Annotated in this window: 103 protein-coding genes and 4 tRNA genes (2 of these 107 running past the window's edge); 88 read left to right on the forward strand and 19 right to left on the reverse strand. The window is 55.5% G+C overall.

Going from position 1 to position 115,343, the window contains the following annotated elements; translation table 11 throughout:
- The 10 genes from D2E25_RS06055 to D2E25_RS06100 form a co-directional block, all read left to right on the forward strand.
- Window positions 1-263 carry the final stretch of a Fic/DOC family protein gene (locus tag D2E25_RS06055; RefSeq protein WP_125980849.1) on the forward strand. It extends 403 nt beyond the left edge of the window, so 263 of the gene's 666 nt are visible here — the last part of the coding sequence; the start codon falls outside the window, past its left edge; the stop codon is at window positions 261-263.
- 23 nt (window positions 264-286) lie between these two features.
- Window positions 287-3,532, forward strand: a complete 3,246-nt coding sequence (locus D2E25_RS06060; RefSeq protein ID WP_125980851.1) for a type I restriction endonuclease subunit R — start codon at window positions 287-289, stop codon at window positions 3,530-3,532.
- Window positions 3,533-3,627: 95 nt separating this feature from the next.
- Window positions 3,628-5,103: an argininosuccinate lyase gene (argH, locus tag D2E25_RS06065; RefSeq protein ID WP_125980853.1), complete on the forward strand. Its 1,476-nt coding sequence runs from the start codon at window positions 3,628-3,630 to the stop codon at window positions 5,101-5,103.
- Between the two features lie 235 nt (window positions 5,104-5,338).
- Window positions 5,339-5,869, forward strand: coding sequence for an HD domain-containing protein (locus D2E25_RS06070; RefSeq protein ID WP_125980855.1), 531 nt, complete (start codon window positions 5,339-5,341; stop codon window positions 5,867-5,869).
- A complete protein-coding gene (locus D2E25_RS06075; RefSeq protein ID WP_125980858.1) occupies window positions 5,866-6,669 on the forward strand; it encodes a putative ABC transporter permease in 804 nt (267 codons plus the stop codon). Before D2E25_RS06070 ends, D2E25_RS06075 begins: the two co-directional genes overlap by 4 nt.
- Window positions 6,670-6,794: 125 nt before the next feature.
- Window positions 6,795-8,117, forward strand: coding sequence for a tyrosine--tRNA ligase (gene tyrS / locus D2E25_RS06080; RefSeq protein ID WP_125980860.1), 1,323 nt, complete (start codon window positions 6,795-6,797; stop codon window positions 8,115-8,117).
- 30 nt (window positions 8,118-8,147) lie between these two features.
- On the forward strand, window positions 8,148-10,022 hold the full coding sequence (locus D2E25_RS06085) for a helicase (RefSeq protein WP_125980862.1): 1,875 nt from the start codon (window positions 8,148-8,150) through the stop codon (window positions 10,020-10,022).
- A gap of 3 nt (window positions 10,023-10,025) precedes the next feature.
- Window positions 10,026-11,066, forward strand: coding sequence for an HAD-IIA family hydrolase (locus D2E25_RS06090; RefSeq protein ID WP_125980864.1), 1,041 nt, complete (start codon window positions 10,026-10,028; stop codon window positions 11,064-11,066).
- Window positions 11,067-11,141: 75 nt separating this feature from the next.
- Entirely contained in the window at window positions 11,142-11,336 is a 195-nt protein-coding gene (locus D2E25_RS06095; RefSeq protein WP_125980866.1) for a hypothetical protein, read from the forward strand.
- Between the two features lie 52 nt (window positions 11,337-11,388).
- Window positions 11,389-12,135 (forward strand): TlyA family RNA methyltransferase, encoded by a 747-nt coding sequence (locus tag D2E25_RS06100; protein WP_125980868.1) that lies wholly within the window; start codon window positions 11,389-11,391, stop codon window positions 12,133-12,135.
- A gap of 10 nt (window positions 12,136-12,145) precedes the next feature.
- Here the strand turns inward: D2E25_RS06100 and D2E25_RS06105 are convergent, their stop codons facing one another.
- Together D2E25_RS06105 and D2E25_RS06110 are read right to left on the reverse strand one after the other, a co-directional pair.
- Window positions 12,146-12,799, reverse strand: a complete 654-nt coding sequence (locus tag D2E25_RS06105) for a potassium channel family protein (protein ID WP_125980870.1) — start codon at window positions 12,797-12,799, stop codon at window positions 12,146-12,148.
- 82 nt (window positions 12,800-12,881) lie between these two features.
- The gene (locus tag D2E25_RS06110) at window positions 12,882-14,345 is read right to left on the reverse strand and encodes a TrkH family potassium uptake protein (protein ID WP_125980872.1); all 1,464 of its coding nucleotides are present in this window, start codon (window positions 14,343-14,345) and stop codon (window positions 12,882-12,884) included.
- Between the two features lie 253 nt (window positions 14,346-14,598).
- On the opposite strand from D2E25_RS06110, the gene D2E25_RS06115 reads away from it, so the two are divergent.
- From D2E25_RS06115 to D2E25_RS06130, 4 genes are all read left to right on the forward strand, one after another.
- On the forward strand, window positions 14,599-15,582 hold the full coding sequence (locus D2E25_RS06115) for an NAD kinase (RefSeq protein WP_241217054.1): 984 nt from the start codon (window positions 14,599-14,601) through the stop codon (window positions 15,580-15,582).
- Window positions 15,575-17,341 carry a DNA repair protein RecN gene (gene recN, locus D2E25_RS06120; RefSeq protein ID WP_125980874.1) on the forward strand — a complete coding sequence of 589 codons (1,767 nt, stop codon included), beginning with the start codon at window positions 15,575-15,577 and terminating at the stop codon, window positions 17,339-17,341. The genes D2E25_RS06115 and recN overlap by 8 nt, the downstream gene beginning before the upstream one ends.
- Window positions 17,342-17,345: 4 nt before the next feature.
- Entirely contained in the window at window positions 17,346-18,026 is a 681-nt protein-coding gene (locus D2E25_RS06125) for an HAD family hydrolase (protein WP_125980876.1), read from the forward strand.
- Window positions 18,027-18,135: 109 nt separating this feature from the next.
- The gene (locus D2E25_RS06130) at window positions 18,136-19,623 is read left to right on the forward strand and encodes an aldehyde dehydrogenase family protein (RefSeq protein WP_125980878.1); all 1,488 of its coding nucleotides are present in this window, start codon (window positions 18,136-18,138) and stop codon (window positions 19,621-19,623) included.
- A gap of 90 nt (window positions 19,624-19,713) precedes the next feature.
- Here D2E25_RS06130 and D2E25_RS06135 read toward each other — a convergent pair whose 3' ends face one another.
- Window positions 19,714-20,406, reverse strand: a complete 693-nt coding sequence (locus D2E25_RS06135) for an Abi family protein (protein ID WP_125980880.1) — start codon at window positions 20,404-20,406, stop codon at window positions 19,714-19,716.
- A gap of 557 nt (window positions 20,407-20,963) precedes the next feature.
- On the opposite strand from D2E25_RS06135, the gene D2E25_RS10480 reads away from it, so the two are divergent.
- Together D2E25_RS10480 and D2E25_RS06145 are read left to right on the forward strand one after the other, a co-directional pair.
- On the forward strand, window positions 20,964-21,200 hold the full coding sequence (locus D2E25_RS10480) for a hypothetical protein (protein WP_164514744.1): 237 nt from the start codon (window positions 20,964-20,966) through the stop codon (window positions 21,198-21,200).
- Entirely contained in the window at window positions 21,193-21,462 is a 270-nt protein-coding gene (locus tag D2E25_RS06145; RefSeq protein ID WP_164514745.1) for a DUF4160 domain-containing protein, read from the forward strand. The genes D2E25_RS10480 and D2E25_RS06145 overlap by 8 nt, the downstream gene beginning before the upstream one ends.
- A gap of 175 nt (window positions 21,463-21,637) precedes the next feature.
- Here D2E25_RS06145 and D2E25_RS06150 read toward each other — a convergent pair whose 3' ends face one another.
- Both D2E25_RS06150 and D2E25_RS06155 read right to left on the reverse strand, forming a co-directional pair.
- Window positions 21,638-22,075, reverse strand: coding sequence for a hypothetical protein (locus D2E25_RS06150; RefSeq protein WP_125980885.1), 438 nt, complete (start codon window positions 22,073-22,075; stop codon window positions 21,638-21,640).
- Window positions 22,076-22,142: 67 nt separating this feature from the next.
- The gene (locus D2E25_RS06155) at window positions 22,143-22,688 is read right to left on the reverse strand and encodes a TetR/AcrR family transcriptional regulator (RefSeq protein WP_125980887.1); all 546 of its coding nucleotides are present in this window, start codon (window positions 22,686-22,688) and stop codon (window positions 22,143-22,145) included.
- A 191-nt stretch (window positions 22,689-22,879) separates the two neighbouring features.
- Here D2E25_RS06155 and D2E25_RS06160 point away from each other — a divergent pair, with 191 nt between their 5' ends.
- Window positions 22,880-24,292 carry a DHA2 family efflux MFS transporter permease subunit gene (locus D2E25_RS06160; protein ID WP_125980890.1) on the forward strand — a complete coding sequence of 471 codons (1,413 nt, stop codon included), beginning with the start codon at window positions 22,880-22,882 and terminating at the stop codon, window positions 24,290-24,292.
- Window positions 24,293-24,340: 48 nt separating this feature from the next.
- The gene (locus tag D2E25_RS06165) at window positions 24,341-25,360 is read left to right on the forward strand and encodes a lipocalin family protein (protein ID WP_125980892.1); all 1,020 of its coding nucleotides are present in this window, start codon (window positions 24,341-24,343) and stop codon (window positions 25,358-25,360) included.
- Between the two features lie 186 nt (window positions 25,361-25,546).
- Here D2E25_RS06165 and D2E25_RS10485 read toward each other — a convergent pair whose 3' ends face one another.
- A complete protein-coding gene (locus tag D2E25_RS10485; protein ID WP_164514731.1) occupies window positions 25,547-25,900 on the reverse strand; it encodes a hypothetical protein in 354 nt (117 codons plus the stop codon).
- A gap of 88 nt (window positions 25,901-25,988) precedes the next feature.
- Here D2E25_RS10485 and D2E25_RS06175 point away from each other — a divergent pair, with 88 nt between their 5' ends.
- The gene (locus D2E25_RS06175; RefSeq protein WP_125980894.1) at window positions 25,989-26,378 is read left to right on the forward strand and encodes a DUF1304 domain-containing protein; all 390 of its coding nucleotides are present in this window, start codon (window positions 25,989-25,991) and stop codon (window positions 26,376-26,378) included.
- Here the strand turns inward: D2E25_RS06175 and D2E25_RS06180 are convergent.
- Together D2E25_RS06180 and thrC are read right to left on the reverse strand one after the other, a co-directional pair.
- A complete protein-coding gene (locus D2E25_RS06180; RefSeq protein WP_125980896.1) occupies window positions 26,343-26,660 on the reverse strand; it encodes a hypothetical protein in 318 nt (105 codons plus the stop codon). The genes D2E25_RS06175 and D2E25_RS06180 overlap by 36 nt on opposite strands.
- A 160-nt stretch (window positions 26,661-26,820) precedes the next feature.
- Window positions 26,821-28,308: a threonine synthase gene (gene thrC / locus D2E25_RS06185; RefSeq protein ID WP_125980898.1), complete on the reverse strand. Its 1,488-nt coding sequence runs from the start codon at window positions 28,306-28,308 to the stop codon at window positions 26,821-26,823.
- Between the two features lie 190 nt (window positions 28,309-28,498).
- Here thrC and glyA point away from each other — a divergent pair, with 190 nt between their 5' ends.
- The 10 genes from glyA (at window position 28,499) to D2E25_RS06235 (ending at window position 38,165) form a co-directional block, all read left to right on the forward strand.
- Window positions 28,499-29,806, forward strand: coding sequence for a serine hydroxymethyltransferase (glyA, locus tag D2E25_RS06190; protein WP_125980900.1), 1,308 nt, complete (start codon window positions 28,499-28,501; stop codon window positions 29,804-29,806).
- A gap of 240 nt (window positions 29,807-30,046) precedes the next feature.
- Window positions 30,047-31,366, forward strand: a complete 1,320-nt coding sequence (locus D2E25_RS06195) for a glutamate-5-semialdehyde dehydrogenase (protein ID WP_125980902.1) — start codon at window positions 30,047-30,049, stop codon at window positions 31,364-31,366.
- Window positions 31,367-31,522: 156 nt separating this feature from the next.
- The gene (locus tag D2E25_RS06200; protein ID WP_420897333.1) at window positions 31,523-32,035 is read left to right on the forward strand and encodes a phosphoribosylglycinamide synthetase; all 513 of its coding nucleotides are present in this window, start codon (window positions 31,523-31,525) and stop codon (window positions 32,033-32,035) included.
- Window positions 32,032-32,709 (forward strand): nicotinate-nucleotide adenylyltransferase, encoded by a 678-nt coding sequence (nadD, locus tag D2E25_RS06205; RefSeq protein ID WP_125980904.1) that lies wholly within the window; start codon window positions 32,032-32,034, stop codon window positions 32,707-32,709. Before D2E25_RS06200 ends, nadD begins: the two co-directional genes overlap by 4 nt.
- Before the next feature lie 122 nt (window positions 32,710-32,831).
- Window positions 32,832-33,854 (forward strand): ribose-phosphate diphosphokinase, encoded by a 1,023-nt coding sequence (locus tag D2E25_RS06210; RefSeq protein WP_125980906.1) that lies wholly within the window; start codon window positions 32,832-32,834, stop codon window positions 33,852-33,854.
- A 166-nt stretch (window positions 33,855-34,020) separates the two neighbouring features.
- Window positions 34,021-34,091: transfer RNA gene (locus tag D2E25_RS06215), tRNA-Gln, on the forward strand.
- A gap of 74 nt (window positions 34,092-34,165) precedes the next feature.
- A complete protein-coding gene (gene glmU / locus D2E25_RS06220) occupies window positions 34,166-35,548 on the forward strand; it encodes a bifunctional UDP-N-acetylglucosamine diphosphorylase/glucosamine-1-phosphate N-acetyltransferase GlmU (RefSeq protein WP_125980908.1) in 1,383 nt (460 codons plus the stop codon).
- A gap of 2 nt (window positions 35,549-35,550) precedes the next feature.
- Window positions 35,551-35,985, forward strand: coding sequence for a ribosome silencing factor (rsfS, locus tag D2E25_RS06225; protein WP_125980910.1), 435 nt, complete (start codon window positions 35,551-35,553; stop codon window positions 35,983-35,985).
- Window positions 35,986-35,988: 3 nt separating this feature from the next.
- Window positions 35,989-36,684 carry a histidine phosphatase family protein gene (locus D2E25_RS06230; RefSeq protein WP_125980912.1) on the forward strand — a complete coding sequence of 232 codons (696 nt, stop codon included), beginning with the start codon at window positions 35,989-35,991 and terminating at the stop codon, window positions 36,682-36,684.
- A gap of 221 nt (window positions 36,685-36,905) precedes the next feature.
- The gene (locus tag D2E25_RS06235; RefSeq protein WP_125980914.1) at window positions 36,906-38,165 is read left to right on the forward strand and encodes an alpha-amylase family protein; all 1,260 of its coding nucleotides are present in this window, start codon (window positions 36,906-36,908) and stop codon (window positions 38,163-38,165) included.
- An 83-nt stretch (window positions 38,166-38,248) separates the two neighbouring features.
- On the opposite strand, the gene D2E25_RS06240 is transcribed toward D2E25_RS06235, so the two are convergent.
- The 3 genes from D2E25_RS06240 to D2E25_RS06250 form a co-directional block, all read right to left on the reverse strand.
- A tRNA-Ala gene (locus tag D2E25_RS06240) sits at window positions 38,249-38,321 on the reverse strand.
- A 190-nt stretch (window positions 38,322-38,511) separates the two neighbouring features.
- A complete protein-coding gene (locus D2E25_RS06245; RefSeq protein WP_125980916.1) occupies window positions 38,512-39,678 on the reverse strand; it encodes a hypothetical protein in 1,167 nt (388 codons plus the stop codon).
- Window positions 39,679-39,808: 130 nt separating this feature from the next.
- Window positions 39,809-40,549 (reverse strand): nitroreductase family protein, encoded by a 741-nt coding sequence (locus D2E25_RS06250; protein ID WP_241217056.1) that lies wholly within the window; start codon window positions 40,547-40,549, stop codon window positions 39,809-39,811.
- Window positions 40,550-40,983: 434 nt separating this feature from the next.
- Between D2E25_RS06250 and D2E25_RS06255 the strand changes: the two genes are divergently transcribed.
- Together D2E25_RS06255 and D2E25_RS06260 are read left to right on the forward strand one after the other, a co-directional pair.
- Window positions 40,984-41,592: a DUF1287 domain-containing protein gene (locus tag D2E25_RS06255; protein WP_241217057.1), complete on the forward strand. Its 609-nt coding sequence runs from the start codon at window positions 40,984-40,986 to the stop codon at window positions 41,590-41,592.
- Window positions 41,593-41,728: 136 nt separating this feature from the next.
- A complete protein-coding gene (locus tag D2E25_RS06260) occupies window positions 41,729-42,133 on the forward strand; it encodes a pyridoxamine 5'-phosphate oxidase family protein (protein WP_125980918.1) in 405 nt (134 codons plus the stop codon).
- 117 nt (window positions 42,134-42,250) lie between these two features.
- On the opposite strand, the gene D2E25_RS06265 is transcribed toward D2E25_RS06260, so the two are convergent.
- A complete protein-coding gene (locus tag D2E25_RS06265) occupies window positions 42,251-43,087 on the reverse strand; it encodes a winged helix-turn-helix transcriptional regulator (RefSeq protein WP_125980920.1) in 837 nt (278 codons plus the stop codon).
- A 224-nt stretch (window positions 43,088-43,311) separates the two neighbouring features.
- Between D2E25_RS06265 and D2E25_RS06270 the strand changes: the two genes are divergently transcribed.
- The 9 genes from D2E25_RS06270 to D2E25_RS06310 all read left to right on the forward strand — a co-directional run bounded on the left by D2E25_RS06270 (window position 43,312) and on the right by D2E25_RS06310 (window position 55,571).
- Complete coding sequence (locus tag D2E25_RS06270) at window positions 43,312-44,907, forward strand: S10 family peptidase (RefSeq protein WP_125980922.1); 1,596 nt, start codon at window positions 43,312-43,314, stop codon at window positions 44,905-44,907.
- Window positions 44,908-44,946: 39 nt separating this feature from the next.
- The gene (locus tag D2E25_RS06275; RefSeq protein WP_125980924.1) at window positions 44,947-45,249 is read left to right on the forward strand and encodes a mycoredoxin; all 303 of its coding nucleotides are present in this window, start codon (window positions 44,947-44,949) and stop codon (window positions 45,247-45,249) included.
- 206 nt (window positions 45,250-45,455) lie between these two features.
- Complete coding sequence (locus tag D2E25_RS06280; RefSeq protein ID WP_125980926.1) at window positions 45,456-46,562, forward strand: hypothetical protein; 1,107 nt, start codon at window positions 45,456-45,458, stop codon at window positions 46,560-46,562.
- Window positions 46,563-46,687: 125 nt separating this feature from the next.
- Entirely contained in the window at window positions 46,688-47,515 is an 828-nt protein-coding gene (locus D2E25_RS06285; RefSeq protein ID WP_125980928.1) for a histidine phosphatase family protein, read from the forward strand.
- Window positions 47,516-47,694: 179 nt separating this feature from the next.
- Window positions 47,695-48,645 (forward strand): magnesium transporter CorA family protein, encoded by a 951-nt coding sequence (locus D2E25_RS06290; protein WP_125980930.1) that lies wholly within the window; start codon window positions 47,695-47,697, stop codon window positions 48,643-48,645.
- An 89-nt stretch (window positions 48,646-48,734) separates the two neighbouring features.
- The gene (locus D2E25_RS06295; protein WP_125980932.1) at window positions 48,735-49,595 is read left to right on the forward strand and encodes a transporter substrate-binding domain-containing protein; all 861 of its coding nucleotides are present in this window, start codon (window positions 48,735-48,737) and stop codon (window positions 49,593-49,595) included.
- A 58-nt stretch (window positions 49,596-49,653) separates the two neighbouring features.
- A complete protein-coding gene (gene leuS, locus D2E25_RS06300) occupies window positions 49,654-52,632 on the forward strand; it encodes a leucine--tRNA ligase (RefSeq protein ID WP_125980934.1) in 2,979 nt (992 codons plus the stop codon).
- A gap of 375 nt (window positions 52,633-53,007) precedes the next feature.
- Complete coding sequence (locus D2E25_RS06305) at window positions 53,008-53,730, forward strand: ComEA family DNA-binding protein (RefSeq protein ID WP_164514747.1); 723 nt, start codon at window positions 53,008-53,010, stop codon at window positions 53,728-53,730.
- Complete coding sequence (locus tag D2E25_RS06310) at window positions 53,730-55,571, forward strand: ComEC/Rec2 family competence protein (protein ID WP_164514748.1); 1,842 nt, start codon at window positions 53,730-53,732, stop codon at window positions 55,569-55,571. The genes D2E25_RS06305 and D2E25_RS06310 overlap by 1 nt, the downstream gene beginning before the upstream one ends.
- Before the next feature lie 156 nt (window positions 55,572-55,727).
- On the opposite strand, the gene D2E25_RS06315 is transcribed toward D2E25_RS06310, so the two are convergent.
- The gene (locus D2E25_RS06315) at window positions 55,728-58,481 is read right to left on the reverse strand and encodes a transglutaminase domain-containing protein (RefSeq protein ID WP_125980940.1); all 2,754 of its coding nucleotides are present in this window, start codon (window positions 58,479-58,481) and stop codon (window positions 55,728-55,730) included.
- A gap of 43 nt (window positions 58,482-58,524) precedes the next feature.
- Window positions 58,525-60,840, reverse strand: a complete 2,316-nt coding sequence (locus D2E25_RS06320; protein ID WP_125980942.1) for a transglutaminase domain-containing protein — start codon at window positions 60,838-60,840, stop codon at window positions 58,525-58,527.
- Between the two features lie 77 nt (window positions 60,841-60,917).
- On the opposite strand from D2E25_RS06320, the gene D2E25_RS06325 reads away from it, so the two are divergent.
- The 6 genes from D2E25_RS06325 to tsaD all read left to right on the forward strand — a co-directional run bounded on the left by D2E25_RS06325 (window position 60,918) and on the right by tsaD (window position 65,594).
- A complete protein-coding gene (locus D2E25_RS06325; RefSeq protein WP_125980944.1) occupies window positions 60,918-61,124 on the forward strand; it encodes a hypothetical protein in 207 nt (68 codons plus the stop codon).
- Window positions 61,125-61,445: 321 nt separating this feature from the next.
- Window positions 61,446-62,426, forward strand: a complete 981-nt coding sequence (holA, locus tag D2E25_RS06330; RefSeq protein ID WP_164514749.1) for a DNA polymerase III subunit delta — start codon at window positions 61,446-61,448, stop codon at window positions 62,424-62,426.
- A gap of 35 nt (window positions 62,427-62,461) precedes the next feature.
- On the forward strand, window positions 62,462-63,028 hold the full coding sequence (gene tsaE / locus D2E25_RS06335; protein WP_125980946.1) for a tRNA (adenosine(37)-N6)-threonylcarbamoyltransferase complex ATPase subunit type 1 TsaE: 567 nt from the start codon (window positions 62,462-62,464) through the stop codon (window positions 63,026-63,028).
- A 129-nt stretch (window positions 63,029-63,157) separates the two neighbouring features.
- Window positions 63,158-63,991: a tRNA (adenosine(37)-N6)-threonylcarbamoyltransferase complex dimerization subunit type 1 TsaB gene (tsaB, locus tag D2E25_RS06340; RefSeq protein ID WP_125980948.1), complete on the forward strand. Its 834-nt coding sequence runs from the start codon at window positions 63,158-63,160 to the stop codon at window positions 63,989-63,991.
- Entirely contained in the window at window positions 63,991-64,554 is a 564-nt protein-coding gene (rimI, locus tag D2E25_RS06345; protein WP_125980950.1) for a ribosomal protein S18-alanine N-acetyltransferase, read from the forward strand. The genes tsaB and rimI overlap by 1 nt, the downstream gene beginning before the upstream one ends.
- Window positions 64,551-65,594 carry a tRNA (adenosine(37)-N6)-threonylcarbamoyltransferase complex transferase subunit TsaD gene (gene tsaD / locus D2E25_RS06350; protein ID WP_125980952.1) on the forward strand — a complete coding sequence of 348 codons (1,044 nt, stop codon included), beginning with the start codon at window positions 64,551-64,553 and terminating at the stop codon, window positions 65,592-65,594. The genes rimI and tsaD overlap by 4 nt, the downstream gene beginning before the upstream one ends.
- 93 nt (window positions 65,595-65,687) lie before the next feature.
- Here tsaD and D2E25_RS06355 read toward each other — a convergent pair whose 3' ends face one another.
- Complete coding sequence (locus tag D2E25_RS06355) at window positions 65,688-66,227, reverse strand: hypothetical protein (RefSeq protein WP_241217058.1); 540 nt, start codon at window positions 66,225-66,227, stop codon at window positions 65,688-65,690.
- A 160-nt stretch (window positions 66,228-66,387) separates the two neighbouring features.
- Window positions 66,388-67,509 carry a GuaB3 family IMP dehydrogenase-related protein gene (locus D2E25_RS06360; RefSeq protein WP_125980954.1) on the reverse strand — a complete coding sequence of 374 codons (1,122 nt, stop codon included), beginning with the start codon at window positions 67,507-67,509 and terminating at the stop codon, window positions 66,388-66,390.
- 161 nt (window positions 67,510-67,670) lie between these two features.
- On the opposite strand from D2E25_RS06360, the gene D2E25_RS06365 reads away from it, so the two are divergent.
- Complete coding sequence (locus tag D2E25_RS06365; protein ID WP_125980956.1) at window positions 67,671-68,891, forward strand: NADP-dependent isocitrate dehydrogenase; 1,221 nt, start codon at window positions 67,671-67,673, stop codon at window positions 68,889-68,891.
- A 185-nt stretch (window positions 68,892-69,076) separates the two neighbouring features.
- Window positions 69,077-70,783, forward strand: a complete 1,707-nt coding sequence (locus D2E25_RS06370; protein ID WP_125980958.1) for a substrate-binding domain-containing protein — start codon at window positions 69,077-69,079, stop codon at window positions 70,781-70,783.
- A gap of 59 nt (window positions 70,784-70,842) precedes the next feature.
- Here the strand turns inward: D2E25_RS06370 and D2E25_RS06375 are convergent, their stop codons facing one another.
- Window positions 70,843-71,325, reverse strand: a complete 483-nt coding sequence (locus D2E25_RS06375; protein ID WP_241217060.1) for a M23 family metallopeptidase — start codon at window positions 71,323-71,325, stop codon at window positions 70,843-70,845.
- A gap of 457 nt (window positions 71,326-71,782) precedes the next feature.
- Between D2E25_RS06375 and D2E25_RS06380 the strand changes: the two genes are divergently transcribed.
- The 14 genes from D2E25_RS06380 to trpE all read left to right on the forward strand — a co-directional run bounded on the left by D2E25_RS06380 (window position 71,783) and on the right by trpE (window position 84,598).
- Window positions 71,783-71,855, forward strand: a tRNA-Asn gene (locus D2E25_RS06380).
- A gap of 49 nt (window positions 71,856-71,904) precedes the next feature.
- Window positions 71,905-71,977, forward strand: a tRNA-Asn gene (locus D2E25_RS06385).
- Window positions 71,978-72,086: 109 nt separating this feature from the next.
- The gene (locus D2E25_RS06390) at window positions 72,087-74,162 is read left to right on the forward strand and encodes an AMP-dependent synthetase/ligase (protein ID WP_125980960.1); all 2,076 of its coding nucleotides are present in this window, start codon (window positions 72,087-72,089) and stop codon (window positions 74,160-74,162) included.
- Window positions 74,163-74,203: 41 nt separating this feature from the next.
- On the forward strand, window positions 74,204-74,689 hold the full coding sequence (gene def / locus D2E25_RS06395) for a peptide deformylase (RefSeq protein ID WP_125980962.1): 486 nt from the start codon (window positions 74,204-74,206) through the stop codon (window positions 74,687-74,689).
- Between the two features lie 266 nt (window positions 74,690-74,955).
- Window positions 74,956-75,780, forward strand: a complete 825-nt coding sequence (rpsB, locus tag D2E25_RS06400) for a 30S ribosomal protein S2 (protein ID WP_125980964.1) — start codon at window positions 74,956-74,958, stop codon at window positions 75,778-75,780.
- 73 nt (window positions 75,781-75,853) lie between these two features.
- Window positions 75,854-76,705 carry a translation elongation factor Ts gene (gene tsf / locus D2E25_RS06405; protein WP_125980966.1) on the forward strand — a complete coding sequence of 284 codons (852 nt, stop codon included), beginning with the start codon at window positions 75,854-75,856 and terminating at the stop codon, window positions 76,703-76,705.
- A gap of 232 nt (window positions 76,706-76,937) precedes the next feature.
- Complete coding sequence (locus D2E25_RS06410; RefSeq protein ID WP_420897334.1) at window positions 76,938-77,618, forward strand: hypothetical protein; 681 nt, start codon at window positions 76,938-76,940, stop codon at window positions 77,616-77,618.
- A gap of 111 nt (window positions 77,619-77,729) precedes the next feature.
- Complete coding sequence (gene pyrH, locus D2E25_RS06415; RefSeq protein ID WP_125980969.1) at window positions 77,730-78,479, forward strand: UMP kinase; 750 nt, start codon at window positions 77,730-77,732, stop codon at window positions 78,477-78,479.
- A gap of 88 nt (window positions 78,480-78,567) precedes the next feature.
- A complete protein-coding gene (gene frr / locus D2E25_RS06420; RefSeq protein ID WP_125980970.1) occupies window positions 78,568-79,122 on the forward strand; it encodes a ribosome recycling factor in 555 nt (184 codons plus the stop codon).
- A 166-nt stretch (window positions 79,123-79,288) separates the two neighbouring features.
- A complete protein-coding gene (locus tag D2E25_RS06425) occupies window positions 79,289-80,275 on the forward strand; it encodes a phosphatidate cytidylyltransferase (protein ID WP_125980972.1) in 987 nt (328 codons plus the stop codon).
- Window positions 80,276-80,325: 50 nt separating this feature from the next.
- A complete protein-coding gene (gene rlmN / locus D2E25_RS06430) occupies window positions 80,326-81,537 on the forward strand; it encodes a dual-specificity RNA methyltransferase RlmN (RefSeq protein WP_125980974.1) in 1,212 nt (403 codons plus the stop codon).
- A gap of 146 nt (window positions 81,538-81,683) precedes the next feature.
- Entirely contained in the window at window positions 81,684-82,457 is a 774-nt protein-coding gene (hisF, locus tag D2E25_RS06435; protein ID WP_125980976.1) for an imidazole glycerol phosphate synthase subunit HisF, read from the forward strand.
- A 66-nt stretch (window positions 82,458-82,523) separates the two neighbouring features.
- Entirely contained in the window at window positions 82,524-82,937 is a 414-nt protein-coding gene (gene hisI, locus D2E25_RS06440; RefSeq protein ID WP_125980978.1) for a phosphoribosyl-AMP cyclohydrolase, read from the forward strand.
- An 86-nt stretch (window positions 82,938-83,023) separates the two neighbouring features.
- Window positions 83,024-84,598, forward strand: a complete 1,575-nt coding sequence (gene trpE / locus D2E25_RS06445; RefSeq protein WP_125981097.1) for an anthranilate synthase component I — start codon at window positions 83,024-83,026, stop codon at window positions 84,596-84,598.
- A 127-nt stretch (window positions 84,599-84,725) separates the two neighbouring features.
- Here trpE and D2E25_RS06450 read toward each other — a convergent pair whose 3' ends face one another.
- Window positions 84,726-85,763, reverse strand: coding sequence for a LacI family DNA-binding transcriptional regulator (locus tag D2E25_RS06450; protein WP_125981099.1), 1,038 nt, complete (start codon window positions 85,761-85,763; stop codon window positions 84,726-84,728).
- Between the two features lie 179 nt (window positions 85,764-85,942).
- On the opposite strand from D2E25_RS06450, the gene D2E25_RS06455 reads away from it, so the two are divergent.
- The 26 genes from D2E25_RS06455 to D2E25_RS06580 all read left to right on the forward strand — a co-directional run bounded on the left by D2E25_RS06455 (window position 85,943) and on the right by D2E25_RS06580 (window position 115,179).
- The gene (locus D2E25_RS06455; protein ID WP_125980980.1) at window positions 85,943-87,226 is read left to right on the forward strand and encodes an enolase C-terminal domain-like protein; all 1,284 of its coding nucleotides are present in this window, start codon (window positions 85,943-85,945) and stop codon (window positions 87,224-87,226) included.
- A 46-nt stretch (window positions 87,227-87,272) separates the two neighbouring features.
- Entirely contained in the window at window positions 87,273-88,064 is a 792-nt protein-coding gene (locus tag D2E25_RS06460) for an L-fucose dehydrogenase (RefSeq protein ID WP_125980982.1), read from the forward strand.
- A 43-nt stretch (window positions 88,065-88,107) separates the two neighbouring features.
- Window positions 88,108-89,058 (forward strand): amidohydrolase family protein, encoded by a 951-nt coding sequence (locus tag D2E25_RS06465; protein WP_125980984.1) that lies wholly within the window; start codon window positions 88,108-88,110, stop codon window positions 89,056-89,058.
- Entirely contained in the window at window positions 89,013-89,903 is an 891-nt protein-coding gene (locus D2E25_RS06470; protein WP_125980986.1) for a dihydrodipicolinate synthase family protein, read from the forward strand. The genes D2E25_RS06465 and D2E25_RS06470 overlap by 46 nt, the downstream gene beginning before the upstream one ends.
- 108 nt (window positions 89,904-90,011) lie before the next feature.
- Window positions 90,012-90,452: an RbsD/FucU family protein gene (locus tag D2E25_RS06475; protein ID WP_125980988.1), complete on the forward strand. Its 441-nt coding sequence runs from the start codon at window positions 90,012-90,014 to the stop codon at window positions 90,450-90,452.
- A 69-nt stretch (window positions 90,453-90,521) separates the two neighbouring features.
- The gene (locus D2E25_RS06480; protein WP_125980990.1) at window positions 90,522-93,068 is read left to right on the forward strand and encodes a glycosyl hydrolase family 95 catalytic domain-containing protein; all 2,547 of its coding nucleotides are present in this window, start codon (window positions 90,522-90,524) and stop codon (window positions 93,066-93,068) included.
- Window positions 93,069-93,418: 350 nt separating this feature from the next.
- Window positions 93,419-94,762, forward strand: a complete 1,344-nt coding sequence (locus D2E25_RS06485; protein WP_125980992.1) for a carbohydrate ABC transporter substrate-binding protein — start codon at window positions 93,419-93,421, stop codon at window positions 94,760-94,762.
- A gap of 131 nt (window positions 94,763-94,893) precedes the next feature.
- The gene (locus D2E25_RS06490) at window positions 94,894-95,829 is read left to right on the forward strand and encodes a carbohydrate ABC transporter permease (RefSeq protein ID WP_125980994.1); all 936 of its coding nucleotides are present in this window, start codon (window positions 94,894-94,896) and stop codon (window positions 95,827-95,829) included.
- A gap of 13 nt (window positions 95,830-95,842) precedes the next feature.
- Window positions 95,843-96,775 (forward strand): carbohydrate ABC transporter permease, encoded by a 933-nt coding sequence (locus D2E25_RS06495; protein WP_125980996.1) that lies wholly within the window; start codon window positions 95,843-95,845, stop codon window positions 96,773-96,775.
- The gene (locus D2E25_RS06500) at window positions 96,772-96,951 is read left to right on the forward strand and encodes a DUF6903 family protein (protein WP_125980998.1); all 180 of its coding nucleotides are present in this window, start codon (window positions 96,772-96,774) and stop codon (window positions 96,949-96,951) included. Before D2E25_RS06495 ends, D2E25_RS06500 begins: the two co-directional genes overlap by 4 nt.
- A 107-nt stretch (window positions 96,952-97,058) precedes the next feature.
- A complete protein-coding gene (locus D2E25_RS06505) occupies window positions 97,059-98,480 on the forward strand; it encodes an alpha-L-fucosidase (protein ID WP_125981101.1) in 1,422 nt (473 codons plus the stop codon).
- A 73-nt stretch (window positions 98,481-98,553) separates the two neighbouring features.
- Complete coding sequence (locus D2E25_RS06510) at window positions 98,554-99,714, forward strand: ROK family transcriptional regulator (protein WP_125981000.1); 1,161 nt, start codon at window positions 98,554-98,556, stop codon at window positions 99,712-99,714.
- A 57-nt stretch (window positions 99,715-99,771) separates the two neighbouring features.
- Entirely contained in the window at window positions 99,772-102,024 is a 2,253-nt protein-coding gene (gene gnpA, locus D2E25_RS06515) for a 1,3-beta-galactosyl-N-acetylhexosamine phosphorylase (RefSeq protein WP_125981002.1), read from the forward strand.
- Between the two features lie 81 nt (window positions 102,025-102,105).
- Window positions 102,106-103,059, forward strand: coding sequence for an ROK family protein (locus D2E25_RS06520; protein WP_125981004.1), 954 nt, complete (start codon window positions 102,106-102,108; stop codon window positions 103,057-103,059).
- A 95-nt stretch (window positions 103,060-103,154) separates the two neighbouring features.
- Window positions 103,155-104,237, forward strand: a complete 1,083-nt coding sequence (locus D2E25_RS06525; RefSeq protein WP_125981006.1) for a phosphotransferase enzyme family protein — start codon at window positions 103,155-103,157, stop codon at window positions 104,235-104,237.
- Complete coding sequence (locus tag D2E25_RS06530; protein WP_420897331.1) at window positions 104,237-105,748, forward strand: UDP-glucose--hexose-1-phosphate uridylyltransferase; 1,512 nt, start codon at window positions 104,237-104,239, stop codon at window positions 105,746-105,748. Before D2E25_RS06525 ends, D2E25_RS06530 begins: the two co-directional genes overlap by 1 nt.
- Window positions 105,749-106,185: 437 nt before the next feature.
- Window positions 106,186-107,208: a UDP-glucose 4-epimerase GalE gene (galE, locus tag D2E25_RS06535; protein ID WP_125981008.1), complete on the forward strand. Its 1,023-nt coding sequence runs from the start codon at window positions 106,186-106,188 to the stop codon at window positions 107,206-107,208.
- A 284-nt stretch (window positions 107,209-107,492) separates the two neighbouring features.
- The gene (pyrB, locus tag D2E25_RS06540) at window positions 107,493-108,455 is read left to right on the forward strand and encodes an aspartate carbamoyltransferase (protein ID WP_125981105.1); all 963 of its coding nucleotides are present in this window, start codon (window positions 107,493-107,495) and stop codon (window positions 108,453-108,455) included.
- Window positions 108,455-108,889: an aspartate carbamoyltransferase regulatory subunit gene (locus D2E25_RS06545; RefSeq protein WP_125981010.1), complete on the forward strand. Its 435-nt coding sequence runs from the start codon at window positions 108,455-108,457 to the stop codon at window positions 108,887-108,889. Before pyrB ends, D2E25_RS06545 begins: the two co-directional genes overlap by 1 nt.
- Window positions 108,890-110,326, forward strand: a complete 1,437-nt coding sequence (locus tag D2E25_RS06550) for a dihydroorotase (protein WP_125981012.1) — start codon at window positions 108,890-108,892, stop codon at window positions 110,324-110,326.
- Window positions 110,327-110,341: 15 nt separating this feature from the next.
- Window positions 110,342-111,307, forward strand: a complete 966-nt coding sequence (pyrF, locus tag D2E25_RS06555; RefSeq protein WP_125981014.1) for an orotidine-5'-phosphate decarboxylase — start codon at window positions 110,342-110,344, stop codon at window positions 111,305-111,307.
- A 127-nt stretch (window positions 111,308-111,434) separates the two neighbouring features.
- Entirely contained in the window at window positions 111,435-112,265 is an 831-nt protein-coding gene (locus D2E25_RS06560; protein ID WP_125981016.1) for a dihydroorotate dehydrogenase electron transfer subunit, read from the forward strand.
- Window positions 112,266-113,228: a dihydroorotate dehydrogenase gene (locus tag D2E25_RS06565; RefSeq protein WP_125981018.1), complete on the forward strand. Its 963-nt coding sequence runs from the start codon at window positions 112,266-112,268 to the stop codon at window positions 113,226-113,228. It abuts the gene before it with no gap.
- Window positions 113,229-113,253: 25 nt separating this feature from the next.
- A complete protein-coding gene (gene pyrE, locus D2E25_RS06570; RefSeq protein ID WP_125981020.1) occupies window positions 113,254-113,952 on the forward strand; it encodes an orotate phosphoribosyltransferase in 699 nt (232 codons plus the stop codon).
- 304 nt (window positions 113,953-114,256) lie between these two features.
- Window positions 114,257-114,463 carry a hypothetical protein gene (locus D2E25_RS06575; protein WP_241217062.1) on the forward strand — a complete coding sequence of 69 codons (207 nt, stop codon included), beginning with the start codon at window positions 114,257-114,259 and terminating at the stop codon, window positions 114,461-114,463.
- A gap of 161 nt (window positions 114,464-114,624) precedes the next feature.
- Window positions 114,625-115,179 carry a TetR/AcrR family transcriptional regulator gene (locus tag D2E25_RS06580; RefSeq protein WP_241217063.1) on the forward strand — a complete coding sequence of 185 codons (555 nt, stop codon included), beginning with the start codon at window positions 114,625-114,627 and terminating at the stop codon, window positions 115,177-115,179.
- Window positions 115,180-115,220: 41 nt separating this feature from the next.
- Here the strand turns inward: D2E25_RS06580 and D2E25_RS06585 are convergent, their stop codons facing one another.
- Window positions 115,221-115,343 carry the end of a LysR family transcriptional regulator gene (locus D2E25_RS06585; RefSeq protein WP_125981024.1) on the reverse strand. Its footprint extends 801 nt past the window's final position, so the window shows 123 of its 924 coding nt (coding positions 802-924); its start codon lies off the right edge, out of view — the gene reads right to left on this strand; it ends in the stop codon at window positions 115,221-115,223.

The raw sequence follows: 115,343 nt of genomic DNA on the forward strand, positions 1-115,343 counted from the left end.
ATTTCATCCATCCGTTCCGAGAAGGCAACGGCCGCGTGCAACGACTGTTCTGGACGCTGTTGTGCCACGATGCCGGCTACGATCTCGACTGGCGTCTCGTCAGCGGTGAAGAAAACGACGAAGCCAGCAGACTCGCGGCGGAAGACCAGAACTACACGATGCTGGAAGCAATGTTCCGGCGCATCGCGTCGCCATGCGATCCCGCCGTTCCGATCAGCAGCGAATCGCTAACCTCAGGTCATCTGCGCACCGACGCGCAATAAGAGATGCCAAGAAGGAGTGAACCATGATCTTCGATAAGGAATCAGATTTCGAGGAGAACGTCATCACCGTGTTGCAACAGCATGGCTGGAAGGATGGCGTACTTAAGTATCCGACCGAACATGATCTGCTCGAGAACTGGAAATCCATCCTCTACCGCAACAACTGCGGCATCGATCATCTGGGCAAATATCCGCTGACTGACGGCGAAATGGCACAGATCATCGAACAGATCGAGGAACTGCGCACGCCGCTCGCGCTCAACTCGTTCGTCAACGGCCGCACCGTCTCCATCAAACGCGACAACAAAGAAGACAAAGCGCATTTCGGCAAGGAAGTCAGCCTCTACATCTACGACCGGCAGGAGATCGCTGGCGGCAAAAGCACATACCAGATCGCACAGCAACCGGTCTATCCGGCTAAAAACAAGATACTCAACTCGCGTCGCGGCGACCTCGAGCTGCTCATCAATGGCATGCCGCTCATCCACATCGAATTGAAGCGCAGCGGCGTACCCGTCAGCCAGGCGACCAACCAGATCGAAAAATACGCGCACGAAGGCGTATTCACCGGACTGTTCAGGCTCGTGCAGGTATTCGTTGCCATGAACCCCGACGATGCTGTGTACTTCGCCAATCCGGGCACGGGCCGATTCAATCCGAGTTACTACTTCCATTGGGCTGATGTCACCAACGAGCCCATTTGCGCCAACCATCATCCGGGCGCTGACGAATGGAAGAAAATCATCGGCGGTGTCTCTGGTACTGCAGGACTACTGTCCATTCCGATGGCGCACCAGCTTATCGGTTTCTACACCGTCGCCGATTCGACGGACGGTTGTCTCAAAGTGTTACGTAGTTACCAGTACTATGCTGCATCCGCCATTTCCGACGTGGCACGGCGATGCGATTGGGACACGCGCCCTGCTGTTCCAGGACGACCTGGCGGCTACATATGGCACACCACCGGATCCGGTAAGACCATGACCAGCTTCAAGTCGGCGCAACTCATCGCCGACTCGAAAGATGCCGACAAAGTCGTCTTCCTCATGGACCGTATCGAACTCGGAACACAGTCACTTGAGGAATACCGCGGATTCGCCGACAGTGAGGACGATGTGCAAGGCACCGAAAACACGAGCGAGCTGCGGCACAAACTGCGTCCGGATGCGAAAGGTGTCAACAATCCGTCGAACAGACTCATCGTCACTTCCATTCAAAAAATGAGCAATATCAAGCTCGGAGAAAATGGCATCACTCAAGCCGAACTCGACGAACTCGGCAAACAGCGCATCGTATTTATCGTCGACGAATGTCATCGCTCCACGTTTGGTGACATGTTGCAAACCATTCGTCGTTCCTTCCCGAACGCGTTGTTCTTCGGTTTCACGGGTACTCCCATCCTCGACGAAAACCAGAAGAAACATGCCACCACGTCGATGATCTTCGGCAACGAACTCCATCGTTACAGTATTGCCGACGGCATTCGTGACCACAACGTACTCGGATTCGACCCCTATATGGTGACCACCTACAAGGATTCGGATGTACGACGTATGGTCGCGCTCGACAAGTCAAAAGCCGGCAGCGTGGACGAGGCGCTCGCCGATCCCGCGAAAGCGGCCGTATACGAGCACTATATGGATAAACGTCAAGTGCCTATGGGGCCAATGGTCGATGATGCCGGCAACGATATCAAAGGCATCGAGGACTATCTGCCGATCGCACAGTACGGCATCGGACGGCCTCATCCGCAGATGGTGGTCGATGACATCCTCGAACAGTTCCCAGTGCTCAGCCACGGCAACAAATTCCATGCGATGCTCGCCACCAGTTCCATTCCCGAAGCCATTAACTACTATCGTCTCTTCAAGGCGCAAGCTCCTGATCTGCATGTCACCGCATTGTTCGACCCGAATATCGACAACAATGCCGGCGCCACCGTGAAGGAAGACGCATTAGTTGAAATCATCACTGATTACAACACGATGTTCGGCAAGGACTTCACTATCCCAACATGGCCGGCCATGAAGAAGGACGTTTCCTCGCGTTTGTCGCATAAAGCCCCGTATGGCATGATCGACACGAACCGCGATGCGCGACTTGACTTGCTCATTGTCGTAGATCAGATGCTTACCGGTTTCGATTCGAAATGGGTAAACACGCTCTACCTCGACAAGATCATCGACTACGAGAGCATCATCCAGGCATTCAGCCGCACCAACCGACTGTTCGGCCCCGACAAGCCGTTCGGCACAATTCGCTACTATCGCAAGCCTCATACCATGCGCGGCTATATCGCCGCCGCCGTCAAACTGTATTCCGGTGATCGGCCGGTTGATCTATTCGTCCAAAAACTGCCGAAAAACATCGACTGTATGGATGCACGATTCGCTGAAATCAAAGATGTATTCACGGCAGCTGGAATACAGGACTTCACGCAACTACCAGAATCGGTGGAAGCGAGGCGCAAATTCGCCAAGGAGTTCGTGGTGTTAAACGAATACCTCGAAGCAGCGAAAGTACAAGGCTTCACTTGGGAGCAACCGGAACTTGAGATCACGGATGAGGACGGCGGGCATACGATCGTGCGACCAACGATCGATGAACGCACATACCTCATCCTCGTGCAGCGATACAAGGAACTGTTCGACGGAGGCAACCCACGCGACGACGATGGTGACGATACGGAAGCACCATACGATCTTGATGGGCATATCACCGAAATCGATACCGGACTCATCGACACCGACTACATGAATGCCAACTTCGACAAATGGCTTAAGGCGCTCGCTGAAAACAGCCCCGAACTGGAGATCGCATCGCAGGAACTGCACCGGTCATTCGCCGCACTGTCCGCCGACGAACAGCGGCTCGCCGAACTGTTCCTGCATGATGTCGAACGTGGTGACGTACACATTGACCCCGGCATGACCTTACGTGACTACATTACCCGGTATGCGCGGCGTGAAAAGGACGAACAAATCGACAAACTCGTGGAACGCTTCGGCGTGAAACGCTCATTATTGGAAGAGTTCACCGGTATTCTCGTCAACGAAACGAATATCAATGAATTCGGTCGTCTCGATAACCTCTTTGCATCCATTGATAAGAAACGGTCAAAAGCAGTGTTGGAGCAGCTTCGACATGCAACTATTCCGCAACCCAAAGTGAACCGTGAAGTACGTGGATTGCTGCGACGGTTTGTGCTTGAGGGCGGGTTTGATGTAGACGCTGCACTTGGACGAGACGATGCGCAACCAGCACAGTAAGCCATTGATGCTGCTATGTAGCCCAACGCTGATAGTCTGTCAGACAGTCGAAATCGTTGAACAATCGTATTCCCTGCAAACTCAAGGAGTAATGAATGGCTGAGAACACCGAACATCTCGCCCTGTGGGGCGGTCGCTTTACCTCTGGCCCCTCGCCGGAGCTCGCCCGCCTGTCGAAGTCCACCCAGTTTGACTGGCGACTGGCCGACGATGACATCGCCGGTTCCCGCGCCCACGCGCGCGCCCTCGGCCGTGCGGGACTGCTCACTCCCGATGAACTGCAGCGCATGGAAGCAGCTCTCGATGAACTGCAGCGCCGCGTCGACTCCGGCGCGTTCGCTCCCATCGAAGACGACGAGGATGAGGCCACCGCGCTGGAACGTGGCCTGATCGCCATCGCCGGCAACGAACTCGGCGGCAAGCTGCGCGCCGGCCGCTCCCGCAATGATCAGATCGCATGCCTCATCCGCATGTGGCTGCGCCGCCACAGCCGCATCATCGCCGGCCAGCTGCTCGCCCTCGCCTCCGCGCTCATCGAACAGTCTGAAAAAGCCGGCCGCACCGTCATGCCGGGCCGCACCCACATGCAGCACGCTCAGCCTGTCCTGCTCGCGCATCAACTTATGGCCCACGTGTGGCCGCTGCTGCGCGACGTGCAGCGTCTGGTCGACTGGGACAAGCGCATCGACGCTTCCCCGTACGGTTCCGGCGCGCTCGCCGGCAACACGCTCGGCCTTGAGCCGGTCGCTGTCGCGCACGAGCTCGGCTTCACCAACGTCACCAATAATTCGATTGACGGTACTGCTTCGCGCGATCTCGTTGCCGAATTCGCGTTCGTTGCCGCGATGACCGGCGTCGACATCAGCCGTCTTTCCGAAGAGATCATCATTTGGAACACGCAGGAGTTCGCGTTCGTTAAGCTCGACGACGCGTATTCGACCGGCTCGTCGATCATGCCGCAGAAGAAGAACCCGGATATCGCCGAGCTCGCACGTGGCAAGTCCGGCCGCCTCATCGGTGACCTGACCGGTTTGCTCGCCACGCTCAAGGGTCTGCCGACCGCATACGCGCGTGACCTGCAGGAAGACAAAGAGGCCGTGTTCGACCAGGTTGACACGCTCGAAGTCCTATTGCCCGCGTTCACCGGCATGGTTGCCACCATGCAGTTCGACCATGATCGTCTTGAAGCGGAAGCTCCGACCGGTTTTGCTCTGGCCACCGATATCGCCGAATGGCTCGTCAAGAACGGCGTGCCGTTCCGCCACGCGCACGAACTGTCTGGCGCATGCGTCAAGCTCGCCGAAGGTCGCGGTCAGGAACTGTGGGATTTGACGGACGAGGACTTCATCGACGTGTTCAAGGACTTCCTGCCGGCCGACCTCGCACCACAGGTGCGCGAAGTGCTCTCCACTGAAGGCTCCGTCACCGCGCGCAACGGCCGCGGCGGCACGTCACCGGCCCGCGTGCGTGAACAGATCGCCAGTGCCAAGTCCCTGATCGAAACGCTGCGCGCATTCGCCAAGTCCACCAGCGACGGCAGCGCTTATAAGTCGCCTGAATCCCTGCGATAACAACAAAACCTAATGGCCCTCTATAGCAAGCTAAGCCTGCTATAGAGGGCCATTTTGTTGATTGGCTGCCTGTGTGCGGGGAAAAAGGAGAAGTCATCCTGCGCTAGGCTGACGTTGCGCTCACCGCAGTTCATCCGATCGAATGAGCACACCCGTTACGTCATCGTCCTACAATCAGAGCGGAACTCAACGAATACACGCACATCGTCGGGATACGGGATACACAGGGGGTATCGTGCTAACACGCGATCAGATACGCGCACTAGTGAATAAACACGGTCACGACATTCTTAACCATCCGCACATGCGTATCGAACAATGCTGCTATCAGCATGGTGCGGTTACTACATTCGCGCATTCTATTCGCGTTGCTTGCCTCGCGGTCTGGTTCGCTGACCGACTGCACTTATGGCATCGCGTAGACTTGCGTTCCCTGATTCGCGCCGCACTGTTACACGATTACTTTCTATACGATTGGCATGATTGGGATGATGGGGTGCACCGCCTGCACGGCTTTACGCATGGGCGTGCCGCACTCATCAATGCGTTGCAAGACTTTAGGCTCAACCGCATCGAACGCGACAGTATCGCCAACCACATGTTCCCCATGACGCCAACGCCGCCACGCTTCATTGAAGGTTATCTGGTGACGATGGCTGACAAAATTAGCGCCACGCGTGAAACCTTCAGCATGGAACGTTTTGCTAAGCCAGCACGAGCTGAACTTGTGCGTTCGAGTATCCAGTCGAAGGATACTCGGGCATGATTATCCTCGAACAACTCTTTCTATGGTTTTTGTTTTATAGCTTCTGCGGTTGGGTGTACGAGTCAATCCTCGTTTCCGTACAAGAGCACAGGCCAGTCAACCGTGGTTTTCTCAACGGCCCATTATGCCCGATCTATGGTACGGGTGCAGTTCTCGCTATTGTTTTGCTGGGTAGCGTGCGCAATCCTGCGCTCGTATTCGTGATTTCTGCTGTTGGCGCGTGCCTTCTTGAATATGCCACTTCATGGGCGATGGAAAAAATGTTTCATGCGCGCTGGTGGGATTATTCCAACTTCCGGTTCAACCTCAACGGTCGCATTTGCCTGATAGGTGCGCTCGTATTCGGTATTGGGGGAGTGACAATCGTCAACGTGATCCAGCCGCAGGTTGCTGATGTGACGGCGATGATACCGATGCAAATGCTGCATTGGTTGAGCGTAGCGTGCGCAATCCTCGCTGCAATCGACACAGTGGTTACTGTGGCCGGCGTGGTGAATCTTGAAGATAGTCTCGGTCAGCTCAAAGCAACCGTTAGTCGGTACGGTGACGCGATGCGCGAACGTATTGGCGCAGTTGGCGATGCGGTAAGTGATGCTTCCGGTAAGGTTGGAGAAACCTGGCAGTCTGGTAAAGACATGTCAATGGAACTGATGTTGAAAGTGCGTGACGCCGCCGGCTCCATGCTGAACCGTCAGCAACGTCGTATGATCGCCTCATTCCCGAAGCTGCGCACCGAACACAACAATGAAATGCTGCAGCAGTTGCGCGATACGTTCGAAAAACTGTACCGCGGTCGCTGAAGATCGTTTATGGCTGCTTACGGTCACTTAAGGCCACCAAAACGGCGTGCGCTCTTGCTGTCGGCCTGTTCTGCGAGACTGATAGGCGCATAAAACCCACAATTTGATAGGGAGAAACGACAGTTATGGCTCACGTCATCGATTTCAAGGAGGCCGGATTCGATTCCGTCCTCGATGAACTGGAATGGCGCGGGTTGATTTCGCAGTCCACTGACCGCGATCAGCTCGCCGAGGCGCTGAACGGAGAGCCGATCACCTATTATTGTGGGTTCGATCCAACCGCCGCGTCGCTGCACATCGGCAATCTTGTTCAGCTCATTAACATGCGCCACTTGCAGGCTGCAGGTCATCACCCGATCGCCCTCGTTGGCGGTGCGACCGGTCTGATTGGCGATCCGCGCCAGTCGGGTGAGCGCACGCTGAACCCGAAGGACGTGGTGGCCGGCTGGGCTGAGCGCCTCAAAAACCAGATCGGCGGTATTCTCGACACTACCGGCGATAATCCGGTGCGTTTTGTCTCCAACTACGACTGGACTGCGCAGATGTCCGTTATCGACTTCCTGCGCGATGTTGGTAAGAACTTCCGTTTGGGCACCATGCTTGCCAAAGATACGGTTGCGCGTCGTCTGAACTCCGAAGAGGGCATCTCGTTCACTGAGTTCAGCTACCAGGTGCTGCAGGGCAATGATTTCTTACACCTGTTTGACGAGTACGGCTGCACGCTGGAGATCGGCGGCTCTGACCAGTGGGGCAATCTCACTTCCGGCATGGATCTGATTCGTAAGGTGCGTGGCGCCACGGTGAACGTGTTCACCAGCCCGATTATCACCGATGCGAGCGGCAAGAAGTTCGGCAAGTCTGAAGGCAATGCCGTGTGGATTGACGGCACTATGCTCAGCCCATACAAGTTCTACCAGTTCTGGTTCAACCGCCCGGACGTGGAAATGGAAAGCCTGTTGAAGGCATTCACGTTCCTGCCGAAGACTGAGATTGAGCGTCTGGTGGAAGAGTCTAAGACTAATCCTGGCGCGCGTGAAGCACAGAAAACGCTTGCTTGGGAAGTGACGAGCTTCGTGCACGGCGAGGCCGCAACTCAAGCTGCAATTGATGCTTCTGCTGCTTTGTTCGGCCGTGGCGGCGACCTCGATTCCATTGATGAGAACACGCTTGAGGCTGCGATTGACGGCTTGAAGGTTGAAGACGAGAACGGTGAGAAAGCATTCGCGGCTGTGGCTGCAGGCGATCGCGTAACTGAGGCTGGCGTGAAGGCTGGTCTGTTTAAGTCGATTTCTGAAGCACGTCGCGCGGTCAAGTCTGGTGGCGTGTACCTCAACAACGCTCGCGTTGAAGATGAGGAACAGACACTGGGTGAAGCTGACTTCTTGCATGGTCGTTTCGCACTGATTCGCCGTGGTAAGAAGGCCCTCGGCGCGGTCGAAAAGCACTGATTTTTGAAACAACTGATGTAAAGGACATCGATGGCAGAAGAACACGGCCGCTCGGGCGGCAACTACGGCAATCGCAAATCCTACGGTTCTGGCCGTTCTGGTAATGGCTCCGGTCGTTCGTTCGGCGGATCTCGTGGCGGTTCGCGCGGCGGCTACCGTGGTGGTAAGTCTGGCGGCTTCCACAAGGATGGCGGCTTCCACAAGGATGGTGGCTTCCGTAAGAACGGACATCGCGATGGAGAAGGTTTCCGCCGCGATCATGAAGGTGCCGGCGAAGGTCGCGAGTTCCGCCGTGATTTCCAGCGTGATGGCGAACGCGGCGGCTACCGCGGTCGTTCTCACGATGGCATGAACAAGGGCGGTTTCCGTCGTGATGATGATCGTCGCGGTGGTCGTAATTTCCATCGTGATAATGATCGTCGTGACTTCCGTCGTGACGGTGAGCGTAATGATCGTGGTGGTTTCCGTCGCGATGACCGCAAGGATGATCGCCGCGATTTCCATCGCGATGGTGACAACCCGCGCTACCAGCGCAACGATCGCAATGATCGTAATGGCGAGCGTAGCTTCCGTCGTGATGATGATCGCCGTGGTGGTCGTAATTTCCATCGTGATAATGATCGTCGTGACTTCCGTCGTGACGGTGAGCGTAATGATCGTGGTGGTTTCCGCCGCGATAATCGTAGGGATGATCGTCGCGATGATCGCCGTAACGACAACGCTACCGAGCGTCGCGAGTTTACTCCGCAGGAGAAGCGCGAATATCGCGACACGAAGCGCCGCGAATATATGGAGCGTGGCCCACGCCGCAACTCCGACGGCACGATGAGCTTCCCCTCGCAGAACCCGTACACTGCGCGCCGCCCTGACGAGCCGAAGATGCCGAAGGGCATGGAATGGAACATGCTCTCCAAGGACGAGCGCGAACGTTTGCGCGGCCTGTCCAAGGAGCATGCAGAAAACATTGGTCTGCATATTCTGGCTGCCTACGCGCTGGAAGAGAAGGACCCGCAGGGTGCTCTGGCCCATGCTAAGTGGGTGGCACGTCAGGCATCCCGTATCGACTTCGCGCGCGAAACGCTGGCATTCATTGCCTACCGTCAGGGCGACTATAAGCTTGCACTGCGCGAGTTCCGTACCGCATACCGTATGAACGGTTTCCTCGACTATCTGCCGTTCATCGCCGATTGCGAACGCGGTAATGGCGAACCCCGCAAGGCCATCGAAGTGGTACTCTCCGACGATGCGAAAGCATTGCGCGGTGAAGCCAAGGCTGAAATGTTCCTCGTATACGCTGGCGCACTTGCCGACCTCAAGCAGTGGGATAAGGCCATCGATATTGTGCACACGCTCGGCCGTTCTAAGGGCTTGAGCGGCGAATACCGTATGCGTGCAGTGCAGGCGGAACAGTACTTCCTCGAGGAGAGCGGCCGCAATGAGGATGCATCTAAGCTTGACTCGCTGCTTGACAAGCTGGAACTGCAGTATGCCGACGAAGACGAGGATGAAGCATCCGACGACGTGATCATCGATCACGATCTCGAACGTTTCTCTGACGATGAGCTTGACATGCTCGGTATCAGCGAAGACGACGCCCAGTATGCGCCTGATAACTATGGTGATACTGACAAGGATGCTCAGTTCGATGACGACAGCGAATCTGACGACGCTGAAGATACCGACGATGCTGACGACGAGTCGGCTAACGCTCCCGCAGTCGTTGAAAACGATGAGCAGCCTGCACAGTCCGCTGGTGATGATCCTGCAGCAGATGAAGAAGAACTGCCTGCACAGGAAGCGCAGGACGGTGTCGATTCCGTTATCGAACCAGCAGGTGACGGTATTGATGATGCTGCCGATGAGAATGATGCTGCTGATGCGGAAGCTGAAGGCGAAGCTGAGTAACCTATGACCACCATGCTCAAATCCACTACCGAGTCCATTGCGGCCACATACCGTCTAGCATTGCTTGACCTTGACGGTGTTGTATACCGCGGTAAGAACCCGGTCGAATATGCGGCCGAATCCATTCGAGCTGCCGAGGCTGTGGGCATGCAGGTGGAATACACCACCAACAATTCGTCGCGTTTCCAGCACGTGGTTGCCGATCAATTGCGCGGTTTCGATCTTGATGTCGAGCCGCGCCAGGTCATCACCTCATCCGTGGTGGCTGCACGCATGGTCGCGCGCCACGTGCCGAAAGGCGCGAAAGTGCTGGTACTTGGGGCCGAACACTTGCGCGAAGAAGTCGCAGGGCAAGGACTCATTGTTGTTGACCATGCTGAGCAGAATCCGGATGCCGTTATTCAAGGCTGGTATCCAGACATGTCGTGGAATGAGATGGCACAAGTCGCGTATGCGGTTGAACGTGGCGCACAGTATTTCGTCACCAATCGTGATCTGACCATTCCACGCGAGCTGGGTATTGCTCCAGGCTGCGGTTCGATGATTCAAGCAGTCATCAATGCTACTGGTGTCAATCCAATCGCTTCCGCTGGCAAACCAGAATCAGCCATGTATGACGAGGCACGTTTGCTGGCTGCGGGGGAGGGGAACGATCCCGTTGCTAAGGAAGCATGCTTAGCTATTGGCGATCGACTCGACACGGATATCGAAGCTGGCAATCGCGGCGGCTACGATTCACTCGCAGTGCTCACTGGCGTCACCAATCCACACGAGCTGATGCTCGCTCCCGCACATTTGCGCCCCACGTATATCGTTAAGGATTTGCGCGGACTGCTGGAAGCACAGCCAGCCGTCAGCCAGAATGCAGATGGTGTATGGCAGTGTGGTGACGCAACCGCAGAACTCGATACAGTGGCTAGTACGCTGACCGTCAGTGATACTAGTTCGATGAATGCGCTGCGTGCTGCCTGCAATGCAATGTGGGATTACGCCGATCATGGTGGTAATCCGACAGCAATTACACTGCCTGATTTTGCACTGTAAATAAACGAGATCATTACCGTGTACCCGCCGTGGCATTGCCCGCTGGCGGGTGCACGCGTAAGTAAGGAGTCAACTATGGTCAACGATGTGAGTGAACACACGAACACCAGTCATGACTCTTCTCACACGCAATCTTCTACGCAGCATGGTGACGTGACACAGCGCTTTCCGCAACTTGCCAATATCGACAGTACAGACGACGCTCAACGCATTGAGATATTCAAATCTGTGCTTGACCAGCTCAACCACGAACTCGATACCATCAAATAGCGCACGATAATACCAAGCCAATAAGCAACAAACTCGCACACAGGAGACCGATATGCCGAGACTTGATTCGCTGCTCGTAGACCTTGGCCTTATCGACAGCCGATCAAAAGCACAACGGCTCATTCGCGAAGGTCACGTGTTCGTCGACGGCAAACCCGCTGCAAAATCATCCATGAGCGTAACCGCAACCGCGCCAATCACCGTAGACAAAGGTGACGATTACGTGTCACGCGGAGCCTACAAGCTCGTAGGAGCTTTCGACGCATTTGCAGATCAAGGACTGACCAGTCCACGAGACTTGCACTGCCTTGATATTGGCGCCTCCACCGGAGGATTTACTGAAGTATTACTACGCCGTGGCGCAGCACAAGTCATCGCCCTCGATGTTGGCCACGATCAGCTTGACGCGCGCATCGCCGATGATCCTCGCGTGATACGCATGGACGGCGTCAACATTCGCGATGTTACCGCTGACAGTCTGCCATACCGGCCACAGATGATCGTCTCCGACGTATCCTTTATTTCGCTCACCTACGTGATTCCAGTTATTGCGCGCATTGCTGCCCCCGGCGCGCATATCGTGCTACTGGTCAAACCACAGTTTGAAGTCGGCCGTGAAGGGCTCGACCGGCATGGCATCGTTGAAGATCCTGCATTGCGCGAACAGGCGCTGCGCGATGTTGTGCAATGTGCAGGAGAGCACGGTTTGCAGGTTGTGGCGACATGCGATTCGCCTATTGAGGGTACATATGGAAATGTGGAGTATTTGCTGTATGCACGTGCCCTTAACAAGGCGTAAGGGCTTTACCTTAGCCTCGTATAAACTTATCAATATTGTTTTCTTTGCCCATGATGATGAGTTCGTCGTTGCGGTGCATGATGAGCTCTTTGGAACCGTATTCGAACTCTTTGCCGGGAGATTTAATACCCACCACGGTAATCGCGTAGCGTTCATGCACTTTCGCATCTTCGATAGAATAACCAACGACGTGCGGGGGAGTGTGAATCTTCACAACTGTGTGAGCACCCTCAATTTCAATGTAATCAAGATAATTGCCACTCACCAAGTGCCCCACACGCTTACCAGCATCCGTCTCAGCATTGATAATGTGACGCGCACCAATACGCTGCAAAATACGCGCATGCTGCTGCGACACTGACTTCGCCCACAAGTCACTAATACCAGCATCCAACAAATTACCAGTAGTAATTACCGACGCTTCAACACTATCGCCGATAGCCACCACAGCAGTATCAAAATCAGAAGCATTCAACTGCTCAACAGCCAGCACATCAGTCATATCAGCTTGCACAGTCGGCACCTGAGACGACCACCGGTTCACCAGTTCCGGATCCTTATCAACAGCCAGCACATCCTGCCCCATCGCATCCAGCGTGGTCGCTACCGAACTGCCAAAACGGCCAAGTCCCACCACCAAAACGCTTCTATTGCTGTGAGCCATAATCGGCGAACCCTTTCCTTAACGTTTCTGTTCACATCCTATGCGCACAAGCTTGCCGCGCGCAAACCATGCAAACAGCGCGTCACCCTACAACAATCGGTTCACTCGGATAACGCACCGCTTCCAGCGCGCGCGGACGACTAATCGCATACGCAATGGTCATCGGTCCAAGCCTGCCAATCACCATCGCAAGCGCGAGAATACACAATGCTGCAGGGCTATCCTCACGCGCTACACCCACCGAATAGCCACCCAAGCCAAACGACGAACACGCATCAAACATCGCGTCAGTCAGCGAGCAATTCGTCACCAACATCAAGGCAATAGAAGAAGCCAACACCACCATAAAACACGCGGTAGTAATACTCACAGCAGTCATCGCAGCCTGCGTATGAATACGACGGTGAAAAGCGTTAATGTCCTTATGCCCCGTGAATGCTGCGCGACACACCAGCATAATCATCGCAAACGTAGTGACTCTAATACCGCCAGCAGTAGACGTACTGCCACCACCAATAAACATGATGATGCTCATGAACACCTTGGTTGGCTCGCTTACTTGCGGCACCCACGAAAGATCAAAGCCAGAACTACGCGGCATTACTGCGGCCACCACGGCATACCGCATACGCGTTTCAACATCAGCGTTTTTAAACAGGAACGGATTATCCCACTCCACCAACAAAAACCAAGTAAGTGAAGTCAGTACCAAGCAGAACGTTGTCACTAACGTGATCTTGGTATGCAAGCTCCAACGCTTCGGTGGCGTGTGATGACGAATGCATCGCATAAGATTCAGCAACACTGGAAAGCCCAACGTGCCACAAAAAGCGGAGAGCATAATCGGCATGCCAACCGCCCAATTATTCACATGAAGACCCACGTTATCCGGTGTAAAACCAGCATTGTTATACGACATCACCGCAAAGAACAATGCTTCCCACATGCTGTTGCGCATATCGCCTTCATTGATATGTAACAAGCCGGGGAACAGAGCAAAAAACGTGATAGTCTCGATGACGAACGTGGTGGTAATCACCACAGTAAGCACGCCTTTAATTTCGGAAAGTTTAGTGGTACCGAGTTCGTTCGCGGTCAGTAATCGCTGTGACGCTTTAATGTGATGATTGACTGCCAAGGCGATTAACGACGCAAACGTCATAACGCCTAAACCACCCATCTGCACAGAAATCAATAACACCACCTGGCCGAACAACGTCCAGTGCGTGGTGGTATTCACAATCGAAATACCGCAAGTTGACAGTGCAGAAACAGCGGTAAAGAACGCGGTAATAAATGGTGTTGGCTCATCGCCATGCGAAGCTGCTGGCAAACATAGCAGTGTTGTAGAAATAACCACCAACAACAGAAAATAGATGATGGTCAAACGCCCAGGATGTGAAGTCAAGTGATGAAGCAGATCGCGTTTGCGCGGCGTGTGCTCCTCCGCGGCAGCTTTCTCAAACGTGTCGCCAGAGAACCACCATGCGTAGCCGCGTGAAGCCTCCCGATTGGAGGAGGATTCGTCAAAGACGAGGTTCGACATGCCCCTCTCTCCTTGTACATCTCAATATGTTTCGTCATTGCCTATGTTCGTCACAGGCGGGTGTGCAACGACACTATTCTAGTCACGGCCTGGAGTAATACATTTACGCGCATGCTATGGCAGTATGCGATGGGCGGTGCTACGGCGTGGCGCTAATAAGCAGGCGGCGTGTCATGCGAACAGCTGTTCGAAATTTCGCTTGGTTCAGATAGGATAAATACAGTTCTGGATTCCTGCAGGCAAGGGGGATGCGATGGTTAATGTACGTCATGCAGTGGTGGTGACGCACTCGCGTCTTCGTGAAACTGGAACCGTAGTTGCTGAAGCAGTGGCACAGTTGCAACGTGCTGGATTTGACGTGTCGATTATTGACAATGTTGAAGCGCCAGCGTTTGGCGGTGTGACGCGCACGGTAGATGAAGATACCGAGATTGTGGTTGTGCTGGGCGGCGATGGCACGATTCTGCGAGCGGCTGAACTCGTGCATTGTACGCAAGTGCCAATCTTGGGCGTGAATCTTGGCCACGTTGGTTTTCTTGCGGAGTTTGAAAGCTTCCAAATGAGTGAAGCGATTCGACGGATTGCCGCACACGACTATTCCATTGACGAGCGCATGATCGCGCACGTAGATGTGTGGATGCCGGGTGCTGATAAGCCGTTGGAAGATTGGGCGCTAAACGACATTACTGTAGAGCGAGCAGACCGCGGCAAAATGGTGGAATTGTCAATTCGCGTAGACGATGTGGAAATGAGCTCGTTTGGGTGTGATGGCGTGATTGTTTCCACACCTACAGGTTCAACGGCGTACGCATTCTCGGCTGGCGGGCCGATTATGTGGCCGAATGTGAAAGCATTACAACTGGTGCCATTGGCAGCGCACGCGCTTTTTGCTCGCCCGCTGATTATTGGCGCTGGTTCAACATTCGAGCTGGATATTCTTGAAGATTCCTCATCTGAAGGGTGGATTTGTTGCGACGGTCGCCGTCAGTGCGCGCTGCCGAAGGGAACGCGTATTCAGGTGCGCGAATCAAAAAGCACACTGCGACTTGCACGACTGTCCGGAGTGCCGTTCACGAATCGCTTGGTAACTAAGTTTGATTTGCCGGTAGTTGGTTGGCGTGAGCATGCGCGCGGTGGGGCTGCAAGACGCGGGGGAGCTGGTACGGATACTGGTCGGTCTGCGGCTGGGTCCGGGGCGACTGAGCAAAACAATCGGACAGGAGCTGTGAATGCTTGAGGAACTAGAGATTCATGATCTTGGTCCTATTCATCAAGCATTGTTAACGCCAGCACCTGGCATGACCGCCATCACCGGTGAAACTGGCGCTGGTAAGTCAATGCTATTGAGCGCTATTCGGCTGATTTCTGGCGGTACTGCTGATTCGGGGCGTGTGCATACTGGGGCTCGCGAAGCATGGGCGCAAGGCGTGTTTGCGGTTGGAGCAGTCTCGCCAGTGCTTCAAGCAGCACGTGAGGCTGGTGTTGAACCAGATGATGGCGAATTGTTTTTATCGCGTACGGTGCCGGTATCTGGTAGGTCGCGAGCGGTATTAAGCGGTCGCAGCGTACCGCGAGCGGTGTTGGGAAATATCGCGTCTCAACTGGTAACGATTCACGGGCAAACCGACCAGTTGCGTATCGCTTCAGCGGCGAAACAGCGCGAATTTCTTGATGCCGTATCCGGTGATGATACTGAGCTTATTGCATATCGTGAAGCGTGGAACGCATTACATGATATGGATGTGCGTTTGGAGCGTATGCGAACGCAAGAATCTTCCGCACGTCAGCAAGCTGATTATCTGCGCGAATCTATTGAGCGTATCAATCGAGTGAACCCGCAACCCGGTGAGGATGAGGAGTTGAAAACTCGACGGTCACGTATTGAAAACGCTGCTGATATTGCGCAAGGCGTGTCTGGTGCTCTAGCCGCATTGGATGCCTCACAGGTGAGTGTTGACTCTGATGAGATGAGCGCATCCGACTTGTTAAATCGCGCAGTTGACGCATTGCGCGGTATTCATGCTGACGGTGATTTCAACGAGTTAGCTGATCGACTTGAATCATTGAACGCTGACCTGTCAGACATTGTATTCTCGCTCACGCAAGAGTTAGATGATGAGGAAAGCGTTGAAGACCTTGACACGATTAACTCACGAATTCATGAGCTAGGCGAACTGACGAGGCGTTGGGGGCCGACGCTTGCCGACGTGATCGCGTGGCGAGATAAAGCAGTGTTTGATGTTGAAGATCTTGATGCGTCGCCTGAAAAAATCGCCGAACTTGAAGCTGAGCGAGAACGGTTACGCAAAACGGCTGTTGCTGCGGCTGGCAAGCTGAGTCAAGCGCGCACTGCAGCAGCAGAACGTTTGTCAACGCGTGTCACTGATGAATTAGCATCCTTGGCTATGGCAGGTTCTGCGCTTGATATTCGTGTTACCCCGCGAACTGGCGATACTGCGCTTGACGCTAACGGTGGCGACGATATCGCGTTCCTTTTCACTCCGTATGAAGGCTCTCCGCAATTGCCAATGGGCAAAAGTGCGTCGGGTGGCGAATTAAGCCGTCTGATGCTCGCATTGGAGCTTTCAGCCGCGGATATGCGTGCGGGGAACAAGGCTGATAGTCAGCGCGATAATCACGATCGTACTGAGACCGTTCGCTCTGATATGACCTTCATTTTCGATGAGGTTGACGCCGGTGTTGGCGGCAAGGCTGCGGTCGAGCTTGGGCGGCGTTTGGCACGTCTCGCGCGTTCAGCACAGGTAATTGTAGTCACGCACTTGGCACAAGTTGCCTCTTGGGCCGATGGACAGTTTGTAGTGACCAAAATTCCGCCGGATGCGGATGATGACGATTTAGGTGTTATTACCACCGTGGCTGAAGTACGAGACGATGCGCGCGTTCATGAGATTGCACGCATGCTCTCAGGTTCCGAATCCGAAGCGTCGCTTGACCATGCGCGTGAACTGCTTGCTGATTCACGACTGAAAGGATGAACGCATGACGACCAATGCCGCCATCAGCGCCGTCAACGCTGGCAAGGCCGCTATTTTCGATCTCGATGGCACACTGCTCGACTCAATGGGTGTGTGGGATCAGGTTGACATTGATTTCCTTGGGCGGCGTGGCATCGAAGTGCCAGCGGATTACATGATCAAGGTTGCTTCGATGCAGTTCCAGCAGATTGCTGAATACACGATCGCGAGATTTAATCTGCCAGACACCCCTGAGCAGCTGATGGCCGAATGGGATGACATGGCACGCGTTGCCTATTCAACAGTGGTTGAAGCCAAGCCGCATGCCGTCGAATACTTGCGGCATCTCAAGAGCACCGGCGCGAAGCTCGCCGTAGCGACTTCGCTGCCGCCCTCATTGCGCGAACCAGCTATGAAGCATGTTGGAATCCTTGATTTTTTTGACACAACAGTCAGTGTTGACGATGCAGGTGATGTTGGCAAAGACAAGCCTGACGTATACCTGCTGGCTGCCTCGCGGCTCGGCGTTGCGCCAGCCGACTGCACGGTGTTCGAAGATTTACTGCTCGCCATCCAGACCGCCAAATCCGCTGGTATGAAAGTCTGGGCCATGCACGACGACTCCTCCGACGCCGACTGGACCGCTATCTGCGACATCGCCGACGGCGTCCTCTTCGATTTCGCCGATGCGCCACGGATTCTATAAGACAACGGGGAATAGGGGATGACGGGGGTGTGATTGGGTTTATTACAGCGCAGTAGACTGAGGATGTTCTTGGGATGTTTAACCGACGGCATCATCAGGGGAAATAGTAATGAACGTAATCACAATGTATATCAATGGCCAATGGGTTGAATCTGCATCTGGTCGAGTCACGCATATTATCAATCCCGCCAATGGGCGCGTAGTAGCGCAAGCAACACGTGGTAATGCCGATGATGTCAACACGGCTGTTGCGGCAGCTAAAAAAGCATGCGAACCAGGTTCTCCATGGCGCACCCTAACGCCCGATGAGCGTGCAGAGCTTATGACGAAAGCCGCCGATCTCATTGAATCGCGCGCGGAAGAACTAGCGGTTGCGGAAACTAACAGCATGGGGCGCGTATATCGCGAAACCCGATACGATGACGTGTACGCAGCCAGCGGCGCATTCCGCTATTACGCCGGACTGGTGCACGAATTACAGGGTAGCTCTTCGATTGCAAACGGTGATCTGATGACCGTGACCATCCGCGAACCATTGGGCGTGTGCGCGGTATTGGCTCCATGGAATTATTCGATGGGCACCACAGCAGCCGGCATGGCACCCGCCTTGGCCGCGGGCAACACCGTAGTGGTTAAACCATCATCCCTTACACCGGTTGCCACAGCGATGATGTTCGAATGCTTGGCCGAAGCTGGTTTCCCCGCGGGCAGTGTTAACTTGGTGCTCGGCTCCGGTAACGAAGTTGGTACGGCACTCGCCGCAAACAAGGATATTGCTAAGATCACGTTCACCGGAGGCACGGAAACAGGCCGTGACATCATCGAACATTCTGCGACCAGCGTCAAACGCTTTTCGATGGAATTAGGCGGCAAGTCAGCGTTCATCATCTTCGATGATGCTGATCTGGATGTGGCCGTGGACCGACTCATGTTCGGCATTTTCCTCAGCCAAGGGCAGGTGTGCATCGCTGGCTCGCGACTGCTTGTGCAAGCGGGCGTGTACGAGCGGGTAATGAATATACTCAAGGAGCGTATTGCGAAGATTCGTATTGGCATGCCGCTTGACCCGGACACTGAATTCGGTCCGATGGTTTCCGAGAAGCAGATGAACCGCGTGCTGGATTACATTCGCATCGGGCAGGAGGAAGGCGCTCACGTACTGATTGGTGGAAAGCGAATCACCGTCGGTGATTTTGCGCAAGGCTATTTCGTCGAGCCGACGGTGCTGACAGATTGTACTCAGAACATGCGCGTCGTACAGGAGGAGATTTTCGGGCCGGTATTGACTGTGCAGACTTTCGCGGATGAAGATGAGGCTGTGCGCTTGGCCAACGGTACTTGTTATGGTCTTGCCGGGGGAGTGTTCACGACGGATATGGGCCGTGCGTTGCGCGTATGCGCTGGTGTTGATACCGGCATTATGTATGTGAACACGTACATGGATGATACGCAAGGTGTGCCAGTCAGCCCTCACCGGCAGTCCGGTACGACCGTGGACGGTGGCCTTGATGGTCTCAAGGAATACACCGTCCTCAAGCAAATCAACCTCAAGCTCATCCCGGACAAAACCGACTGGTTCTCTGCAGTCGACAAGTAGTAACGGGAATAGCGGTGACGATGGCCGCCGTGCATGATCGTCTTCCAGTCGGATGAGGCGGAATGACCGCGCTGCAGAGACCGGTAGGAGTTATGGGCGTTCTGTACGCACCATCATTACTCGTGACTGATTATGAATCCAGTCGGCGGCTTTTGGATCGATGACGCGAGCAATCCAATCAAGATTGGCGTATTGTTCATCCAGATACCGGTTCTCTGCGGCGAGATCGTCAAGCACGATGTGCTCCTGATGAGATAGACGGTTACGCAGGTCTCGCATCATCTTGGCATGGTTTTCGAACACGAGACGCTTGCGCAGCGGATAGTTCGGCATGCCGCCGTTGGTTGGATTGCGTAATGCCTTCCATACGGTCTGCTCCAGTCTGGAGGAAAGTAGGAAACACCACGAGCCAAGTGACATGTTGACGATTACCCGACCTGGAGTAACCGGCTTGCCTGTATGCCGTATCTGCTGTTCAATCTCTGCCACAGAGTTCTCGAATCGTTTTGTTCTGGACGAGTTGAACCGAAACTGTGCATCGTCTTTGTACCAGTCGTCTCGACCGCTGGCCAAAGTGAGACGGGCAGATATGAAGTTGCGCAGCAGCACCTCTACATGCGCGATGTCCTCAAGCAAGGCCTTGGAGATCCTACCGTTCCATACGTACAGGTCAACCGCATCGCAGCCAGTAACCTCAGCGGAACGAACATAAGTGTTCATACGTTCGGCGGAGAACCATCGTTGCAGATCAGTAAGCGTGACGGTTTGACTTTCAAGACTCATAAGGTTACATTACAAGAGAATGCCCCGGAACGTCACTCATGCGAAATATCATGAAACCCCGGGGATTTTCTTTTCGGTCGCCGTTTCGGTTGTGCTGCGTCGAAGTTCTTCCATCGCCTTGTTGAACGGGTTGAGCCGACCTTGTCTATTGACGTGCATGATCGGTCTCCAATTGAAGATATTCGAGTCGTCAATGGCGGTATGGCGGTGCGCGGATGTGTCACCAAGTGTGGTTTTCTCTTTTCTTAGCTACACTTATCGCGATAAGTGTAGCTAAGAAAAGACGACAGAAGCCGAAGGGCCAGCATCTAGCCGCTATAAGTGGCAGAGATGACGATTATGCCGAGCAGTACACGCTCGCATCGAGGGCATGAGGACCGTGGAGTGTGCTTTTTGAACGCTTGCACGAGTGTGGGCGTGACGAGAGCGACGATGCCGGCGGCGAGGGTGGTCGTTACGGAAAATCCATGGAATAGTCTCGCAGAAGCAGGATTCGCGATTGATGAACGACGTGCGCAATGCGTATCATGGGATGCGTTACAAGGTGAAAGGAGACGATGATGCCTGAAGAGAACGTGTTCATCATTGATGGCATCAAAACCCAATGGGATGACACCACGATGGTCGTCTCCGAGCTTGGTTTTGACCGAACCGCTACTTTGGATGACCATGGCAACATCCTGTCTTCCACCTTTGGCAAAGAAGGGGAGTCATTCCTACACCATTGGTATGGAAAAATGAAGCCGATGATCGATGATTTTCGTGCCATTGATCGGGAATACGCCAATGCCTGAGGTGTTTTTCCTCGCCGGATACAGCATCTACTTCAGCACCTTGGATCGGGAACATGGTGTCCATGTGCATGTCGCGCAGGGCAATCGACGCGACATAGCTAGGTTTGTATTGCACGCAGACGGCACCGTGACCTTGTCACATAATCATGGCAAAGTGCCATCCAAATATATTCGCCTAATACAGGCTGCGTTGGTTCGAGGATTTGATGAAGTCGTCGGTGCGTGGAAGAGACTATTCGGCGACGACATCCATTTCGATTGAGACTGGGATATTTTTGAACCGACCAGATGCGGTTTGTACTCCAGCTGGTTTTGCGGTAATGCTCGCCAACCGGGCGAACATTAAGTGCGGGCTTTAGACAGGAAGCTACCGTTGCCGCCGCGTCGGTTTGCGTTTGATTCTCAACTCATACAGTTGCATGGCGTAATGTGCTATATCATTCCGCCTTCGTCTTGGCTGCGGACGCGGCGTATTCCTTGATTGTTTTCTGCAGGAGTTCGACTAACGTGGCATTGTGCTCGAGAGCGTATTTCCTCGCCAAGAAGTATTGATCTTCGTCGACGGTGAGTTGGATGGTGATCGTGACTCTATCAGCCGGTGTATTTTGTGGGATCTCCGCGCAAGTAGGCGTCCGGCGGCCCGGTGCGCCATCGGGGAGACGGCGGCGAACGCGAGGATAGGCAACGAGCCGAGCAGACCCTACATCGTCGCGTTGAGATGTTCGGACGCCCCTATCCGTGGGCAGCAGCGGGCCGACGGATGTGAGCGGGGCTCGCAGATTCAGCGCGACGACGAAGACCAGCGCGGTCAGTATCGATGCGGCGAATCGCGATGCCGACGAGGGGATGGGATGACGTTCTGTTATCTGTTCCATGATGATCGACTAGATGATTAAAGAGTATCCGTGTGATGATGCCGTTGATTCGTATAGGGGGTGTTCGTCATCGCCCGCCGGGAATACGCGCGGCGATGGCGTTGAGGTTTTCGGCGACCGCCGCGATGATCTCGTCGTCGCTTTGTCCGCCCTCCAGCTTGAGCAGTCCGAGCGAGTGGAGCGTCCCGGCGATGGAGAAGACGGCGGCGATGCGCTCGTGCTCGTTCGCTGCATGGGCGGAATACCGTTCGACGAGCATCGACTCGATCTTGCGGAACATGACTTCGGGGCGGTCGCCGAACAGGATGCGCAAATCGTCGATCTGGCTGTCGACGGCCGGTCTCCAGCCGTTGAGGAACGCGAGCGGATCGGACAGGATCTTGTCCTTGTCTGGGTAATGCTCCAGCATCGCGTCGATGGTTTCGTCCTCGAGTTTGTCGTTGAGGTCGTATACGTCGAGGTAATGCTTGTAGAACGTGCTCGGGTTGACGAGCGCAAGGTCGCAGATGTCCTTGACCTTGACCTTCGAGACCGGAACTCCCGATGCCCGCAGGCGCAGAAACGCCTCGCGGATCGCCTTGCGGGTCTTGACGATGCGTAGATCGGTCATCATGCCCCTTTCGTCTGTTCGTTTGCCGGTGGCGTCATTCCCTCGCCGACCATAAGCCGAGTGTTATGCGACGATTCGGGCAAATCGTCGCATAAGCGAGGAATGTCGCATATCGGTGGTTGCCGTCCGTTGCGTTTCGATAATAATTGATGCTCGTTGAATAATCAATAACTATTGCTTATCGGAGTGTTATTGTGAAACTTGGCATCAACAGAAAACAATGGATCATGGTCATCGTGCTGCTCATGGGCACATTGCTGGCCGTGCTCAACATGTCGGTGGTCACGCCGGCGTTGCCGTCCATCATGAAGGACCTCGGGGTGGATTCCACCACCGTTCAGTGGCTGTCCAGCGGCTATTCTCTGGTCGAGGCGATGGTCATCCCGCTCGCCGCGTTCCTCATGGGACGCTTCTCCACCCGCAGGCTGTTCATTGGATGCATCTCATTGTTCGCGGCCGGCAGTCTCGTCGCCGCGTTCGCGTCGACCTTCCCCCTGCTCATGGTCGGCCGTGTGTTGCAGGCCCTGTGCACCGGCGCGATCATGCCGATGGTCACCGCGGTGATCCTGCTCGTGTTCCCCAAGGAAAGCCGAGGAACGGCGATGGGCATCACAGGACTCGTCGTCGGTTTCGCCCCGGCGCTCGGCCCGTCCATCTCCGGCGTGATCATCGACTCGTTCGGCTGGCGCACGCTGTTCGTCATCATGGCGGCAGTCTCGCTGATCGTCATCGCATTGGCCGCCGTCTACCTGCGCAACTTCGACGGCTTCCAGCCGGGCGCGTTCGACCTTGTCTCCGTGCTGCTCTCCTCGGTCGGTCTGGCATGCCTGTTGTACGGGCTGTCCACGTTCACGTCCACCGGCAACATGATGCTCACCGTCGCGCTGATCGTCATCGGCGTACTGCTCGTGGCCGTGTTCGTGCGCCGACAGCTCAAGGCGAAGGAACCGATGCTGCGCGTCGGCATCCTCGACAACCGCACCTACGCGCATTCGGTGATCATCGTGGCATGCATGCAGGCGGCCCTCATGGGATGCAACGTCATGGTGCCGATGTTCATCCAGACCGTGCTCGGCGCATCCGCCACCGCCAGTGGGCTCGCCATGCTCCCCGGCGCCCTCATCGGCGCATGCTGCGGCATCGTCTCGGGCCGCATGTTCGACAAATACGGTATCCGCAAGGTCGCCCTGCCCGGCCTGACGGTCATGACCATCGGCGGCGTGCTCATGGCTCTGCTCGGCGCGGACGCCTCGGTCATCCTCACGGCATGCGCCTACACCGTGCTCTACACGGGACTCATGTTCGCCATGACCCCGGTGAACACCTGGGGCATCAACGCGCTCGACAACGAAAACATCGGACACGCGCAAAGCGTGACCAACACCGTCGGACAGATCGCCTCCTCGATGGGCACAGCCCTCATCGTATCCATCTCCGCACTGTCCACCACCCTCGCGCCCACCGCCACCGGACACGCGCAATCCATACTCGGCTCGACGCTGGCATTCGCCACCATCGCGGTCATCCTCGCGGCCGCCCTCGTCACGGCACTTCTGGCGACTCGAACGCACCGAGACACGACGAAACGGACTCTCGTCGGACAGTGACCGAAACGACAACGCATCAACAGACACGGAACCAAAACGAAACGAGACATGATGAACACCACGAACAACTCGCTGACCCACAACATCCGCACCTTCCACCACGGCACCGAACCGCTGGTGGATCCCATCCAAGACACATTCATACGCACCGACAAAGCCGGCAACTCATGGTTCTGGGTCGGTCATTTCGAAGCGGACGGACACACCCTTGACTTCATGTACCACGTCAGCGTCCTGCAGCTCTCCAAATACCTGCCGGTGCGCATGATCAACAGCGTGCTGTCCATCACCGATGAGACCGGACGCATCTACCGTCACGAAGACCGCTTTTACAAGGTCAGGCGAGGACAAGTCGCAGGCCAGGGACTGCACATCCACACCGACAAGGACGTCATCGAAGGCGACCTCGACAACATGCGCATCGCATCGGCCATGCCGGACGGATCCATCTACCTCGACCTGCACGGCACCGGATACCCACTCTACAGTCTCGGCACCGGCTACTTCCAGATCGCCGGGGTACCCAACTACCAATACTCGTTCCCGCACATGGCCGCCAAAGGCGTTATCACTCTCGACGGCCAGCGCCACGAGGTGGAGGGGATGGTATGGATGGACCGTCAGTTCGCCGGCATGCCCAAAGGCAGAAGCCTCAAGGACGGCTACAACTGCAAATGGCTGTGGATGAACCTCTGCTTCGACAACGATCCCGACGTGATCAGCCTATGGGGTGTAACCGAACTGGCCACCGGCAGCGAACATTGCTGGGCCAGCGTCCTGCACCAAGACGGCACCCAATCCTTTACCGGCGTGGATCCGATGGTCGACGACTCCTTCAACGTGTGGGAAAGTCCTGTGACCGGCATGAAATACCCGACCGGATGGACTATCTCCATCCCCGAATGGGAAGCGAAACTCACCGTCACGTCCATCATGGACGAACAGGAAATCGCCTCGCCGAACCCCTCCGGCCGCAAATACGAAGGCGCAAGCCAAGTGGCCGGCACCTACCGAGGACACTCGGTGACGGGCCACTGCTGCCTCGAACTCGTCGGCGGATGGAACTGACAACACCGGCCCATTTTCCGAAAAACACCGGCGTCGGGCTGATTCCGCCAACCCGCCGAAGAAAGCCACAACCCGACGAACCGGTGAACAAGGGATTTGGAATGGGCACTGAATAGCCTTTCGGGGGCTCTCGCACAAGTTAAGCCCGTCTCGCGCACAACACGAGACGGGCTTAACTCCTTGTTTTTATTTAGCTTCGCTGTCTTTGCTGAGTTTGCCGTTGAACGCTTGGTTCACCAAGGTGTAGACGGCTTGTGCGACGCCGATGACGCCGGTGAGGACGATGCCCCAGCCGTAGCCGTGGAAGCCGTTGGTGGCGGCGATGGCGATGACGCCGAGCAGGATGCTCACACCGAGACTGGTCAAGCCCACGTAGCCGGCGGGGATGTACTTTTGAACGCCTACAACAAGGCTGGCGCGACGAGGATGACGATGCTGTCGGCGGCGAACACGACTGTTCGTCTTCAGCGTTTGGCGCGCTGTTGTCTTTGGCCATGCGGCCTCCTTCCGCCCGAATCCGGGCATAAGAAAAGCCACCACGGAGCATCCGTGATGGCTTGCTGAGAGGTTTCTTACAGAAGGGTTGCTACGCTGTATGTGTTTTGCTTCGTGTGGAAAGGGAATGCATATGCTCGTGGCATCGTGCTTGTTCGCGGTTCTCGCCGGACTGCTTCATGTTCTGATCTTCATCCTTGAATCCTTCCGATGGACCGACGGGAAGACCATGCAGACATTCTCCATCCCCTCGATCCAAGAGGCCGAGGCGACACGTGAGATGGCCTACAATCAGGGCTTCTACAATCTGTTTCTCGGTCTCATGGCCATGATCGGCGCGGCGCTCGTCTTCGCCGGTCAGCATGTCGCCGGCGTGACGTTGATGATCGCCGGCACCATGTCCATGGTTCTCGCCGCGCTGGTGCTGTTCACCGGCAGTCCCGACAAGCGTGGAGCGGCCCTCAAGCAGTTCGCGTTCCCGGCGGTCTCACTGGCCCTGCTGGCCGTCTCCGCTGTTCTCTGATTCGCTTCCCTCCAGCTCAACGTCCCGAACGGGCTTGAAGTCGCGATAGTACATGTTGTCGCCGAAGCCTTCGGGCATGAGCGGCGAGGCATACCGGCGTTCGAACTTGCCGGTCTTCTTGTTCACGAACCACGCGCAATCATCGATGGGTTGGAGGTGGAAGTCGATTGGCAGCACGGAGAAGTACTCGTCGTCTTCCCCGCCTTCCATGCTTGCCTCGATTCCGGTCGCTTCCCGGAAGATCTGGCGTGCCTGATGGTAGCTAGTGACTTTATCGGTCATGTGCTTGTCCTCCTTGACTTGGTGGCGTGGATTCGGCCCAGTTGTCGTATTCGTTGGAGTGCTGTCATACAGTCTTATTGAGGCATGAAAAAGGTTGGCAAGGGAGTCCTCTTGCCAACCTGATATGGTGCTCGCGAACGCGAACGAATGGGTCTAAGCCTTACAGCGCCTTGGCGGCCTGCTCTACGAAGCCTTCCATGCCGTCGATTGGTACGACCGTGTTGAAGCGCACGTCAGTGTGCTCGAGACCGCGCAGCGCGGCGGGGGCCGTCGTGCCGGTTTCACGAGAGAGCACGTCCATGCACTCGAAGTCGGTGCCGGTCGCGTCGAAGCCGAGCGACTCGTTGACCACGCGCGGGAACTTGTAAGGGCTCGCGGTTGCGAGAATCACGCGAGGAGTGAGCGGGTCACGCGGCATCTGCTGCGCCACATAGTACGCGCACGCGGTGTGCGGGTCGATCACGTAATGGTTCTTCTTCCAGCAGTCGGCGATCATCTCGCGTACCTGATCTTCGTTCGCCCAGCCGCAGCCGAACAGGTGACGGATCTTCGCAAGCACGTCGTCCGGGATTTCGTACGTGCCCCAGTTCTTCAGATCGTTCATCAGCATCGCAATCAGACGCGTGTCACCTTCAGCGAAGTAGTAGAGCATACGCTCCAAATTCGAGGAGATGAGAATGTCCATTGACGGCGAAATCGTCTGGTAGAACGGGCGCTGACGGTTGTACGTGCCCGTCGTCAGGAAGTCGAACAGTACATTGTTCTTGTCGGAAGCGACCACCAGATGTTTGACCGGCAGGCCGAGACGCTTTGCGTAATATCCCGCGAGAATATCGCCGAAGTTGCCGGTCGGCACCACGAATTCAACTTCGTCGCCGACGTTGATGATCTGCTGTTCGAGCAGCTGCGCGTATGCGGAGAAGTAGTAGACGACCTGCGGCACCAAGCGTCCCACGTTGATTGAATTCGCGGAGGAAAGCACGACATGCGAGTCTGCGGCGAGTTTGTTGGCCAGCTCACGATCGCCGAAGATGCGCTTAACCGCGGACTGCGCGTCGTCAAAATTGCCTTCGACGGCAGCGACCGACACATTCGAGCCCGTCTGCGTGGTCATCTGCAACTCCTGCACTTGACTGACCTTGCCTTCTGGATAGAAGACAGTGATCGCAGTGCCCGGCGCATCAGCAAAACCAGCCAGCGCGGCCTTACCAGTGTCGCCGGAGGTGGCGGTCAGAATCATGATTTTCTCGGAAGCGTCGCCGTCAGCCGGCGTGGTACGCGCCATGAAACGCGGCAGGATCTGTAACGCGACATCCTTGAATGCGGAGGTCGGGCCGTTAAACAGCTCGAGAATATAATCGTCACCCACAGACTTGAGCGGAGTAATACGCTCATCCGACCACTGCGCACCATACGCTTCGGCAATACACGCCTTCAGCTCCGCCTCTTCGAAATCCGGCAACAGTGCATGCAACACATCGTATGCAATCTCCTGATATGGGCGGCCGGCAAGATTAGCGATATCAACCTTCGTCTCGCCGAGTGAATCAGTGACAAACAGACCGCCATCGTCGGCGATGCCCTTACGAATAGCTTCCTTAGAAGTGAGTGAGTCGGTGGTGCTGCGCGTGGAATGGAACGTGGTCATAATGCCCTTCGCGAGTGAGACGATAACGACAAGTACCGTTAGTGTATCGTCAGCGGTAGGCAGGCAAAGCACACATGGCGGGAATATGAGACGGAACCGAGTCGTAACATGCGAGCGGTCTACACTTTGCACAACCGCACACGCGGGATCGTCCATCGATCACAGAAATTAAGGAAGAATAGGAGCGCACATGACTGCTTCGCCGCTCGCACAAACCCCTAACGACGCTTTCAACGCGCCAATCGCACAGGCTGATCCGGAGATCGCCGAGATCCTCACCGCTGAGCTGCACCGCCAGCAGGACGGTCTTGAGATGATCGCTTCAGAAAACTTTGTGCCGCGCGCTGTCCTGCAGGCGCAGGGCTCCGTGCTCACTAACAAGTATGCTGAAGGCTATCCGGGACGTCGCTACTACGGCGGCTGCGAGCAGGTCGACAAGCTCGAGACCATCGCACGCAACCGTGCTAAGGAACTTTTCGGTGCCGAATATGCGAACGTGCAGCCTCACTCTGGCGCGCAGGCCAACGCTGCCGTCTACCAGGCGCTTGTCAAGCCCGGCGACACTGTTCTCGGCCTCGCACTCGACCATGGTGGACACCTCACCCACGGCATGAAGATCAACTTCTCCGGCCGCTTCTACCACGCCGAAGCGTACGGCGTGAATCCGGAGACCTTCCGTATCGACCCGGAGATCATCCGCCAGCGCGCGCTTGAAGTGCACCCGGCTATGATCATCGGCGGTTGGTCTGCTTACCCGCGCATCGAGGACTTCAAGGCGATGAAGGAAATCGCTGACGAGGTTGGCGCCAAGTTCTGGGTTGATATGGCTCACTTTGCTGGTCTGGTGGCTGCTGGCCTGCATCCGAGCCCGGTTCCGTACGCGGACGTCGTTTCCTCTACCGCGCACAAGACGCTTGGTGGCCCGCGCTCCGGCTTCATTCTCGCCAAGGAAGAATACGCCAAGAAGCTCAACTCGGCCGTGTTCCCCGGCCAGCAGGGCGGCCCGCTCATGCACGTGATCGCCGGCAAGGCTGTCAGCTTCAAGGTTGCTGGCACCCCGGAGTTCAAGGATCGTATGCAGCGCACGCTTGACGGCGCGAAGATCCTTGCCGAGCGTCTGACTGCCGACGACGTGAAGGCTAATGGTATTTCTGTGCTCACTGGCGGCACCGACGTGCATCTGGTGATGGTCGATCTGCGCAATAGCGAAATGGACGGCAAGCAGGGCGAGGATCTGCTCGCTGCCTGCGGCATCACCATCAACCGCAACACCGTGCCGTTCGACCCGCGCCCGGCCTCCATCGCCTCTGGTCTGCGCATCGGCACGAGCGCGCTCGCCACGCGTGGCTTCGGACCGAAGGAATACGAGGAAGTCGCCGACATTATCGGTACCGCGCTCGCAGCCGGTCCGTCTGCTGATGTGGAGACGCTCAAGAAGCGCGTCGACAAGCTTGTTGAGGACTTCCCGCTCTATCCGGGTCTCGATCAGGTTCACTGATCGGGTTACTTAACCAGTCTTCGTGACCTTTCGTAGTAAGTAACTCTTTGTGACGCGGAGCGTGACACGGAACGCATGCACTATATATGAGACATCATAGAAACGTTGATTTTCAGCGTTTTTGTAGTTCTCGACATATGGGGTGTGCGCTCCGTGTCACGCTCCGCGTCACAATAAGTGCTGAATAGTGTCAGCGAAGGAGCTGTTCGGTCTGACGTCGACTTGCGCTAAGGTGTGGATATGACGAATAACGATGAGATCTGCGTACCTGCAGATGTGTTCGATGCGGTATGTGCAAAGGCTGATGCTGCCGCTCAAGCTCAACGTGGACTTGCTCAAGCGGATACTGAAGCAAAAAACGAGTTGCTGACAGCTATTGCGGATGCGTTAGATGCGCGCGCTGATGAGATCGCAGGCGCGAACGCGCTTGATATGGTCGAATCTAAAGAAGCTGGCATGGATGCTGGCAAACTCGACCGACTGCTGTTTGACGTTCCCCGTATTGCCGCTGCTGCGAATGGTGTGCGTCACGTTGCTACTTTGCCTGACCCCGTGGGGGAGATCGTACGGGGCTACCGACTGCCCAACGGTTTACGATTGCAGCAAACGCGCGTGCCGCTTGGTGTGATCGGCATGATTTACGAAGCTCGCCCGAACGTTACTGTTGATGTGGCTTCCTTGTGCCTTAAATCTGGTAATGCGGCTATTTTGCGTGGTGGTCACGCGGCCGAACGGACTAATGCAGCTACGCTTGCCATTATTCGTGATGTGCTTGCCGACCATGGTTTTGATCGTGCGCTGGTAGACACGGTAGATGAATACGGTCGCGATGGCGCTACCGCGATGATGGAAGCACGTGGCCACATCGATGTGCTGGTACCGCGCGGGGGAGCGGGCCTGATCCAAGCGGTAGTGCGCAATTCTAAAGTGCCAGTAATTGAAACCGGTGCTGGTAACGTGCATATTTACGTTGACGCCTCGGGTGATTTGAATAAGGCTATTCCCATCATTCTTAACGCCAAAACACAGCGTGTTGGTGTGTGCAATGCGGCTGAAAAACTCATCATTCATCGCGATGTTGCTGCACAATATTTGCCAGCTATTGCTCAGGCGCTTATTGCGGCCGATGTTGCATTGCATGCTGATGAGAGTGCATATGACATTATCGCGAACGCTGGCATTGACTGCGTGAGCGAGGGGGAGAACCTGCTCGCTGCTACTGCGCAAGATTGGGATACTGAGTATCTTGCGCTTGAAATGGGCGTGAAAGTGGTTGACTCGCTCGACGAGGCTATTGCGCACATCAACGAGCATTCCACCGGGCATACGGAGTCGATTATTGCTGAAGATTACTCAGCGATTGAAGAATTTACCAAGCGTGTAGATTCCGCCGTGGTTATGGTGAACGCTTCTACTCGTTTCACTGATGGTGGCGTGTTCGGATTTGGCGCAGAACTTGGTATTTCTACACAAAAGATGCATGCGCGCGGACCAATGGGGTTGCGTGAAATGACAACTACAAAATGGATCGGCTACGGCACCGGCCAGGTGCGGCGGTAGGATCATCACGGATCCACAACGCCGGAGAGGACGGGAAGGATATTGGCGATGAACGATACGCAGGAGCGTTTGAGCGACGAGCCAGCAGGCGGCATGATTGCAGACAATGCGGCAGATTCGATTGCGCACATTGAAGCATTGCGCCCCGATCTTGATATGGCCGACCCTAAATTGGGATTAAAAATCGCCGCAGAGCGCCTCAGCATTGTACGGTATGTGTTCCTTGTGCAGATCGAAGATGGTATTGCCTCTGCCAGTCAGCGCGCTTCGTTGGAATATGCAGACGCAGTATTGATCGGTTGGCCAGAAACCGATTCGCCAGAAGTTGTTGATTTGGATGATGATCAGCTGCGTATTGTGCGCGAACAGATGACGATGATGGAGCAGTATATTCACCGTTTCACGTCGATGGAACGCGCTGGCGATGTTGATGGTATGACCGATACGCTTATTCGTGTTACTGAGCGAGTGGCTGAAGTGCGCCGTCTGTACCAGCCTGAATTTGCGTTGCCAACTTTCGCTGAAATTCGCCGCGTGGTGCAGGACGAATGGGATGAGGACATGGGCAAGATCGATCCGCAAGCGGACGACACGACTGCTGATCATGTTGAGCGTGAAACCGATGAGGCTAATGACGAAGCAAACCGTGCTGGAGGGCAGACGGCATGAGTGTCGATGAGCCGCAACGGCGCATGTCTGATCTCTCGTTCGACAAGCCAACCGGAATGCAGCGCCTTTCTACGCGTGGCAACCTGCATGTTCGCCCGCGTATTGGCATTATGGGTGGCACGTTTGACCCGATTCACAATGGGCACTTGGTCGCCGCTTCAGAAGTGGCATGGGTATATGACCTTGACGAAGTGATTTTCGTGCCCACTGGCCGGCCAGTTTTTAAACTCGATAAGCATGTGACGAACGCTGAAGACCGGTATTTAATGACGGTGATTGCTACCGCATCAAACCCGAAATTTACTGTGTCGCGCGTTGATATTGACCGCCCAGGAGTGACATACACCATCGATACGTTGCGTGATTTGCGTGCTCAACATCCCGATGCAGAACTGTTCTTCATCACTGGCGCGGATGCTGTGGCTGAGATCATGCAGTGGAAAGATGCTGAGTTGATGTGGGATCTTGCGCACTTTGTCGCGGTTACACGCCCCGGTTACTCTTCGCCGCAAGGCGTACGTTTGCCTGAAGGCAAGGTTGACACGTTGGAAATTCCCGCGCTGGCAATTTCCTCTACTGATGTGCGCCGTCGTGCAACGCATAGTGAGCCTGTTTGGTACTTGGTGCCGGACGGTGTGGTGCAGTACATCGGCAAGCACGGCCTGTACCGGTAGGCTTGCGCGAGTGTCCGTAACGCGAGCGGCTTCGTCCCGCGCTCGCGCAGCGGTGTGTTGACAGTCGGCGTGAACGGTTAGTATGAGGTCAGTCACTTCAACGAAGCCGAACGTTTGGAGATATGGTGAGCGCAATCCTTGAAGGAAAGCCTGATAAGAACCTCATCCTGGTGACCGGTCGTACCCACCCAAAGTTGGCGGCAGATGTTGCCGAGCAGCTGGGTATCGATATTCTGGAAACCACTGCTTATGATTTCGCAAACGGCGAGATGTACGTGCGATACACCGAATCCGTGCGTGGTGCGGACGTGTTCGTTCTGCAATCTCACGCCCTTCCTGTCAACAAGTCGATCATGGAGCAGCTCATCATGATCGATGCGTTGAAGCGTGCTTCTGCGCGTTCTATTACTGCCGTGTGCCCGCTGCTCGGCTACTCGCGTCAGGATAAGAAGCACCGCGGCCGTGAGCCCATCTCCTGCCGTCTGGTGTTTGACCTGCTGAAGACCGCTGGCGCTGACCGCATTATGAGCGTGGACCTGCATGCTGCACAGTCGCAGGGCTTCTTCGACGGTCCGGTTGATCATCTCATCGCTATGCCGGTGCTGGTGGATTATATTCGCGATCGTTTCTCGAATCAGCTGGACAATGTTGCTGTTGTCTCTCCGGACGCTGGCCGTATTCGCGTGGCTGAACAGTGGGCGCAACGCCTTGGTGGCGGTCCGCTCGCCTTCGTGCACAAGACACGCGATATTACTCGTCCGAACCAAGCTGTTGCTAACCGTGTGGTTGGCGATGTTGTTGGCAAGGATTGTGTGCTCGTCGACGATTTGATCGATACTGCTGGCACTATTGCTGGTGCATGCCACGTGCTGCGTGACGCGGGCGCTAAATCTGTCACTGTAGTCGCCACGCACGGCGTGCTCTCCGGCCCGGCCGTAGAACGTCTGAAGAACTGTGGCGCCAAGGAAATCGTGCTTACTGACACGGTGCCGATTCCTGAGGAAAAGCGTTGGGACGGTCTGACCGTGCTGTCTATTGCTCCGCTGCTCGCGAGCGCTATTCGCGCCGTGTTCGAAGACGGTTCAGTTGCTGAACTGTTTGACACGTACCCTGAACATCACGGACAAGGTTTCTTGTTCGCCTAAAAAAATTTTGCTGCCGATTATGGCAGCATGAGCGGCCGTTTCATGCGCTTGCGCCGGTATGTGTTGAGGCGCGGCACGCGGAACGGCCGTTAATTTTTGCCGACATGATTTGACGAAGTCGACATGTATGGCATAATAAACACTTGGCGAGTATGCCTCGCCGTCTTCCCCCATGGTGTAATGGCAGCACACGGGTCTTTGGAACCCTTTGTCTTGGTTCGAGTCCAGGTGGGGGAGCTCACGCGCCCGGTTCGCGAATCCGCGGCCGGGCAGCAATCCGGCCTTCGGCCGAGAACTGGAGAAATGAATCGATGGCACTCACCGCCGCAATCATCCTCGCTGCAGGCGAAGGTACTCGTATGCGTTCGTCGAAGCCAAAGGTGCTGCATATTTTTGCTGGTAAAACGTTCCTTGAACGTGTGATGGCGTCTGTTAGTAAGCTTGAACCGGAAACGCTGGCGGTAGTGGTGCACTATCAGGCTGATCGTGTTGCACAAGCTGCACGCTCGTATCAGCCGGATGTTGACATTGTTCACCAGGATGACATTCCCGGTACTGGCCGTGCTGTGCAGTGCGCGATGGCCCAGCTCAACGCCAATGGTCCGATTACTGGTCCTGTGTTGATTGCTGCATCTGACATGCCGTTGCTTGATGCTGATACGCTTAAGCAGCTGATCGCATTCCACACGGCTTCTGGCAACGGTGCTACCGTGCTCACCACTGTGCTTGATGATCCAACCGGTTACGGCCGCATTATCCGCGATCGTGACGGCAATGTGCTGCGCATCGTGGAGCAGAAAGATGCTAACCGCAGCGAACTTGCAGTGCAGGAAGTAAACACGTCCGTCTACGTGTTTGACGCAGAATTGCTCAGCCGTGCTATCGCTGACTTGAAGTCCAACAACGCACAGGGCGAGTTCTACCTGACCGATGCGCTCGAAACCGCGCGTTCTGCTGGCACTGTTGGCGCGTTTACTGCCCCCGACCCGCTCAGCGTGGAAGGTGTGAATGATCGCGTACAGCTGGCTGCGCTGTCTCGAGCACACAACCGCCGCGTATGCGAAGCATGGATGCGTTCCGGCGTGACGATTCTCGATCCGGAGACGACGTGGATTGAAGATGATGTTGAAATCGCACGCGATGCGGTAATCTTGCCGGGCTGCTTCTTGCAAGGTCACACCGTTATCGGTGAAGACGCGCAAATCGGCCCGTACACGACGTTGATTGACGCGCACGTTGACGCGGAAGCAGTGGTGGAGCGTTCTCGCGTACAAGAGTCGCATATCGGTCGTGCTACGAACATCGGCCCATGGACGTATTTGCGTGCTGGCAACGAGTTTGGTGAGGAAGCTAAGGCTGGCGCTTTCGTTGAAATGAAGAAAGCGCATATTGGCAATGGTACGAAGGTGCCGCATTTAAGCTATGTGGGTGACGCTGAACTTGGCGATCACACTAACATTGGCGGTGGCACGATTACCGCTAACTATGATGGCGTGCATAAGAATCGTACGCATATCGGCTCTAACGTTCACGTGGGAGCTGGTAACTTGTTCGTCGCGCCTGTTGAGGTTGGTGACGGTGTGACTACCGGCGCTGGTTCGGTTATTCGTCACGCTGTGCCAGATGACGCGATGGCATATTCGGAGAACACTCAGCACATTGTTGAGGGCTGGAAGCCCAAGTGGGAGCGCTGAACATGACTGCAACGCAAAATACTATCGACACTGTTCGTATCGCCGCTGCAGCGGCTGACCGTCTGAAAGCCAGCGATATTGAGGCTTATGACGTGTCTGACTTGCTGGCGATCACGGAAATCATGCTGGTCGCTACCGCAGCGAATGAGCGTCAGGCACTTGCTGTCGCTCAGGAAATCGAAAAAGACGTGTATCTCAACTGCGGTAAACTTCAGCCGCGTTCACGTGAAGGCTTGAGCGAAGGCCAGTGGGTGCTGCTTGACTACGGTGATTTTATCGTGCACGTGATGCATCAGGATGCGCGCGAATTCTACCGTCTTGGCCGCCTGTGGCGTGATTGCCCGACCATCGACTTGCAGCTGGAACATCCTGAGCACAGTGGTGCATCAGACGCTGAAGCTGCGACTGACGCTGATTCCGTAGCGGTGGAAGATTAAGCCATGTCGCATGTTCGCTCGCTTACGCTCGTGCGCCACGGTCGCACGGCATATAATGCGCGCCATTGTTTTCAAGGGCAGATTGATATTCCGCTCGACGATACTGGCCGCTGGCAGGTAGCGCAAACGGGCGCTGCACTGAAACGCTTGTATGTTGACCCTAATCCGGAGCGTCACCAGCTCGTGGTCGCTTCTGATTTGAGTCGTGCCGCTGCTACCGCACACGCATTCGCAGACCCGCTAGGCTTGCAAGTTCATTTAGAACCGCGTGTACGTGAGCGCGATTTTGGCTCATGGGAAGGCATGGAACTGGCTGAAATTGAACGCCAGTATCCTGAGGATTATCATTCGTGGGCAACATTCCAGGGTGGCGAACTCAAATATGGTGCTGAGCCAAAAGCGCACGTTGGTGCGCGTGGCGCTGAAGCAATTGATGATTGGGCGCACCGTGCTGGAGACGACACGGATCTGTTTATCTTCTCGCATGGCGCGTGGATTTTACAGACTACGCTCACGTTGCTCGGCTCATCAGTTGCGCACCCTGACTTTGCTGATGCGCTTTCCATGCGTAACGCGCATTGGGCGCGCTTTGTGCCAGCGGACATGCCTGATGGCACGTTGCGCTGGCGCATGATCGAATATAATCATGGTCCAGCTGCAGCGGATAGCGCGCAATGGGAAAATCCACAGAATGCATAAACTGCGTACATACTGACGAGTACAGCCTTTGCAATACACACGATGGTATTGCAAAGGCTTTTTTCATACATATACGTGTGCGAACGCACCATAATATGAGATTTGCGTCAGCTAAGGCATACGATAGAACAGTAAGCGATGACACGCGCCAGCAGGGGAACTTGGCAGTGTACCCGCCAGTGTGCTCATGAGCACGTCGAGATGCCGAAGGAGACGAACGCATGAACGTGAACGAATCGACTATCTGGTGGCAGGTATACCCGTTGGGTTTTACTGGTGCTCCAATCAGACCTGAATCTGACGCTCAACGCGCGCTCACTCAGCGCCTCGATAAGCTGGAGCCGTGGCTTGACTATCTCATTACCATGGGGGCGAATGGTCTGTTATTAGGGCCGATTTTCGATTCGACTAGTCACGGTTACGATACGCTTGACTATTTTCATATTGACCCGCGCCTCGGTGATGATGCAGCGTTCGATCGGCTTGTTGACACCTGCCATCAGCGGGGTATCCGCATTATGCTTGATGGCGTTTTTAACCATATCGGGTATCACTCCGCACTATTTCAGCGTGCTCTTGCTGGGGCGGATCCAGCTGCTGAACGCATGTTCAGTATCGAACGCGATAGTACTGGCACAGTAACCGGTTATGCGCAATTTGAAGGCAATGGTGATTTGCCGACCTATAACCATGATGATCCCGCGGTTGCCAAACTGGTGACTGATGTTATGACGCACTGGTTGCGCCGTGGGGCTGACGCATGGCGTTTAGATGCTGCGTATGCTGTTCCACCTGCGTTTTGGACGCGTGTATTGCCGCAAGTACGCCGCGAATTTCCGGACGTGTGGATTATGGGTGAGGTAATTCATGGTGATTATCCGGCGATAGTCGCGAATTCTGGTATGGATTCACTGACGCAATACGAATTGTGGAAGGCAATATGGAGTTGCCAACAGTCTGGCAATTTTTGGGAGCTTGACTGGAGTCTCAAACGCCATAACGAGTTTATGCAATCGTTTACGCCGCTTACGTTTGTTGGCAACCATGATGTGACGCGTATTGCAAGTCAGATTGGTGACGCAGGCGCAGCGGTAGCGATGACGATTTTGTTTACTGTTGGTGGCGTGCCGAGCATCTATTATGGCGATGAGCGGGCCATGCGTGGTATTAAACGCGAATGTTTTGGTGGTGATGATGAGATTCGACCAGCATTTCCTGCATCGGCGAATGATCTGCCGACGCAAGGGGAGTGGATGTTCCATCTGATTCAAGGGCTCATTGACATTCGTCGGCGTAACTCGTGGCTTGTTCATGCGACAACGACGCCAGTACATCTTGAGAATCGGCATTATGTGTATGACGTAACTGGCCAGCATAATGGCGAACGCTTGCGCGTGGATCTCAATCTTGACCCTGAGCCGCATGCGGTGATTTACCAAGACGATACGGCGCTCATGTATGTGCATGGCCCCAACGCGTGATAAGCGTAGGGGGACAGGGAGTGAGAAGCGAGTTGAAGTAATAAAAAAATCCTTGAAACACAAAGTTTCAAGGATTTTTGTTGTGGAGCTAAGGGGATTCGAACCCCTGACCCTCTCCATGCCATGGAGATGCGCTACCAGCTGCGCTATAGCCCCATATTGAGTTATCGGCTTTCTGAGCCGTGTTATAGGTTACAGCAAAAGTGCTTATTGTCCATTCCGGCGTGTCGTATAAGACACGCGTGCAGGAGTGAATATATGACACATAAGCGGGCGATCAATGAACAGTTGCAACGATTGCTACGGTTGCAGGGGGTGTGTGATCGCCCGCTTATGTCATATGCGATTATTTACTGGTACTTGTAGAACCTGAGGTTGATTGGCTTGTAGTGCCGCTGCCGGTACTGCCGGTACTAGAGCCAGAGCTGGTACCAGTAGATGAGCTAGAACCGTTAGAGCCGGAACTCGAGTTGGAATCTGAAGAACCAGATGATGTTCCAGACTCAGACCCGGATGTTGTACCGGAACTGGTGCCACTGTTCGAGCTATTCGAATTACTTGAGCTGCTCGAATCGTTCGAATCAGAGTTGGTATTGGAACCGTTCGACGTATCTGTGGAACCGGAATCATTGGTATTCCCAGTAGACGAGTCTGTACTGGTTGACCCAGAACCGTTCGACGTATCGGTCGATTCAGAATCGTTGGTAGAGGAATCAGTACCATTCGAGTCTTCGGTTGTAGAAGAATCCGTTCCGGTGGAATCGGAATTATTCGAGAGTGTTCCTGAATCGTTGCTAGTAGAATCATCCGGCGTTTGATGTGTAGGCGGTGTTGGCGTCGTAGTTTGCTGTACCCAATCACGCACCACGCTATCAGTGCCGTGGCCTTGCGTTACCGCGAGAATAACCACAGCGGTGATAATCACTGCGATTAAAGCGCTCGCGATCGAAACAATCAACGCCGTACGTTTCGCATTATGCCCGCGATGGATACGCTCTTGCGCAACGGTGTGGAGCTTGCCAGCAGAAGCATGAGATGTTTGGGGGAGTGCTGATGATGCTCCGACAATCACGCGAGTTGCATCATCCGGACCAGCACTTTCGGCTTCAAGCAGTGGCTCGGCAGCAGACGACGCGATCGTGCGTGGAGCACGAGGAGTCGCAGCTTGGCCTGCTGCAGTGGAATCAAGCACGGCGGTTGAGGTAGCCGCGTCCTGTGCTGAATCAACCGCTGGCATCGTCGTGGTTGCCGACTCACCAGTCGCTCCAGTCGAATCAGATTCGCTTGCTGTGGGCGAATCGTTCGCACCAGCGACGTTCTGCAACTTTTTGCCTGATTCACTCAGCACATTCTTGTATACCTGTGTCGATACTGCAGAAACGACCGAGCCGATCGCTACGCCAATTACCGAACCGGCAATACCGATTTTTGCCGACAAGAGAAACGACGTTACCGCCGCTAGTGCACCAGCCGCAATCGAGGACATGGAAATGCCCTTGAAAAAATTCTTCATGATGCATGACGCTAGTGGGTGCGACTCACAAATCGCTTATCTTACGGTGAAAATCGCTGAATGCTCACACCCTTATAGCAAAATCTGCACAATTCGGGCGTGTACACCCACGTATCACTCGTATCACCGGTCAGGCAAACACGGTACCGTCTCGGCCAGAACCAATTTCGAAATGATATTTTGCGACCCCCAAGCAGATCTGTGACTGCACACCGTCCAACGCTTCAGCGCGCACATGACCATCAGCCAGTAATGTAAACCGCACCGGCTGCTTACCAAGCGCGCTAGGCGCCAATGCTACAGCTTGCAAACCGTCAACAAACCACGAAGGAGCTTCAGCAAGCGGGTCAACAGTGTTCATTGCTGACTCCACTGTTCCAAGCTCGCTTAGCGGTTTGCTGCGATGCGGTCGGCCTGGTCGCGCACCATATCCGATTGCCAATGCGGCCGGCATGCGCTCGCCATCATTGAACTGCCAACGGCCGTCATGTTCAGTTGTTTCGTGCAGCACCACCCAACCGGTATCTAATCCTGCTTGCACAGTGCGTAACGCCAGCATTTCACCGAAATAGCCAACACGCTCATCAAGGTCTGCAAACGCATGGCCACCGTCATTTGCACGTGCCGCACTATCGGCGCCAATAAGCGCAATGCAATAGCGAACATTACTGAATCGTCCATAATGCGTTGGGCATCCGCCGAACGCATCAGTATCGTCATGCACGAGTTGAATATGTAATCCGCTCTGCGCGTTTGCTTGGCTAATAGCGTGCTCGAGCTCGTCCAACACGGTTGCATCAATCGGACGATCGCTGAACGCGCGTACTGCATGACGATGCGTCATAGCTTCGGTCAGATGCATAAGTTCCATACAGATTCTCCTTACGTCCGGTTGCGGCAGCACGCTTACAGGATCATACTGTGGGTCATGCGAGCGTGGGGCGGTGTGATGGCTATGCCGTTCGTAGTGCTGTAATTGAGTGTAGCGATTACATCGAACGCATGAGACCAAACATCGAGCTGATGAATTGATTTGGTCAATAAATGGCCGATGCGTAAGCGGCACGTTAATAGGGGGGTAGTATGCAACATGGTCGAGGGCAAGAAGCACAAAGCCGTTGTGCAGGGCGTATGCTCGCTGCGGTGTTAGTTGTTGTGCTGATTGTGGCAACAGTGATTGCCGGGATACATGTAACGCGTGGAAACGTTGTGGGATCATTGACAATACTCATGAATGCGGCGGTACAACGAGCTCGCAATGGCAGTTCAGCGAACACAACAACGACAGCGAATGATGATTCAGTAATGCCGAGTGACGTTGCCGCACAACGCTATCCGCGCCTCGTAAGCAGCACTGATTTCAACAATAACGGTGCTGACGATTACGCCGATATTGTTGAAGGTGCACGTCAAGACGCTCAAGCACATCCAACCTATGACGACGGTTACTATCAAGGTGGTTACCCGCCGGATGATCGTGGCGCATGCACTGATCTTGTGTGGCGTGCGTTCCGTAATGCTGGCTATGATCTCAAAGCTATGGTCGATGCGGATATTGCCGCCGATCCAACAACTTACAAGGCAGTGGCACCCAAAGCTGACCCGAATATTGATTTTCGTCGTACTGGAGTGCTTGATGCGTTCTTCGCCAAATATGGTCAGCAGCTCACCACTGATATTGCGCAGCATGATCAATGGCAGCCCGGTGACATTGTCGTTTTTGAACACACGCGGCATATTGGAGTGATTTCCGACAAGCGCGATAAGGACGGTAACCCGTACGTATTACACAATATGAACCAGCTACATCGAGAGAATGATTATCTTGCGTTTCAACGCCATATGACGGTGACGGGGCACTATCGTTGGGATGCTGCTCGCGTTCCTGCTGACGTGTTGCGCGCGTGGCACTAAACCGCACATAGCGAAAAGCACATACCAGCCTGGTGAGATTCTTCACAATCGGCGCAGCTGTCCGCGAGCCGCACGAGTGGTGAAGTAGTCTGGATAAGGACATACTTATATTCGTTACCGTGAAAGGACACGCGCTATGGCAACGCTTACCGCTGACATGAAGACCTTCATCGAGAACAATCTCGCATGGATCACTACCATCGACAAGGACGGCAACCTGGACCTCGGCCCGAAGATGTCGATGTTCGTGCTTGACGACAACCACCTCGCTTACCACGAGCGTACCGCTGGCCAGCACTACCAGAACCTGCAGAACGGTTCCCCGCTGGTTATCGCCGTCGCCAACCTCGCTGAGAAGAAGGGCTACCGCTTCCGCGGCAACGTGACCCTGCACACCGATGACGACATCTACGAGACACAGGTCAAGGTTGCTGAAGAAAAGGGCACTAAGAAGCCGGCTGCTATTCCGGTGCTTGAGATCACTGAGATTCAGGACCTGTCTTCTGGCGCTACCGCTGGTAAGACCATCGAAAAGGACTGAGCTTTTACATAGTCGTTAACGCTGCACGATGAAGGGTTTGACCTCAATGAGTATGTGAGGTTAAACCCTTCATCGCTTTGTGATGCACGTAAAGAGTGCCCGAGAGTGTTCGATGGATTATCGAATACGATATTTGTGCCCGCGCTGCGTGATAAAAAAGCCAAGTCGACGCATTTTGCGCGTGAGCGAATACAAGACGCCATCCATCACATCGCGTTGCTCAAAGAAGCCAGTGCCGCACACTTTCGCTAACAGTTCATCAAAGTCAAGAAACTCGCCGTTAGCTCGAATCAGCGTCTCCAACGTCAAGTATTCGCGCGTTGACAGTGCGAGCGGTTGCTGCCCGCCACGATAGAACGCTTGGCTGTGAAGCGTATCGAGCATAAGATCACCGTGAATAAGCATGCGCGGGTTGTTCGAAGATTGCTGGCCAGCGCTGGTTTGTGCTGCTAATGCGCGAATATGCGAGAGCAGTTCCGCATCAGAAAATGGTTTGACGATAACAGCATCAGCATGAGGTAGTGCAGTTAGCTCAATGTGCGTGCCAGCTGGTTGGGTACTCGCTGATTGCTGCTGACTAGTAGTAGTCGACGATGCCGCTGTTGCGCTTGCATTGCGACGGATTGTTGGGGTTGGGGTACGCCGTTTCACTTCTTCAGTACGATCAAGATTGCCTTTTGCCATGTGCGGTGGCGTTGACAACAGCAGTACTTGCGGTGCTGATGAAGCATCTGATAGTGCAGAATGATCATGCAAAGCTGCGCGCAACGCATTGAGCAGCTCAGGGGTGACCATGTCATCAATAATGACTAATTCAACATGTCCAGATTGCGCCCACGTGTCAGCAAACGCTGAGGCTTCAGTAACCGCAGTTGCCGAATGCCCCGCAGCAGTGAGCGCGCCCGTCAGTGCAGACGCTAATGCTGCGTCGCTCGTCGCGAAGAGAATATTCACCAGTCCCTCCCTGCCAATAGTTAGCATCCACTGTAATCCGTTCCCACTGATTACCGCACCGAGAATCCGCAACAGTTTCAAACTGTCGCATACCGTGCAACAGGTTGCAACAGGTAATTGCGCTTGCGGCGTGGCGGTTGCATGAACCGGTATTGAGTCGCCTATAGTCGCGTGTAACACCATCGGCACCATCGTGTGCCATAGTTCGCAGGCAGGAGGACAGTATGGAACAGACCACGGAGCAGACGGCTAGTGCCGCAGCGCAAGCTCCTCAGCAGCAGACAGCGCAATCCAAGCCGCAAAGCAAGCAGCAGCTGCCTGAGCCTTGCGAGCACACAACCTGGCATTCCACCAACATCGACGGCCGAGAATTGCGCTACACGGCCACCGTCGGCACATTGCTGATCGACACCCCGAAGGTCAAGCGCGCAGCAAGCATCTTCTTCACCGCGTTCAACCTGGCCGACGATGAAGGCAACGCTGACCCTGAGCGCCCGGTTACGTTTATCTTCAATGGTGGTCCTGGATCGTCCACCACGTTCCTACTGATGGGCTCCATCGCCCCCAAGTGCATTGATGTACCTGACGCTGCACCAGTACCGGCTGCACCCTATCATCTTGAAGACAACCAGTACACCTTGCTTCCTCACTCTGATCTTGTGTTCATTGATGCAGCCGGTGCTGGATTCTCAGAAATTCTCGATGAAGCGAAACCAGAACTGTGGTCGGTGGATGGTGACGTTGCTGGATTCAGCGCATTCATTCGCGCATACCTCAGCAAATACCATCGTTGGAACTCGCCCAAGTATGTGCTTGGCGAATCCTATGGCACTACACGTGGCGCGGCGCTCGCATACCGTTTGCAGCAGGATGGCGTAGCACTTAACGGTCTTACACTCATCTCCAACATTCTTGACTACGCGTTCACACTCGACACGTCCGACCAGTTCTACATCGGTTACTTCCCGACGTTCGCATCCGTTGCAAAATACCACGGTCGCGCCGCTTCCGACACTGAGCTTGCGGAACATTTGCAGGCTGCCCGCGCTTTCGCTGCCGGTCCGCTACGTCTGGCGCTCGCTGCCGGCGCTTCACTTGACGACGAGACCAAGCATCGCGTGGCCGCTCGTTACGCCGAACTGACCGGACTCGATGAGCAGTATGTCTACGATTCCGACCTGCGCGTGGTAGACATGCGCTTCCGTAAGGAACTGCTGCGTGACGAGGAGAAGATCGTCGGCCGTTACGATGGTCGCGTCGCCGGATACGATCTCGATCGCATGAACGACGAGGAGACGTTCGTAGTGGACGATGCGTTCCTCGACCCCGCATATTCAAGCCTTGCCAACGCCTATCTGCGTGACGAGCTCGGCTGGGATCGCGAACCTGAACGCCGCGGATTTGCTGACTTCGATTGGAACGCCACCGAAGCAGGCAAGGGTTGGACGTGGTGGCACAAGCAGCCGGATATGACCAAAAGCTCGTGGGGCCAGAACATTCCATTCCCCAATGTCGTGCCCGATCTCGCCGCTGCGATCGCCCACCAGCCGACGCTTAAAGTGCTCATCGGCAACGGCGTATACGACTTGTGTACTCCGTTCTTCCAAACCGAATACGATATCGACCATCTTGGCCTGCCCAAGCCTTTGCGCGCCAACGTCGCGTTCACCTACTATCCGGCCGGCCACATGCTGTATTCCAGCAAGCCGAGCCTTGCAAAGTTCGCACACGATCTGGATCGTTTCTACGCAACTGATACAAGCGGCCTTGCAGCAATAAATGAGCGCCCGGCACTGCCGGCACCCACTATCAACCTGTAAACGAACCAATTATCGAACGCTATTCAAGGAGTAAGAACTATGACTGACACTCATACCACTGCAGCCGATCAGACTACTGCAACCGACAAGGCGCGCATCGACGTTTATGGTGCCGACTGGTGTGGCGATTGCCATCGCGCCAAGGACGCACTCAACCGTTTCGGCGCCGCATTCGTCTGGCACAATATTGAAACCGAAGACGGTGCTGCCGACCAAGCAGTCGCAATCAGCGGGCAGAAGCACATTCCTGTCGTACGCTACGCTGACGGCACCTTCCAAGTTGAACCGTCTGCTACCGATATCAAAGCCAAGCTCACCGAGCTGGGCTTAATCGCCGCCTGAGCTAACACGTCAGCGCTGCCATAGTCACAACAGTGTTTCGCAGCATACAGGTTATCGGTATGGCCGCTAGCTGATCCTATATGCGCCGACCATGATGGAATCACCCGGATAATACGCCGGGTGATTCCATCAGCAGTGAGCATTACCGCACAGTGAATCATCCACAGTGAATTACTCACAGTGTGAGTGCAGGAAGGCAGCGAACCATGGCCATAACTACGTCAACCGGCACATATAACGCTCGGACAATATCAAACCAGCAGACCATACGCATTCTGCCTTATGCCATCATGACAGCGCTCGCCGCACTCGCCGGCGCAGGCGTCTCATTCGCGCCATTATACGAGCGCATTTGGGGCGGCATGATGTTGCATCCCGCATGCCCAGTTATGCTCAAAACATTCCTATACCGGTCCAACACCGGGGGAGTGAACACCGAATATGGTGCATGCGTTACCTCGCCAGTATGGTTGAGTGCAGTCACTGCGCTCGCAATCATCATGATGATTGCCTTCGAAATTGCAATGTTTGCAGCGTGCAACACTGCACGTCCGCGTACTGCTATCAACGAGCTTGCTGGCAACAGTCATCAGTTGCTCACCCTACGCAATCAGCAAACGATTGTGTGGCTAGCGGTGGCAGCAATATCAGCACTCGCAATACTGGCGTTAAACGGCAATCTGTTCAATTTGGTTCTTTGGGCTATTACCATCATGCTCTGGCTGGTAATGATGCGCCTACAGCCATCGAAGCGCACCCCCATTGCTCGCACCACTATGCTTGCCATACAAACCGGCATGATGCCAGTATTCATCACTGAATACGCACTATCCGAAGAAATCAACATAAGCGGTGGCGTGATCATCGCATGCATATTCACACTCTTCGCGTGGGCGCTCGCGTGGATGCAAGCAGAACCACGCGAATTATTGGCAGCGCAACAATCACCGAATCCTGTATCGCAAACCAGCCACGCTGCGCGTTTTGTACGTATCATGCCATGCGCAAGTGCGCTCGCAATCGGCTGGCTTATCGCTAGCGCTGTAACCTACCGATATAGCGTGTGGACGCGCACGGATTTTTGCCCAGCATTAGCTGCCAACGGTAACGCGCTCGTCGCCTCATGCATTGGCGGGCAGCGACTCGCCATGTTGCATACGGTGGTAAGCGTACTGCCATTCGTCTCGTTAGCGTGTGTGCTTGGCGCGCTAATATGTGCTGTTTGCCGGCGTCGCAGTGCGGCTACAATATGCTGTGTGCTTGCCACTGCTAGCGCAATGATTGCGTTTGTTATTGCGTTCACACTCGTCTGACAAGTATGAAGCTTGCTCAATATCATTGCCGCCTCATGTACTGCCGCTGCCTGCCGGTACGATAGAACGCGGAAGATTGAGCAGATCTGATCGGCAAGAGGATCGGCGGCATACAAGGAGCGGGCATGATCGACGAAGTAGTGTTTCTGCGGCACGGACGAACCTCATTCAACCTTGCGCGACGACTGCAAGGGCAGATCGACGTGCCGCTCGACATTGTCGGTCAATGGCAAGTTGATCAAACAGGCTTCGAACTTGCGCGCCGATACTACTGGGCTAAAGTTGGCGTAATCGCACGCGACCCTGCACAACTGGCTCAGCCGGGGCCGGATGCAGTAAAGCCCAGTGATATTGACGAATACCGTCAAGCGCCAGCTGCACGCCGCCGCATGGTGGTGATGTCATCTGACTTGTTCCGCGCTCAGCAAACCGCGCACGCATTCGCAGATCTGCTCGGATTGCCAGTGAAGCTCGATGCGCGGTTGCGTGAACGTGCCTTTGGCCAATGGGAAGGCATGACGCGTGAAGAAATTCGCGCCGAACATGCTGACGCCTATGATTCATGGCGCGCTCACACCGGCGGCGAGCTCGCGTTCGGCGTGGAAAGCCGCGTGGCAGTAGGCCGACGTGGAGCCGCAGCGGTACTCGATTACGTGAACGATCCTGCGTATGCTGACGAGCCCACCACGCTAATGATTGTCGGCCACGGTTCATGGCACGTGGCCACGATCGAAACACTGCTCGGTATGGATCCAGACAGTATGAGCAATCTGGACGGTATGCGCAACGCCTTCTGGTCAGTGTTGAAACCAATTCGCCACGCTGATGGCACGCTCACATGGATGATGGCCAGTTTTAATCAGGGGCCTGCAATCGCAGGAACATGCGATTGGGAGAATGGGCCTGCTGATCTGCATAGCCCAAGCATGCCAGCGTGGAAGCCACTCGCATAGCTCGCAGAGATGAGGCGTATAGATATAAGCCGAATAGGCTAGACGCGCGTATTCTCGCGTAGCCCAGCAGTCGGCTTGTAGTGAGCCGGCTTGCAAGTCGTGCCCCAAGGTCTATTCTTGGTTGAGGTTCGCGCGGTGAGCGGCCGCGACACGTATCGGTGAGAGGCGGGTGAGACAACATGTTGAGGATGTTCAGCACGATTAACGGCCAAGTGGAGCAAATCGAAAAACCTGAGAATGGTTCATGGTTATGTCTGTCTGAACCTACCGACGTGGAGCTCGCTACCGTAGCTCAGCAAACCGGCGTTGACCTGGCTGACTTGCGCGCACCGCTTGATGATGAGGAACGCTCGCGTGTGGATGTTGAAGATGATTACACGATGATCATCGTTGATATTCCAACCGTTGAAGAGCGCGGCGGGCGCGACTGGTATGAGACCATCCCGTTGTCGATTATCGTCACTGAAGATCTCATTATCACCGTTTGCATGCAAGATACTCCAGTATTGCATCCGTTCATGGAAGGCACGATCCGCGGTTTCAACACCTTCATGAAATCGCGATTCATCCTGCAAATCTTGTACCGCAACGCCAGCACCTATCTGCGATACCTGCGCATCATTGATCGTGAAAGCGACAAGCTCGAATTAAAGCTGCGCCACGCGATGCAAAACCGAGAAATCATGATGCTGCTCGAATTGAGCAAAACCTTGGTGTACTTCACCACATCGTTGAAATCAAATGAAATCGTTATGGAAAAACTGACCACGCTTGCACGCATTCAGCAGTATCCAGACGATGAAGATCTTCTCGACGACGTCATCATCGAAAACAAACAGGCTATCGAGATGGCGAACATTTACAGCGGCGTTCTTGCAAACATGACCGATGCGTTCGCTTCGATCGTTTCAAATAATTTGAACAATGTGATGAGAATCTTCACGATTATTTCGATCACACTGTCGATTCCTACACTGATTTTCTCCATGTATGGCATGAACTTCCAAGAAGGCATGCTTGGCATGCCCTTTACCGGTAGTCGATGGGGATTCCTCATTATTATTCTCATTTCTGTAGCGCTGTCCCTCGTGGTTACGTGGTTCCTGACTCGTTCGCGCATGTTTAAGTGACAGGTAGCCCAGTGAGCAGCCGTATTCGTCAGCAATTTGCTAGGCATGGCACCCGGTGTACTGCGTTATTCGCGGCAGTGGCATTAACGATGTCACTGGGGGCTTGCGGTTCGTCTGCGTCCAATACGGCTGATGAGGATGCTTCAGCATCATCGGCTACATCCGGTCAGCCGGAAGGCCCCACGCTGGCGATCGGCGTAGCTGCTGACCAGCCTGGAATGGGCGAATGGCGTAACGGCGGCTACTCAGGATTCGACGTTGATGTAGCCCGATACGTTGCCAATGCGCTTGGATATGCTGATAAACAAATCGTATTCAAACAAGTGACGCCAAATACGCGCGTCGCTATGCTCGATGAAGCCAAAGTTGACTTGGTTGTTGCAGGATTCGCTGTTACTGATACGAATCGTGCTCATGCCGCGATAACAGGCCCGTATTTGATTGCTGGCCAAGACCTGCTCATTCGCGCTGACGATGCGCACGCCATTCATGGACCTGCCGATATGGCGGGGCGAACCGCTTGTGTGGTTGACGACAATGTGGCAAGCGCTTTGCTCGCAAGCTCGCCGAATGCGCGTATTGAGCATCGTGATGATTACGAACAGTGCGTTACTTCACTCATGGTCGGCAGTTCTGATGCGATTGCTGGCGGTGACGCTATTCTTACCGGGCTCGCACGCGCAAAAGGTGCGGATTATCTGCGCGTAGTAGGCAATCCGTTCGGGCAAGAACAGTATGGTGTTGCCGTTCGGCTTGGCAGTGATGAACTCGTTGATAATATCGCTGAGATTTTGCAAACGATGATCACTGACGGCACATGGCAGCAGGCTATCGAACGGTTAGAGACGCGAACTGGCTACACGCCAAACGCTGCCCTGAATCCGCCGGATCCAACGCAGGGTGTTGCTGATGCTGCGGATGATACGAGTGGAGAGAATACGGCCGAATGACGATCATACGTGGACATTCAGCCACGTGTGTCCAGTTGCATGGCAATAATCCTTGTCTATGAGCGACAACGAGAAGAGCACGCAACACGCGTCCACCGATCCCGCCGAACCCGCGTTCCGCTACAACGCGCGACTGGCGCAGGATATCGAAAACAAGTGGCAAAAGATCTGGGACGACAAGGGCACTTTCTGGGCTGCCAACGTTCATGGTGATCTCAAGGATGGCGAGGGCCGTAACGCTGAAGGACGCCCCGCATTCTTCGCAATGGACATGTTCCCTTACCCCTCTGGTAAGGGCCTGCATGTCGGTCACCCGCTCGGCTACCTTGCTACCGATGTGGTGTCGCGTTACCACCGTATGAAGGGTGAGAACGTGCTGCACGCCATGGGCTATGACGCTTTCGGCTTGCCTGCAGAACAGTACGCTGTGCAGACCGGTCAGCACCCGCGTATCACCACTGAAGCCAATATTGCAAACATGCGCCGTCAGCTGCACCGCATGGGTTTGAGCTTTGATAACCGTCGTTCGTTTGCGACTATCGATCCCGCGTACGTGCGTTGGACGCAGTGGATTTTCTCGCGTATATACGACGCGTGGTATGACGAGGATGCTACTAATCCGTCTGGTTCTCAGGGTTCTGCACGCCCGATTTCGGAGCTCGTTGCCAAGTTCGAAAACGGTGAAAAAGCTATTCCCGGCCATGAGAACGATGGCAAGGCGTGGGGTGATCTGAGCGAGGCTGAGCAGCAGGATATTCTCAACGATTTCCGTCTTGCTTACATTTCCAAGTCGCCGGTCAACTGGTGCCCGGGTCTGGGCACTGTGCTCGCCAACGAAGAGGTCACTGCTGAAGGCAAGTCTGAGCGCGGTAACTTCCCGGTCTTCCAGCGCGAGCTGCGCCAGTGGTCTATGCGTATTACCGCGTACGGTCACCGTCTGATCGCAGACCTCGATGGCATTGATTGGCCAGAAAAGGTTAAGCTCATGCAGCGCAACTGGATCGGCGAATCGCACGGTGCTTCTGTGCACTTCACCGTTGCCACTCCTGCCGGCGACAAGGACATGGAGATTTACACCACTCGTCCCGACACGCTGTTTGGCACCACGTTCGCCGTCGTCTCCCCAGAGCACGACCTGCTGCAGTACGTGCCTGCTGAGTGGCCGGCTGATATTCCGGAAAGCTGGAAGGGTGGCTACGCGACCCCAGCTGAGGGCGTTAAGGCGTACCGTCTCGCTGCTGAATCGAAGACTGCGAAGGACCGCGTTGAAGAGGCTGGCGAGAAAACTGGTCTGTTTACTGGCCTGTACGCAACGAACCCGATCACTGGCGTCAAGCTCCCGCTGTTCACTGCTGACTATGTGCTCATGGATTACGGCACTGGTGCAATCATGGCTGTGCCAGGCGGCGATCAGCGCGATTACGATTTCGCAACCAAGTACGGTCTGCCGGTTATTTACACCGTGCAGCCACTGCCGGAATCCGGCGACGATCTCGCTAACTATGAAGGCAAGGCACCGTTCGTCAGCCACGACGGTATTGTTATCAACTCCGCTGTGGATGCGACGTTTGCTAAGGGTGACGCGCTGAGCTTGAACGGTCTGCGCGTGGATGATGCAATTGCCAAGGTCAATGCTTGGCTTGAAGAGGCTGGTGTCGGCAAGGGTACGGTCAGCTACCGTCTGCGCGACTGGCTGTTCTCTCGCCAGCGCTACTGGGGTGAGCCGTTCCCGATCGTCTACGGTGAGGACGGTACTCCGCATCTGCTGCCAGACTCGATGCTGCCGATCAACCTGCCTGATGTGCCGGATTACAGCCCGCGCACGTTCGATCCGATGGATGCTGAATCCAACCCGGAGGCACCGCTTTCGCGCAACGAGGATTGGGTGAAGGTTGAACTCGACTTGGGTGACGGTGTGAAGACGTACTACCGTGATACGAACACCATGCCGAACTGGGCTGGCTCCTGCTGGTACTACATGCGTTACATCGACCCGACCGACACGGCCAACATGGTCGAAAAGGACGAGTTCGATTACTGGATGGGCCCGAACCACAACAAGTATTCCGGCCCGGAAGGCGGCGTTGACTTGTACGTGGGCGGTGTCGAGCACGCTGTGCTGCACCTGCTGTACTCGCGCTTCTGGCACAAGGTGCTCTTCGACTTGGGCTTCGTGGATTCGGCCGAACCGTTCCACAAGCTGTTCAACCAGGGCATGATTCAGGCGTTCGCTTACACCGATGATCGTGGCCAGTACGTGCCGGCTGCCGAAGTTGAGGAAGGACCGGCTGGCTCCGACGGTGAGCCGACCTTCACGTGGCATGGCGAGCACGTCAACCGCGAGTTCGGCAAGATGGGCAAGAGCCTGAAGAACATCATCACGCCGGACGACATGTACGACAACTACGGTGCCGATACGTTCCGCCTGTACGAGATGAGCATGGGCCCGCTGGCTGACTCCCGCCCGTGGAACACGCGCAACGTGATCGGTGGTATGCGTTTCCTGCAGCGCTTGTGGCGTAACGTCGTCGACGAGAACACTGGTGAAGCGCACGTTTCTGAGGACGCTCTGGATGAGAAGACTCTGAAACTGCTCAACAACACGATCGCTGAAGTGACTGTGGAGATGGAGGGCATGCGCCCGAACACCGCTATCGCTAAGCTCATCGTACTCAACAACCATCTGACCTCGCTGGGTACCGTGCCGCGCGCCGCTGTCGAGCCGCTGATCCTCATGCTCGCGCCGATCGCACCGCACATCTGTGAGGAAATGTGGTCGCGCTTGGGTCATGCTGAGTCGCTGGCGCACGCGCCGTGGCCGGTGGCTGACGAGCGTTATGTGGGCCACGATACGGTGACTGCAGTCGTGCAGATCAAGGGCAAGGTGCGCGCCAAGCTCGACGTGCCAGTGGACATTGATCCGGCTGAGCTGGAGAAGCTTGCGCTGGAAGCTGTCGCCGAGCGTTTGGGCGGCAAGACCCCGCGCAAGGTGATCGTTAAGGCTCCAAAGATCGTCTCTATCGTTCCTGCGGAGTGATAACACACCAGGGCGTACTGGTGTAACCGCATACAATGGCGGCCGGTTCACAGTGACCGGCCGCCATTTGTGTTATTGCGAAGCTGTATTTGCGCTAGAGCAAGAATGCGCGGCGTTGGGCATCGCTCTGCGACACGCCGAAATGTGGATAACCCGGTAGCCTTCGACCACATACCCCAGTTCAGCTGGACTTCATGCCTATGCATCCCGCACGCTGGGAGCATGGGCGTTTTTACGAGTCGAGGCGCGCATGCGGCACGGTCACGCAACACTCGGTCGCATGCGCGATTACGCGCGCGCATGCAGCAAAGCAGCGCGAACAGTACGGCTACCGTACCGCAACCAGTCCAAGGGACTGCCTCGGCACCAGTAACGATGCCAGCAACTACTACGATCATCGAGCCCGACAGTGCGCAGCAGGGTAGTGCACAGCAGGGTACGCAGCAAACTGATGGTACTGCATACACGCTGGCAGCACTGATTGGTGTGCGCGCTGACGATGGGCTAGAGGAACGCACACGAGTTGCACGCGACCGGCCTCGCTGGCGATTCAAACCATTCCACGCGGTCATCGCTATCATGGCACTCACCTGCGCGCTCTGTGCCAGTCTCACTATGCTAATCCAGCAAGCAACGCGTTACGCTACAGTCAGATCGTCAGTGACTACATCCAGCGCCACGTCTGATCAGGCGGCAACAAGCAATGAATCACCAACAGACGCACGGTCAAATACACAGTCAGATACACAGTCTGATGCGCAGTCAGATACGCCTGCGGATACTGGCATACCCGTAAATGAACCTGTGCCCAATGATCAAACGCCGTCAATACACGAGTCACCAAGCGACGCATCATCCAATAGTGATGCTCACAACACGAGCTCACCAACTACGCAGCCAGTTGACGAGCGCATTGACTTAAACACGGCAAATATTGCCCAGTTACAAGCCGTCAAAGGCATTGGGCCAGTTACAGCACAACGCATTATTGACCATCGTACGAGCATCGGGCGGTTCACTAGCGTTGATCAACTACTCGACGTGAAAGGCATTGGCACAAAAACACTCGAAAAAATACGACCATGGGTGCGTGTGTGATGAGCGCACAACACATCAACCAGTACGCGCATACAACGCATGAGCATCATGATTATGATGCGGCGCAATCATACGAGCGAGAGCAGGGGAGCTGCGATTGGCGGATGCTTCCCGTCGCTCTTGTTGTATGGGGCGTCAATCTTATCGTGTACCAACTGTGGAACGCATGGCAAGAGGCACCGTCAGGCGATGGTTATGAACCTCATATGGCCACTAGTGGTATCAGTCTTGGTGATAGTCGTACCATGATGCTGCTCATAGTGGCATTGGCGAGTTTGCTACTGGGCATAGCCGTGGGTATTGCGCTGCGCTGCCGAAGAAAACGCCAAGTTGCTGGCATACTGACAGTGTGTTGTATTGCTGCGATGATCTCGGCTGCAGCAACGATTGCTGATACTACGATCCAATGGCATGATGCAGCAATGGCGTTAGCTCGCGATGGGCCACAGTATGTCAGCGCGATTGTGCACGTCACCTCGCCAACAGTATCCGCATCCAAAAGAGACGCTGATTGCCAAGTGGATGGTGTTATTCGCACGATATTCGACGGCACTGTTGAACGTAGCGCGAACGGAGCTGTTCGAGTGTTCTTACAATCACCGCATTGCACGACATCGATCGCCACAGGCTCATACCAAGTCTCGGGCGAGCTAGCCACAGCTGAATATGGGAGCAAACCGTTATGGCTGATCGCTGATGATAGGGGAGCGCTTCGCGAAGTAGCACCGCCGCGCATAACAGCGCATGCTGTTGCAATGATGCAACAAGCGATGTTTGCTGTGTGCGCGGATCTCTCCGACCAAGCGCGCATACTCGTACCAGGTTTAACCGTCGGAGTACTTGGTCAGGATATCGTATTGCAGGGCACGGCAGCTGCATCATCAGAGCCGTCAACGATTATGGACTCGCTTGACATCAATGCTACATATGCCGAACAGCTCGAAGATAGTTTCCGCCGCTCAGGCATCATGCATTTAATGGCAGTTTCCGGCGGGCATTTCATGATTTTGGCAGGATTCATCCGTCGTATGTGCGCACGAATGCTCACTCACCGTTGGATTACAGCCTTGGCGATGATCGCTGGCAATTGCGCTCTTGCAGCTATAGTGTTTCCCTCCGATTCAGTATTGCGCGCACTCAGTATGGGATGCCTATCAGCCATTTGCTTAGGACTTGGGCGGCGCAGCCAAACAGTAAGCGGATTGTGTTGGACCGTGATAGTGATGCTCATACTTACGCCAAGCATGGCACGCAGTTATGGATTCGCTCTATCATGCGCAGCCGTACTTGGCATTGCATTGATCGCCAGCCCGGTACAACACATGATTGCGATACTGCTGCCAGATACTGTGGCTGAAGCGACCGCCATGACTATTGCCGCACAGGTATTCACTTTGCCAATTCAAGTACTGATGGAACCGGAACTGCCAATATTGTCGATTCCTGCCAACGTGCTCGTTGCACCGTTCGTTGGTTTTGCGACAATCGCAGGACTCATGGCGCTCGCCGTATCATGGCTGAGCCCAGACATCGGATATGCGCTGGCATGGATCGCCGGCTGCGGCACGCGTGTTATGGAACGCTGCGCGATATGGCTAGGCGGCAAACAATACGCTACCGTTCCTTGGGCGGGCGACCTGCCCGGCGTACTCCTTATTCTGCTGGTCGAAGGGGTAATCGCGGCCGGGGTAATGCTCTGTGTACGCGCTCTCGCACGCAGATCGACCCCTGATGCTGATTCTCCTTCTCCAGGCGCTCGCAAGTTCCCATTCCGCCCCCGCGAACGCTTCGCCCTATGGCTCTCCGACACCAAACGCATGCTTGAAGAAGCATCCGAATAAGTGCCGAAGAGCACTGGCGTGACGATCGTGTCTTGCCTCTCGGGTCGTACAATACAGCATAAAAGCCAGATCCTATGGTTATGGATCTGGCTTTTATGCTGTGCTTAAAGCAACGGTCGTAGGTGTCTTACTGGAGGGGAGTGAAGCACCTACCACTCAGTACTGACCGGATTGGGAGGCGAGGGTCCAGCCGTCGTTGAAGGCGAAGTGGTCGGTCACCTCGGACTTGTCCTTGAGCTGGTACTTGGTGCCTGCTGTATTGCCGTCGTCGTCCCATGTGGCGTCGATGACCAGCCATTTGCCGTCGATCTTCACGTAATTCCACGCATGCGACGTGCTATAGCCGGACACGGAACCGGACACCACGCGGGTGTCAAGTCCAGCCGCCTTGCCAAGCAGCTGATAAGCGTACGCGTAGGACATGCACACGCCCTTACCGCTGACCATGCCGTACGGGCTCCACGCGTCCGGATACTGTTTCGATGCATCGATGCTGTCGAACGCGCTGGCGCTGTCGGTGCCACCGGACCTCTTGAAATTGATGGCATCGTAATCGTAGGTCATCTGACCGGCGAGGAACTGCTCGATAGCGATGGCCTTGTCGCGGTCGGAACCCTGGAACTTCGAGACATTCGCGTTCACGAAGTCGGCCATCGTCTTCTGCCGCTGCTTGTAGTTATCCGGGTACTTCACCCACATCACGGTCTTATCGCCCTTCTTACGCACCGCGAAGGAGATACCGTCTGAATCGGTGCGCATGTACGGGTTCTGGTAGATGATCTCCGTCATCACATCATCCGTACTCACCTGATAGTCGTCGGTGGCGTACTTGGTGATGTCGATGACCTCATGGCCGTTGAGAATGTTGTTTGCCAGATACTTGCCGTAATCGGTCGACGCGAAAATGAAATACGGAGATTGCTTCGTGTCTGAATCAATCTTCTTTGTGTCGTAACCGCTCCAGTCGGTATTGCCGGTCACCGCATTGACACGGTCGAGCACGCCACCGGCCTTCGGCAGTGATTCGAGTGCGGCCTGTTGAATCTGCGGGAAGATCGCGTTCAGATCGCCCTCATAGTACAGGTGCCCGGTGTTCGTAATCTTCGTGCCGGGAGCCGAAACCAGGAAGTTCCAGCTCGCATTGCCGGTCTTGTTGATCTCGCTGAACGTGCTGGGAATCGTCGCAGTCGAGCCGTTGGCCATCGTCACGAACGTGTAGACGTACTGTTCCATATCCTCTTCGAGGGTGTTGTCTTCGCCGAAGACGCCCTTCGAATTGTAGATCCACTGGCGATGCTGCGTCTGGTTGGCCGGGCCGATCGGAATCGACGGCACGATGTCGTTCGCGTCGACCGCACGCCAACGGCTCTCATGGCCTTCCGCATCCACGCCGGAGACCACAAAGTACAGTTTGCCAGCCGAATCCGGATTGTATGAGCCGCCGGCCTGTTCCAGCACGTCCACGCAATAGTCTCTTGTGCTGCCTGTGCATGCGTCGATATAGTCCTGATCCTCTACTGCCAGCGAATGGAACGCCTCGTTTTGCGAGTACGTGGTCTCCGGCTGGTTGTCGAGCAGCTTGCTGCTTTTGACCTCGTCGTAATCCTTCGAGAGCAGTTGGGTCGTCTTGGACGAGCCGATCTTCGTGATCTCGGTGCGCTCCTCGGAGAAGTTGTCGTCGCCCGGCTGGCCGATCTGCGGCAGCACGATGTACGTGTACACGTTGTACGATTTCGCGCCCTCGAGTTTGTTCCACGAGATGTCGACGCCGCCCTCCGAATTGACGACGGGTGTGATGCCGCTCACCGGATCAAGCTGCTGGACGCCGGTCGGATTGGCAACCTTGAAGAACTGGACGATCGGCTTGGTGAGCTTCTTACCGTCGGAACCCATGTACTGCACGTAGTAGTAGCCGTCGGACGGCAGGAAGCCGAGATCCTTGCTGATGCTGTCCCCATACTGCATGTATTCGGGGATGTCCATCGAGCCGCTGATGTCAATGGTGCCGTTGTCATCGTCGCCATCGGATGGGGTGAACGCGAACGCGCTGGTCGGAATCGGCACTGACAGCGAGGCATCCTGATAGATCTTCGCGCAGTCGTACACCGTCATGTCAGCGTTCTTGAGCTTGGACACCAAGAAGCTGTCGGGCTCGACCGTCACCTTGCCTTTGAGGTAGATGCGGAACTCATGGTAGATGTCGACGGAGATCGGGTCCTTGAGATCGTATTTAGACGCCGGCAATGCGCTGCCGTACGCCTGCTCGGCGGTGGGCAGGTCCGTGTTCGACGCGGTGGAGTCCTTGCCGGTCAGCTTTACGACCGCGAAGGCGCAGCCGGCTACCAGAGCCACTGCGGCGATGGCGGCGATGAGAATCACCCACCAGCGCGGACGATGTTTGCCGGTGCTGTGCTTGCGGTGATCATGCCCGGCGACGTTCGGGTTCTGTTGCGGATATGGTTGCTGCGGATTGTATTGCGGATAAGGCTGACCCTGTTGGGGGTACGGCTGCTGTGATTGCGGAGCCTGCTGCGGATAGGAAGGCCATGATTGCGGCTGCGCGCCATACGGCTGTCCGGCATACGGCTGCGCTTGGTATGGCGGTTGCGCTTGCCCAGGGTATGGCTGCCCGGCATACGGCTGACCGGGGTATGGTTGCTGACTTGGATACGCCTGTTGCGGCTGACCGGGGTACGCCTGCTGCGGATACCCCTGCGGCGGATACGGCATGGGTTGCGACTGGGCTGGCACGGGTTGCGTAGTGGGTTGCGCGGTAGGTTGTTCCGTGCTGTTCGTTGCGCCGGTCGGCTCGTTCTCCCTCGGCTGACTTTGCGGTGTTTTCTCGGCAGACGTATCCGCCGGCTCGTCGCCCGGTTGCTCGTAGTGCGTCATTGCTGTGTTCCCTTCCATTGGCGCCTATGCGTTGGTTCTGATGATATCGGCATTTTCGTCGCTAATACTTCTCGGTTTCCGAATCAAGCGTCCAGCCGTTCCAAGCCGCGAAGTGGTCGGTCACGTCGGCCGGCTTCTTGAGTTGATACTTGGTACCCGCATCCGCGCCTTCGTCATCCCACGTGGCGTCGATGAGCAGCCACTGACCGTCGATCTTCACATAGTTCCACGCGTGACCTGATTTCGCGTTGCTCACGTAGCCGCTGACCACGCGGGTATCAAGCCCAGCAGCTTTGGCAAGCGCCTGATAGCCGTAGGCGTACGACATGCACACGCCCTTGCCGTTCACCATACCGATCGAGCTCCACGCATCCGCGTATGTGGACGTTGCATTCATCTTCTCGAACGTGTTGCCGGCATCTTTCCCAGTGGCGGCATACGCTTCGGAATCGTATTCCATCACTCGTGCGAGGAAACGCTCGATGGCGATGGCCTTGTCGCGATCCGAGCCTTGGAACTGCGAGACATTGGCGTTCACGAAGTCAGCAAGCCGCTGCTGGCGTTCGCGATAATCGTCAGGGTATTTGACCCACAGCACGGTTTTCTCGCCGACCTTGCGCTTCGTATAGTCGAATGCGTCGCTGGTGACGGCCAGATATGGATTCTGGTAGCGCAGCTCGCTGATCACGGCTCTGGTGTCCATTTCCCATTCGGGATAGTCGGAGATGTCGATGACCTCGTGGCCGTTGAGGATGTTGTTGGCGAGATACGTGCCGAATTTGCTCGATGCAAACGTGAAGTATGGCGACTCTTTGTCATCCGAGTCGATCTTCTTCTTGTCGTAACCACTCCAATCGACTTTGCCTACGTCGGTGAGCCGGTCGAGCAGGCCGCCTGCCTTCGGCAGCGCTGCAATCGCCTCCTGCTTGATGCTCTCAAGTGCAGTGTTCAAGTCACCCGTGTAGTAGAGAGTGCCGGAAGCTTCGAGCGCGGTGCCGGGAGCCCGGTACTGGAACGACCATGAGTGTTCGTTACCGTTGGCATTCGGCGTCAGATTGCTGAATTCGCTGACGATAGGCACGGTGGCACCGTTGGCCATCGTCACAAATGTGTAGACATACTCTTGCATACTTTCAACGAGTGAGTTTTCCTCACCGAAGATGCCGCGCTCGCCGTACATCCACTGTTCGGTCGTCGCACCGTTTGCGATATTCAGCGGGATTGATGGCACGAGATCGCTCGCATCGTATGCGTACCAGCAGCCTTCATGACCGTTCTCGTCCACGGCTGTGACTGCGAAATACAATCGGCCGGCCGAATCGGCGTGCCATACGCCGCCGGTGCGTGTCATCAGTTCGGCGCAAGCGTCGCTGTCGCTGGTGGGGCAGATATGTTCGATCTGATCCTGGTTTTCGGTGGCCAATTCTCGGAACACGTCGTTCTGTGACGTTATGCGTATGCCTGTAGCGTTACCGTAGTCGTAGTTGGAGGTGGCTTCGATGGTGTCGTAGTCGTCAGACAGTAGCTGTGTAGTCTTCGATGTGCCGATCTTCGTGATGGTGCCGCGTTCTGGGCGGTAGTAGGAGCCGCCCTCCTTGCCGGCTTGCGGGGTGATGATATACGCGTACACGTTGTACGACTTCGCGCCGTCTACTTTGCTCCATGAGATGTCGACGCCGCCGTTGTCGTTGACGACCGCGTTGACGTCGGGGGCGCTTGACAGTCGTTCGACGTTGTCGTCGGTGTCGTCCTCGCCGATCACCTTGAAGAACTGGACGATCGGCTTGGCGAGCTTTTTGCCGTCGGAGCCCATGTACTGCACGTAGTAGTAGCCGTCGGACGGCAGGAAGCCGGTGTCGCTGATGACTGAGTCGTCGTCATGCAATTCCTTGGGGAGCGGCATGAGACCTCTGATATCGACAGTGCCGTTGCTCTTGCTTTCATCGTATGCCGAATTGGGGAACGCGCTGGTTGGTATCGGCACGCTCAGTGCCACGTCTTGATAGACGCGCGCGCAGTCCTTGACGTCCATTTGCGCGCCTTTGAGCACGAAGCTTGTCGCATCGGAGTAGGTGGCCTTGGCTGGTCCGGACAGTTTGATCTTGAATCGGTAATTAGTTTTTACAACAATTGGATCACGCAAATCGTATTTGCTGGCCGGCAGTGCGGAGCCGTATACCGTTTCGCGGCTGACGGGTAATTCAGTGGTCTCGTTTGGCTGCATCAAGCGGACAAGGAAGAACCATGCGCCCACGATGGCGATGGTGATGAATACTGCCACGAGCGTGACCCACAATGCGATGGTGCGACGGTGTACGCGGCGCGTGCGATGTGAGGAGCGGCTCTGCGAAGGCTGATTATTCGGCGACGCCGGCATATGGTATGGGGGTTGCCCGGCCGGCGGATAGGTTCCGAAAGGTGATTGTTGCGGTTGCTGGGGGCTTTGAGGATGCGGTGACGTTGATGCAAAAGGTTGTTGTGGTGCCGATTGTGGCACTTGCGGTGTGGGCACTGGCGGATAGGGCTGTGCAGTGGATTGTGGCGCGTATGGGTAGGGCTGTTGTGCCGGATATGGGGATTGTGCTGGGGGTTGTGGATACGCGGAGTGTGCCGGTTGCGTCGGCTGCACTGGTTGCTGAGCGGACGGGGGATATGACGTAGGATATGCGGCTGGCTGCTGACCATATGGTGATGGGTAGGCATACTGCTGTGGGGGATGACTGTAATAGTCGGGTTGCGGTGCACTGGGCTGTGCGGTGGGCTGCTCGCTATCATCGGTACTTTGTGACAACGTTTGCATTTTTTCTGGCTGTAGTGGTGCGCCGTCGTACTGTTCTGACATGAAACCCCTTTGTTCGGAAATTCACCCTTCTGTATATATCCTACGTGGCACTCACGTCACAGCCAAGGGGGTGCTTGCAATTCGGGTGTAATAATCAAGTTAATCAATGCTTGTCCAGCGATATGTGGACATTGGGGAGCATGGCAAACAGGGCAGTGGCGAATTCGCCGTTCATCATCGTGTTCGGAGGCGACCCATACCTCAATGATCAGACGGCACGTGATCTGCGGCATCACGCCCTGAACAAACACCCTGACGCGGAAGACATCGAACTCGATGCAGGTTCGATCGACCGCTATGACTTCGACGAAGCAGTGAGCCCCTCGCTGCTCGCTGATACCGCCATCGTCACCATCACCAATCTGCAGAACGCTGATGAACGCCTCAGTGAGACGATGATCAGCTACTGCAAGCAGGCATGCGCTGATCCACAGTCCGCAAGCGTTGTCATCTGCCGGCACGAAGGCGGCGTCAAAGGCAAACGACTCGTCGACCAGCTTGTCAAAACAGGAGCAAGCAAACAAGAAGTCCCTGATCTGAAAAAACCAGACGCAAAACTCAACTTCGTCATGCAACGTTTCGAACGCGAAGGTCGCCGTGTTGACCCCATGGCCGCACAGCAGTTAGTTGCCGTGCTGGGCGAGCGCACTGGCGAACTCGCTGCAATGTGCGCGCAGTTGTGTTTTGATTCCGACGACGATCCAATGCCACTCGAACGCGTCAACCAGTATTTAACTGCTAACCCGCAGGTTACTGGTTTTGCTGTAGCTGATAAAGCTATTGCCGGGCGCACTGCCGAAGCAATTATCGATATGCGCGCAGCCGTTGAACAGGGAACTGACCCGATCGCGCTCATAGGCGCGCTCGCTATGAAATTGCGCACGCTCGCAAAAGCATCAGCTGTACAAGCAGGTATCATCACACAAGCGCAAGCAAAAACTAATCCGTGGGTGCTGAAAAACGCGACACGGCAACTGTCCGGATGGACCTCAGACGGGCTCGGTCGATGCATTCGCTCACTCGCTTGGGCAGACGAACAAAGCAAAACCAACGGTGGCGATCCCGTGTACGCGTTGGAACGTTCGATTGAAATGATCAGCAACAAAGGGCGGCAAGCATGACGGCAGCAGGAACAACACCAGCAGGAGCAACCAATATGAGTTCGAGTCTCACCATCGAAGTGCCCACCGGTGACGATATGCGCGCACTGGGCAAGCGCGTTGCGCGCGCCGTGCATGGCGGTGATGTACTGCTCCTATCAGGCCCACTCGGTGCTGGCAAAACCACGTTCGCGCAAGGATTTGGCGAAGGCCTACACATTGGTGAGCCGATCGTTTCGCCGACATTCACGATTGCGCGTGAACTCAACGGTCATTTTGCGAATGGTACCCCAGCGCATTTGGTGCACGTTGACGCATACCGTTTAGGCGGCTCCGACTATGCGCCTGGGCAGGCAGCCGTTGATCGCCTACTTGATGAGCTCGAATCGTTAGGTCTTGATGAAGAGCTTGAAGATACTGACGATGACACAGTCATTCTTATGGAATGGGGCGAGCAGATGATCGCTGCGCTCGCGCCAGAACGCTTAGAAATTCGCATTGCGCGCCCGCTTGAAACAACTGAACGCGCCACGGTTGATGCTGATGCTGAGCTCACTGGCGATGGTATGCGTATCGTGACATTCACGCCGGTTGGCGCGCGTTGGAGCGACTTTACGCTCTAACACCCTCGCATTGCTTGATTACTCAGTGCTGATTGTTGCGTTGGTTGCGCGTCAGTATCGCCGGCATCGTCTTGCCGGGGTCGGTGTACACTCGCTAAAGGTTTTGAGCGAAATCGGCAGGGAGGATCAATGGGCTGCACGCTGGTAATTGACACGTCATACGGTTCAACCGTAGGCGTCGCAGGGCATGAGCCGATCGTGGAAACCGATTCGCGTACGCATGTCGAACGGTTGCAAGTCAACATCGCCCGCGCAGTGAGCGATGCCGGCTACGGACCACACGACATCGACACCGTTATCGTCGGACTCGGCCCAGCACCGTTCACCGGTCTGCGTGCAGGCATTGTTGCCGCTAAGGCTATTGCTTTCGCTACCGGTGCGAAGCTCATCGGTCGTAATGTGCTCGAACCGCAAGTGCAATGGAACCTTATCCGCCGAGGCAAGGCCGGCACACTCGGCCAGCCGGCGGATTTGCATGTGCTGACGCTTGCTGTCAATGATGCGCGCCGCAAGCAGTTGTACTTCGAACTGTGCGATACTCCGCTCGTCGGCGGCGCCGACAGCAAGAACAGCGAAGGCCAGGATAGTGACCTGACCTTGGCGCAGCCGATCATCGACATGGACATTGATTATCCGGCGTTGATTGTCGAACGAGTCAACGAGGCTGTGCGCGACTACCGCGATCGTGTTGGCAGCGATGTGGTCGTTGACGTTATCGGCCACGGGGCTAACAAATACGCGGATGTGCTAGCTGGCATCGACGGTCTCGACGACATTGTGGACGAATCCGTACTCGATGGCGGCAAGCAAGGCCTGTCTGTTTTTGCGGCTGACGCCGTAGTCGCCTACGAACGCGATCCTCAAGCTCCCGTCGAACCGCTCTATCTGCGCCGTCCGGACGCGGAAATACCCGCACCGCTCAAGCACGTGCTCGGCCATTCGGGCGCGGAGAGGGTCGCCTGATGGTCGTGTTGTTGGATGAGCTTACGCGTGAAAGCGCAGTAGCGGCGATGCGCGCGCTCGAAGTTGAGCTGTTTGGCAACCATGCGTGGAGCGAGGCGGCGATCCGCCAGGAACTCGATGCGCCGGGACGCACCTACGTATTTGACGTGGAGCCCGACGCGATGACCAGCGGAGGGCCGGCCGAGCCCATCTATGTGCCGGCTGAGGCGGTACGCGGATTCGCTGGCTACTGGTATGACGGCGACGACGCGGAAATCATGGACATCGGCGTGAGCAAAGCCCATCAACGGCAAGGCATCGCAGCGATGATGATGGAATCTTTGATCGAGCACGCCCGCGAACAAGGGGCACGACGCATGCTGCTCGAAGTCAGCGTCGAAAATGCACCGGCTATCGCACTGTATCAGCGATTCGGTTTCAAGAACATCGGTTTGCGAAAGCGTTACTACCAGCCGGAAGGCATCGACGCGCACGTTATGGCATTAGACCTCGAACCGCACATCGTTGGATTCACTAGCGCGCAACAACAAGACGACACTGACAATCAGAAGGAGATACGATGAGCGAACCGATCGTACTGGGCATCGAATCGACCTGCGACGAGACCGCAGCAGCCATCGTGCAGGGGCGCACGCTGATCTCCAACGTCGTCGCTTCATCAATGAACGAGCATGCACGCTACGGCGGCGTGATCCCCGAAATCGCATCGCGCGCGCACGCCGAAGCGTTCGTGCCATGCGTCTGCAAAGCACTCGCCGACGCGAACATGACAATCGCCGACGTGGACGCGATCGCCGTATCCGCAGGTCCCGGCCTTGCCGGCTGCCTCGCCGTTGGTGTCTCCGGTGCCAAAGCGCTCGCATGGGCCGCAAACAAGCCGATCTACGGCATCAACCATGTGATCGGCCACATCGCCGTCACACAATTGCAATTCGGGCCGTTCCCCAAGGACACGCTCGCGCTGATCGTTTCCGGCGGCCACACGTCGCTGCTGCACGTCGAAGACGTGGCACGGCACATCGACGTGGTCGGCACCACACTTGACGACGCAGCAGGGGAGTGCTTCGACAAAGTCGCCCGTTTGCTCGGCTTCCCCTACCCAGGCGGCCCGCACATCGACCGTCACGCGCAAAACGGCGATCCGAAAGCCATTCGCGTGCCACAGGGACTCACGCAGGGCAAGGCGGGCGCCGCGCATCCGTACGACTTCAGCTTCTCCGGCGTCAAAACCGCCGTCGCGCGCTGGATTGAAGAACAGCAGGCCGCCGGCCGCGAAATCCCCGTGGACGACGTGTGCGCGTCGCTCGCGGATTCTGTAGCGACCGTACTGGCGAAAAAAGCCATGCGCGGGTGCAAACAGTACGATTCCAAGACGTTGATTGTTGGCGGCGGATTCTCCGCGAACTCGCAGCTGCGCGCCAAACTCCTCGAATACGGCGAACGCCACGGTGTCGAAGTGCGCATCCCGCAGATCAAACTGTGCACCGACAACGGCGCGATGGTCGCCATGCTCGGCGTGAACTTGGTCGAGGCGGGCGTGGCACCTTCCGCGCCCGATTTTCCGATCGACTCCGCCATGCCCATGGATCGCATCAGCATGTGAACGCGGGTGACGCCGCAGGTGTAGCGCAGCCGGCGTTCGACGATTTGTTGGCTTAACTCCGCACGTTTGCCGGTATCAGCGGTATCAGCGATATCAGCCGATATCAGCAAACGTGCATACCCAACGGCACCCGCGCTGCCGGAGCACAATATTCGACCAATAATGCTGCGGTCCAATCGTTAAATGCGATGATGTTTCCAACGTGGTTGGATTGACAAACATTCCAGACACATGATGCGGTATTGCCGGAAGATAGCGTAGTTTCGCTTTCAGTTCAGGGCTGATGCGCGAATGGTTATTCATTATCACTGACATGGTTTCAAGACGTCGCAAACATGGGGCAGTCATTGCGCGGCGAAGATGACGTGAATACACGCGGCCGCGCATAATATCGGCTGCCATGCATGCGAGTTTGACAGCGGATACGGCCATTGAATGCCCTTGTACCATGTCGACCGTGTCAAAGCCGCAGCTGGTGATATGAAACGGTACTGGCGTTGTGGATGATTCAACAACAATGAACCCGTCAATCGTAGGAATTGGACGTGGCAGCAGATCGTCTTGGAATGAATCCAATATAGCGAATGCAGATGTGATCTCCTCATCGGATGCCGGTGGAATCGGTGCTGTCATAGAGCTCCTTTGCTTCTGGTGAGCACCGGCGTATTGTGCCGGTAATTCCAGCACAACATGGCAAAGGGCACCTTCGCAAGTAGCGAGGGTGCCCTTTTGTGCAATGAAGGTCACAATAGCGGATGTGCTATTGCCTTTTGGTGCAAATTTTGGTGCAAACTCAGCGACCGTATGGTGTTACCACCACGCCGCAACGCTGGAAGCTCTTGATATCCACGTAACCAGTGGAAGCCATCGCACGGCGGAGCGCACCAATGTAATTCACCTGACCGTCAGCCTGGTGGCTAGGCCCGAACAGAATCTGCTCCAAAGAGCCAACCGTGCCAACATTGGTACGCGAACCACGCGGCAGCGTCTGATGGCGAGCCTCCGCACCCCAGTGCATGCCCTTACCAGGCGCTTCAGTAGCACGAGCCAGAGGAGCGCCAAGCATTACCGCATCAGCACCCAGTGCAAGCGCCTTCACAAAGTTGCCCGAGTCGCCCATACCACCATCGGCAATCACCTGAACATAACGGCCGCCAGACTCATCCATGTAATCACGGCGAGCTTCAGCCACATCAGCAATCGCAGTCGCCATAGGCGCGTGCACGCCGATCGTAGTGCGTGTAGCGGAAACAGCGCCACCGCCAAAGCCAACCAGCACGCCAGCCGCACCCGTACGCATCAAATGCAATGCAGCCGTGTAGTTTGCAGCACCACCAACGATAACCGGCACGTCAAGATCGTAAATGAACTTCTTCAAGTTCAACGGCTCGTGATCGTTAGAAACGTGCTCAGCAGAAACCACCGTGCCGCGGATAACAAACAGGTCCACACCCGCGTCAACAACAGTGGAATAGAACTGCTGAGTGCGCTGCGGAGAAAGCGCGCCAGCAACCGTCACGCCAGCAGCACGAATCTCATGCAGACGCTTCGTAATCAGCTCCGGCTTAACTGGCTCACGGTAAATCTCCTGAATGCGCGCAGTAGCGGTTGCATCATCCAGTGACGCAATCTCATCAAGCATTGGCTGCGGGTCCTCATAGCGAGTCCACAAGCCCTCAAGATCAAGCACGCCGAGCGCGCCCATCTTACCCATGGCAATAGCAGTAGCCGGGCTGGTCACCGAATCCATTGGCGCGCCAATTACCGGCACATCGAACTCATAGGCGTCCACCTGCCAAGCCGTTGAAACGTCCTGAGGATCGCGGGTGCGACGGGAGGGGACGATAGCAACATCGTCCAGCGCGTAGGCCATACGGCCCTTCTTGCCCAAACCAATTTCAATTTCCTGAGACATGGTTTCAAGGCTAATGCCGGGCGATGACACGGCCACAGTATCAAACAAGGATGCGGCGCGCCGTCTCACATTGTGGTGAATAGGCGCAGAAGGTGTATGCGCGGAAACAAACATGCGATAAGACTGGTGCACATACGCCAACCATCTAGGGAGGAACACGCATGGCCAAAATCAAGGTCGAAGGTAAAGTCGTCGAACTCGACGGCGACGAGATGACCCGCGTTATTTGGAAGGATATTAAGGACCGTCTGATCCTGCCATATCTGGATGTTGATCTGGAATACTACGATCTGGGCATCGAAAACCGCGACGCCACCGACGACCAGGTAACTATTGATGCTGCTCATGCAATCCAGCGTGAACATGTTGGCGTCAAATGCGCCACCATCACCCCGGATGAGGCGCGCGTCAAAGAATTTGGCTTGAAGAAAATGTGGAAGTCACCTAATGGCACTATCCGCAATATTCTTGGTGGCACGATCTTCCGTGAGCCAATTGTGATGAGCAATGTGCCGCGTCTGGTTCCTGGCTGGACTAAGCCGATTGTGGTCGCCCGCCACGCGTTTGGCGACCAGTACAAGGCCACTGATTTTAAGGTGCCAGGAGCCGGTCGTCTTACGGTCACCTTCACTCCAGCGGATGGTTCCGAGCCGATTCAGCACGTTGTGTACGACTACGGTGCAGACGGTGGCGTGGCACAGGTGCAGTACAACGTCAACGATTCGATTCGTGGATTTGCGCGCGCATGCTTCAACTACGGTCTCATGCGCCACTATCCGGTGTACTTGTCCACGAAGAACACGATTTTGAAAGCCTACGACGGTCAGTTCAAGGACATTTTTGCCGAAGTGTTCGAAACGGAGTACAAGGAGCGTTTCGAAGCCGCCGGACTCACCTATGAGCACCGCCTGATTGACGACATGGTTGCCAGCTCACTGAAGTGGCATGGCGGCTATATTTGGGCGTGCAAGAACTACGACGGTGACGTGCAGTCCGATTCTGTGGCACAGGGCTTCGGCTCGCTGGGTTTGATGACCTCGGTGCTCATGACCCCGGATGGCCAGACCGTGGAGGCTGAAGCGGCACACGGTACCGTGACGCGTCACTATCGTCGTTGGCTCAAGGGCGAAAAGACTTCGACGAACCCAATCGCTTCGATCTTCGCATGGACCGGCGGCCTCAAGCACCGTGCCGACCTCGACGGCACACCCGAGGTACGTCACTTCGCCGAAACGCTGGAGAAGGTGATCGTGAACACGGTTGAAGGCGGCCAGATGACCAAGGATCTCGCCATGCTTATCGGCCCAGATCAGCCGTGGCTTGATACTGAAGGCTTTATGAACGCGTTGGATGAGAATCTCGCCAAGGAACTCAACGCCTGACGAACGCGTGTGCTGACTTCTTGTGAAGGCTCGCATTGGTGTTGCTGACCGCATGGTCGCTCACGAATGCGAGCCTTCACGCGTGATATGACTAGAATCGAGGGGAGTATGCTCTGAGTTCAGTTCAGCGTTCAGTCCAACTCAGCTCAGATGAGGGCGCACATACGAATGAGAAAGGTGCTGGAATGTCACTGCGACACATGATGTGCAACATACGACGCTTCGCTCAGCGAGCGCTCACTGTTACGCTTGCCGCAGGACTGTCAGTAACTCTTGCCGGATGCGCTTCGAATACGCCTAAACCAGATGCAACCGATAATGACGATACAACGCCAACAAGTTTGGGTACGATCGCAATTTTTACGCCATCTGACGGTATTACGCTCTCGCAGCACACGCCGCTTAACAAGTGGGCGAAGCTGGTGCCTGATATTGAAAAAGCGTTGAAAGCGCAAGGGTATGATGCGAAGCACATTAGTGCGGCTACCTCAGACAATCTTGATGAGCAAAGTCGAGACATCCAAGATTTTGTTGTTGATCACGCGGTAGCGGCTTCATCGCAGTCGTCGCAATCTTCGCAGTCGTCAGACAGCGAGAAAAAGTCTGCTGCGTCGTCCAGCACTTCGTCCGATGCGTCGGACGAAACGCCAAAGCAGCCGGTAACGTTATTGGTGGCGCCAATTACGTCGCCGGACAAGTCCACTCGCCAATACGGTGATTATGTAAGCAACAGCACGTCTACGACTACGTCATCTACTTCGAGTGATTCTGCTGATGATTCCGCGGGTAGTTCTGAGAGTGCTTCATCTGATGCGAATAATGCAGCAAGTGACGCTACTGCGGATACGTCAGCATCCGCTGATGCTGCTGATGCTGCTGCTACAGCTCGACTGGTTAGCGCTCTCGAATTGGCGCATGACTCGGGCATGCACGTTATTCTCATGGCCAATAGCATTGACGGGTTTACGCCGGATGCGTTTGTGGAGTTTTCTACAGCCAAGCGAATCGGGCAAATACAAGCTCGTAACCTAGCTGAGAAGTTGCAGCTTTCGAAAACCAGCAAGGATAATCCCAAGTCCATCGAAGTGCTGCTGCCGTATGATGCGCAAGATGATGATGGCAATGACCTTGACCCTGCATTTGCGCGCGAAGTATTTGCAGGGGTTTGGGATGTGCTTGGGCCTTACTTTCAATCTGGCCAAGCGATCAGTCCGTCTGGTCTGTTGAATGCGAAGACTACAGCTGCAGACTGGTTTAATGTCGCGTTTGAAATTGATAAGGATTCACAAATCAAAGACGAGCTTTCCGCTCGTTTGCGCATGAGCAAAGACTCCGATACGCGTACGCGCATTGACGGCATTATCGCGATGAACGATTATGTAGCGTCCGGTGTTGTAGAAGCGCTGAGCGATCTTGGCTATACCGGGTCAGCCGCAGATGTGAATCCTTCGATTAGCATTTCCGGCATTGTTGGCAACATCACTGGTAAGCATGATTTAGCAAAGAAGAAAGTGCCCGATCCGATCAAATCATCTGACAGTGATTCGGATTCCTCCACTGATGAGAGTGCCGCCGATGCTGATAAGGATTCACAGTGGCCGATTGTCACCGGGTACGGGGCCTACGTGGACGAGATTCCTGAAATCGTTAATGGTCACCAGTGGATGACCGCAATCGAGAATCGTCAAACCATCGCCGAACATATTGCGCAAGCTTGCACGGCTCTCAGTCAAGGCAAGGCATTAACCAAGCTGGACTTCATACAACATGTTGACGTGAATGGTTCGCAAGTGCCCGCAATTCGTGATGAATTACTGGCAGTAAGTGCATCCAACCTGAAATCCGCCCTCATTGACCCTGGATACATTTCCCTCGCAGACGCTGGCCTGTGATAGTGGCATGCGGTGGTGGCAGCGTTAAAGACGCGCAGTGTTTCTCAACTGTGCGTCTCCTACACTGTAGGCACTGGTTTCAGCGCAACGCGAGATTGCTGCACGCGATATGCAGGATCGATGTAGCGGCTGTGAATATTGGCGTCAGGTCGTTTCAATCCCCAGTGCACGCATTCATCTGCACAATGATCTGATTCGCCTGACACAGTGGCGAACATCTCGCCGCGAGAGACTGTATCGCCAACTGCACGATCAGTGATTGCTGGTTCAAATGTTGACGTCAATGTTCCATGCCGGATACTGACTACGGACTTACCTCCTACACTGCCAGCAAAAGCAATGGTTCCATGAGAGGGAGCGATCAACGCAGTGCCTGTGTTGGCCGCCAAATCTATGCCACGGTGGCCGGGCAACCAGTTTTGCGCAGGCGGGTCAAATACTGCAAGCACGCGCGCAGAGGCAATAGGCCACGTCCACAGTTGCGTACAACCGGCAGGCTCGGTACTAGCCGCAGCAGACTGTGCGCAAATTAAATCGCTCATCGGCAGCGAATGTGACGAGGGCGGCGACATTGCAAACCACGGAATTGCCAACATGCAGATCGTGCAGAGAGCCACTGCTGCAGCCAACCGTTGTTGGCGCTGATATTGGCATCGCTCGGCAAACAGTCGTAGTTTGCGTTGGTGACGGTGCACGGTATTGGCAAACTGAGCATTCATGGTTATTCCCCCTATACCTGAATGAATCGTTACCTTTGACCATGCGCGATAGCGTGGTAGGGCGTCAAGCTGTGCAGACAATGTGGTCGAAGGCCCCTAGGTTATCCACAATTCGGCGTGTCGCAAAGGCGTCGCAAAGGTGTCGCGAAGGTATAGAAGCGTGTGCAAGGTCTTGGTTTACTGAGCGCGACACGCCAGAAGACTCTCTTGATTTGCAATCGTGGAGTTAATGGGTATTATCTACTTCTTGTGCGCGGCGGTAAGCCTCGTACAGCAGAATTCCTGCGTAGCTCAGTTGGCAGAGCATCCGACTGTTAATCGGACGGTCACTGGTTCAAGCCCAGTCGCAGGAGCTTCAACTTATGGTGCGTGAAAGCGCGGTATAAGTGGAAAATTAAATATTCCTGCGTAGCTCAGTTGGCAGAGCATCCGACTGTTAATCGGACGGTCGCTGGTTCAAGCCCAGCCGCAGGAGCCCTTGAAAACCCCGACGGAAACGCCGGGGTTTTTGCGTTTTGGGCCTCGCAGATCAGCGTTTGTCAAACGCGTTTCACCCGTACGCGCAGGTGCTTATAGTAGTGCCTATGTTGCGTGAATACACCGTTGATACGATCTACCAGACCACAGAGCTGGACACTATCTACTCGCTGCTGGCCAAGCGCGCTGAGCGCGACCCGGAGGATCTGATCGCCCAATGGCAGGATGATCAGACGCGCCAGTGGCATGATGTCAAAGCTGGCGAGATGAACGAACGCGTTCGTCAGGTCGCTAAGGGTCTGCTGGGGCTTGGCGTTAAGCCAGGGAGCATGGTAGTAATCTACTCGGCCACTTGCTACGACTGGGGCGTTGTTGACTTCGCTTGCGCATCCATTGGTGCAGTCAGCGTGCCGATTTACGAGACTGATTCGCCTAAGCAGGCGGGCAATATTGTCGAAGAAGTTGAACCGATTATCGCATTTGCCGGCGATGATGCGCATGCGCAGACGCTTGAGCAGCTGCGCAACAGCAGCGCAAGCCTGAAATATGTGTTTAACTTCAAAGCCAATGGACTTGACGCTGTAGCGGACTTTGGTGAAGCGGTTACCGACGATGAACTCGACGAGGCTATCGGCCGCGTGCGCGCCGACGACATGTTCACCATCGTGTACACCTCCGGCTCCACTGGCAAGCCTAAGGGCGTTATGCTGTCGCACCGCAACTTCACGCACACTGTGTACAACGGTTACGAAGTGCTCAACGACATGCTCTACCAGCCCAGCCGACTGTTGCTCTTCCTACCGTTGGCACACTGCTTCGCCCGATACATTCAGTACGTAGCCATTGGCTCGCACGGCGTAGTCGGCTACATTCCGAGTGCCAAGCACCTGCTCGCCGACCTGCGCGGCTTCAAGCCCACCTACCTGCTCGGCGTGCCGCGTGTTTTCGAAAAGGTCTACAACGCTGCCTCCCAGAAGGCAGGTGCTGGTCTGAAGGGCCGCCTGTTTGCTAAAGCATTTGCTCACTTCGTGCAGTGGTCGAAGGATGAGATGGCTGGCGGTCACCATTCGCTGGTGGCACGTATCGAGCACTCGTTCTACATGAAGACGGTCGGTAGCTCCATCCGCTCCGCACTCGGCCCCAACATGAAGTACCTGGCTTGTGGTGGCGCCCCGCTGAACGCTGATTTGGCGCACTTCTTCAACGGCTTCGACGGCATCACGTTCATCCAAGGCTATGGCATGACCGAAACCGCAGCCCCCTGCATGGTGAACTTCCAGGATGCTAATGAGGTGGGCTCTGTTGGCCGCCCAGGCTGCATCTCCGTTAAGCTCGCAGACGATGACGAACTGCTCATCAAGGGCCCGAACGTCTTCCTCGGCTACTACAAGCAGCCGGAGCGTACCGCCGAAGTACTCGGCCCCGACGGCTGGCTGCACACCGGCGACTTGGCCAAGATCGACGATCAAGGCTTCGTGTTCATCACTGGTCGCAAGAAGGACATCATCATCACCGCTGGTGGCAAGAACATCAGCCCTGCTCCGATGGAAGACGTCATCGACACTTGCCCAATCGTTTCGCACTCGGTGGTCGTGGGCGACGGTCGTCCGTTCGTCTCCGCACTGATTGAGCTCGACCCGGAGATGACCCGCTCCTGGCTGGCCTCGCAGAACCTCGATGCTGACGCTCCAATGAGCGAGATCGCTGAAAACGATGCAGTGCGCGCGCTGGTCCAGCAGTATGTTGACAAGGCGAACAGCAATGTTTCGCGTGCTGAATCTGTGCGTAAGTTCGCTATTCTCGACGAAGAATTCACTCAGGAGAACGGCACGCTGACTCCGAGCATGAAGGTTGTGCGCCCGAAGGTACTGCAGCGCTACGCTGACGTTATCGACAACGTGATTTACGCGCCGAAGACGCCTGCCAAGCCGCTGCCTGCGACTGTCAAGATCCTCGACAAGACTACGGAGACTGTTAAGCAGTCGTCGGAAAGCGTTCGTCAAGCGCTTGACCAGGCGAAGACCAAGATCATGTCCAAGCGTGATGAAGAAGATGCGGAAGATTCAAACGCTGCAGAGAATGATGCTGCAATCGATGAGGCAGCAACGGCTGAACGCTCATCCAGCAACGAATCTACCGGCGATAATGGTTCGGATACCACTAACGCCACCGCAAACGACTAAACGACTGAACACACGAGATTGATTGAAAAGAGGAGAACGAATTGTCCATCCGTGAGATTCGCATTGTGCCTGACCCCGTACTACGTACCCCATGTGATGAGATCACTGAAATCACTCCCGCAGTGCGCCGTCTAGTTCAAGATCTGCTCGATACTGTTGATGATCCAGGTCGCGCTGGCCTGTCTGCGAACCAGATTGGCGTGAGCCTTCGCGCCTTCTCCTACAACATCGACGGCAAGATCGGCTACGTGCTCAACCCGGTACTCGAGGAGAAAAGCGGCGAACAGTACGGCGACGAGGGATGCTTGTCAGTGCCTGGCCTGTGGTACAAGACGCGCCGCGCCGACTACGCTCGCGTGCGTGGTATCGATCTCGACGGCAAAGAAATTGTGCTCGAAGGCCATGGTTTGATGGGCCGTATGCTCCAGCACGAGTGCGATCATCTTGACGGTCATGTCTACCTCGATCGTCTTGAAAAGGAGGAGCGTCGCGAAGCAATGCGCTACATGCGCAATCATGCCAAGTGATGCTGATCTCGTAATACCCATCTACGCGCTTACCGAATACGGTGAGCGCGTTTTTTGTATACGGCGTGTAATATCCTGAAAACTTGTGTGCCACCCCGGTAAGAAGCGCAGTCGCAGGCGTTTCAAGCCAACCATTATCGTCAACCGGCACACGCCAAAATCGCGTCATGTCCGCGACGGTCTGTGTCGGTCGGCCGAGCCTTACGGTGAAGCTGCACGCAGACGCGCATGACCAGGCAAGAACCGACAATGAAAGGCAGTGCATCATGGCACAGATCACGATGAGCGAAATGCTCAAGGCCGGCGTCCACTTCGGTCACCAGACCCGTCGTTGGAATCCGAAGATGAAGCAGTACATCCTGATGGAGCGTAACGGCATCCACATCATCAACCTGTTCAAGTCCCTTGAGCTGATCGACAAGGCTTACGACTTCATCAAGACCACCGTTGCTCACAACGGCACCGTGCTGTTCGTTGGTACCAAGAAGCAGGCTCAGGAAGCCGTGCAGACTCAGGCTACCCGCGTGAACATGCCGTACGTGTCCGAGCGTTGGCTGGGCGGTATGCTGACCAACTTCCAGACCGTTTCCAAGCGCGTGAACCGTCTCAAGGAACTCGAAGAGATGGACTTCTCTGACGTGCACGGCTCCGGCCTGACCAAGAAGGAGCTCCTCCTGCTCGAGCGCGAGAAGGACAAGCTCAACAAGCAGCTCGGCGGTATCCGCAACATGAACCGCACCCCGTCCGCCATGTTCGTGGTCGACATCAACAAGGAAGCCCTGGCCGTTGAAGAAGCTCACAAGCTGGGCATCCCGGTCGTGGCTCTGGTTGACACCAACACTGATCCCGAGGCTGTGGATTACCCGATCCCGGCCAACGACGACGCTATCCGCGGCATCGAGCTGCTGACCGGCCTGATGGCCGACGCTGTGGCCGATGGTCTGCTGGAGCGCGCTGGCAAGGCCGAGAAGGCTGAAGGCGCCGCTGAAGCTGAGCAGCCGATGGCTGCCTGGGAGAAGGAGCTCCTCACTGAGGGCGCTTCCCAGGAAGCTCCTGCCGCTGCTGCTGAAGGCGAAGCCAAGGCCGAGTGACCATCCACCCTGTAGTATGGGAGGTGCAAACGCCTCCCATACGCGGGGCACACTGTAACTGAGGAGATAATCAATGGCAGCAATCACTGCAGCTTTGATCAAGCAGGTGCGCGAGGAAACCGGCGCCGGCATGATGGACGTTAAGAAGGCTCTGACCGAGGCCGAGGGTGACGTCGCCCGCGCTAAGGAAATCATTCGTGCCAAGGGCATTCAGGCCGCTGGTAAGCGCGAAGGCCGTAAGGCTCAGGAAGGTACCATCGCTTCCAAGGTCATCAAGACCGCTGAAGGCGAGACTGGTTACGCCGTCGAGCTGAACTCTGAGACTGACTTCGTGGCCAAGACCCCGAAGTTCGTTGAGTTTGCTGACACCGTGCTCGGCTACGCTGTGGCCGCTGGTGCTAACAACGCTGACGAGCTGCTGGCCGCTTCCGCTGAGGAAGGCACCGTTAAGGAAGCCATCGAAGAAGCCGCCGCTCTGTTCGGCGAGCACGTCAAGGTGGGCCAGTTCGCTAAGATCTCTGGCGAGCACGTCGAGATCTACGCTCACAAGAAGTCCGCTGAGATGCCGCCGAGCATCGTCGCCATGATCGCCACCGACGAAGCCGGTGCCGCTGTGGCTCACGAAGCCGCTCTGCAGATCTCCGCGATGGGCGCTAAGTGGCTGACCCGTGAGGACGTGCCGGCTGAGGTCGTCGAGTCCGAGCGTCGCGTGGCTACCGAGAAGTCCCTGGCTGAAGGCAAGCCGGAGAAGATCGTTCCGAAGATCGTTGAAGGTCGTCTGAACGCTTTCTACAAGGAAGTCGTGCTGCTCGAGCAGCCGTTCGTCAAGGATCCGTCCAAGACTGTCGGCAAGCTGTTCGAGGAAGTGGGCGGCAAGGCTGTGGCTTTCGCTCGCGTCGAGGTTGGCAAGGGCGAGGAGGAGTGAGCCTCAAGGCTTACTTCACTCAATCCAGTCACATAGTCGCATGATCGAGCCAAGGATGTTTAGTATCCTGCTCGGTCACCAGACACGCTGATGAAACGGCGGTTCGCAAATTGGCGGACCGCCGTTTTGTATGACGGGCATAGTGCACGCTGCACGCACGCGTACCGTATAGGTTTGGCAGCAAGTGCCAGATGAGAGGGGAAGAACAATGAGCGAACACATTTCAACAGTGATGGGCGATGGCTCAGTACGACCAACATATAGCCGTCATGCATGGCCGAAGAACCGAATCAATGCTGCACAAGCAGATTTGCGCGTGCTGATGATGCCTGGCACTGGCTACAACTGCGATCGGCCGCTGCTGTATTACGCAGCCACCGCGTTAGTCGAAAACGGATGGTATGCAGATCGTCTCGACGTCAACGCTAACCTTTCGAAAACGCCGGCTCCGCAGATTTTCGCAATGCTGTCTGGCGCAGTAGATGAGTGGCTTACGCAAGTGCAGCACGACGCTGAACAGGCCGGCCGTGCAATGCCCCGTACACTCGTAGTGGCTAAATCACTGTCCACGTTTATTCAACCGCACGTGGCTTCAATTGGCGTGCCAATGGCACTGCTCACTCCCGTGTTCTCGCCCGCAGATTTTGACCCAGCGCATTCGGTTATTCCAGTACCGGGAGATGCTGACTTCCATGTAGGCAGTGCGCCAGAACCGCTTATCTGCGCTGGTACTGCCGACCCACTGTACAACGGGGATCGTGCGCGACGACTCAGCGGACTGATTCATGAATACGCGGATGCGAATCATTCCATTGAAGTGCCAGGTGACTGGCAGCGTTCAATGACATATCTACATGATGTGACGCAGGCTGTAGTCGATTATGCGCGCACAATAGCACGTTATACGCGTTAACGGGTGTCGCAGCTCACCACTGTCGTTGTTAACGGATAGGCTGATAAACGGTACATTTCGCGGTTTCGCGGGCTCACAAGGCAGCGAAACAGACGATAGGAAAGGCTGTTTATGGCAGGCGCAGAAGCAAACGATAAGCCCCGTAGGGTACTGCTCAAGCTGTCCGGTGAAGCATTCGGCGGCGGCAAGGTCGGTATCGACACGCACGTGATTCGTCGTATTGCAGAGGAAATTGTTCCCGCAGTACATCAGGGCGTGCAGGTGGCCATTGTGGTTGGTGGCGGAAACTTCTTCCGTGGTGCCGAACTGCAGCAGGCTGGTATCGACCGCTCTCGTGGCGACTACATGGGTATGCTCGGCACGGTGATGAACTGCTTGGCTCTGCAAGATTTCTTGGAGCAGGAGGGTCAGGCTACCCGCGTACAGACTGCCATTACTATGGGCCAGGTTGCTGAGCCGTACATTCCGCTCAAGGCTATTCGTCATCTTGAAAAGGGCCGTGTGGTGATCTTTGGCGCTGGCGCTGGTATGCCTTACTTCTCCACTGATACGGTTTCGATTCAGCGTTCGCTGGAAATCCACTGCGATGAAGTGCTTATGGGTAAGAACGGTGTCGATGGCGTCTACACTGCCGACCCGCGCAAGGATGAGCATGCGAAGCGTTTTGAAACGTTGAGCTACAACCGTGCACTGGTTGACAATCTTGCTGTCATGGATGCTTCTGCACTGTCGATGGCTCGCGACAATAAGATGCGTATTCGTGTCTTCGGCCTTGAAGGCGCTGGCAACGTGACTCGCGCTCTGGTAGGCGAGGAAATCGGCACGCTCGTGTCTACGGCGAGCTCGACGCTGGCTGAGTAAGCACAGCGAACACCGTTTGATTCGTGTAGCAACCGCACGGAATCATTGATCATAATTTCAACGAAGAAACACAACATAAGGAGAACACATGGCTAACGTCGTCGATCAGGCCAAGGAACAGATGCTCAAGACTATTGAGAACACCAAGGAGAACTTCTCTGGTATTCGCACTGGCCGCGCAAACCCGGCTCTGCTCAATGGCATCACTGTTGAATCCTATGGCATGACGATGCCGCTCAAGTCTGTCGCCACTATTGGCGTGCCTGAGCCGCGTACGCTGTCCGTTACCCCGTTCGATCCGTCGCAGGCCAACGCAGTAGAGAAGGCACTGCGTGACTCCGATCTCGGTGCGAGCCCGCGTCGCGATGGCAACGTGATCCGTTTGACGATGCCGGAGCTCACCGAGGAGCGCCGCAAGGAGTATGTCAAGCTCGCGAAGACCAAGTCCGAAGAGGGCAAGGTTGCGGTGCGCAACATTCGCCGCAAGACCAAGGAGTCCATCGATAAGGGCGTTAAGGATGGCGACATGGGCGAAGACGAGGGCGATCGTCTGCTCAAGGAGCTTGACAAGGTCACCAAGCAGATCACGGATCAGCTTGATGAGCTGCTTGAAACCAAGCAGAAGGAGATCATGGAGGTCTGAGTGACTTCCGCAACCCTTATCGGTGATGCTCGCGAGCGAACTGAAGGGTTGCTCAAGGCGTGAATAGTCTTACGCCTCATACTGCATGTGGACCGGATGCGGAGCGTGTGCGCCGCGTCCGGTTCGCTAGTATTCGTGGGATCGTGCGTGATACGGGGAGAGGACCATGGAACGCGGCGAACAGCTTCATGAGGAGGCCGAAGAGGCCCTGAAGAACATCAACAAGAAGACCGGGCGTAACATGCCGCAGGCTATTGGTACTGCGGTGGTGCTTATTGCCGTTATTCTGGCCTGCTTGCTGATTCGCATTGACTTGTTTGTGCTGCTGATTGTTGTGTTTATGGTGCTCGCATTGTGGGAGCTGCGCGTCGACTTTGCTACCGCAGGCTTGCATATACCGGTAGTTGTGTTGTGGGTCTGCTCGTCAGCGATTCTGTTAGGCACGTATTACAGTCGATATCATTTCAGCACCATGGCGTTGCTGACGATGGTCTCGTTGATTCTGGTATCGATTTGCGCTACTGCCAAATTCAGTTTTGGCAACCGGCTGTCACTTGCCGTAGCTTCTAAACTGTCTGCGACTGATGCTTCTGCGCGTGAAGAATCCTCCTTCAATCATGCTGAAGGCGAACTGCATCACAGCCGTCTTTCGCATGTGGCAGTTTCTGTGCTTACGGTGCTGTACATTCCAGTGTTAGCCAGCTGCATCGTATTGTCGCTCGTGTTCAACGGCCACCCAGTCGCACACGCGATTATGCTCGTGTTTTTGCCTGCGTTGAGCGATACTGGTGGCTTGTTCTTTGGCGCATGGCTGGGCCGGCACAAGCTGTCGCCACGCATTTCACCAAAGAAGTCTGTTGAAGGATTGCTCGGCTCGATCCTGTTTGCTGGCATTGGTGCACTCGCAGTGTTCTTGTGCACCTATGATGCTTCGGTATGGGCGGTCCGCTGGTGGGTGCCGATTGTCACGGGCGTACTGGTTGGTGTTGTCGGAACCTTTGGCGATTTGTGCGCGTCTATGTTGAAACGCGATATTGGTATTAAAGATATGGGCCACCTGCTCAAAGGCCACGGCGGTGTTATGGACCGTGTGGATTCGATTCTGATGTGCGCACCATTCTTGACACTGCTGTTATGGGCAACTGGCCTGTGAGCGGCTGATACAAGAACCAGATGACAATGGACAATACAAGGATGCGAGAGATGACTGAACGCCCAGAAACAACATCCGCTACACCATCTAGCGAAGCGCCTGAAAGTGGCATCACTCCGGGCGATAAAGCCGCTTTTCGCGACGTACTGTCGAAAGATCATGCGCGCCGCGGCAAGCCGCCCGTGCATTTAACTGATATGGATGAGCAGACGCGTATTGCGCGCGCTCAGGAGCTCGGCTTGCCAAAATTCCGTGTCAAGCAGCTCGCGAATCATTATTTTGGCCGTTTAGAAACAGAACCGGAAGCGTTCACTGACCTGCCGGCCGCACGCCGAGAAGACATCGTCTCGGCGTTCTTCCCAACGCTTATTGAGCAGACTGCGCAGCAAGTTGCGGATCAGGGTACGACTATCAAAACGCTGTGGCGTCTGTTCGATGGCTCTCATATTGAATCGGTGCTTATGCGTTATCCAAACCGCACAACCCTGTGTATTTCCTCGCAGGTTGGTTGTGGCATGGGCTGCCCGTTCTGTGCAACCGGAAAACTTGGTTTGACACGTAACATGTCTACCGGTGAAATTCTTGAACAGGTGCGTGCTGCAGCTCGCATGACCCGTGATGGTGAGATTGCAGGCGGCCCAGGCCGGTTGAGCAATATCGTGTTTATGGGTATGGGCGAACCAATGGGCAACTATAAGTCTGTGCTCTCTGCCGTGCGGCAAATTAGTGCAATGCCACCAGAAGGTTTTGGTATTTCAGCTCGCAATATCACGGTGTCAACGGTTGGCGTGGTTCCTGGTATTAGAAAGCTTGCGGCTGAAGGTATTCCAGTACGGTTGGCTGTTTCTTTGCATGCGCCGAGCGACGAATTACGTGATGAGCTCGTTCCAATGAATCGTCGTTTCAACACCACGCAAGTGCTTGATGCTGCGCACGATTACTTCCTGGCTTCTAAGCGTCGTGTCAGCATTGAATACGCGCTGATGCGTGGTATTAACGATCAAGCTGAGCATGCGCGCCTGCTGGCGAAGCGACTCAATCATTATGGTGATGATTGGGCGCATGTGAATCCAATTCCGCTCAACCCGATCGAAGGTTCGCGTTGGACCGCGTCTAAACCAGAAGATGAGCAGCGTTTTCTTGACATTCTGCATGCGGCGGGCATTACTGCCACATTGCGCGATACGCGCGGCTCTGACATTGATGGCGCATGCGGTCAGCTTGCTGCAAAAACGCGTGAATCGTTCCGTCAAGCTTCATAAGGGTGTGTGCAACAGGCGCACGATGCCATCGTGATTCCATGTACCGGAATAAGCCTGATCAAGCGTAACGTGCAGCCGCTACCCTTAAGAGGCGAAAGTTACAAGCAATAGACGTACAGTCACTAACCGAGCGTGAGGGGAGCATCATGTCGCTGGCAGTCCGAGTCATTCCTTGTTTGGACGTCGACGCAGGGCGCGTGGTGAAAGGCGTGCATTTTGAGAATCTGCGTGACGCCGGCGACCCGGTCGAACTGGCGGGCGAGTACTTCCGACAGGGCGCTGATGAGCTCACGTTCTTGGATGTCACAGCCTCCAGCTCGCACCGTCAAACAATGATTGATGTCGTCAGCCGCACAGCCGAACAGGTGTTCATCCCCATGACTGTTGGCGGTGGCGTGCGCACGCCGGAAGATGTTGATTCGCTGCTGCGCTGCGGCGCTGACAAAGTAGGCGTGAACACTGCGGCGATTAACGATCCGACGCTGATTAGTCGTGTTGCTGAACGTTTCGGCAATCAGGTGCTGGTGTTGTCGGTTGATGCCCGTCGCGAGCGTGGCGAACAACATACGCAATCCGGTTTCGAAGTCACTACTATGGGCGGCCGCAAGTCGACTGGTATTGATGCAATTTGGTGGGCGAAACGCGCTGAAGAACTTGGCGCTGGTGAAATCCTGTTGAATTCAATGGATGCTGATGGCACGCAGGAAGGCTTCGACCTTGACATGATTCGTGCTGTGCGCCGCGAAGTGAAGATTCCGATTATCGCTTCTGGCGGTGCTGGCAAAGCATCAGACTTTCCGCCGGCTATTGCGGCTGGTGCTGACGCTGTACTTGCAGCATCAATCTTCCATTACGGTAAGGTCACTATCGGTGAAGTAAAGCAGGCGCTGAAGGCAGCCGGCTACACGGTACGACTGTAACTCACCGGTAACTGCAGAAGAACTGCGCAATCAAAGCAATCACAAGCAAAGAGGATCCACAAGGATATGGCAAACGAGGCAACGGATACGTACGATAATGCTGTTGAACTTGATCCGCGTATTGCGGCAAGGTTGAAGCGTGACGCTCAAGGTTTAGTTGCTGCGGTTATTCAGCAGTATGACACTCACGAAGTGCTCATGGTCGGTTACATGAATGATGAAGCGTTGCGCCGCACGCTCACGACTGGCCGCGTAACCTTCTGGTCGCGTTCTCGTCAAGAGTATTGGCGTAAAGGCGACACTTCCGGCCACGTGCAATACGTAAAGTCGCTGGCCTTGGACTGTGATGGCGACGCCATTCTTGTAGAAGTTGATCAGGTGGGAGCTGCCTGCCATACGGGTAAACGTTCCTGCTTTGAAGAAGGCGGTCAGCTGCCAGTTGTTGTAGGCAATCGCGAGGCCGATCAGGAGAACGAGTGATGAGTGCTGCGGCGAGTGCGGGCAGCGAAAGCAAGGAGAGCGGTATAACTATGAGCGGTGTGGCAAACGATCAGTCAGACAATGCGATGCAGCAGTCTCGAGCCGATGCGACATGCAGTGTTGAACATCTCAACTGGGGCGGCACTTGGCCTGACCGCGCAGAGTTTCACCGTCTTGCTGACGCTGGTTTCCGCGTGATTCCCATTGTGCGACGTTTACTTGCAGATTCGCTCACACCGGTCGGTTTTTATGAACGTCTTGCTGGCGGGCGTTCTGGCACGTTCATTCTTGAATCTGCAGAATACGGCGGCTCGTGGAGCCGATACAGTTTTATTGGCGTTAATTCTATTGCCCAATTGCGCTCTGATCATGGCAAAGCAAACTGGCTGGGCAAGGTGCCGGTTGGTGTGCCGCGTGAAGGCGATGTTGTTGAGGTTGCACATGCTGCTCTGAAAACGTTGAAGGCGCCGCATGTAAAGGGTTTACCAAATCTGACGAGTGGCTTAGTTGGCTCAGTTGGTTGGGATGCGATTCGTCATTGGGAGCCTACGCTGCGCGGTAGTGCACCTGATGAGACTGGTCAACCAGAACTAGCATTGGCATTGGCTACTGATATTGCCGTGGTTGATCACGTTTCTGGTTCGGTATGGCTGATTGCCAACGCAGTGAACGTTGACGATAAGCCTACGCGCGCTGACGCTGCCTATGATGAGGCGATTAAGCGACTGGCAGACATGCAGCGTAAAGCTGCGACTCCTGTTGAAGGCGAAGCGCGAGTCAGCATGTTGGACACCAGTGTTCAGCAGCCTGAGCTTCGTTTCCGCACGCCGAAGGCTGACTATGAGCGTTGGGTGGAAGAAACGAAGCGTCACATTGTTGATGGTGACGTGTTCCAAACGGTGATTTCGCAGCGACTCGATCTTGACTCGCCAGCTGACCCGTTTGATGTATACCGCGTACTGCGAACGCTCAACCCCAGCCCGTACATGTATTTCATGACGTTGACTGACGCTGAAGGCCGCGATTTCAACGTGATCGGCTCAAGCCCGGAAACCCTGATTAAGGTGGACAATGGTCATGCGATGACCTTCCCAATTGCAGGGTCTCGCCCGCGCGGCGCTACTCCTGAAGAGGATGAGCGTCTTGCTAAGGAGCTGCTTGCTGACCCGAAGGAATGCAGCGAGCATATTATGCTCGTTGACTTGTCGCGCAATGATTTGAGCAAGGTGTGCTTGCCGCAAAGCGTGGAAGTCGTCAAGCTGATGGACATCAAGCGTTTTAGCCATATCATGCATATTTGTTCGACAGTGACTGGCACGGTTGATCCGAAGTTGACTGCGTTTGACGTGTTCATGTCAGCGTTCCCAGCAGGTACCTTGTCTGGTGCGCCTAAGCCTCGCGCAGTGGAGATTATCGACGAGCTGGAAGCTGCTGATCGTGGTATTTATGGCGGCACCGTCGGCTATTTCGATTTCTCAGGCAACATGGATATGGCTATTGCGATTCGTACCGCATTCTTGCGCAACCATGAGGCTAGCGTGCAGGCTGGTGCTGGTATTGTGCTTGACTCGGTGCCTGCCACCGAATGGCAAGAGACTCGTAACAAGGCTGAAGCGAGTGTTGAAGCTATTCAAATTGCCGCGCAGCTCAAGAGCCTGTAACCATGTAATACGCAGATGATGTTCTGCGAAGAGTAGCCGTGTGGGTGCATGCCGTTAAAAGGTATGCACCCACACGGCATCTGTGGCTAGTAGGGGAGATCTGTGGCTAGTAGGGGAGTGAGTGACCTCACGCTTGTTTGGGCGGGCATGCGCTTTCACGCACAACTAATTGCGTAGGAAAGATAACGCAACGATCGCCGTCAACATCGCCGCGGGCGTCAAGAATCATGTCTACAGCTTTGCGCGCAATAAGATCAAACGGCTGGTTCACGGTAGTGAGCGCGGGGTAGAGGTACTGCGAGGGATATACGTTATCGAATCCCACTACAGAAAGATCTTCAGGCAGTGTCATCGTACGCTGACGTGCCGCGCGATACACGTTGATTGCAGTAATGTCATTGAATGCAAAGATCGCTGTTGGGCGTTGCTCTTCAGGCAGATCAAGAAGCTCACAAGCGGCCGCATAGCCTTGTTCTGCGGTATAGTCGCCGTGCACAATCAACTGAGGATCGGGTTCAAGACCAGCACGATGCATGGCAGTCATGTAGCCTCCATAGCGGGCTTGCGAGGATTGCGCATCTTCAGGCCCGGTGATTACGCCGATACGCTGGTGACCAAGCGAAATAAGGTATTCAGTAGCGATTAAGCCGCCAGTCCAGTTGTCTATGCCGACGCCAAACGTATCATCTGGCACTTGGCCAACTGGGTCAATAATGACGAATGGAATATTACGCGATCGCAAGAGTGCTTTTTCGCGTTCAGTAACCGTCGAGAGCAACAAAATAACGCCGAGCGGATTACGGTTGAGAATCTCACGGAAGCGTTGCTCACTGCGCGCACCACGACCGCTAACGCTCACGGTAACGCCGAGGGACAGCGTTTGTGCGTAATCGGTGGTTTCTTTGATCATCGCGTCGGTGCCATTGGGAAGTATTTCGGTGAGCACTAGTTCGATGGTTTGCGACACTTTGGTTGATACTAATGGCTTTGAATAGCCAGTTTCGGCCATGATGTGTTCGATGCGTTCTCGAGTGGCTGCGGCTACGCCGTCACGCCCGTTAATCACTTTGGAAACGGTGGCGGCAGATACACCTGCGATACGCGCGATATCACCTACGGAAGGTTTATCAGCGTTGGTGGTAGTGCTCCGTGCCGGGCTGATCATATACGTCTCCGATCGCTCGTGAACAAAGTTGCCTTGTGCGCGGTTTGGCGCGCGCGGCATACCACTTAGTGTATCGCAGTATTTCGTTATCAAAGAAAGAAAATTTCTAAAATAAGAAATAAATATTCGAAAAATCGTGTATGATACAACAAGAAGCCAACATGCAAAGGAGCTGTTTTATGAGCACAATCACCGCTGTTACCACGTACGACTTGCGATTCCCCACATCCAGCACACTGTCTGGCTCGGACGCGATGAACAAAGATCCTGACTATTCCGCTGCGTACGTTGCTGTTTCCACCGATGCCGACGATGGCCTGGTTGGTAACGGCTTCGTATTCACCATCGGTCGCGGTAACGACGTGGTTGTTGCTGCCATTGACTCACTGTCCCACACGCTGGTAGGCCGCAACGTTGAAAACTTGCTTGATGATATGCGCGCCGCATGGGACATGTTCGTTCACGATTCACAGCTGCGTTGGCTTGGTCCTGAAAAAGGTGTTGAACACATGGCGATCGGCGCTGTCCTCTCTGCCCTGTGGGATTTGAAAGCCAAGCGCGCTGGCATGCCATTGTGGCAACTGCTCGCTCACATGGAGCCTGAAGAACTGGTCTCTACGCTCGACTTCCGTTACCTGACCGATGTGCTTACGCCCGATGAGGCGATCGACATGCTGCGCCGCGGTAAAAACGGCCTCGAGACCCGCGAAGCTGAACTACTCAAGCTCGGCTACCCAGGATATTCAACCGCAGCTGGCTGGCTTGGCTACTCAGATGACAAGATGATCGCCATTGCCAAGGAAGAAACCCAGGTCAAAGGCTTCAAGCAAATCAAGCTGAAGGTTGGCCAGAACTTGGATGATGATCTGCGTCGTTTGGCTTTGGCTCGCGAGGCTATTGGTGACGATGTACGTCTCGCTGTGGATGCTAATCAGGTGTGGGATGTGCCGCAGGCCATCGAGTGGATTAACCACTTCCACGATTTCGATCTCGAATGGGTTGAGGAGCCCACATGCCCAGATGATGTGCTCGGTCACGCAGCTATTCAGAAGGCTATCGACCCGATCGCGGTTGCTACCGGTGAGCAAATGCAAAACCGCATTATGTTCAAGCAGTATCTGCAAGCAGGCTCCTTCAAGGTCATGCAGATTGACGCCACCCGCGTCGCCGGTCCGCAAGAGATCGTACTCGAATACCTGTTAGCTAATAAGTTCGGCGTACGCGTATGCCCTCACGCAGGCGGTGTTGGCCTGTGCGAAGCCGTGTGCCATTTCGCAATGTTCGACTATCTCGCGGTATCTGGAACATGGGATGATCGCGTTATCGAATACGTCGATAATCAGCACGAATATTTCGTCAACCCCACGCGTATCGTCAACGGCCGCTACCAAGCGCCTCTTGCACCAGGATCCGGTGTTGACATGAAGCTCGAAGAAGCTCGCAAATACTTGTACCGCGGCTGAACACCAGCATCAATAGCCCCAAAAATATCGGCGTAAAGGAATCATTATGGATTTACATTTACAAGGCAAGGTCATTATCGTCACCGGCGGTTTCAAAGGCATCGGCAAAGCAATCGCCTTGCACTTAGCACAAGAAGGCGCAATCCCAGTCGTCATCAACCGTTCCGACAATGCACTCGACGAGTTCAAGCAAGCCATCGGTCAGATTACCGACAACTATCGCACCTATCTGCTTGATCTCAACGACACGGACCAGATCGCTCCACTCGTTGAAGAAGTTGCCCGCGATTACGGCCACATTGACGGCATTGTTAACAATGCTGGCCGCAACGATAACCTCGATCTTGACTCCACCACATGGCGTCAATTCGAAGAATCGCTGCACGGTAACCTCACGCACTACTATGAGCTTGCCCACTGCTGCGTGAATCATTTGCGCCGTTCCAAGGGTTCGATCGTCAACATCTCTTCGAAAACCGCGCTCACTGGTCAAGGCAAAACCAGCGCATATGCAGCTGCTAAGGGCGCAATCCTAGGGCTCACACGCGAATGGGCTGCGGCACTCGCCCCCGACGGCGTGCGTGTGAACGCCGTGGTTGTCTCCGAAGCGTGGACACCCCTGTACGCCAAGTGGATCACCACGTTTGGCGACGAGGCAGCACAGCAGGCACAGCTCGACAAGATCTGTTCCAAAATTCCGCTCGGCCACCGCATGACCAGCGTGGATGAGATCGCCGACGCCGTAGCGTTCCTACTGTCTGACCGCTCTTCGCACACCACAGGCCAGTGGGAGTTCGTAGACGGCGGATACGTGCATCTCGATCGCGCATTAGCATAAAACCACAGCCTGTTGGCGACGTGCAGATATCAAGGAGGACATCATGAGCGCGCACGACAGTGGAACATTGGACATTATTGACGCCCACTTCCACATTTGGAATCCGGCCGTCCAACGCCTTCCATGGCTTGATAATGCTGACCCAGCATTACGCCGCCATTGGAGCTTGGATATGTTCAAAGCGGCGTACGCGCCGTTCGCTCCCGATGGCGTGCGTTTGCTCGGCGGTGTCTACGTAGAAGTGGATTGCGATGATCCTGAACAAGAAGATCGCTTCATCGCTTCAAACCATGATCCGCTGATTCTCGCTCGCGTAATGCGCGCTTGTACCAAGCCATGGATGCGCGTGCCGCTGTTTGCAGATGGTGTGCGCGATCCACTGCATATCCCATCATCGCAACCTGGACGCTGTATGGATGATGAGTTTATCGGCGGCTTGCGCATGCTTGGCGCAGCAGGCTTACCGTTCGACGTATGCGCTCGCATCAATGAGCTCGATGATGTTGCGGCCGCACACGAGCAGGCGCCAGATACCACGATGGTGATCGATCACATGGGCAATGTGACGCCAACAGATTTTACTGAACAGTACCGGGAATCAATGCGACGTTTGGCTGCACAACCAAACACGTACATTAAGGTTTCCGGATATCCGACCGCTGATCGTGCTTTTGTGCGCGACCTGCTTGCCTTCTCGCGTGAGACGTTTGCTGGTCGGCGCATGTACGCGTCAAACTGGCCAGTTGTTGGCACGTACTCCAGTTTCGAAGAACATCTTCGCATGCTCATCGATGAAGAAGGCCATGACGAAAGTCTGTTCCGTGACACCGCAGCGCAGGTCTACCACATCGACATGGCGAACGCTACCAGCATTGCGAGCTTGGCAGACGGCGCAAACCAAACCATTGACAACACTACAATCATTGCAAACACTGCAAAGGAGACCACATGGGAGCCCAGTTTGAAGGCGTGTTTTGCCCTTCTATCACGATAGCCAAAGCGGACGGTTCGCTTGACGAACAGTTATGGGGGCGTCACCTTGATCATCTCATCGAAGCGGGCATTAACGGCGTGCTGCTATTCGGCAGTATCGGCGAATTCTACGCGTACACGCTCGAATGGAAAATCAAGGCCGTTGACTTCGCTATCCGCCACGTTGCTGGCCGTACCAAAGTACTGGTTGGTGTGGGCGGAACCAACATGGATGAAGTGATTGCCTTCGCGCGTCACGCTGAGCAAGCCGGCGCTGACGGGCTTGTTGTGGTGTCTCCATACTATTTCGGTCCCTCTGACGCGGCAGCGGAACGCTATTTCGGACGCGTTGCAGATGCGGTATCCATGCCAGTATTGCTCTACAACTTCCCGGCTCGCACCGGCAGCGATCTGAACCCTGCACTAGTCGCTTCGCTTGCTGCAAAGCATGCGAACATCGTCGGCATCAAGGATACGGTTGACACGATCAGCCACACGCGCAAAGTGATCGCCGCAGTGCGTAAAGTCAACCCTGATTTCAGTGTGCTCTCCGGATTTGATGAATACTATGTGCCTAATCGCATTGCTGGCGGTAACGGTGTGCTATGCGGTTTGACCAATGTAGAGCCGGAAACGTTCGCGGCCATGCATCGCGCTTGGCAAAACGGTGATGAGGCAACAGCCATTATGCATGCACGTCGCATTTCCACACTCATGGCCGTCTATGATCAAGCAGACTTGTTCATTGGTGCAATCAAAGAAGCAGTCCGTATACAAGGGTTGCCTATTGACGTCACTATTCGCGAGCCACATGTTGCACTCACTGACGAGCAGCGGGCAGCTATCGCAGATCTGCTCGCCTCATAGAAGCATGATTGTGTCAAGCCGCGGCGCCAATCACCATGTGCGCCGCGGCTTCACACGGTTTCATATGACGCAGAGGGTACAAACGCAAAGAAACAAAGGAGTGACTGTATGCTGTTGGGAATCCCGCCAATTATCTCGCCCGAATTACTCAAAACACTGTGCGAAATGGGGCATGGTGATCGACTCGTTATCGCAGATGGGAACTTTCCTGTTGAGTCAGTCGGACGTGACGCTGTAGTAATTCGCTGCGATGGGCATGGCGTTCCAGAATTGCTGGAAGCAATCTTGCAGCTCATGCCGTTAGACACGTACGTTGACAAGCCAGTTACGCTTATGGAAGTTGTACCCGGCGACCCAGTTGAAACGCCGATCTGGGATGACTATACGCGCATTATCGCTGAGCATGACAATCGCGCACAGCAGGCAATCGGCACGGTTGAGCGATTCGCATTCTATAAGCAGGCAACAAGCGCATATGCAATTATTGCGACATCAGAACGCGCACAATATGCGAACATTATGTTGCAAAAAGGTGTGGTACTGCAATAGTGGCGTGTACGCCGTATTGCGCTTTCGGATAGTGCGTATAGATAGTGCGTATAGAGAAAAGAGACATCAATGAGGATGACATCATGCAAGCCTGCTGAACACTGGGTCGAAGGCATGCCACTGGGCAACGGTAGGCTTGGCGCGATGTGGTACGGCCGCATCGGGCATAGCGTGCTTGCTATCAATGAGGACACATTATGGTCGGGATACCCCAAGGACGTGCCCTCACACCTCGATCCCGCAACGATTCGAAAGGCTGCCCAACTCGCTACCCAAGGCCAATATGTCGAAGCGGATCGACTCATTGGCGAACGCACGTGGAAAGACGCAGACGTGCAAATGCCTGAACCGTTTGGCAACCTGCATGTTGACTATCTGGACGCTGACGACTGGCATATCGACGCGCTGACGAATACGGCAGCAACTCACGAGTCAGCGCAGCCGTATTGGCGCGAACTAAATCTGGCTTCAGCGCTCGCGTGCGAGCACATTCAGCCAAGCGCGCATCCTGCCATTGATATTGACGCATTCTGTAGTGCGCCCGACGACATGCTCGTCTACCATGCTGTTTCTACGGAACTGTTCTCGTGCACAGTCACGTTCAGTGGCGGTTTCATTACCGATACGCGCACAATCATCGAGCCTAATACGACCGCGAACAACACGGCTTGCGCGCGCATCAACGTTCTCGGACAGTGCCCAGGACGTAATATTGCAACGCTCGCCGATATGGGCGAGCACCCATGGGAGCCAGAAAGCCAAGCAGTTGGCATGGGATATGCAGGCATTGCGATGATCAACGTAACGGCTGCGTCTGCTACACCGGCGCTTGAAGCAACGCAGAACGGACTCATCTGCCACGATGTTACTGAGGTAACGATTCGTTTGGTTGTTGCCACTGGGTTTACTGGCAGCGACCAAGAACCTGAACGCGATAGCGAACAGGTGCTGCATACGCTGTTCGATCGTAGTCGTGCGGCTTTGAGCGTGCGCCCTGATATGCGCGTGCTGCGTGAACGTCATAGTGCTGACTATCGGCAGTATTGTGACCGCGTAACAGTGCACATAGGGGAGAGTAGTAGCGCAGATTCGACGATTGATGTCGCGGCAGCGATGGACGCTGTGGCTGAGGCTGTACAAGATAGGGTTGCTTCAGATGCACGCAGTGTTGATGCCGCTGCTGTCAATGCGCATATGGCTGCGCTGTGCGAGACATTGTTTGATTTCGGGCGGTATTTGTTAATTTCTAGCTCTCGGCCAGGCAATCAGCCGGCACACCTGCAAGGATTATGGTCGGATGAGAAAATCCCGCCGTGGTGTGGCGACTACACCGTGAACATTAACACGGAAATGAACTATTGGATGACTGGCCCATGCGCATTGCATGAGCTTATCGAACCATTGGCGCGCATGAATCGTGAACTGCTCAATACTGGCGCTCAAGCAGCGCGCAATGTGTTCGGAGCGCCCGGTAGCGCAGTCTTTCATAACACTGACTTGTGGCGTAAAGCTACGCCGGCAAACGGTGACCCCATGTGGGCGTTCTGGCCGTTCGGCCAAGCGTGGATGTGCCGTAACTTGTTCGACGACTACCTGTTTTACCCAGATGACACTGATTATCTAGCGTCGATTTGGCCCATATTGCGCGAATCTGCACGATTCTGCCTTTCACAATTAACGCAAACGGAATATGGGTTGGCGATCGTGCCGGCTACCTCGCCAGAAAACCAGTTTGTTATCGACGGGGTACAGGCTTCTGTTGCTCGATGTACTGAAGATACGCTGGCGATTGTACGCAACTTGTTCGCCGACGTGCTCGAAGCAGCACAACATTTAGACGCCGATACGGTTCAAGCTGACATTGACCTGATTGAAGACGTTCGCCATGCGCTGCCACGGATTGTGCCTATGCGTATTGCGCCCAACGGCACCGTTCTTGAATGGGATGCACCACTTGAAGAAGCCGATCCGAAGCACCGGCATTTGTCACACTTGTATGAGCTGCATCCGGGCACTGGTTTAGGCGATGCAGCATTGCGCGATGATCATACAGGTGACAGCACTGTTCTCAGTGCGGCGCACGCTGCTGGCCCGGATGTACGCGCGTTGCGTCATGCTGCTTACGCAACCATGATTCGTCGCGGAGCTGACGGTTCTGGGTGGAGCATTGTATGGCGCATGCTGATGTGGGCAAGACTCGGTGACGGGGAGCGCGCGCTTGACGCAATCCGGCACCTATTGAGGCATGTTCCTGCCGGCGCAGAAGCCGCCGTGCGTGGCGGAGGACTGTATGCTTCCGGACTGTGCGCGCACCCGCCTTTCCAAATTGATGGCAATCTTGGGTTCAGTGCTGCATGTGCGGAAATGCTCGTGCAAAGTCATGGGGGAGTAGTGCGGTTGCTTCCAGCATTGCCGGGCGAGTGGCCGGTTGGCTCAGCGTATGGGCTTAAAGCTCGAGGCGGCATTACTGTTGAAGAACTGCATTGGCGCGATGGCGTTGTGACATGCCGCTTGTCCGGGCCTGCGGACCTGCCTATCCGCGTTGCGGTTGGCGGTCATGCGCCTCATGACTCTGTATTGTCGGATGGTGAACTCACGCTGAAAGAAACACTGTAACTGCACTGTAGATAGCGCGTGTAATCGGGGCCTGACCGTTGTGGTCGGGCCCCGATTTGCGTTCTATGCGCATTGATGGCGTGTGACGCAGTGCGTGAACGTCAACGCGAAACGCCTCAAAACACGCCATTATGAGCGATGCGCATATTGTAATCCGGCCTTACATAAGGTCTTCGTGAGGTATCACGACACTTTTTTGTACGCCAACTTTACAATAATGAAAAACTACGTTAACATGAAGATTGTTCGCCGATTAACGGCAATGATAAGTTAACAAAGTAGTTAATCTTAATGAAATCAACGACGATATAGTTAACTTACCTTATAAAAAACGACAAAGGAGAGTCGACATGAACAAGGTATCTATGGCCAAGGTAGCGATCTCGGCCGTTGCCGCCTGCGCGATGGTCGTCCCGCTGGCTGCCTGCGGAAGCAGCAGCGCGGGTGGCGACGCTGACGGTAAGGTTACGCTGAAGTTCGCCGCCTTCGAAGGTGGCTACGGCGCACAGATGTACAAGGATGTCGTCGCTGCATATGAGAAGCTCAACCCGGATGTCAAGATCGAACTGACGACCTCCAAGAAGATCGCGGACGAGATCACCCCAGGCATGAAGGCTGGCAACTACCCCGACATCGTTGAGCTGGGCCAGGGCACCGAGTCCGGCCTGACCGAGACCATGCTGAAGGATAAGGCTCTCGAGGATGTTACCGACGTGCTCGACATGACCGTGCCGGGCGAGTCCAAGACTGTCAAGGACAAGCTCGTCGACGGCATCATCGGCCTGTACACCAACCCGTACGGCGATGATCAGACCTATCTGATGCCGATGTACTACTCGCCGTCTGGCCTGGTCTACAACAAGACCCTGCTCGAGCAGAACGGCTGGGAAGTGCCGACCACGTGGGACGAGTTCTTCAAGCTCGGCGATGAGGCTAAGGCCAAGGGCATCTCCCTGTTCACCTACCCGACCGCCGGCTACTTCGACGCCTTCTTCAACGCTCTGCTGGCCGATATCGGTGGCGACGACTTCTACACCGATGTGATGACCTACAAGAAGGACGTGTGGAAGTCCAAGGATGCAACCGAGGCTCTGACCCTCGTGCAGAAGCTGGTCACCGAGTACCTCAACCCTGACACCGTTGGTTACGCCAACAGCCAGGACTTCACCAAGAACCAGCAGTCCGTGCTGGACGGCAAGTCCCTGTTCATGCCGAACGGCACTTGGATCGTCAACGAAATGAAGGATGCTCCGCGCACCGATGGCTTCGAGTGGGGCTTCGCTCCGGTTCCGACCACCACTGAAGGCGGCACCCGTTACATCAACACCACGATCGAAGGCGTGTGGATCCCGAAGAAGGCTAAGCACATCGAGGAAGCCAAGAAGTTCATGGCCTTCCTGTACTCCGATACCGCTGCTGACATCTTCAACAAGACCGGTGCTGTCCAGCCGATCAAGGGTATGACCGACAAGGTTGACGACACGATGAAGGTCTTCTACGACGCCTACAACCAGGACGGCGTGAAGGCTGTCGCTGGCTCCTTCTCCACCACTGCTTCCGTCGAAGGCAAGAACATCAAGGACGACCTGTACACCGCAGTCGACTCGGTGGCCTCCGGCAAGAAGAGCCTGGCCGATTGGCAGAAGGCCCTGAACGATACCAGCAACGCGCTCAACGAGGCTTCCTCCAAGTAAGGTAGCTCGCACCCGCAAAGGTTCGTAGCAGTATTTCACCAAGGCCGCCATGTGGTTCCGGTTCCCCGGAAGCGGCGCATGGCGGCCTTTGTCATGTCCAATCAATCACCATCTCATCTGGGAGAATATCGATGTCGAAGTCGACTCGCGCCAGTGGTCAGAAGGCGAAAAGGACCGTACTCGACCGCAAGAGGTCGCGATTCGGAATCCTGTGCGCACTGCCCACCGCTATTCTGTTCATCATCTTCATGGTCATTCCGACCGTCAACGTGTTCCGTATGTCGTTCTTCAAGTGGAGCGGCTTCTCCGACGACCAGACTTTCGTTGGATTCGACAACTTCAAGATTCTGGCCACGGACATGAACTTCGTCCACGCCTTCCAGAACACGGTCCTTCTGCTTGTGGTCGTCACTTCGATCACCATGCCAATCGCTATCATCTTCGCCGCCATCCTCACCCAGGACAAGATCATTGGATCTGGCTTCCTGCGCTTCGTGATGTACGTGCCCTCCATTCTTTCCGCCGTCGTCATCGCCGCCATTTTCTCCGCGATCTACGATCAGAACGACGGTCTGCTCAACGGCACACTCGGCTTCCTTGGCCTTGGCGCTTTGAAGCGCGTATGGCTTGGCGACCAGAAGATCGTGATCTACTCCATCGCCTTCGCCATGGTGTGGCAGTCCTTCGGTTACTACATGGTCATGTACATGTCTTCTATGGCCGGTGTTGATAAGAGCCTGTACGAGGCCAGCCAAATCGACGGCGCCGGCAAAGTGCGTCAGCTGTTCTCGATCACCATTCCGATGATCTGGCAGAACATCCGCACCACGCTCACCTTCTTCATCATCAGCTCCGTGAACCTAAGCTTCGTGCTCGTAACTGCTATGACCAACGGTGGTCCCGATGGTGCATCACAGACACTGCTGGGCTACATGTACGAGCAGGCGTACACCAATTCAACGTACGGCTACGGTATGGCCATCGGCGTGATCATCTTCCTGTTCAGCTTCTTGCTGTCCTTGCTCGTCAGCCAGGTCACCAAGCGTGACATTATCCAGCAGCTGTAGGAGGCAACCGACAATGACTTCAGCAAACGTTGCGGGCGGCACCAAGTCGTCCAAGTTCTTCAAGCCTGCGAAGGCACGCGGTTCCGAAAATGCGTGGACTGTTGGCCGCGCAGTCGGCCAGATCGTACTCGTGCTGTGCGCGCTGACGATCTTCGTGCCTGTCGTGTGGGTGTTCTTCGCCTCCTTCAAAGACAAGAGCGAGTTCTATGGCAATCCGTGGACCCTGCCGCAGGGCCTGCACTGGCAGAACTATCTCGACGCGTTTAAAGACGCAAACCTCGGCCAGTACTTCGGCACCTCCGTGTTTGTCACCGCGCTGGCCATGGTGCTCGCACTGGTGGTAGCACTGCCGTGCTCCTATGTGATGGCCCGCTTCGACTTCCCCGGCAAGAGGATTTTGAAGCTCGCCATTCAGGGCGGCCTGTTCATCAACGTGAACTACATCGTCGTGCCGATCTTCCTCATGCTCGTGGATGCTGACAAGCTGCTGTACGAGATCTTCCCCAACGGCTTCTTCGTCAACAGCCCGGTCATGCTGGCAGTCGTGTACGCCGCGACCTCGCTGCCATTCACGATCTTCCTGCTGCAAGACTTCTTCGCTTCGATTCCTAAGGACTTCGAAGAAGCAGCGCTCATCGACGGTGCTTCCCAGTTCACGATCATGGTGCGCATCTTCTTCCCGATGGCCATGCCTGCCATCTCCATGTCGATGCTGTTTAACTTCCTGAGCTACTGGAACGACTACATCATCTCCATGACCTTGCTCACCGGCAAGGACCGTACCATCCAGGTCGGCCTGCTCAACCTGATGCAGACCCAGAAGGCTGCTACCAACTACGGCCGTCTGTACGCCGGCATGGTGATCGTCATGGTGCCTGTCCTGATCTTCTACGCCATCGTGCAGAAGAAGCTGCTGCAAACCTCGACTATGGGAGGCCTGAAATGAGTGATAAAACTCGCCGCGGCCTGATCGCCGCACTCAAGATTGTGCTGTATGTCGTATTCGTCATTATCACGATCATCGGAGCCAGAACCACATCGTGGGCCAGCCTCGGGTTTGAATGCATCGGACTGGCAGGCGTAGTCCTCATGCTGTGGATCTACAACCGCTCGCAAAAGTAATTGCGCGTGTGCAGTGGTCGGTCGGAGAGAACCGCGACTATCTGGCCGCCCGCTGCACGCATGAACGCCGATACGTACAACTCGCACAAGGCACGAAAGAGACAACCATGAATGAGGATTATCTCGCCAACATCCGCCCCGCCAGGCGCCAACTCGACTGGCAGCGCATGGAAATGTATGCGTTCACCCACTTCGGTATGAACACCATGACCGACCGTGAATGGGGACTTGGCCACGAAGATCCAGCACTGTTCAATCCGCAACAATTCAATGCAGATCAGTGGATGGATGCGCTCAAAGCCGCTGGTATGACTGGCGTGATCCTCACCTGCAAGCATCATGACGGATTCTGCCTGTGGCCATCGCGTTACACCACGCACTCCGTAGCCTTCAGCCCATGGAAAGACGGCAAAGGCGATGTTGTACGCGAAGTATCTGATGCAGCTCGCCGTCATGGACTGAAATTCGGCGTATACCTCTCACCATGGGATCGCACCGAAGCCACATATGGCAGCGGCAAAGACTACGACGACTTCTACGTGAACCAGCTCATCGAACTGCTCACTCATTATGGGCCAATCTTCTGCGTGTGGCTTGACGGCGCATGCGGTGAAGGGCCCAATGGCAAGAAGCAGCAGTACGACTGGCAGCGTTACTACAACGTCGTGCGCGCACTGCAACCTGAAGCTGTTATCTGCGTATCCGGCCCTGACGTGCGCTGGTGTGGTAATGAAGCAGGGCACACTCGCGAAAACGAGTGGAGTGTGGTACCAGAACGACTGCGCTCTGCTGAATTGACAGCCGCCAAGTCGCAACAAGCTGACGACGGTGAATTCTCCCGACTCGTACGTTCCGATGAGGAAGATCTCGGCAGCCGCAGAGCACTCGCACACTATGATGGGCCGCTCGCATGGTACCCGTCAGAAGTGAACACATCCACTCGCCCCGGCTGGTTCTACCACGCCAACGAAGATGCACAAGTGCGCAGCCCGCAAGAACTGTTTGATATTTGGGCATCCTCGGTCGGCGGCAACGCTACCTTCCTGCTCAATGTGCCACCCACTGCGCAAGGTTTGATCGCCGACGCTGACGTGCAGGCACTCGCAGGTCTTGGCAAGCTCATCGCTGACTTTACATCGCGCATGATCACCGACGGGGTAACTGTTGGTCTGTCAAGCAATCCGCGCGGTATTGACCCTTCAGCATTGTTGAGCACGGCAGCCGGTAGCGACTACTGGATGCCAGATGGCGAAGACCCGGATCCGACCGTCACGCTCGACTTTGCAACTGCGCGACGTATTAACGCAGTGGTATTGCGAGAGCAGATCGAAGTTGGTCAACGCATTGACGTTGTCGAAGTACGATCTGGTCGTCCTGCTGAAAGCCGACTGCTTGCCACCAAGGAATCAGTTGGTTATCAGCGAATTATTCGCTTTGCACCAGTGGTTACCGATCATCTGGAAATACGCGTACCAGCATTCCGTATTAGTCCTACTCTTGCGGCGGCTATCGCCGTCGAAGCAGACTAATCAGCACACACAACAAGCGCGACTTGTTGCACACAGGCAAACGACCATATTCGAACGAACACGGAGGTAGAAGATGCAGAAAGATATGCAAAGCAATCTGTTTGACGCATCCGCGGGCGGGCGAATTGGCGTGTTGCCGAACAATGTGTTAGCAAAAGTAAACTCGTCAGCTATTCGCGCAGCGAACCGTGCACTCGTATTGCGCGCACTCTTTCCACGTGAGACAAAATCGCGTGCAGAAATCGCTCGCGAAACTGGGCTCACGCGCGTCACTACCTCCGAAGTAGTAGCAACGCTTATCGAAGACGGACTCGTGCTGGAAACCGGTGTACGCGATAGTGGCAATCGCGGTAAGAAAGGCATTTCGCTACGCATCGACCCGGATAGTCGGCACATGGTTGTCATCGACCTGTCGCAGCCGGATGCCATCGTCGGCGCAGTCACTAACCTCATCGGCCAGGTTGTCTACCGCAAAGAGGAGCCATTCCGCTTCGACAAGAGTCTGGAAACAGACACTGTTGTCAACATGATCGAAATGCTTGTTGACGCAGCCACCTCACCAGTACTTGCCGTTGGTATCGCCTCGCCTGGTGTTGTCTCTGATTCCGGCGTAGTGATTCGCTCAACGTCACTTGGCTGGTCGAACGTTGATATTGCGCACATTGTGCGTCAACGTTTCCCCGTGCACGTGTATGTACACAATGATGCCAACGGTGCGGCGCTTGCTGAAGAACAATTTGGCGGTGGCGGCTCTGACCTGATTGTCATTCACGTTGCTCGCGGCCTTGGCGCTGGCGTTATGGTGAACAACCAACTGGTGCACGGTTCGAATTACAGCGGTGGCGAAATTGGCCATGTGGTGATTCGCCCTGATGGTAAAACCTGCCGATGCGGCAAACGCGGATGTTTGGAAACATGCGTGTCATCATCAGTGATTGACCAGTGCATGGCTGAAGATCCCGCGCGGCGGCGTGACATCTTGCACGAGGCTGGCGTCATGATGGGCAACGCGTTAAGCATGCCCGTCGGTATGCTCGACATTCCCAGAGTCGTGTTCTACGGGCCATCAAGCATTGTTAATGACACATTCATCGGTGCTGTTGGCGCGACGATTAACGACGCTGTAGTCACTGGATTTCGTACCAAAGTTAACGTCTCCATCTCGCGACTCGGCGATGACATCGTCGTCAAGGGGGAGACCGCCGCTATTTTGCGCAACGAACTCGGCATATAAACTTTCCGATCCGTCAGGGTCTGATTTGTCACAGAAATGAAAGGAACAAGGAACAACATGACAACCTCCGGTCGTTTCACGATTCCCAGCGAAGAGAACTTCGCTGAGAAGACCAAGGAGCTCGCCGAGCTGTGGGGAGCCGACGCGATCCGCAACTCCGACGGCACGCACCTCGATGACGCCGTGCTCGCCCTCGGCAAGAAGGTCTACAGCGCCTACTTCCCGACCCGCGCACACAATGAGTGGATTACTCTGCACATGGATGAGACCCCGCAGGTCTACCTGCTGACCCGTCGCATCCTCGCCGAAGACGAATCCGTTGACATTCCGCTCATGGACGGCTTCTTCGAAGAACAGCTCACGCCCAACCGCGATGCTGACCCGCACCGCTACTGGGAAGTCGTTGATCGCACCACTGGCGAGGTTGTGCCCGCCGACCAGTGGACGCTCGACGCTGACGAGCCGACCGTGCACGTGAACGGCGTCACGCCGATGCACGAATACACCGCCTCGTTCCTCGCGTACATCATTTGGGATCCGGTGGAAATGTACAACCACCTGACCAATGATTGGGGTGACAAGGAACACGAGATTCCATTCGACATTTACCATCCAGCCACCCGCAAGTTCGTGTTTGACACGTTCGAAAAGTGGCTTAAGGACAACCCGACCACCGACGTTGTGCGCTTCACCACGTTCTTCTACCAGTTCACGCTGCTGTTCGACCCGAAGCACCGCGAGAAGATCGTCGACTGGTTCGGCTGCTCCTGCACCGTTTCGCCAGCCGCTCTCGACGACTTCGAGAAGGAGTACGGTTACCGCCTGCGCCCGGAGGACTTCGTGGACGAAGGCTGCTACAACTCCGCATGGCGCGTGCCGCGTAAGGCTCAGCGCGACTGGATTGACTTCCTGTCCGGTTTCGTTCGCAAGAACGTCAAGCAGCTCGCTGCTATGTCGCACGCTGCCGGCAAGGAAGCCATGATGTTCCTTGGCGATCAGTGGATTGGTACCGAGCCATACAAGGACGGTTTCGGTGACCTTGGCTTGGATGCAGTCGTCGGCTCCATCGGCGACGGTACTACCACGCGTATGATCGCCGACATCAAGGGAGTCAAGTACACCGAAGGCCGTTTCCTTCCATACTTCTTCCCCGACACGTTCTACGAGGGTAACGATCCGAGCATTGAAGCATGGGATAACTGGCGCAAGGCTCGCCGTGCAATCCTGCGCTCTCCAATCGCCCGCATGGGCTACGGCGGGTACCTCTCGCTGGCTGCCAAGTTCCCGAAGTTCGTGGATGCGGTCGAACACATTGCTGATGAGTTCCGCGACATGCACGACAAGACCGAAGGCAAGCCAGCCGAAGGCGAGCTCAACGTTGCGATCCTGAACTCGTGGGGCAAGATGCGCTCGTGGATGGCGTACACGGTTGCACACGCACTGCCCAACAAGCAGACCTACTCGTACTACGGCATTCTCGAAGCGCTCTCTGGTATGCGCGTCAACGTGCGCTTCATCAGCTTCGACGACGTACTCGAGCACGGCGTAGACAGTGACCTTGACGTGATCATCACCGGCGGCCCCGTGAACACGGCCTACTCGGGTGGTGACGTGTGGACGAGCAACCCGAAGCTTGCTGAAACACTGCGCGCTTGGGTGCGCAAGGGTGGCGCTCTCGTCGGCGTTGGCGAACCTAGCTCTCAGTGGGGCCAGGGTCGCTTCTTCCAGCTCGCGGACATCTTCGGTGTCGATGAGGAACGCTTCCAGACCCTGTCGGTCGACAAGTACTTCCCGCCGGTTACCCCAGACCACTTCATTACCGCAGACGTACACGTTGACCCAGCTGCACGCGAAGCATGGCAGGAAGCCGGCTATCGCGCGCCGCTATCCGGTTGCGGTGGCGGCCAGGGCAAGGCTCCGCTCGGCGGTATCGACTTTGGCGAAGCGATTGCCAACACGTTCCCCGTCAGCGAAGACGTGACCCTGCTGCGCGCCGACAACGGTCAGGTACAGCTCGCCGTGAACGAATATGGCAAGGGCCGTGGCGTATACGTTTCTGGCCTGCCATACTCGGCTGCTAATGCACGACTGCTCGAACGCATGCTGTTCTGGGCCAGCCACAACGAGGATAAGTATGCAGCCTACAGCTCCACCAACCCGGAGTGCGAGGTTGCAGTATTCCCTGAAACTGGCTGGTATTGCGTAGTCAACAACACTGCGCAACCGCAGTCTACCGATGTGACGCTGCCAAGCGGCACAGTCGAGCATTTTGATCTCGACCAGAGCGCAATCGCCTGGCGCAGGATCTAACCCATATTCGATGGGGCTGGCCGCCCTCCTTCCGTCGGCCAGCCCCATCCACTCATTCCTTTTTTTCAGAAGGCACTTCCCATGGCATCCCACACCACATCGCATAATCCGGATGAGTTGACCGCCGGTCACTGCGGATTGAGAATCGGCATCGACATCGGAGGCACGAAAATCGAGGCTGTGCTCGTCGCCCCTGACGGCACCATCGTAGCCACCGATCGCATCCCCGCACGCCGGGGTAACGACCAGGTCGTCGAAGACGTGGTTTCTATCGCACGCAGCGTTGCTGGCGAACACTTCGAATCCGTACTGTCAGTGGGCATTGGCATCCCCGGCCAAGTTGATTGCGCAACGGGCCGCATTGCTCACGTGGTAAACCTCGATATTGACACTCTTGAACTTGGCGCTCTAGCAGGCAAACAGCTTGGTTTGCCGGTGCATGTAGAAAACGATGTGAATGCGGCAGCAGTCGGCGCCGCCCATGTGCTGGCTGGCACCGACATGTCAGGCACTATCGTCTTTTTGAATTTCGGTACAGGACTTGCAGCAGGCATTGTCGACAATGGCACGCTTCTCCACGGGTACAGTGGCGCTATCGGAGAGATTGGTCATGTGCCGGTTGATCCTAACCAATTTGAATGCCCATGCGGACAGCGCGGCTGCCTAGAAACCGTGTGCTCTGGTGCATCCGTTGGCAGACTATGGCCTAAGGCCAATCCACCAATGCCCGGTCTGATTACTGCCGCCCACTTGGGAGACATGGAAGCCCAACGCGTACTAGCAATGGTTACGCATGCCATCGTGGACACTGTACAAATGGTTGCCCAAGCGTACGATCCAAAGCTGATCATCTTCGGTGGTGGCATGGCTAAAACTGGTCAACCATTGATTGATGTCACGCTTGAAGAACTAGCACGGCGCGAAGCACACTGCCCATTCCTAAAAGGACTGCATCTTGCCGACCGCCTACGTCTAGCTCCAGCTGCAGAACCGTTGGGCGCACTTGGCGCAGCATGGGCGGCTGCAAGCATCTGAACTGCCGACGATGCGCTGAGCATACATGACGGCTTGCGCTACAGATAACGACAACGTATACCTACATACCGGATATCACAAGAGGAGAGAATTCCATGACCGACATCGACCCCACGCTCGCTGCGATCGCCGACCATTTTGCATTCGACGGTGACATTGAACAGATCGAACCCTATGGTGACGGACACATCAACGTTACGTATCTCGTGCGCACCACACAGCGTCGCTACATTCTGCAGAAGATGAACACAGACATCTTCCCAGACACCAAGCATTTGATGCGCAACATCGAATTGGTAACTGCAGCACTGCGCGCCTCGGGCCGTGAAACGCTTGAGATTATCCCCACTAAAGATGGTGCTTCCTACATTGATATTCCGCAAGGAGCGTGGAGGGTATACGCGTTTATCGAGGACACGGTTTCCTACAACCTGGTGCCCAACGCAGACGTGTTCCGTGAATCAGGCGCTGCATTCGGTGAATTCCAAAACTTCCTCGCTGGCTTCGACGCTTCACAGCTGACCGAGACTATCGCACATTTCCACGACACCCCGCACCGCTTTGAGGATTTCAAAGCCGCACTAGCAGAAGACAAAATGGGTCGTGCTGCAACCTGCCGCCCGGAGATTGACTTCTACCTGGCGCACGAAGATCAGTATTCGATGATTACTGATGGCTTGGCTGACGGTTCTGTTCCACTGCGCGTAACGCACAATGACACCAAGCTCAACAACATTCTGATGGATGCTAAGACCGGCAAAGCACGTGCCATTATCGACTTGGACACCATCATGCCAGGCTCCATGCTGTACGATTTTGGCGATTCAATTCGCTTCGGCGCATCCACTGCACTCGAGGATGAACAAGATCTCGACAAGGTGCACTTCAGCACCGACTTGTTCCGCGCGTACGCTGAAGGGTTCATTGGCCAAGTGCGCAACTCGGTAACGCCGCGCGAAGCTGAACTGTTCGCCTTCGCTGGCAACATGATGACCCTTGAATGCGGTATGCGATTCCTCGCTGACTACTTGGCTGGCGACACGTATTTCGCCACGAAGTACCCGGAACACAACCTCGTGCGTTCGCGTACGCAGATCAAACTCGTTCAGGAAATGGAAGCTAAGGCTGCGCAAATCCGCGCGATTGTTGACGATGTCATGGCAGGGGAGGAGCACTGATGGCACAGGCTGCAATGAATGCGCAAGGCAACGCATTGGAGCAGGTGTACACGGTTATCGACGAGTTAATCGACTATGCAACTCGACATCTTGAGCTGGATGAGCGTGACGCTGATTGGACGCGCAATCGTATGTTTGAGCTGTTCAGTCTCGACTCGTATCGCCCTACTGGAGCCTCGTCGAGCGATGATCTGCCCGACGAGCTGTTGACTCGATTCCGCCAAGCAGGTGTTGCTGCTGGCTTATTCGATGCTAATGAAGGCCCCGTGTGGGCTGATGTAGTAATGGGCATTCTCTCTGGCGCACCTTCCAAGGTAGAAAACCGCTTCGAGCAGGTTGAACGCGAAGAGGGCGGCATGGGTGCCATGCGCTGGTTCTACGACTATTGCGTGGCGAACAACTATGTCAAGAAGGCAGTGCTTGATCGCAACCCGCGCTTTGATTCGCATGGGCTGACAGTGACCATTAACCTTGCCAAGCCTGAGTTTAAGAACATGAAAAAAGCTGCGGCTGGCAACTCGGTGGCTGGCGGATACCCCTCGTGCACTATTTGCCATGAGAACGAAGGTTTTGCGGGACGCAACAAGCGCACACTGCGTACTGTACCGGTTGAATTGGGTGGCACCCCGTGGTTCTGGCAGTTCTCGCCGTACGGGTACTTCCACCAGCATGGCATTTGCGTGAACATGGAACACACGCCTATGCATGTGGACCGTGACACGTTTGAACACTTGCTGGACTTTGTGGACCGCTTCCCAGGCTACTTCCTTGGCTGCAACGCGGCGCTGCCCCGTATTGGTGGTTCTGTGCTGGCGCACGACCACTATCAGGGTGGTGGCGAGTTGCTGCCCATGCACCGTGCTGCCGCATGGAAGACATTGCATGCGGCTCAGTGGAGCGATGCTGTAGTGGAAATCCTCGACTGGCCGGGAACTGCAGTGCGCGTAGTATCGCCGTCACGCGAGACGATTATCGCGGTGAGCGATGCGATTCGTGAAGCGTGGGTTGGCTACGATAATGAGGCGCTCGGCATTGCTAGCCATGATGCTGACGGTAACCGCCAGTCGGCACTTTCGCCAAGTGTGATTGTTACCGATCGCGGTTATGAGATGAGCTTGATCTTCCGCAACAATGCGGTGAGTGAACAATATCCGGAAGGCGTGTTCCATGCGCATCCGGAGTTTTGGCCGGTTAAGCAGGAGCCGATTGGTCTGATTGAAGCGCAAGGCTTGTTTATTCTGCCGGGGCGTTTGGTTGATCAGCTTGGCGCGATTAAGCAAGCGCTTGCTGCTGGTAGCGATTTGCCGGAGTCGGTGAGCGAGTTCACGCTGGTGTGGGATGAACTGCGTGCTGTGCTGGGTGATAATCGTGATCCGGAAGCTATTGAGGCTGCTGTGCATGATGAGCTCGGCTCTATTTGCGAGCGAATCCTTGGTAATACTGCGGTGTTTAAAGATAAGTCCATCACGCTGTCGTTTATGCAAGCGTTGGGCTTTGAACAAGCGCAGTGACCGTAGCATGAACAGCGGGCCGGTATGCGGTGTGCTGTTCATGTGAGCGGTGTGAGATGTTGCTGACCGTCCCCGCATGTTCGATGTGCTGTTTTGTGCAGTTTTATGAACATGCGGGGATGTGCTATTTTGCGGCAACATCATCGTGAAACTGCTCGCCGGAGCAGATGAGTGTAGAGCTAATAGCCGCGCACAATGCTGATTTTCTGCGATTTTAGTGCGTTGGTATAGTGAGCGCGTACGAGCGTTCGTGCAGTTACTGCGATTGTTTGCGGCTGGTATATGCGAACGTCTTCGAAAAAAACCTGTTCGTTTTTGGTAGAACTTGGTTGAAAATGTTTGGATGTGGTATAGTGGTGACTGTATCGAGAGGGATACTGTGACGGCTAGCAACGAGCCTGCACGGTACCCTATGGATGATGATCAAGGAGAGCATCATGACGACCATTCTGGTCACCGGCGGCGCCGGATACATCGGTTCGCACACTGACGTCGAACTGCTTGAGCAGGGTTACGACGTGGTATGCGTTGACAACTACTGCAACTCTTCGCCGAAGTCGCTCGAGCGTGTTGAGCAGATTACCGGCGAGAAGATTAAGAGCTACGAAGGCGATGTACGCGATGAAGCGTTCATGGATCGCGTCTTCACTGAGAACAAGATCGACTGGGTCATCCACTTCGCATCCCTCAAGTCGGTAGGCGAGTCTGTTGCTAAGCCGATCGAGTACTACGACAACAACCTCAACAGCACAATCGAGCTGCTCAAGGTCATGCGCAAGCACAACGTGAAGAAGATCATCTTCTCCTCGTCCGCTACCGTGTACGGCACTCCGAAGGAACTGCCGATCACTGAAGAAACCCCGACCGGCGGTACCACCAACCCGTACGGCACCACCAAGCTGTTCGAAGAGCAGATCCTGCGCGACGTGCACGTGGCCGATGATTCTTGGACCGTCGTCATTCTGCGCTACTTCAACCCGGTTGGTGCTCACCCGTCCGGACTGATCGGCGAGGACCCGAAGGGCATTCCGGCCAACCTCACCCCGTACGTTGCCAAGGTCGCTATCGGCGAGCTCAAGGCCGTGCAGGTCATGGGCGACGACTACGACACTCCTGATGGCACCGGTGTACGTGACTACATCCACGTCGTCGACCTCGCCAAGGGCCACGTTGCAGTCATCAGCAAGATCGACAAGCCGGGCGTATTCACCTACAACCTCGGCACTGGCCACGGCTACTCCGTGCTGCAGGTTATCAAGGCGTACGAGAAGGCCGCTGGCCACGAGATTCCGTACGTTGTAGTGCCGCGCCGCCCTGGTGATATCGCTGCTTGCTACGCTGACTCCTCCAAGGCTGAGCGCGAGCTGGGCTGGAAGGCCGAGCTGGGCATCGATGATATGGCTGCTTCCTCAATGAACTGGCAGACCAAGAACCCGAACGGTTACCGCGACGCTGAGTGAATAAACTCTAGCCACACGGCATAAGGTCGTTGTGTTGTTTGCTGTACACGTGAACTGTACAGCACACAGCACAACGACCTTTTTGTATTGCCTATTGTCACCGCCAAGCACATGCGGCCCATACACACGTCAAGTGCAGAAGTGAATACATGGTGACGCGCGGATGTCGCGCAGTGGCCTGGTTCGCGTGTATAGTCGGATAGGTCACTTTCCGTGGCCACCTTATCCGCATCACGCATGAAAGGTGAGCCGTGTCAGAAGCACAGGAACCGGCGGAGACGCCGATGATCGGCAAAAGCGTTATTTCGCTTGATGATCTTTCCATTTCTCAGATTCGCGAATTACTGCACAAGGCGCAGTACATCGATTCCCATCGTCGTGAGGTTGCACATACCTGCGATGGTAGAGTTCTCGCCACGCTGTTCTACGAGCCGAGTACGCGTACTCGTTTGAGCTTCGAAACTGCAATGCTGCGACTCGGTGGCAAGGTGATCGGTTTCGCTGGCTCCCAGCTGTCGAGCGCATCCAAGGGTGAGTCGATCGCTGACACGCTCAAAACGGTGTCGAACTACGTGGACGTAGTCGCTATCCGTCACCCGAAGGAAGGCGCAGCACTCGTTGCCTCCCGCGCAGCATCCGTGCCAGTCATCAATGCTGGTGATGGCGGCCACATGCACCCCACGCAGACGCTCGCCGATCTGGCTACATTGCAGTCGCGCTTCGGCCGCGTCACCGATCTGACTGTCGGCTTGTGCGGCGACTTGATGTTCGGCCGCACCGTGCACAGTCTCATCGAAACACTGTGCCGCTTCGGTAACGTGCACTTCGTGCTCATCAGCCCCGACGAGCTCAAGACTCCGCAGTACGTGCTCGATCGCATTGACGCGACCCCGTCCTGCTCCTACACCGAAGTCAAGGATCTCGTCTCCGTAATCGGTGACCTCGACGTGCTGTACATGACCCGCGTCCAGCAGGAGCGCTTCTTCAACGAGGACGACTACCTGCGCCTGCGCGACACGTACATCCTCGACGAAGACAAGCTGCAGCTCGCCAAGGAAAGCATGGCCGTGCTGCACCCGCTGCCGCGCATCAACGAGATCGCTGTCGAAGTCGACAACGATCCGCGCGCCGCATACTTCGAACAGGTGAAGAACGGCATGCTCATGCGCATGGCGCTCGAAAGCTCTGTGGTAGGCGATGAACTGCCCGGATACGAACCGCTTGAAGCTAAGGAGGTCAAGGCCTGATGGAAGTTACCAGCATCCAAAACGGCATTATTATCGACCATGTGCCAGCTGGCACTGCGCTCAAAGTGCTCGACTATTTGAAGATCAACCCGGCGAAGACCAAGCTCGCGTTGATCATGAACACCGACAGCCACCTGTACGGCACCAAGGACATTATCAAGATCGAAGACGAGGACGGCAAGAAGACGCCAGCAATCGATCTTGATGTGCTCGGCTTGGTGGCGCGCACGGCTACGGTGGGTATCGTGCGCGGCGGCACCATCGTTGAAAAGAAGACGCCGACGCTGCCTGAGCACGTGGTGAACATCCTCACCTGCAAGAACCCGCGCTGCGTCACCACTACCGAGCGCGGTATCGACCAGATGTTCCACCTGACGCATTCTGAACGTCAGGAATATCGTTGCGACTACTGCGATGAGGAAGCGAAACTGTAAATGCTGACACTGCGCAACATCACGGTATGGGATACCGGTGAGGTTATCGATCTGGTAATCCCAGAGTCTGACGCCGCGCGGCTGTTCACTGAAACAGGAGCAGTAACGGACGGCGAATTCGACGCGACTGGACTGACCGTCGCGCCCGGATTCGCCGACCCTCACGTGCACTTCCGCGATCCTGGCCAAACGTACAAAGAGTCGATGATCTCCGGCTGCCGTGCGTCCGCATCCGGCGGTTACACCAACGTGCTCATTATGCCGAACACCGTGCCAGCAATGGACGGTGAACCAGTGAGCGCCGACGAGCCTGGAGCATCCGAAGTACTGGACGCAGGCTATGACACAGTAATCGACTATTTACAGCATTACGAGGCTGTACACGATGTCGCATTGCCAGTGTGCTATGACCTGTGCGTGTGCGCGTCAAAGGGCCGTGTTGGCGGTGAAGCAACCGATCCAGACCGTTGGCAAGAGTATCTGCCAGCATCTGCGACCGTTCACGGAAACGCTAAAGACGCATACCAGCTTGAGCATCCAGTAACCGCAGTCAGCGACGACGGTTCTGCAGTAACGCCTGGCATTCTCGATGACGTGCTTGTAAACGTCAAGAAGACCGGACTGTACCTGATTGAGCATTGCGAACATCACGATACTGGCGCAGTGAACGATGGCCCAGTAGCCCGCGAACTTGGTGTGCCCGGTATCCCCGAAGACACTGAATTAAAGATCGTGGCACGTGATATTGCTAAGGCTCGTGAAACTGGTGTTCACGTGCATTTCCAGCATGTCAGCACAGCGATCTCGTTTGACGCAATCCGCAAGGCCAAGGCTGAGGGACTACCGATCACCTGCGAGACCGCGCCGCACTACATCGCTCTGTGCGACGAGGATCTACTCAAGTACGGCACGCTGGCGAAAATGAACCCGCCGCTGCGCTCCGCTGCTGATCGTCAGGCGACGATCGCCGCAATCGCAGACGGTACGGTTGACATGCTCGCGACCGATCATGCGCCGCACACGCTTGCAGAAAAAGAGCGTGGCTTCCTTGACGCTCCGAACGGCATTATCGGCCTCGAATGCGCGTACGGTGTGGCACACAAGGTGCTGGTAGACGGCGGATATATCGACGATAAGCGACTTATCGAACTGATGTCGGTTGCACCGCAACGCCTGATGGGTCATGCGCCAACCGACGTGGCTGGACTGTTGAACACCTCATCCAAGTGCGCGGTCAAGCGCACACTGGACTTGAGCCAGGTTGAGCATCCGCAGAACGTTAATGTGGTGATTCTCAACACCAGCGAGCACTGGACCGTTGATCCAGAGCAGTTCCATTCTGCTGCACGCAATACGCCGTTTGGCGGTTGGCAGGTGACTGGCCGGCCGCTCGCGACAGTGATCGGTTCGAAACTGGTCTTCAGCAGGATCAAATAAGGAAAGGAAAACGTTATGGATCGACTGATTGAGGCGATCGAAAACGCGCAGAATCCGAGCGTAGTCGGGCTCGATCCGACGCCGGCACTCGTGCCGCCGCAAGTCGTCGCATCGTTTGCTGACGAAGTGAGCGATTCGGTCGAAGATCCAGCTGAAATCCCCGCCGCGCAGCTTGCCGTCGCCTACTTCGAATTTAATCGCACGATCATTGACGCAGTCGCCGACATTGTTCCTGCTGTGAAACCGCAGATCGCGATGTATGAAGCATTGGGGCCTGCTGGCGTTGACGTGTACACGATGACCTGCGAATACGCGGCACAGCAAGGTTTGTATGTGCTTGGCGACATTAAGCGTGGTGACATTGGCTCAACTGCGGCAGCCTACGCTGGCCATTTGAGCGGTGTTGCTAGCGGTGACACAAGCTTCGACCCGTGGCATGAGGATGCGGTTACCGTCAACCCGTACCTCGGTACTGATGGCATTACACCGTTTGTGGATGCTGCGACAGCAGCCGACAAGGATATCTTCGTGCTCGTACGCACGTCGAACCCTTCAAGCAAAGAGCTGCAAGAGCTTGACCTTGCCGATGGTGGCAAGTTGTATGAGCATGTTGCGGATCTAGTGGAAAGCTGGGGGAGTGCAACGATTGGCGAACATGGCTATTCGCGTGTTGGCGCGGTCGTTGGTGCCACCCACCCTGAAGAAGGTGCTGCACTGCGCAAGCGTATGCCGCACACGTTCTTCCTCGTGCCCGGCTACGGTGCACAAGGTGGTACGGCTGCGGGTGTTGCTGGCATGTTCGATGCAGACGGTTCCGGCGCGATCGTCAACTCGTCACGCGGCATTATTGGCGCATGGAAGAAGAGTGGTGAATATCGTGACAGCATGACGGCTGACGAAGCATTGAGCTTGGTCGCCTCCGCTGCGCGTAGCGCTGCGCAAGACATGCGCGATGATCTGCGTATCAACGTGTACCGCTGATTGTGCACGAATGAAGGCCGGTTGCATGCAGTACTCATGGTGTTGTGTGCAACCGGCCTTCGTGCGGTCCATGCCGTACACTGGACTACGGTGCTGATTGTTCACGAAGAGAAGAAATAAGGAAGTAATGCCCACAGCAACCTTCACCCCTACCGTCGACGTGGTCGCTGAGGCGACTGAGGCGGGCTATTTCCCCGGCCGTCACACGGTCGAGATCACTGAAGTCGCGAAGCTCACTGAAGGCGTATACCGTCTGACCTTCATCGACTCATATATTGCGAAGCACGCGAAACCTGCGCAGTTCGTCAATCTGTTTAGCCACGATCCGATGAAGCTGATGCCGCGTCCATTCGGCGTCAGCGAAGTAGACGGCGATACAGTAAGCATCATCTTCGCGGTCGTTGGCAAGGGAACCAGCGAGTTCTCCCAGCTCGGTGCGGGAGATACGATCGACGTACTCGGCCCGCTCGGCCGCCCCTTCAACACGAAGAGCGCGTCGCACTACATTCTCGTCGGCGGTGGCCTCGGCGTGCCACCGCTCATCTACACGGCGCAGTACCTCCAGTCGAACGACGACGTGCGCACCACCGCCGTGTTCGGCTACCGCAACGATCATTTTGCCGACCAGTACGTGTCCCGTTATGCAGATGCGACGGTCAGCATCGACGAGTCGGAAGGCAACGTGATCACGCTGCTCGACCGTATGGAAGCTGCCGGCGAACTGACTCGCGACGGGCTGGAGCCGGTAATCCTCTCCTGCGGTCCGCTACCGATGATGAAGGCGGTGGCACAGTGGGCTTCCAAGCGTGGCATCCCGAGCCAGTTGAGCATGGAACAGCGCATGGGCTGCGGCTACGGCACCTGCGTGGTGTGCGTGGTCGACACCGTGGACGGACGTAAGAAGGTGTGCTCGGAAGGTCCCGTGTTCACCGCGCAGCAGCTCGGATGGGGGGAGTGAATGGCCAACGGCATTTCAACCGGCGCACAGCCGATCAACGTGTACGAGAAGCACGAATGGAAGCATAAGACCGTCGTCGCTGGCGTCGAATGGAAGAACCCGGTCGGCACTGCCTCCGGCACATTCCAGCTGGCCGCCTGCCGCTGGTTCTACGACGTGAGCCAGATGGGTGCAATCTCCACTAAGGGTGTTTCTCCAGTGCCGTGGGAGGGCAATCCCGGTCCGCGTACAGCCGAAAGCCCGGCTGGCATGGTGAACGCAGTTGGCTTGCAAAATCCTGGTGTTGACCACTATCTGATTGACGAACTGCCCAAGCTCAAGGAGCTCGGCGCTACTGTTGTTACCAATGTGGCTGGCCACAGTGACGACGATTATGCGCAGGTTGTTGCCAAGCTTGCCGATTCGCCGGCTGACATGCTGGAAATTAACGTGAGCTGCCCGAATGTGAGCCACGGCGGCATGTCTGTGGGTACTGACCCGGTTGCGTTGAGCCGTTTGATTGGCCATTTGCGCAAGCTCACGTCTAAGCCGATGATTGTCAAGCTCTCGCCGAATGTCACCGATATTACGCTGATTGCACGTGCCGCTGTTGAAGCAGGCGCGGACGCCCTGAGCTTGATCAACACGCTGGTCGGTATGCGCATTGACATTCGTACTGGGGAGCCGATTATTTCCAACCGTACTGGTGGCGTGAGTGGCCCGGCAATCTTCCCGATTGCGCTTGGTTTTGTGTGGCGTGTGCGCCAAGCCCTGCCGGATATTCCGATCATTGGCATTGGTGGCATTGACTCCGGTGAGAAAGCACTCGAATACTTGTACGCTGGCGCGAACGCTGTCGAAGTGGGTGCGGCTGCACTCTATGATCCGACGGCGCCAATCCGCGTGGCACGCGAACTTGATGATTTGCTTGACTCTCGTCCTGAACTCGCGGCGAAACTGGCTGCGGGAGATACTTGGCGCTGATTGATTGTTGTGAATAAGGAGAATCATGACTACTGCATCGCTTGACCATCGTTTTACCGAGTTCCTGCTGGAATCGCAGGCGCTCAAGTTCGGCGACTTTACGTTGAAGTCCGGCCGCAAGTCCCCGTATTTCATTAACGCTGGCGCGTTCAACGACGGTCGCAAGATCGCCACGCTTGGCGCGTTCTACGCTGAGAAAATCGTTGAGGAGATTAAGGCCGGCAATCTGCCTGCTGACATTGACACTGTGTTTGGTCCGGCGTACAAGGGCATTCCGCTAGGAGTGTCCACTGCGATTGCGTTGACGTCCGCGCACGGCATGGAGGTCGGCTACACGTTCGACCGCAAGGAGAAGAAGGACCACGGCGACGGCGGCATGATGGTCGGCACGCAGTTGAAGGACGACATGAAGGTGCTGCTCGTCGACGATGTGATGACTGCTGGTACTGCTGTGCGTGAGGTCATCCCCAAGCTCAAGGCTGAAGCGGACGTCGAAGTCGTGGGCCTCGTGCTGTCGGTTGACCGCATGGAGAAGACCAAGGACTCCGACCTGTCCGCAGTCAAGGCCGTCGAGGCCGAGTTCGGTTTCCCGGTGTTCGCTATTGCTAATGTGCGTGAGATCTTCGAGGCTGGCCAGCACATCGAAACCTCCGACGGCCAGCCGTACGTGACCCCCGAGATCAAGGCCGCAGCCGACGCCTACCTCGAGCAGTATGGCGCCTGAATCCCGCCAAGTCCGGTACTCGGCCGGCTGATCAGGATCCGTGAGGGCAGATCTGGGATCTGGCCGCCGTCGCGGACGCATTTTCGCGAATTTCTTTTGATGGCTCCCTCCGACCGTTCGATGGTCGGAGGGAGTTTTTGTGTCGGCAGTGTCATGCCGAATATCCGATCGGTGATTTGTTCGCATATGCGTGTGGTGTACTGCGTGGCCAAATGACGCGGTGTACTATTTTCCGTGAAATCCAGATGGGCTTGTTGCGCGAATGCGGAAAGCAAGAAGCAATGTTTTGTCGGGGAGACCGTCAATGTCAATGCAGGTGCTGTTGATCATCATGGTCTGCGTTGTGGCTGTCGCCGTCACGGCGTTGGTCGCGATATTCGGAGTGCAGCATCATCTTGACGACCGGGCGAATCAGATGAGTGGGGGAGACGAGCTTGACAGGCAGAACGCCGAGGAGCTGCGTGAGATCTCCCGCAAGATGGACCACGCGAAATACTGGCCGCTGCCATAGTGTTTTCGTTGGCTCCATAAAACGTTGAAATCATGCGGTTTTCACAATCATGTACGAGTGTACATGGCATGATGTACGATCGTACATAATTGTTTCGGACGTTGCGGAAGCGTTTTCGCAACCGGCGGCCGCAGGAGACGAAGGGGAGTAGCATGGCCGATATGGAGACAGCATCACCGAGGCGGGCCGACCCTAACCGCAAGCAGAACATTATCGACGCCTGCCTGCGCGTCATCGCCCGACGCGGAGTCGCCGGAACGTCGTGCCGTGTCGTTGCCGCTGAGGCACAAGTTCCACTCGGCTCCATCACCTATTATTTCGATGGAATCCAAGATCTGCTCCACCAGTCATTCGATCAATTCGCCCGCCAATCCGTGCTCGCTTTCGCCGCTCGCATGAAAACAGCTACGAATGCTGAGGAAGCGTGCGAAGCAATCGCCACCAGTATTGAACGTGACGTGTTGAATAATCCAGCAGATCTTAATATCAATCTTGAGTTTTATACGCTTGCTGCGCGTGACTCGTCATTCCGCGACATCAGCGATCGTTGGATGTCAGCAGTGCAGAAAACCATGAACCGTTTCTTTGACGCGCAAACATCAGTGCTGCTCGATGCAATGATCGAAGGGCTTACCCTCCATCGAGCACTCGGCGGCGAGCCTAAAAGCCCTAAAGCTATCCGCGATGGCATCCACCGTATCGCATTCCAACGCTAATTGTTTGAACACCAGTAAATGCCATCGCGGAACATATTCAATTAGTCGATGAGCTTGTAGCCGTGCGAGGCGACGACTGACTTGAGCTTCTCCAGATACGTCTCTGCTGCCTTTGAGAGCTTCGCACGCTCGTTGGTAATCCAACCGACCAGCATCGTCTCATC

Origin of the sequence: Bifidobacterium goeldii, from assembly GCF_003951095.1 — a bacterium.
GTDB lineage: Bacteria > Actinomycetota > Actinomycetes > Actinomycetales > Bifidobacteriaceae > Bifidobacterium > Bifidobacterium goeldii.

What these genes read in the sequence shown, in the direction of transcription:
- D2E25_RS06060 (WP_125980851.1), top strand. Translation starts at nt 287, where the DNA reads ATGATCTTCGATAAGGAATCAGATTTCGAGGAGAACGTCATCACCGTG.
- argH (WP_125980853.1), top strand. Translation starts at nt 3,628, where the DNA reads ATGGCTGAGAACACCGAACATCTCGCCCTGTGGGGCGGTCGCTTTACC.
- D2E25_RS06075 (WP_125980858.1), top strand. Translation starts at nt 5,866, where the DNA reads ATGATTATCCTCGAACAACTCTTTCTATGGTTTTTGTTTTATAGCTTC.
- tyrS (WP_125980860.1), top strand. Translation starts at nt 6,795, where the DNA reads ATGGCTCACGTCATCGATTTCAAGGAGGCCGGATTCGATTCCGTCCTC.
- D2E25_RS06085 (WP_125980862.1), top strand. Translation starts at nt 8,148, where the DNA reads ATGGCAGAAGAACACGGCCGCTCGGGCGGCAACTACGGCAATCGCAAA.
- D2E25_RS06090 (WP_125980864.1), top strand. Translation starts at nt 10,026, where the DNA reads ATGACCACCATGCTCAAATCCACTACCGAGTCCATTGCGGCCACATAC.
- D2E25_RS06095 (WP_125980866.1), top strand. Translation starts at nt 11,142, where the DNA reads ATGGTCAACGATGTGAGTGAACACACGAACACCAGTCATGACTCTTCT.
- D2E25_RS06100 (WP_125980868.1), top strand. Translation starts at nt 11,389, where the DNA reads ATGCCGAGACTTGATTCGCTGCTCGTAGACCTTGGCCTTATCGACAGC.
- D2E25_RS06105 (WP_125980870.1), bottom strand. Translation starts at nt 12,799, where the DNA reads ATGGCTCACAGCAATAGAAGCGTTTTGGTGGTGGGACTTGGCCGTTTT.
- D2E25_RS06110 (WP_125980872.1), bottom strand. Translation starts at nt 14,345, where the DNA reads ATGTCGAACCTCGTCTTTGACGAATCCTCCTCCAATCGGGAGGCTTCA.
- D2E25_RS06115 (WP_241217054.1), top strand. Translation starts at nt 14,599, where the DNA reads ATGGTTAATGTACGTCATGCAGTGGTGGTGACGCACTCGCGTCTTCGT.
- recN (WP_125980874.1), top strand. Translation starts at nt 15,575, where the DNA reads ATGCTTGAGGAACTAGAGATTCATGATCTTGGTCCTATTCATCAAGCA.
- D2E25_RS06125 (WP_125980876.1), top strand. Translation starts at nt 17,346, where the DNA reads ATGACGACCAATGCCGCCATCAGCGCCGTCAACGCTGGCAAGGCCGCT.
- D2E25_RS06130 (WP_125980878.1), top strand. Translation starts at nt 18,136, where the DNA reads ATGAACGTAATCACAATGTATATCAATGGCCAATGGGTTGAATCTGCA.
- D2E25_RS06135 (WP_125980880.1), bottom strand. Translation starts at nt 20,406, where the DNA reads ATGAGTCTTGAAAGTCAAACCGTCACGCTTACTGATCTGCAACGATGG.
- D2E25_RS10480 (WP_164514744.1), top strand. Translation starts at nt 20,964, where the DNA reads ATGATGCCTGAAGAGAACGTGTTCATCATTGATGGCATCAAAACCCAA.
- D2E25_RS06145 (WP_164514745.1), top strand. Translation starts at nt 21,193, where the DNA reads ATGCCTGAGGTGTTTTTCCTCGCCGGATACAGCATCTACTTCAGCACC.
- D2E25_RS06150 (WP_125980885.1), bottom strand. Translation starts at nt 22,075, where the DNA reads ATGGAACAGATAACAGAACGTCATCCCATCCCCTCGTCGGCATCGCGA.
- D2E25_RS06155 (WP_125980887.1), bottom strand. Translation starts at nt 22,688, where the DNA reads ATGATGACCGATCTACGCATCGTCAAGACCCGCAAGGCGATCCGCGAG.
- D2E25_RS06165 (WP_125980892.1), top strand. Translation starts at nt 24,341, where the DNA reads ATGATGAACACCACGAACAACTCGCTGACCCACAACATCCGCACCTTC.
- D2E25_RS06175 (WP_125980894.1), top strand. Translation starts at nt 25,989, where the DNA reads ATGCTCGTGGCATCGTGCTTGTTCGCGGTTCTCGCCGGACTGCTTCAT.
- D2E25_RS06180 (WP_125980896.1), bottom strand. Translation starts at nt 26,660, where the DNA reads ATGACCGATAAAGTCACTAGCTACCATCAGGCACGCCAGATCTTCCGG.
- thrC (WP_125980898.1), bottom strand. Translation starts at nt 28,308, where the DNA reads ATGACCACGTTCCATTCCACGCGCAGCACCACCGACTCACTCACTTCT.
- glyA (WP_125980900.1), top strand. Translation starts at nt 28,499, where the DNA reads ATGACTGCTTCGCCGCTCGCACAAACCCCTAACGACGCTTTCAACGCG.
- D2E25_RS06195 (WP_125980902.1), top strand. Translation starts at nt 30,047, where the DNA reads ATGACGAATAACGATGAGATCTGCGTACCTGCAGATGTGTTCGATGCG.
- D2E25_RS06200 (WP_420897333.1), top strand. Translation starts at nt 31,523, where the DNA reads ATGGCCGACCCTAAATTGGGATTAAAAATCGCCGCAGAGCGCCTCAGC.
- nadD (WP_125980904.1), top strand. Translation starts at nt 32,032, where the DNA reads ATGAGTGTCGATGAGCCGCAACGGCGCATGTCTGATCTCTCGTTCGAC.
- D2E25_RS06210 (WP_125980906.1), top strand. Translation starts at nt 32,832, where the DNA reads ATGGTGAGCGCAATCCTTGAAGGAAAGCCTGATAAGAACCTCATCCTG.
- glmU (WP_125980908.1), top strand. Translation starts at nt 34,166, where the DNA reads ATGGCACTCACCGCCGCAATCATCCTCGCTGCAGGCGAAGGTACTCGT.
- rsfS (WP_125980910.1), top strand. Translation starts at nt 35,551, where the DNA reads ATGACTGCAACGCAAAATACTATCGACACTGTTCGTATCGCCGCTGCA.
- D2E25_RS06230 (WP_125980912.1), top strand. Translation starts at nt 35,989, where the DNA reads ATGTCGCATGTTCGCTCGCTTACGCTCGTGCGCCACGGTCGCACGGCA.
- D2E25_RS06235 (WP_125980914.1), top strand. Translation starts at nt 36,906, where the DNA reads ATGAACGTGAACGAATCGACTATCTGGTGGCAGGTATACCCGTTGGGT.
- D2E25_RS06245 (WP_125980916.1), bottom strand. Translation starts at nt 39,678, where the DNA reads ATGAAGAATTTTTTCAAGGGCATTTCCATGTCCTCGATTGCGGCTGGT.
- D2E25_RS06250 (WP_241217056.1), bottom strand. Translation starts at nt 40,549, where the DNA reads ATGGAACTTATGCATCTGACCGAAGCTATGACGCATCGTCATGCAGTA.
- D2E25_RS06255 (WP_241217057.1), top strand. Translation starts at nt 40,984, where the DNA reads ATGCCGAGTGACGTTGCCGCACAACGCTATCCGCGCCTCGTAAGCAGC.
- D2E25_RS06260 (WP_125980918.1), top strand. Translation starts at nt 41,729, where the DNA reads ATGGCAACGCTTACCGCTGACATGAAGACCTTCATCGAGAACAATCTC.
- D2E25_RS06270 (WP_125980922.1), top strand. Translation starts at nt 43,312, where the DNA reads ATGGAACAGACCACGGAGCAGACGGCTAGTGCCGCAGCGCAAGCTCCT.
- D2E25_RS06275 (WP_125980924.1), top strand. Translation starts at nt 44,947, where the DNA reads ATGACTGACACTCATACCACTGCAGCCGATCAGACTACTGCAACCGAC.
- D2E25_RS06280 (WP_125980926.1), top strand. Translation starts at nt 45,456, where the DNA reads ATGGCCATAACTACGTCAACCGGCACATATAACGCTCGGACAATATCA.
- D2E25_RS06285 (WP_125980928.1), top strand. Translation starts at nt 46,688, where the DNA reads ATGATCGACGAAGTAGTGTTTCTGCGGCACGGACGAACCTCATTCAAC.
- D2E25_RS06290 (WP_125980930.1), top strand. Translation starts at nt 47,695, where the DNA reads ATGTTGAGGATGTTCAGCACGATTAACGGCCAAGTGGAGCAAATCGAA.
- D2E25_RS06295 (WP_125980932.1), top strand. Translation starts at nt 48,735, where the DNA reads ATGTCACTGGGGGCTTGCGGTTCGTCTGCGTCCAATACGGCTGATGAG.
- leuS (WP_125980934.1), top strand. Translation starts at nt 49,654, where the DNA reads ATGAGCGACAACGAGAAGAGCACGCAACACGCGTCCACCGATCCCGCC.
- D2E25_RS06305 (WP_164514747.1), top strand. Translation starts at nt 53,008, where the DNA reads ATGCCAGCAACTACTACGATCATCGAGCCCGACAGTGCGCAGCAGGGT.
- D2E25_RS06310 (WP_164514748.1), top strand. Translation starts at nt 53,730, where the DNA reads ATGAGCGCACAACACATCAACCAGTACGCGCATACAACGCATGAGCAT.
- D2E25_RS06315 (WP_125980940.1), bottom strand. Translation starts at nt 58,481, where the DNA reads ATGGAAGGGAACACAGCAATGACGCACTACGAGCAACCGGGCGACGAG.
- D2E25_RS06320 (WP_125980942.1), bottom strand. Translation starts at nt 60,840, where the DNA reads ATGCCGGCGTCGCCGAATAATCAGCCTTCGCAGAGCCGCTCCTCACAT.
- holA (WP_164514749.1), top strand. Translation starts at nt 61,446, where the DNA reads ATGGCAAACAGGGCAGTGGCGAATTCGCCGTTCATCATCGTGTTCGGA.
- tsaE (WP_125980946.1), top strand. Translation starts at nt 62,462, where the DNA reads ATGAGTTCGAGTCTCACCATCGAAGTGCCCACCGGTGACGATATGCGC.
- tsaB (WP_125980948.1), top strand. Translation starts at nt 63,158, where the DNA reads ATGGGCTGCACGCTGGTAATTGACACGTCATACGGTTCAACCGTAGGC.
- rimI (WP_125980950.1), top strand. Translation starts at nt 63,991, where the DNA reads ATGGTCGTGTTGTTGGATGAGCTTACGCGTGAAAGCGCAGTAGCGGCG.
- tsaD (WP_125980952.1), top strand. Translation starts at nt 64,551, where the DNA reads ATGAGCGAACCGATCGTACTGGGCATCGAATCGACCTGCGACGAGACC.
- D2E25_RS06355 (WP_241217058.1), bottom strand. Translation starts at nt 66,227, where the DNA reads ATGACAGCACCGATTCCACCGGCATCCGATGAGGAGATCACATCTGCA.
- D2E25_RS06360 (WP_125980954.1), bottom strand. Translation starts at nt 67,509, where the DNA reads ATGTCTCAGGAAATTGAAATTGGTTTGGGCAAGAAGGGCCGTATGGCC.
- D2E25_RS06365 (WP_125980956.1), top strand. Translation starts at nt 67,671, where the DNA reads ATGGCCAAAATCAAGGTCGAAGGTAAAGTCGTCGAACTCGACGGCGAC.
- D2E25_RS06370 (WP_125980958.1), top strand. Translation starts at nt 69,077, where the DNA reads ATGTCACTGCGACACATGATGTGCAACATACGACGCTTCGCTCAGCGA.
- D2E25_RS06375 (WP_241217060.1), bottom strand. Translation starts at nt 71,325, where the DNA reads ATGAGCGATTTAATTTGCGCACAGTCTGCTGCGGCTAGTACCGAGCCT.
- D2E25_RS06390 (WP_125980960.1), top strand. Translation starts at nt 72,087, where the DNA reads ATGTTGCGTGAATACACCGTTGATACGATCTACCAGACCACAGAGCTG.
- rpsB (WP_125980964.1), top strand. Translation starts at nt 74,956, where the DNA reads ATGGCACAGATCACGATGAGCGAAATGCTCAAGGCCGGCGTCCACTTC.
- tsf (WP_125980966.1), top strand. Translation starts at nt 75,854, where the DNA reads ATGGCAGCAATCACTGCAGCTTTGATCAAGCAGGTGCGCGAGGAAACC.
- D2E25_RS06410 (WP_420897334.1), top strand. Translation starts at nt 76,938, where the DNA reads ATGGGCGATGGCTCAGTACGACCAACATATAGCCGTCATGCATGGCCG.
- pyrH (WP_125980969.1), top strand. Translation starts at nt 77,730, where the DNA reads ATGGCAGGCGCAGAAGCAAACGATAAGCCCCGTAGGGTACTGCTCAAG.
- frr (WP_125980970.1), top strand. Translation starts at nt 78,568, where the DNA reads ATGGCTAACGTCGTCGATCAGGCCAAGGAACAGATGCTCAAGACTATT.
- D2E25_RS06425 (WP_125980972.1), top strand. Translation starts at nt 79,289, where the DNA reads ATGGAACGCGGCGAACAGCTTCATGAGGAGGCCGAAGAGGCCCTGAAG.
- rlmN (WP_125980974.1), top strand. Translation starts at nt 80,326, where the DNA reads ATGACTGAACGCCCAGAAACAACATCCGCTACACCATCTAGCGAAGCG.
- hisF (WP_125980976.1), top strand. Translation starts at nt 81,684, where the DNA reads ATGTCGCTGGCAGTCCGAGTCATTCCTTGTTTGGACGTCGACGCAGGG.
- hisI (WP_125980978.1), top strand. Translation starts at nt 82,524, where the DNA reads ATGGCAAACGAGGCAACGGATACGTACGATAATGCTGTTGAACTTGAT.
- trpE (WP_125981097.1), top strand. Translation starts at nt 83,024, where the DNA reads ATGCAGCAGTCTCGAGCCGATGCGACATGCAGTGTTGAACATCTCAAC.
- D2E25_RS06450 (WP_125981099.1), bottom strand. Translation starts at nt 85,763, where the DNA reads ATGATCAGCCCGGCACGGAGCACTACCACCAACGCTGATAAACCTTCC.
- D2E25_RS06455 (WP_125980980.1), top strand. Translation starts at nt 85,943, where the DNA reads ATGAGCACAATCACCGCTGTTACCACGTACGACTTGCGATTCCCCACA.
- D2E25_RS06460 (WP_125980982.1), top strand. Translation starts at nt 87,273, where the DNA reads ATGGATTTACATTTACAAGGCAAGGTCATTATCGTCACCGGCGGTTTC.
- D2E25_RS06465 (WP_125980984.1), top strand. Translation starts at nt 88,108, where the DNA reads ATGAGCGCGCACGACAGTGGAACATTGGACATTATTGACGCCCACTTC.
- D2E25_RS06470 (WP_125980986.1), top strand. Translation starts at nt 89,013, where the DNA reads ATGGGAGCCCAGTTTGAAGGCGTGTTTTGCCCTTCTATCACGATAGCC.
- D2E25_RS06475 (WP_125980988.1), top strand. Translation starts at nt 90,012, where the DNA reads ATGCTGTTGGGAATCCCGCCAATTATCTCGCCCGAATTACTCAAAACA.
- D2E25_RS06480 (WP_125980990.1), top strand. Translation starts at nt 90,522, where the DNA reads ATGAGGATGACATCATGCAAGCCTGCTGAACACTGGGTCGAAGGCATG.
- D2E25_RS06485 (WP_125980992.1), top strand. Translation starts at nt 93,419, where the DNA reads ATGAACAAGGTATCTATGGCCAAGGTAGCGATCTCGGCCGTTGCCGCC.
- D2E25_RS06490 (WP_125980994.1), top strand. Translation starts at nt 94,894, where the DNA reads ATGTCGAAGTCGACTCGCGCCAGTGGTCAGAAGGCGAAAAGGACCGTA.
- D2E25_RS06495 (WP_125980996.1), top strand. Translation starts at nt 95,843, where the DNA reads ATGACTTCAGCAAACGTTGCGGGCGGCACCAAGTCGTCCAAGTTCTTC.
- D2E25_RS06500 (WP_125980998.1), top strand. Translation starts at nt 96,772, where the DNA reads ATGAGTGATAAAACTCGCCGCGGCCTGATCGCCGCACTCAAGATTGTG.
- D2E25_RS06505 (WP_125981101.1), top strand. Translation starts at nt 97,059, where the DNA reads ATGAATGAGGATTATCTCGCCAACATCCGCCCCGCCAGGCGCCAACTC.
- D2E25_RS06510 (WP_125981000.1), top strand. Translation starts at nt 98,554, where the DNA reads ATGCAGAAAGATATGCAAAGCAATCTGTTTGACGCATCCGCGGGCGGG.
- gnpA (WP_125981002.1), top strand. Translation starts at nt 99,772, where the DNA reads ATGACAACCTCCGGTCGTTTCACGATTCCCAGCGAAGAGAACTTCGCT.
- D2E25_RS06520 (WP_125981004.1), top strand. Translation starts at nt 102,106, where the DNA reads ATGGCATCCCACACCACATCGCATAATCCGGATGAGTTGACCGCCGGT.
- D2E25_RS06525 (WP_125981006.1), top strand. Translation starts at nt 103,155, where the DNA reads ATGACCGACATCGACCCCACGCTCGCTGCGATCGCCGACCATTTTGCA.
- D2E25_RS06530 (WP_420897331.1), top strand. Translation starts at nt 104,237, where the DNA reads ATGGCACAGGCTGCAATGAATGCGCAAGGCAACGCATTGGAGCAGGTG.
- galE (WP_125981008.1), top strand. Translation starts at nt 106,186, where the DNA reads ATGACGACCATTCTGGTCACCGGCGGCGCCGGATACATCGGTTCGCAC.
- pyrB (WP_125981105.1), top strand. Translation starts at nt 107,493, where the DNA reads ATGATCGGCAAAAGCGTTATTTCGCTTGATGATCTTTCCATTTCTCAG.
- D2E25_RS06545 (WP_125981010.1), top strand. Translation starts at nt 108,455, where the DNA reads ATGGAAGTTACCAGCATCCAAAACGGCATTATTATCGACCATGTGCCA.
- D2E25_RS06550 (WP_125981012.1), top strand. Translation starts at nt 108,890, where the DNA reads ATGCTGACACTGCGCAACATCACGGTATGGGATACCGGTGAGGTTATC.
- pyrF (WP_125981014.1), top strand. Translation starts at nt 110,342, where the DNA reads ATGGATCGACTGATTGAGGCGATCGAAAACGCGCAGAATCCGAGCGTA.
- D2E25_RS06560 (WP_125981016.1), top strand. Translation starts at nt 111,435, where the DNA reads ATGCCCACAGCAACCTTCACCCCTACCGTCGACGTGGTCGCTGAGGCG.
- D2E25_RS06565 (WP_125981018.1), top strand. Translation starts at nt 112,266, where the DNA reads ATGGCCAACGGCATTTCAACCGGCGCACAGCCGATCAACGTGTACGAG.
- pyrE (WP_125981020.1), top strand. Translation starts at nt 113,254, where the DNA reads ATGACTACTGCATCGCTTGACCATCGTTTTACCGAGTTCCTGCTGGAA.
- D2E25_RS06575 (WP_241217062.1), top strand. Translation starts at nt 114,257, where the DNA reads ATGTCAATGCAGGTGCTGTTGATCATCATGGTCTGCGTTGTGGCTGTC.
- D2E25_RS06580 (WP_241217063.1), top strand. Translation starts at nt 114,625, where the DNA reads ATGGAGACAGCATCACCGAGGCGGGCCGACCCTAACCGCAAGCAGAAC.